Below are 113,505 nucleotides of genomic sequence, written 5' to 3' on the forward strand. Positions count from 1 at the left end.
AGTAGGACGCAGCCGAACATACTTTGTCAAAAGGGCCACCCCACACGGGTGGCCCTTTTGCATTCACGGGCCCCACCGCGCGACGTGGTGGCAGGTCCGTAGACTGCCGACCGACCGCACCAGCGAGGAGTGACCCCGTGTCCGAAGACCAGAACGGCCGTCGTGGCCAGAGCAGCCGCCCGTCGTCCGGTGGGGGTCCGCGCGGCGCCGGCGGCCAGGGTGGGAGCCGGGGGTCCTACGGCGGCCGGGGTGGTTCGTCCGGCGGGGGCCGGGGTGGTTCGTCCGGCGGGGGCCGGGGTGGTTCGTCCGGCGGGGGCCGGGGTGGTTCGTCCGGCGGGGGCCGGGGTGGTTCGTCCGGCGGTGGTTGGGGCGGTTCGAGCGACGGCCGGCGTGGTCCGCGTGACGACTCGCGTGGGGCGCCGGGTGCACGCCGAGGCCGGGACGACCGTGGCGGCCAGGGGCGCGAGCGTGGCGCTGGGACGTTCGACAACTCCGAGCGGCGAGGGGGACCGCGGCTGGCGCCGAAGAAGCCGAAGCTCCCCGAGCCCAGGATCGCCGAGGGCGTGACGGGCAAGGAGCTCGACCGTTCGGTGCACATGCAGCTGCGGACTCTGAGCAAGGAGAACGCCGAGGGTGTCGCCCAGCACCTCGTCATGGTGGCGGCGCTGCTCGAGGCCGAGGACGTCGAGGGTGCCGAGGCACACGCTGAGACGGCAGTGCGCCGGGCCGGACGCGTGCCGGCGGCTCGCGAGGCGCTCGGTATGGTCGCCTACCGCAAGGGGGAGTGGGCGCGGGCGCTCAGCGAGTTCCGGACGGTGCGCCGCTTGAGCGGCTCCTCGCACCTGCTGCCACTGATGGTCGACTGCGAGCGGGGGCTGGGCCGGCCCGAGCGCGCGCTCGAGCTGGCGACGTCCCCGGAGGCCAAGTCACTGGCGGTGGAGGAACGGGTCGAGCTGGCGATCGTGGTGTCCGGTATCCGTCGCGACCTCGGCCAGGCGGACGCCGCCCTGTTGGCCCTCGAGATCCCGCAGCTGCGGGGGTCCTCCCGAAAGCCGTACGCCGCGCGCCTGTCCTACGCCTACGCCGACGCGCTCCTCGCGCTGGGCCGGTCCGAGGAGGCGAGGGACTGGTTCGCCAAGGCCGTGGCCGCCGACGACGAGCTCGAGACCGACGCCGCCGACCGGCTGGCCGAGCTCGACGGCGTGGTCCTGACGGACCTGCTCGAGGGTGAGGACGACGACGAGGTGCAGTCCTAGGTGTCGGGTCTGATCGACCACTACTCCGGGGTCGTCTGCGACCTCGACGGCGTCGTCTACCGGGGCCCGGAGGCCGTCGACCACGCGGTCGAGGCATTGTCCGCACTCCCGGTGCCCGTGGTGTACGCGACGAACAACGCGTCCCGGCCCCCGGAGGAGGTCGCCGCGCACCTGACCGACTTGGGCCTGCACGTCACCGGTCGGGATGTCGCGACCAGCGCCCAAGCAGGCGCCGAGGAGCTGTTGCGTCACCTCCCGGGCGGCGCGGCTGTCCTCGCCGTCGGTGGGGATGGAGTGCGGGAAGCGCTGCGCGACAACGGGTTCCGGGTGGTCGACCCCAAGGCGGCGGGCGCTGACCCGGGCCTGCGCCTCGGCGGGGTGCTCCAGGGGTATGGCGCGTCCGTGACCGCGTCAGACCTCGCGGAGGCCACGTACGCCGTGGCCGCGGGCGCGGTCTGGGTCGCGACGAACACCGACGAGACGCTGCCCACCCACCGCGGTACCGCTCCGGGGAACGGCATGCTGGTCGCCGCCGTCCGTCGTGCCGTCGGACGCGACCCGATCGTGGTCGGCAAGCCCTACGCCCCGCTCTACGTCCTGTGTGCCAGCCGCCTGGGCCTGTCACCCCACTCGCTCCTCGCGGTCGGTGACCGGCTGGAGACCGACATCGCCGGTGCCGTCGCGGCCGGGTTGGACTCGGTCTTCGTGCTCACGGGGGTCGACTCGGTCCGCACCCTCGCCCGCGCGCCCCACGACCAGCGACCCACCTACCTGCTGCCGGACCTGCGCGAGCTCAGCGAGGTCTACGTGGGAGCCGAGACCGACTACACCTGGTGGGTGTGCGGCGGCGACCGGCGGCGGGTCGTCGACGGGGCGTGGGACGTCGCCACGAAGGGCTCCCCGGTCGAGGCGGCCCGGTCGGGCATCGCCTGTCTCCACGAAGCCCTCGACGACGACGAGATCGACCTCGCGACAGCCGACCGGCTCGCCGCAGAGCTGGACGAGTGGCAGTAGCGTGACACCGACGGACGACGAGCGTCCGTCCCGGGCGGGAGGACCACCATGGCATTCGAATCCGTACGCAGCTACGTCCAGCTGGCCAGCGGCCTCGGCGAGATGACCAAGGCGCGCGCGCTCGAGGCCGCGCAGGGGCTCCTGGCCCTGCCGGGCGCGGACGAGGTGACACGGCGCGCGGTCCAGGCGTCCACGCTGGCCGACCAGCTGCTCGAGGCGGCCAAGGCCAACCGCGACAACCTCGTCGCGCTGGTGCAGTCCGAGGTCGAGGCGGCGCTCAAGCGCGCGGACGTGGCACGGCTGGCTGACGTCGAGGCTGCCCGGACCTCGTTGGCCGCCCTCACCCGCGAGATCGCCGACCTGCGCTCCACGGTCCTGGCGGCCGGCGTGTCGGCAGTGAGCACTGCGTCACGGACCCCCTTGGGAGGCCTGGGCCGCCCGACCACCGGTGCGGTCAGCACGCGGACCGCCCGCATCGCGGAGGAGGCCGCGGACCGGCTCGGCGTCGCGGAGGTCGGAGAGGCCGTTGCCTCCGCCACCACCGCCGGCGGGGCCACGACCCGCGCGGGGGCCCCCCGGTCGGCGGCGTCGAAGTCGGCTGCGAAGAAGTCCGCCGCGAAGAAGTCCGCCGCGAAGAAGTCCGCGGCGAAGAAGACGACTGCAAAGAAGTCGGCTGCGAAGAAGGCAACTGCGACGAAGTCGGCTGCGACGAAGTCCGCGGCGAAGAAGTCTGCGTCCACCCGGTCCGCCGCGAAGGCGACCGCCCCCTCGGCCGCGAAGAAGTCCACGGCACAGAGGTCGACCACGAAGAGGTCGACCGCCAAGAAGGCGACCGCGACCAAGGCGACGACCGGCACCACCACGACCAGCACCTCGACCACCGGGTCGACGGCGACGAAGGCGACCACGTGAGCCAGACCCCGATCACCCCGGACACCGACGGAGCCCACGAGGACCCGCGCGAGGACCCCCGCGAGGAGGGAGCCCGCCAGGCGGTCCCCGTCCCGGGTGCAGGACTGGGCGCCCGGGCGACCGGCGACATCGTGATCGACTCGGCGCTGCAGGACCTGCGGGACGCGCCGGCCGACGACCTCGACGCCCAGATCGAGGCGGGCCGGCGGGTGCACCGCACCCTGCAGGGACGGCTGTCCGACCTCGGCGGCGAGTGACCGGCTCCGCCCGGCTCGACGTCGAGCTCGTCCGCCGTGGGTTGGCCCGCTCGCGCGGGCACGCCCGCAGCCTCGTCGAGGACGGCCTCGTCACGGTCGACGGCCAGCGGGCGACCAAGCCGTCGGCCCCGACCACCGAGGGCCAGCAGGTCGACGTGCGGGCCGAGGGCCCGCGCTGGGTCGGCCGCGCGGCATACAAGCTGGTCGGTGCGCTCGAGGAGTTCGGGCCACGCGGGCTGGAGGTGCAGGGGCGTCGCTGCCTCGACGTGGGGGCGTCGACCGGCGGGTTCACGCAGGTGCTGCTGCACCACGGCGCCGCCCACGTCGTCGCGCTCGACGTCGGCCACGACCAGCTGGTGCCCGAGGTGGCCGGCGACCCGCGGGTGACCGAACGCTCCGGCACCACCGTCCGGGGGTTGTCCCCCGACGACATCGGGGGACCGGTCGACGTCCTCGTGGCGGACCTGAGCTTCATCTCGCTGACCCTCGTCCTGCCCGAGCTCCGGTCGCTCCTTCGCGACGACGGGGACGCGGTGGTGCTGGTGAAGCCCCAGTTCGAGGTGGGGCGCAGCCGCCTGGGCAAGGGCGGGATCGTCCGCGCGCAGGGCGACCGTGCCTGGGCGGTGACCGACGTCGCGCGGGCCGCGATCGAGGCCGGCCTGCACCCCAAGGGCCTCGCCGCCAGCCCGGTCGTGGGCACGGAGGGTAACGCCGAGTACCTCCTGTGGCTGACCCCCCGCGCTACGGAGTCGATGGGATGGCAGGCTCTGGTGAGGGCCGCCGACGAGGTGAGCGCCCCGTGAGCGCGAAGGGAGCCCCGTGAGCACCGGAGACAACCGCAGGATCCTGCTGGTCGCCCACCCGCGGCGGCAGGAGGCCACGGCCGTCGCCCTCGGGGTGGTCGACCGCCTGCACGACGCGGGCATCGGCGTGGTCATGGCCCGCGAGGAGGCCGACGCGCTCGGGCTCTCCTCGCACCACGGCGTCACCGTCGCCGAGGGCGGCAACCCTGCGCGCGGCTGCGAGCTCGTCTGCGTCCTCGGCGGCGACGGGACCATCCTGCGCGGGGCCGAGGTCTCGCGCGGCAGCGGTGCGCCGCTCCTCGGCGTGAACCTCGGGCACGTCGGCTTCCTCGCCGAGGCCGAGCGCGAGGACATCTCCGCCACCGTGGAGCACATCGTGCGACGCGCCTACACCGTCGAGGAACGGATGACCCTCGACGTGACCGCCCACGTCGACGGCACCCCGGTCTACAGCAGCTGGGCACTCAACGAGGTCACCGTCGAGAAGGCGAACCGCGAGCGGATGCTCGAGATCGTCGCCGAGATCGACGGCCGCCCGCTCACGACCTGGGGCTGCGACGGCGTCGTCGTCGCGACGCCGACCGGCTCCACGGCATACGCGTTCTCCGCCGGGGGGCCGGTGGTGTGGCCGGACGTCGAGGCGCTCCTGCTGGTGCCGATCAGCGCGCACGCGCTCTTCGCCCGACCCCTCGTCGTCGGGCCGAACTCCCACCTGGCGCTCGAGGTGGTCCAGGACACCCTCGGCACCGGTGCCTTGTGGTGCGACGGGCGCCGCGCGGTGGACCTGCCGCCGGGCGCGCGCATCGAGGCCGTCCGCTCGGCCACCCCGGTGCGTCTGGCGCGCCTGAGCACCTCGCCGTTCACCGACCGGCTCGTGGCCAAGTTCGACCTGTCCATCCACGGCTGGCGCGGCGAGGCGCGACGCGAGGCCCGACGGAGCAAGGAGAAGGGGACCGGGGGGGCGGGAGGAAGCGTGCCGCCCGTGGGCTCCGCCTCGTCGGTGCCGACCGGAGCCGCGACGCCCCCTCGCGCGTGAAGCGCGACGCCAGCGCGCGTGTGAGCCCGGACGCCCCCTCGCGCGTGAAGCGCGACGCCAGCGCCCGCCTGGGCCGCGGCGTCACCGCTGCGTGAGAGGCTGTGCCCCGTGCTCCAGGAACTGCGGATCCAGCGACTCGGCGTCATCGACGACGCCGTGCTGGACCTGCACCCCGGCCTCAACGTCGTCACGGGTGAGACCGGTGCCGGCAAGACCATGGTCGTGACCGGCCTCGGGCTGCTGCTCGGGGCGCGCTCCGACGCCGGCCTCGTGCGGTCCGGCGAGGCCAACGCGGTCGTCGAGGGGCTCGTCGACGTGCCCGTGGACCACCCGGCGGCCGTGCGTGCCGCCGAGGCCGGGGCCGATGTGTCCGACGGGCTGGTGCTGGTCCGCTCGGTGAGCGCCGAGGGCCGGTCCCGCGCGCACGTGGGCGGCCGCAGCGCCCCTGTGGGTGTCCTGGCCGAGGTCGGGGAGCACCTCGTGGCCGTGCACGGCCAGGCCGACCAGTGGCGGCTGCGCCAGAGCGACCAGCACCGGGCGGTGCTCGACACCTTCGGCGGGGCCGCCGTGCGCGAGGCCGCGCAGGCGTACACCACCGTCTACGACGAGCACGAGGCCGCCGTGCGCGAGCTCGCCGAGCTGCGGCAGCAGGGGCGCGAGCGCGCGCAGGAGATCGAGGTCCTCGAGCACGGCCTCGCCCAGCTCGAGCAGCTCGACCCGCAGCCCGGGGAGGACGCCGACCTGCGCGTCGAGGACGAACGCCTCAGCCACGCGGAGGGCCTGCGCACCGCGTCCGCCCAGGCCCTGGTGCACCTCGCCGGGGACGAGGAGTATGCCGCCGAGCCCGTGCCGAACGCGATGGCCGTCGTCGCCGCGGCGCGCCAGGCGCTGGCGGGTGAGGTCGAGCACGACCCCGCCCTGCGCGAGCTCGACCGCCGCCTCGCCGAGGTGGGCTACCTCGTGGGCGACATCGCCGCCGACCTCAGCTCCTACGTGACCGACGTCGACGTCGACCCGGGCCGCCTGGCGTTCGTCCAGCAGCGCCGGGCCGACCTGACCGCCCTCACCCGCAAGTACGGCGACACCATTGACGACGTGCTCGGGTGGGGCCGCGCCGCCGCCAAGCGACTGGACACCCTGCTGGGCTCGGACTCCCGGATCGAGGAGCTCGAGCAGCTGGTCGACGAGCTCGCGGCCCGCCGCGACACGGCGGCGGCCGCCCTCACGGCAGCCCGCACCGAGGCGGCCGCGGCCCTCGCCGAGGCGGTGACCGCCGAGCTCGCCCACCTGGCCATGGGCTCGGCCACGATCGAGGTCCGGGTGAGTCCGCGCGCTGCCGGACCGGCCCGCCACGGCGCCGACGACGTCGAGGTGATGCTCGCTGCCAACCCCGGCGCGCCCGCCCGTACCGTCGCCAAGGCCGCCTCCGGTGGTGAGCTGTCCCGGGTCATGCTCGCGCTCGAGGTCGTCACCGGCGCGTCCGGCGGGGTCGACGTCCCGACCTTCGTCTTCGACGAGGTCGACGCCGGGGTCGGCGGCGCGGCGGCCCTCGACGTCGGGGCGCGGCTCGCCGCGCTCGCCCGCCACGCGCAGGTGGTGGTGGTGACGCACCTGCCGCAGGTCGCGGCATACGCCGACCGGCACCTCGTCGTGCGCAAGGCCAACGACGGGCACATCACCTCCAGCGGCGTGCACGCCGTCGAGGGCGAGGAGCGGCTGCGCGAGCTGGCCCGGATGATGGCCGGCGTCGACACCGGGACCTCCCTCGAGCACGCGCGCGAGCTCGTCGAGCAGACCACCCTGCGACGGGCCGCAGCGACGAGCTGACCCCGTCCGGACCAACGCGAGACACCCCACATCCCCCGCGTGGGGCGCACGGCCGGCTGCTCCCACCATGGGAGGATGAACGAACGATGCCACTGAAGATCCCACGCCAGCGCGCCCGCGTCCCCGACAGCCCGGGGGTCCGCGGGCCGGTCCGCGTCGACGCCCGCACCAAGAACCTCACCAAGCGGCTGCGGCCCGGGGAGATCGCGGTCATCGACCACCAGGACATCGACAAGGTCAGTGCCGAGGCGCTGCTCGCCTGCCGTCCCGCGGCGGTCGTCAACGCCTCGCCCTCGATCAGCGGCCGCTACCCCAACCTCGGCCCCGAGATCCTCGTCGAGGCGGGCATCCCCCTGGTCGACAACGTCGGTCGCGACGTCATGCACGACCTGCACGAGGGCCAGCTGGTCCGCGTCGAGGGCGGGGAGGTCTGGGTCGAGGACACCGTCGTCGCCCGCGGGCAGGCCTTCGACCAGGAGCTCGTGCAGGCTGCGATGACCGAGGCCCGCGCCGGTCTCGCCGTGCAGCTCGAGGCGTTCGCCGCGAACACGATGGAGTACCTGCGCCGGGAGCGCGAGCTGCTGCTCGACGGCGTCGGCGTGCCGGACATCACCACGGACCTCGAGGGCAAGCACGCGCTGATCGTCGTCCGCGGGTACCACTACAAGGAGGACCTCAAGACCCTCCGCAGCTACATCCGCGAGTACCGGCCGGTGCTCGTCGGCGTCGACGGGGGAGCCGACGCGCTCGTCGAGGAGGGCCTCAAGCCCGACATGATCGTCGGCGACATGGACTCGGTGTCCGACGCGGCGCTGCGCTGCGGGGCCGAGATCGTCGTCCACGCCTATCGCGACGGGAACGCCCCCGGGCTGGAGCGCGTGCGTCGCCTCGGCGTCGAGCCGGTGGTCTTCCCCGCGACCGGTACGAGCGAGGACGTCGCGATGCTGCTCGCCGACGACAAGGGCGCAGAGCTCATCGTGGCCGTCGGCACGCACGCCACGCTCGTGGAGTTCCTCGACAAGGGCCGCAGCGGCATGGCGAGCACGTTCCTCACCCGGCTGCGGGTGGGCGGCAAGCTGGTCGACGCCAAGGGCGTGAGCCGGCTCTACCGCTCCCGGATCTCCAACCTGACCCTCATCTTCATGCTCCTCGTCGGCCTCAGCGCGCTCTTCGCCGCGCTGTGGTCGACGACCGGCGGCCGCGCCCTGCTCCAGGTGCTCGCGGCTCGCTGGGATGACCTCTGGTCCTTCGTCGTAGGAACTGTCACGTGATCGACTTCCGCTACCACCTCGTCTCCATCGTCTCGATCTTCCTGGCCCTCGCCGTGGGGATCGTGCTCGGTGCCGGCCCCCTCAAGGAGGACCTGGGCAACACCCTGACGTCGGAGGTGAAGAACCTGCGCACCGACAAGGCCGCGCTGCGGACCGAGCTAGACGCCGCCGACAAGGCCGCCAAGGCGCGCGACGACTTCACCGAGGCGAGCAACCGCAGCCTGCTGGCCGGCCGGCTCACCGACACGACCGTGAGCGTCATCGCGCTGCCCGGCGCCGACCAGGGCGTCGTGAAGGCCACGAGTGCCACGCTCGCCGCCGCCGGCGCCAAGATCGGGTCCACCGTGACCGTCCAGGACGCGTGGGTCGACCCCGACAAGGCGACCTTCCGGGCGACGCTGGGTTCCAACCTCGCCAGCGGCGTGGGGGTGCCGGTCGACGAGGGCGGCAGCGACGTCGTCAACGCCGTGCTCGCGCGGTCGGTGCTGACCAAGGCCGGGTCGACCGCGCAGGGAGCCCGCGCCGCCCTGGAGTCGCTGCGCACCGGCGAGCTGGTCAAGTACTCCGGCACCGTCGTCCCGTCGACGGTCGCCGTGGTCGTGGCCGGCCCGGTCGCGGGCAACAGCGCCGACGACCGCACCACGCGCGCCACCGCCCTCGCCAAGCTCGCCGGGGCGATCGACGACGCGGGCGCCGGGGCCGTCCTCGTGACGCCGACCCTCGACCCGAAGGCGACGGGGGCCGCGTCCGTGGTCACGACCGCCCGCGCCGACGGCGACCTCACCAAGCAGCTGTCGACGGTCGACGACGTCGACCTCCCGATGGGTCAGGCGAGCGTCGTCTTCGGGCTGCTCGAGCAGGAGGCCGGCCGGGCCGGGCAGTACGGCCTGGCCGCCGACGCCGCCGCCGCGTTCCCGCAGCTGGCCACGAAGTAGGGCAGTCGTGCGCGCCCCCGTGCCCGGACTGGTCCCCGGCCTCGTCGCCGGCGTCACCGGGTCCCTCGCCCTGCGGGCGCTGCGGGCCGCGCCGCCCGGCGGCGCAGCCCGGTGGGAGCGGACCAACCACGCCGGCCGCCCGGTGACCCTGCTCGAGGGTCCGGCGTATGCCGTGGGGGCCGCGACCGGCGCCGCCCTCCTCGGCGGCGGGCCGGCGCCGGTGCTCGCCACGACGACTGCGGCCGCCCTCGGCGCGCTCGACGACCTCGCCGGCGACTCCAGCAGCAAGGGCCTGCGCGGCCACCTCGGCGCCCTCGCCCGCGGTGAGGTCACGACTGGGGCGGTCAAGGTGCTGGGGTTGGCCCTGACCGGGCTCGCCACGGCCGCGCTGGTGGACCGCGGCGAGCGGGGCCCCCGGGGTGGGGACGGGCCGAGCGCGCTCGACACGCTCGTGGGGGGAGCGGTCGTGGCCGGCACGGCGAACCTGTTCAACCTGCTCGACCTGCGACCCGGTCGCGCGCTCAAGGCAACCCTGGCGCTCGGCGCGGTGGCAGCGACGCGCCCCCGGTCGGTGGTGGCCGGTGCCTCGGCCGCCGGGGCTGCCGTCGGCCTGCTGCGCCCGGACCTCGCAGGGGAGTCGATGCTGGGCGACACCGGCGCCAACGCCGCCGGGGCGCTGCTGGGCACCGCCATCGTGCAGGGGGCCGGCCGCCGCGGGCGCTGGACCGCCCTGGCGGTGCTCGTCGGGCTCACGCTCGCCTCGGAGAAGGTGTCGTTCACGAAGGTCATCGAGTCGACGCCGGTGCTGCGCGAGCTGGACGCCCTGGGGCGCCCGTGACCGCGACGTCCGTGGGGACCTCGATCGCCCGAGCGGCCGGCATCATCGCCGTCGCCACGCTGCTCAGCCGCCTGGCCGGGTTCGCCCGGACGCTGGTGTTCTCCCAGAACGTCGGCACGACCAGCGTCGGTGACGTCTACCAGACCATCAACCTGGTCCCCAACGTCGTGTACGAGGTCGCCGCCGGGGGAGTGCTGGCCGCCGTCGCCGTGCCGCTCATCGCCGGCCAGCTCGGGCTCGGCAAGGAGCGGGAGGCCGACGAGACCGCCTCGGCACTGCTGTCGTGGGCCGTGGTGGTCCTGCTGCCCCTCAGCCTGCTGCTCGCCCTCGTCTCCCCGTGGCTGAGTCGAGCCCTGCTGGGGGCCGGCGCCTCCGACCCCGAGGCGACCCTGGGCCGGCACATGCTCGTGCTCTTCGCACCCCAGGTCCTGCTCTACGGCATCGGCATCGTGCTCAGCGGCGTCCTGCAGGCCCGGCGCCGGTTCCTCGCCGCGGCGCTCGCGCCGCTGCTGTCCAGCCTCGTCGTCATCGCGTCGTACCTCACGTACGGCCAGCTGGTCGACCGGTCGGCGACCACCGCGGCCACCGTGTCAGACGGCGCGGTGTGGGTGCTCGCGGGCGGCACCACCCTGGGCGTGGTGGTGCTGAGCCTGCCGCTGCTCGTGCCGACCCTGCGGGCCGGTGTCCGGCTGCGCCCCACCCTGCGCTTCCCCGACGGCGCGGCGCGGCGCGCGGGGTCGCTCGCCGGTGCCGGTGTGGTGGCGCTGCTCGCCCAGCAGGGGGCGGTGCTGGCCACCCTCTGGGTCACCCACCACCGCACCGACGCCGTCGGCGCCGTGAACGTCTACTCCTACGTCCAGGCCGTCTACCTGCTGCCGTATGCCGTGCTCGCCGTGCCGATCGCGACCTCGGCGTTCCCTGCGCTGGCCCACACCGCTGCCGCCGAGTCGGCCGACGCCGAGCTCCTGCCCGGCACCGCCGCGCGCGACACCCTCGCCCGCAGCCTGCGCGGGATCCTGCTGCTGGTGTCCGGCGCCGCCGCGGTGCTCATGGCGGTCGCCCAGCCGGTCGGGGAGTTCTTCCGCTCGATCGACCCCGGCGCGCACGGGGCCACGCCAGGCACGCGGGGCTCGGGCGCGGAGGCGCTGGCCGCCCTCCCCGGCGCGCTCTCGGCATACGCACCGGGGGTGGTGGGCTTCGCGGTGGCTGCCCTGCTCACCCGTGCCCTGTACGTGCGCGGCCGCCCGCTCTACGCCGCCCTTGCGGTCGCTGCAGGCTGGGCCGTGACGGCCCTGGGGCCGATCGCCCTGCTGCCGGAGGGCTCCAGCGCAGCGTCGACCCTCGGGGTGCTGGGTGTCTCCTCGACGGTCGGCATGACGCTGTCCGCCGCCGTCCTGGCGCTGCTCGTGCGGCAGGCGTGGGGCCCGGAGGCACTGGCCGGCAGCGGCAGGACGCTGGGCGCGGCGCTCGTGGGCGTTGCGGTCGGGTTCGGGGTCGGTGACACCGCGGCACGGTCGATGCAGCCGCAGGGCGTGGTGTCCGCGCTCGCCGCCGGTGTGGCCGTGGCTCTGCTCACCGGCCTGTCCTACCTGTTCGTGATGGCGGTGGGGGACCGGCGCTCGATGCAGGCCCTGCGCGAGCGGGGCCGCCGGCGCCGCCGCGGAGCGGCCGCGTGAGGGTCGTCCAGCTGCTCGGTCGCAGCACCGGCGGCATCGGCACCCACGTGGTCGAGCTCACCCGGGAGCTGCGAGCCCTGGGCGACGACGTCGTGGTCGTCACCGACGGCCTCACCGCGAGCACGTTCGGCCTGTCCGACGCGCTGGTGGCGTGGCCCGGGGGACACGGGGGCCTCGCGGGTGCGCTCCGCTCCCTGCGCACCCTCCGGCGCACCGCCGCCACCGCCGACGTCCTGCACGCCCACGGCCACCAGGCTGGCCTCGTCGCCGTCCTCGCGACGCTGGGCCTGCGCACGCCTGTGGTCGTCAGCCAGCACAACGCCGTCCTCGCCGCCGGCTGGCGGCGCAGGCTGCTCGACCTGGCCCAGCAGGTCGTCGCCCGCCGCGCCGACCTCGTCACGGGAGCGAGCAGCGACCTCGTCGAGGAGGCGCGCCGCCTCGGGGCGCGTGACGCCCGGCTGGCCCCTGTGCCCTCCCCGCGCGTACCGGCCCTGCTGTCGGCGACACCGCCCGACGACGCAGGGCGGCGCGCGGCGGCACGGGACCTGTTGCGCGACAACGGCATCGACCGGCCCGGCGAGCCGCGCCTCGTCCTCACCATCGCCCGCATCGCCCCGCAGAAGGACCTCGACACGCTCGTCGAGGCCACCCGTGCCCTCGTCCCGCACGCCGTCTGGGTGGTGGTCGGCGGCGGCGAGGAGTCCCTGCTCGCCCGCCTGTCGCAGCGCGCCGGCCGGGACGGGCTGCCCGTGCACTTCGTGGGTCCGCAGGCCGACCCGGACCGCTGGCTGCAGGCCGCGGACGTGTTCGTGCTCGCCTCGCGCTGGGAGGCGCGGGCGCTGGTCGTCCAGGAGGCGATGGCGGCGGGCGTGCCCGTCGTGGCGACGGACACCGGCGGTCTGCGCGACCTCGTCGAGGGTGCCGGCACCCTCGTGCCGGTGGGCGACGCGGCCGCAGTCGCGGCGGCGGTCACGGCATACCTCACGGACCCGGCGGCGCACCGCGTCGCGGCGGACGCCGGTCGCGAGCGGGCCGCATCGTGGGACGACGGCGAACGGACGGCGCGTCGCTGGCACGAGTGGTACCGAGCCACGCTCCGGATGACGTAGGCTTGAACCCCGTGGTGGAGCAGACGAAACACATCTTCGTGACCGGGGGCGTTGCCTCTTCGCTCGGCAAGGGGCTCACGGCCTCGAGCCTCGGACATCTGCTCAGGGCCCGCGGTCTGCGGGTCACCATGCAGAAGCTGGACCCCTACCTCAACGTCGACCCCGGGACGATGAACCCGTTCCAGCACGGTGAGGTGTTCGTCACCGACGACGGGGCCGAGACCGACCTCGACATCGGCCACTACGAGCGCTTCCTCGACGTGCCGCTCGTGGGCAAGGCGAACGTCACGACCGGTCAGGTCTACAGCGACGTCATCGCCAAGGAGCGCCGCGGCGAGTACCTCGGCGACACGGTGCAGGTGATCCCGCACATCACCAACGAGATCAAGGCCCGCATGCGCGCGCAGGCCGCCGGCAGCGAGGGCGTCAGCAGCGCCGACGCTCCCGACGTCATCATCACCGAGATCGGCGGCACCGTCGGCGACATCGAGTCGCTGCCGTTCCTCGAGGCAGCCCGCCAGGTCCGCCACGACGTGGGCCGCGACAACGTGTTCTTCCTGCACGTCTCGCTCGTGCCGTACCTCGCGCCCAGCGGGGAGCTCAAGACCAAGCCGACGCAGCACTCCGTCGCGGCCCTGCGCCAGGTCGGCATCCAGCCCGACGGGCTCGTGCTGCGCGCCGACCGCGAGATCCCCGAGGGCATCAAGCGCAAGATCTCGCTCATGTGCGACGTCGACACGGAGGCGTGCGCCGCCGCCGTCGACGCACCGAGCATCTACGACATCCCGAAGGTCCTGCACAAGGAGGGCCTGGACGCCTACGTGATCCGCCGCCTGGGCCTGCCCTTCCGCGACGTCGACTGGCACGACTGGGACGAGCTGCTGCGTCGGGTGCACAACCCCGAGCACGAGGTCGAGATCGCCCTCGTCGGCAAGTACATCGACCTGCCCGACGCGTACCTGTCCGTCACCGAGGCGCTGCGCGCCGGCGGGTTCCACCACGACGCCAAGGTGCGCATCCGCTGGGTCGCCAGCGACGAGTGCCAGACCGAACTCGGGGCGCAGAAGGCGCTCGGCGGCGTCGACGCGGTGCTCGTCCCCGGCGGGTTCGGCGTGCGCGGCATCGAGGGCAAGGTCGGCGCGCTGCGCTGGGCCCGCGAGCGCCAGGTGCCGACCCTGGGCATCTGCCTGGGCCTGCAGTGCATGGTGATCGAGTACGCGCGCAACGTCGCCGGCATCGAGGGCGCGAGCTCGACCGAGTTCGACCCGCAGACCCCGGCCCCGGTCATCGCGACCATGGAGGAGCAGAAGGCGTTCGTCGAGGGTGCCGGCGACCTCGGCGGCACGATGCGCCTCGGCGCGCAGGAGGCCAAGCTGCTCGACGGCTCGATCGTCGCCGAGGCGTACGGCTCGACCACCGCCACCGAGCGCCACCGCCACCGCTACGAGGTCAACAACGAGTACCTCGACCGGCTCGCCAAGGCCGGGCTGGTCATCAGCGGCACCCACCCCGAGTGGGGCCTCGTGGAGTTCGTCGAGCTCGACCGCGGCGAGCACCCGTACTACGTCGCGACCCAGGCGCACCCGGAGTTCAAGTCGCGGCCGCACCGCGCGCACCCGCTCTTCGCGGGGCTCGTGGGCGCGGCCCTTGACGCCCAGCGCGCCTCGCGGCTCGTCGAGGTCGAGCGGCCCAAGGTCGCCGCCGACGCGAACGCCTGACGCGGTGGGGGACCAGCCCGTCGAGCAGCCCGCCGAACGGCATGCCGGCACGCACGCCGGCCAGCTCGCCGACCGGTTCGAGGGCCGTCCCGTCGTCTCCACCGAGGTCGCGATGCACGGCCTCGTGTGGGACGTCGTGCGCGACCGGGTCGACCTCGGTGAGGCCGGGGAGGTCACGCGCGAGTACGTGCGCCACCCCGGCGCCGTCGCCGTCGCCGCGCTCGACGAGCAGGGCCGGATCTGCCTGATCCAGCAGTACCGGCACCCGGTGCGCGCCTTCGAGTGGGAGATCCCTGCGGGCCTGCTCGACGTCGACGGCGAGCCGCCGCACCGTGCCGCGGCCCGCGAGCTGCACGAGGAGGCCGACCTCACCGCCGGGACGTGGAACGTCCTCGCCGACTACGTCAGCTCCCCGGGTGGCCTGGACGAGGGGCTGCGCATCTTCCTCGCGCGGGACCTCGCCGAGGTGCCGCACGGCGAGCGGCACGACCGCGACGGCGAGGAGCTGGGTATGCCGGTGCGCTGGGTGCTGCTGGAGGAGGTCCGCGACGCGGTCCTCGCCGGGCGGGTGCACAACGCGACCCTGGCCATCGCAGCCCTGGCCGCACTCGCGGCCCGCGACCTCGACTGGTCGACCCTGCGCCCAGCCGACGCGCCCTGGCCCGGGCACCCGCACCTGCGCGGCTGAGCGAACGGGCGCACGGCAGCTCGACGTGCTCCCAAGCGCCCGACCCGTAGGCTCGGGCGCATGTTCCTCGAGAACGTCGTCGTCGACTCCGCAGATCCGGGCCGCCTGGGCCGGTTCTGGGAGCGAGCGCTCGGCGCCACGACCCTGACCGACGAGCCCGAGGGCTACGAGACCCGCCTGGCCGTCGAGGGCGGTCCCGTCCTCGACCTGTGCTTCCAGCGCGTCGAGCACCCGTCGACCGCGGCGCCCAGGCTGCACCTCGACCTGTACGGCGGTCCGGACCGGTACGCCGTCGTCGAGCGCCTCCTGGGCCTCGGCGCCTCGCACGCCGACATCGGGCAGGGCGACGTGCCGTGGGTGGTCCTGGCGGACCCCGAGGGGCACCCGTTCTGCGTCCTCGAGGCGCGTCCGGCCTACCGCGACACCGGCCCTGTCGCGGCGATCCCCGTGCTGGGCGGCGACCCGGAGCAGGTCGCCGCGTTCTGGTCCGAGCTGAGCGGCTGGCAGCGGTACGACGGCGTCGAGCCGGTCTCGCTGCGCCACCCCAGCGGCCGTGGCCTCGTGCTCGAGTTCTTCCCCGAGGACGAGCCCAAGCGGGACAAGAACCGGATGCACCTCGACCTGCGGCTCGAGGCGGGTGACGACCGCGCTGCCGTGTTCGCCCGCGTCGAGGAGCTCGGCGCCCGCCGGCTCGAGCACGACTGGGGCGACCTGCCCTGGACCAGCTTCACCGACCCGGCCGGCAACGAGTTCTGCATCCTGCCCGCGAGCACCGCGTGAGCGTCTTCGGGGCGGCGGTTCCCGCCCCGCGCGAGTGCCCCTGTGGCAGCGGACAGGCCTACGTCACCTGCTGCGCGCCGATGCACCACGGCGAGCGCGAGGCCACGACCGCCGTGCAGCTCATGCGCTCGCGGTATGCCGCGTACGTCGTCGGGGACGAGGCGTACCTCCTGCGGACGTGGCACCCCCGCACCCGGCCGGCCGACCTCGGGCTCGGCCACGCGGGGACGCCGCGCTGGCTCGGTCTCAGCATCCTGGCCACGGCGGACGGCAACGAGGGGGACTCGGCCGGGGAGGTCGAGTTCGAGGCCCGGCACGTGGGTGGGGTGATGCGCGAGCGCAGCGCCTTCAGCCGGCGGGCGGGCCACTGGGTCTACGTCGACGGGACGGTGGAGGAGGCCGACGGCCTCACCACCCCGGACGAGGCGACGGACGCGCGGGTCGAGCGGCGCTGAGGCTGCGGCGCCTGGCCCACGCGGGTGCGCCCCGGGGTGCGGCGGGGTGCGGCGAGCGGTGCGGCGGGGCGCAGCGAGTGGCGCGACAAACCGGTTCGTCGCCCTCCGCGCACGGTCCGTAGGATGGGCGGGCTGCCGGGCCGTCCCGGCACCCGAATCCCCAGCCCCGATCGAAGGACTCCTCGTGCTCCGCACCCATGAGGCCGGCACCCTGCGTGCCGACCACTCCGGCCAGACCGTCACGCTCACGGGCTGGGTGGCCCGGCGGCGCGATCACGGCGGAGTGGCCTTCCTCGACCTGCGCGACGCCAGCGGCGTCGCCCAGGTGGTCGCGCGTGACGAGGTCCTCGCCGAGGGCGGCGCGCACGACCTGCGCAACGAGTACTGCGTCCGGGTCGTCGGCGAGGTGCGCACCCGCCCGGCGGGCAACGCCAACCCCGACCTGCCCACGGGCGAGATCGAGGTCCTGGCCGGCACCATCGAGGTGCTCAACCCCAGCGCCCCGCTGCCGTTCCAGATCGACGAGCGCGTGACGGTCGGCGAGGAGGCGCGGCTCAAGCACCGCTACCTCGACCTGCGCCGCCCCGGTGCGTCGTCCGCGGGTTCGGCGATCCGACTGCGCTCCAAGGTCAACGCCGCGGCCCGCAAGGTCCTCGGCGAGCGCGACTTCGTTGAGATCGAGACCCCGACGCTGACGCGCTCGACGCCCGAGGGTGCCCGCGACTTCCTCGTGCCGGCCCGCCTCGCGCCCGGTTCGTGGTACGCCCTGCCGCAGAGCCCGCAGCTGTTCAAGCAGCTGCTCATGGTCGCCGGGATGGAGCGGTACTACCAGATCGCCCGCTGCTACCGCGACGAGGACTTCCGCGCCGACCGCCAGCCGGAGTTCACCCAGCTCGACATCGAGATGTCCTTCGTCGAGCAGGACGACGTGCTCGAGCTCGGCGAGGCAGTGGTCAAGGAGGTCTGGCAGCTCATCGGTGTCGACCTGTCCACGCCCTTCGAGCGCATGACGTATGCCGAGGCGATGGCCCGGTTCGGCTCGGACAAGCCCGACCTGCGGTTCGGCAACGAGCTCGTCGACTGCACCGAGTACTTCAAGGACACCCCGTTCCGGGTCTTCCAGGCCGAGTACGTCGGTGCGGTCGTCATGCCCGGCGGTGCGTCGCAGCCGCGCAAGCAGCTCGACGCCTGGCAGGACTGGGCCAAGAGCCGCGGTGCGAGGGGTCTCGCGTACGTCCTCGTCCAGGAGGACGGCACCCTCGGCGGCCCGGTGGCCAAGAACCTCACCGACGCCGAGCGCGACGGCCTCGCCGCGCACGTGGGTGCGCAGCCGGGCGACTGCGTCTTCTTCGGTGCGGGCTCGGCGCGCTCGAGCCGGGCACTGCTCGGCGCTGCCCGCCTCGAGATCGGCCGTCGCTGCGGCCTCATCGACGAGGACGCGTGGTCGTTCCTCTGGGTCGTCGACGCCCCGCTGTTCGAGCCGTCGTCGGAGGCCGTCGCCGCCGGTGACGTCGCCGTCGGTGCCGGCGCGTGGACCGCGGTGCACCACGCGTTCACCTCGCCGAAGAAGGAGTTCGAGGACACCTTCGACACCGACCCCGGGCCGGCCCTCGCATACGCGTACGACATGGTCTGCAACGGCAACGAGATCGGCGGTGGCTCGATCCGTATCCACCGCCGCGACGTGCAGGAGCGGGTCTTCAAGGTCATGGGCCTGTCGCAGGAGGACGCCCAGGAGAAGTTCGGCTTCCTGCTCGACGCCTTCCAGTACGGCGCCCCGCCGCACGGCGGCATCGCCTTCGGCTGGGACCGCATCGTCTCGTTGCTGGCGCACACCGAGTCGATCCGCGACGTCATCGCGTTCCCGAAGTCCGGTGGCGGCTACGACCCGCTGACCGCTGCGCCGGCGCCGATCACGGCCGAGCAGCGCAAGGAGGCCGGGGTCGACGCCAAGCCGGCCGACAAGGCCCCCGCGCCCCAGGGCGCCGACGAGGTCAACCCGAAGCAGAGCTGATGGACCGCGCGCCCGGCGACGTGCTCGTGCACCTGCGCCGGGCGCGCGACCACGCCGACCGCCACTACACCGAGCCGATCGGGCTCGAGGAGCTGGCGGCGGTCGCCGGGCTGAGCAAGTACCACTTCCTGCGGCTGTTCCGGGCGGCCTACGGCCGCACGCCAGCGGCATACCTCAGCGAACGGCGGGTCGAGCGCGCCCAGGACCTGCTGCGCGCCACCAACCTCACGGTGACCGAGGTGTGCCACGCCGTGGGGTTCAGCAGCCTCGGCTCGTTCAGCAGCCGGTTCCGGGAGGTGGTGGGGGAGAGCCCCAGCGAGTTCCAGCGCCGGTATGCCGCGGGCGCACCCCACATCCCCGGGTGCTACGTCTTCATGTGGGGCCTGGTCGAGCGGAACGCCGCCCCGGCGAGCTCCGCAATCGAGGAGAAGCAGGCCGGGCGGAGCCACTCCTAGGCTCGCCGCATGATCACGAACATCAGCATCGTCAGCGTCTTCGTCAAGGACGTCGACGAGTCCAAGACGTTCTACACCGACGTCTTGGGCTTCGCGGAGAAGGACGACATCACCCTCGGCGAGGGCTACCGGTGGTGCACGGTGGTCCACCCCAGCCAGCCCGAGCTGCAGGTGCACCTCGCGGTGCCGGGTCCGCCGCTCGCGCCCGAGCTGGTCGAGGCGATCCGCCGGTCCCAGGACCAGGGCGGGATGAGCGGCGTCGGGCTCAACGTGGACGACTGCCAGAAGACGTACGAGGAGCTGTCGGCGAAGGGGGTCGAGTTCCTGCAGCCACCGTCGCAGCGGCCGTACGGCACCGAGGCCCTGTGCCGGGACAACTCGGGGAACTGGCTCGTCCTCGTCCAGCCCACCGAGTACACGCCGGCCGACTTCACCTGACACGCCGGTGCCGCCCGCTCCGGGAGCGGGCGGCACCAGCGCGGGGGTTGCCTACTTCGCGAGGAACTCGAGCAGGACCCGGTTGAACTCGTCCTGGTGCGAGACGTTGACGCCGTGCGGCCCGTCCGCCACGACGTGCAGCTCGCTACCGGCGACCGCCTCGTGGGTGCGCTGGCCGGACACCTCCAGGGGCACGGTGCCGTCGGAGTCGCCGTGGATGACCAGGGTCGGCACGGTCACCTTCGCCAGGTCGTCGCGGAAGTCGCTCACCCACGCCGCGATGCACTGCGCCGCCGCCTCCGGGTCGGCCTGCGCGGCGAGGCCGAGGGCCTCCTGGCGCTGGGCCTCAGTGACCTTGAGGTCGTCCCCGGCGCTGAAGAACCCGGTCATGAACCCGTCGAAGAAGGCCGGTGGGTCCTTGCGCAGGTCCGCCTGCATCGACTCCACGGTCGCCAGGTCCAGGCCGCCGTCGGGGTGGTCGTCGGACTTCAGCAGGAAGGGCGGGATCGCGGCGGCGAAGACGGCGCTGTGGACGCGGTCCTGACCGTGCCGGCCGAGGTAGCGGGCCACCTCGCCACCGCCCATCGAGAACCCGACCAGGCTGGCGTCGCGCAGGTCGAGGGCCTCCAGCACGGCCTCGAGGTCGTCGGCGAAGGTGTCGTAGTCGTAGCCGTCGGCCGGCTTGCCGGACTGGCCGAACCCGCGGCGGTCGTAGGTCACCACGCGGTAGCCGGCCTCGGTCAGGGCCGGCACCTGGTTCGACCACGAGGCGCCGCTGAGCGGCCAGCCGTGGATCAGGACGACCGGGCGACCGTCACCGCCGGTGTCCTCGACATGGATCTCGACCGAACCGTTGGTCACGTTGGGCATCTCAGTCCTTCCGTCGGTGGAACCGTCCGGACGAATGTAGGCACGGCCGCGGCCACTCCGCACGCCCGCAGGGGGGTGCGGCGGTCGGGCGTCGGCCCCCAGCCGGCGTGGACGCCCGAGGGGGCCGAGGTTCCGAGCCGGCTCAGCCGACCGGTGCGCGCACCAGCCGCCGGCTCGACCACTCGTGGACGTCGCCGTACCCGAGGCCCCGGTAGACCCTGCGGGCCACGGTGTTGTGCGAGTACATGCCGAGGGTGCAGACGCCCGACTCGGCGACGGCCTCGCGGGTCAGGTGGGCCGTGACCGCCAGTCCCAGCCCGGTGCCGCGGGCCCTTGCCGCGACGGTGATGCCGGCGAGCACGGGGGTCCGCGACACCCCCGGCTCACGGACGCCGCAGGCGAGCAGGCCGTCGCCCTCGCGCACCCCGAGCCAGTGCTGCCCCGGGTGCTCGAACGGGCGCGCGTCGGTGGTGGGGTTCGCCGCCTCCAGCAGGGCCCGGATCGCCGGCTCGTCGGCCGCCGTCAGCTCCTCGAGCCGCGACTCGGCCGGCACCTCGGGCGGGGGTGCGGTGGCGCACATCCACTCCCAGTCGTTGCCCCCGCCGAGCGGCAGGCGTGCCGCGACGGCGTCGAGGGAGCCGCGCTCGACCGTCACCGACGCCATGGGGGCCGGCAGCAGGTCGTCCGCGAGCAGCACGTCGAGGAGGCGCGCCGTCTCGTCCGGAGGCCCCATGAGGAGCAGGCCGAGTCCGCGTGTGTGCGTGCGCCGCGGGACGGCGACGGCCGCGCCGAGCGCGTGTGCCGTCCCCTCGAGCGGATCGGGGATGTCGTGGCGGACGAACGCACTTCCGCCCGTCGCGGCGAGCAGCTCCTCGTGGCTGGTGAGCGCCGTGGGCCGGGTGGCACCCGCGCGCGACGTCACTCCGTGATCCCGAACCGGGCGTGGAGGCGCTTCAGCCGCGCGGGCGCCCACCAGTTCCAGTCGCCGAGCAGCGTCATCGTCGCCGGCACCAGCAGCATGCGCACCAGGGTCGCGTCGATGGCCACGGCCGTCGCCAGTCCGACGCCGGTCTCCTTGATGACCAGGAGCTTGCCCGCCGCGAACCCGGAGAACACGATGACGACGAGCAGGGCCGCCGAGGTGATGATCCGCCCCGACCGCTGCAGGCCGACGACCACGGCGTCGTCGTTGGAGTAGCCCCGCTCGTGCAGCTCGACGATCCGTGACAGCAGGAACACCTCGTAGTCCATCGACAGCCCGAACCCGAAGGCCAGGATGAGCAGCGGGATCGTGGACTCGATCGCCCCGGCGGACGAGAAGGACAGCAGCCCCTCGAGGTTCCCCCGCTGGAAGACCAGGACGAGCACGCCGAGCGACGCTCCCAGCGACACGACGTTGAGGAGCAACGCCTTCACGGGGATCACGACGGACCCGGTCATGAGGAAGAGCAGCACCAGCGTCGCGAGGGCGACGAGCGCGAAGGCGTACGGCGCCCGGGCGAGCATCGAGTCGGTGAAGTCGGTGAGTCCGCTGGCCTGCCCGACCACCCAGGTCGGGAAGCCGGGGGTGTCCTCGCGCAGCTGGGTGGTCAGCGCCCGGGCGGGATCGTCCAGCGCCGCGCCCGGGACGTCGAGGCTCACGGTCGCCAGCCCGTCGCCGATGTCCTTGACGTCGCGCACGCGGCCACCGGCAGGCAGGGGTATGCCGGCGGCATACCGCTGCACCTGCGCCAGCGGGGCCCGGGCGACGACCACAACGTCGGCCCCGCCGAGCTGCGGGTAGTCCTTCGCCAGCCCCTCGAAGAACTGGCGCTGGCTGCTGCTGGTCGGCAGGAGCTGCTCACCGGAGGAGGTCAGCCGCAGGTCGAACGCGGGCAGCGCGAGGGCGACGAGTGCCGCGAGGACCACGGCGATGATCGGGATGGGGCGACCGTGCACCCACTGGGCGAGCCGGGAGAACACTCCGTGCTCGGGGGCGGTCTCGGTGCCACGGCGCAGCAGCCGGCGCGCGCCGAGGACGCACAGCGACGGGATGAGGGTCAGCGCGACGAGCATGGCGATGACGACCACGGACATGCCGGCCACGCCGATGCCCTTCATGATCGGGGCCTCGAAGACCAGCAGGCCGCCGAGCGAGATCGCGACGGTCAGCCCCGAGAAGACGACCGTCCGGCCGGCGGAGTCGACCGTGCGGGCCGCGGCCGACCGGATCATCTCGCCGGGGATCTGCGCAGCGGGCATGCCCTGGGCCCGCGCCCGCAGCTCCTCGCGGAACCGGCTCACGACGAGCAACCCGTAGTCGATGCACAGCCCCAGCCCGAGCACCGTGACGACGTTGACCGCGGTGGTGTCGAGGTCGATGAGGTAGGAGAAGCCGAGCAGCGAGGCGAGCGCCCCCGCGATCGACGCGACCGCCCCGGCGATCGGCATCCCGGCGGCGACGAAGCCGCCGAAGACGATGATCATCACGACGAAGCTGACCGGCAGGGCGATGCCCTCGCCCGTGCGCAGGTCGACCTCGAGCTGGTCGGTGATGGCGGTGATGAGGTCCGACAGGCCGGCCGCCGTGACCCGTGCGGCGGGTGCGGCGGAACGCACGGGGGCGAACGCGTCGCGGACGTCCGCCTCGAGCTGCTTCTGCTGCGCCTTGCCCGGGTCTCCGGAGAAGGTCACGACCGTGACGAACCCGCGCCCCGACGGCGAGCCGCCGGCCAGCAGCGGCGCGGCGGCCGGCCCCGTGGGCCCGCCCGGGACGACGTACGGGGAGGCGACCGAGGCCACGCCGGGAAGCCCCTTGATGTCGGCAGCGGTGCGGGTGGCGGCCTGCGCCAGCCCGGGGTCGGTGACATCGACGTCGTCGACCCGGACCGTGTAGGTCGTCAGCTGCGACTGGCCCTGCTTGACCAGCAGGTCGCGTCCGTCGGAGTTCTGCCCCGACACCGAGGGCTCGCCGGTGCTGAGCCGGGCGAACAGCCGCTCGTTGCCGAAGGCGCCGAGCGCCGTGGCGAACCCGAGCACGACGAGCACGACCCAGGTGAGCACGACCGTCTTCGGGCGGTGGGCCAGGGCGGACCCGAGCCGGGACAGCAGGGAGCGGGACCGGTCGGGGTGCAGTGTGCTGGGGGAGGGCGCGTCGGGCACGGGGGATAGCCTGCCACCCGTGGGAGGAGCGGCTGGAGAGGACCTGTTCGCGGCGACGAGTGCTGTGCGTGCCGGCGAGGCCGGCGACCGTATGCCGTCGGGCGCGCAGCTGCCTCCGCTCGCCGTCCGCATGCGGCCGCGCTCGCTGGAGGAGGTCCGCGGCCAGTCCGACGTCCTGCGCGCCGGCAGCCCGCTGCGACGGCTGATCGAGGGCTCGGGCGGCTCGGCTGGGCCGCTGTCGGCGATCATCTGGGGTCCGCCCGGCACGGGCAAGACCACCCTGGCCCACCTTGTCGCCAACGCCGCGGACCGCCGGTTCGTCGAGCTCTCCGCGGTCACCGCCGGCGTGAAGGACGTCCGGGCGGTCATGGAGCAGGCCCTGCGCGACCGCGACATGTTCGACCGGCAGACCGTGCTGTTCCTCGACGAGATCCACCGGTTCACCAAGGCCCAGCAGGACGCGCTGCTCCCCGGGGTCGAGAACCGGCAGGTGATCCTCGTGGCCGCGACGACCGAGAACCCGTCGTTCTCCGTCATCGCCCCGCTGCTGTCGCGGTCGATGCTCGTGACCCTGGGCCCCCTGACCGACGAGGAGGTCGCCGACGTCCTCGCCTCCGCCCTGGTCGACGAACGCGGACTGGCGGGCGAGTACACCCTCGCCGACGACGCCCGGGACCACCTGGTCCGGATCGCCGGCGGCGACGCACGCCGCTCCCTCACCTCGCTCGAGGCGGCCGCCGGCGTCGCCCAGGACGGGGTCGCGCCCGGGGCAGACGTCGACGGCCCGGTCGAGATCACGCTGGCGCACACCGAGCAGGCGGTCGCGCACGCCGCCGTCCGCTACGACCGCACCGGCGACCAGCACTACGACGTCGCGTCCGCGCTCATCAAGTCCATGCGCGGCTCGGACGTCGACGCGGCGCTGCACTACCTCGCGCGCATGCTCGAGGCGGGGGAGGACCCGCGGTTCATCGCCCGGCGCATCGTCATCTCCGCGTCGGAGGACGTCGGCATGGGGGACCCGACCGCCCTGCAGACGGCTGTCGCCGCGATGCACGCCGTCGCCCAGATCGGGATGCCCGAGGCGCGGATCATCCTGGCCCAGGCGGTGGTCCACAACGCGCTCGCGCCCAAGAGCAACGCGGCATACACCGGCATCAACGAGGCCATCGCGGACGTCCGGGCGGGCAAGGGCGGCCTCGTGCCGCCCCACCTGCGCGGTAGCGGGTATGCCGGCGCCAGCCGGCTCGGGCACGGCGACGGGTACGTCTACGCGCACGACGAGCCGGACGGGGTCGCCCGGCAGGCGTACCTGCCGGACGACCTGCAGGGGCGGACGGACTACTACCGACCCACCGACCGGGGGTTCGAGGCCCGGCTGCAGCAGCGCTGGACGTGGCTCAAGGAGCGCATCCGCGGCAGCTGACCGCCGCCCCTCGGGTCAGCCGGTGGTCAGCCGGTGGTGAGGTCGAACGGGTGCCCGGCGGGGTCCGCCAGCGTCCGCCAGCCGTCACCGCCCCCGGGGAGCTCGGTCGCGCCGAGCTCCAGCGCCCGCGCCACGGCTGTGTCGAGGTCGTCGACGAGGACGTCGAGGTGCGCCTGCTGCGGGTGCTGGGGGTCCGGCCAGCGCGGTGCGGTGTACTCCTGCACCTGCTGCACCATCAGGGTGTGGCCATCGGTCGTGACCATCGCGCCCTCCGGGCCGTCATAGGCCACCTTCACCCCGAACAGCCCGGCGTAGAAGTGGGCGAGGGCGGAGGCGTCGGGCGCGTCGTAGGTCACGGCGTACAGGCCGACCCCCTCCTGCCCGTCCTTCTGGCACAGGTCGAACGGGTGCCCGGCAGGGTCGGCCAGGGTCACCCACGACGCGCCGTCGGCCAGCCGGGTGGCGCCGAGGGAGACCGCCCGCTGTGCGGCCGCCTCGGTGCCGTCGACCAGCAGGTCGAGGTGGGCCTGCTGCGGGTGCTCCTGCCCCGGCCACTGCGGTGCCCGGTGGTCGGCCACCTGCTGGAAGGCGACCTCCTGGCCGTCGGGTGCGCGCAGCGTGGCCCAGTCGCCCACGTCACGGACCACCTCCCAGCCCGTGAGGTCGGCCCAGAAGCGCGCGGCGGCCCCCGCGTCCGGGACGTCGAAGGCGACCAGCTCGTAGCGTCCTGTCTCATCCATGGCCGCATCGTGCACCCGGCCACCGACAGCGCCCGTGACCACGACGTCGACGGGCGCGGACGGGGACGCGAACGGGCTCGCGGACGAGCCTGCGAACCGGGTCGCGAACGGGGTCGCGGGGCGGCGGACAAGTCGGACGGGCGAGGCGCGGGCGTCGGGGTAGGGTGCTCGCCATGGATTCAGTGAGTCTGGGCGACATCGCAGGCATGGTCGCCGCGCTGGCCTTCGCGTTCCTCGTGTTCCGGCTGGGGAGCGTGATCGGCAAGGCCGGCAAGATCCTCGACGAGACGAGGGTCAGCGTGCGCACGACCACCGAGAACGTCCAGCCGACGCTGCTCAAGCTCACCGACACCGTCAGCCTGACCAACGAGCAGCTGGCCCGGGTCGACACGATCACCACCAACGTCTCGGCGATCACCACGAACGCCAGCGCGCTGACGTCGCTGTTCGCGGCCACGCTCGGCAGCCCGGTGGTCAAGGTCGCCGCGTTCACCTACGGCGTCCGCTCGGCGCTCGGTGGCGGCGGGCAGCGCAACGCGGGCGGCCGTCGCCGCCGCAGGGGCTGATCGCCGGTGTCCCGACTCTTCTGGACCGCCCTGGGCGCCGCCGCCGGTGTGTATGCCGTGCGCCGGCTGAGCAAGGCCGCGCAGGCGTACACCCCCTCCGGGGTCGCCCACGGCCTGTCCGACTTCGGCGAGGGGCTCAAGGAGCTCGCTGCCGCCGTGCGTGAGGGCATGGAGCAGCGCGAGGGCGAGCTGCGCCTCGCGCTGGGCATCGACACCGACACCGTCGACGACGTCGCGGGCCGTCCCCGGCTCGACGCCGACTCCGCGCGGGCGCTGCTCGACGACCCGACGGGCCCCGGGGCGCACCGAGCTCGGTAGGGGCGCCGGCGCCCCGCGCTGCCGCCCCGCACACGCCCACCGCACTGCCCGTACGATTCGTCATGTCCGCCTGCAGACGCGCGGCATGCGCTTAAGGACTGATTCACCCATGGAAACCGCCGAGATCAGGCGCCGCTGGCTCTCCTTCTTCGAGGGTCGGGGCCACACCGTCGTCCCCTCCGCACCGCTCATCTACGACGACCCGAACCTGCTGTTCGTCAACGCCGGGATGGTGCCCTTCAAGCCGTACTTCCTCGGCCAGCAGACCCCGCAGTGGGACCGGGCCACCTCGGTGCAGAAGTGCGTCCGCACCCAGGACATCGAGGAGGTCGGCAAGACCTCGCGCCACGGCACGTTCTTCCAGATGAACGGCAACTTCTCCTTCGGCGACTACTTCAAGGCCGGCGCCATCGAGTTCGCCTGGGAGCTGCTCACCACGCCCCAGGCCCAGGGCGGCTACGGCATCGAGCCCGACAAGCTGTGGGCGACCGTCTTCGAGGACGACGACGAGGCCGCAGACCTGTGGGTGCAGCTCACGGACATCCCGCGCGAGCGCATCGTGCGCCGCGGGCTGGCCGACAACTACTGGCACATGGGCGTCCCCGGCCCCGGCGGCCCGTGCTCGGAGATCTACGTCGACCGTGGCCCGGAGTACGGCCCCGACGGCGGCCCGGCGGTCGACGAGGACCGGTTCATGGAGGTGTGGAACCTCGTCTTCATGCAGTCCAAGCTGTCGCAGGTCCGCAGCAAGGTCGACTTCGACGTCTCCGGGCCGCTGCCCAAGCCGAACATCGACACCGGCATGGGCCTGGAGCGGATCGCCTCGATCCTGCAGGGCGTCGACAACATGTACGAGATCGACGAGGTCTACCCCGTCCTCGAGCGTGCGGCCGAGCTCACCGGCAAGAAGTACGGCCAGCAGTCCGGGCACGACGCGGCGCACAGCCACCCCGACGACGTCCGGCTGCGCGTCGTGGCCGACCACGTCCGCTCGAGCCTGATGCTCATCGGCGACGGCGTCACCCCGGGCAACGAGGGCCGCGGCTACGTCCTGCGCCGGATGCTGCGCCGCGCGGTGCGTTCGATGCGCCTGCTCGGCTTCGACGAGCCGAGCCTGCCGCTGCTGCTGCCGGTGTCGGTGGAGCGGATGAGCCAGTCCTACCCCGAGCTGCGTGACGGGTTCGAGCGCATCTCCCAGATCGCGTATGCCGAGGAGGACGCCTTCCGGCGCACCCTCGCCGCGGGCACGACCATCCTGGACACCGCGGTGACCCGCACCAGGGAGTCCGGCGGCAGCACCCTGGCGGGGGAGCAGGCGTTCCAGCTCCACGACACCTACGGGTTCCCGATCGACCTCACCCTCGAGATGGCCGCCGAGCAGGGCCTGGAGGTCGACCGCGAGGGCTTCACCCGGCTCATGCAGGAGCAGCGCGAGCGGGCCAAGGCCGACGCGAAGGCCAAGAAGGGCGGCCACGCCAACACCGAGGTCTGGAAGGACCTGCGGGCGCTCGGCGCGACCGACTGGCGCGCGTACTCCGAGCTGACCACCGAGGCGAAGGTCCTCGGCCTGGTCGTGGACGGGGAGCGCGTCGAGGAGCTCGAGCCCGGCCAGCGCGGCCAGGTCGTGCTGGACCGCACCCCGTTCTACGCCGAGTCCGGTGGCCAGATCGCCGACGAGGGCGTCATCGTCGCCGACGGCGCGCACCTCAAGGTCGTCGACGTCCAGCGCCCGGTCAAGGGCCTGGTCGTGCACACCGTCGAGGTCCTCACCGGCCCGGTCCGCCAGGGCCTGGAGGTCAGCGCCGAGGTCGACCCCGAGTGGCGCATCTCGGCGTGCCAGGCGCACTCAGGCACGCACGTCGTGCACGCGGCGCTGCGCCAGGTGCTCGGCCCGTCGGCCCTGCAGTCCGGCTCCTACAACAAGCCCGGCTACCTGCGCCTCGACTTCGCGTGGGGACAGGCGCTCAGCGCCGAGACCCGCAGCGAGATCGAGGAGGTGGCGAACCTCGCGGTCCGCCAGGACCTGCCAGTCTCCGCGCAGTACATGACCCTGCCCGAGGCCCGCGAGTTCGGTGCGCTGGCGCTGTTCGGGGAGACCTACGACGAGCAGGTCCGCGTCATCGAGATCGGTGGCCCCTGGTCCCGCGAGCTGTGCGGTGGCACGCACGTCGGCCACTCCAGCCAGATCGGCGCGCTGTCGGTCACCGGTGAGTCCTCGGTCGGCTCCGGCGTGCGCCGCCTGGAGGCGTTCGTCGGCATGGACGCGCTGCGCTACCTGGCCAAGGAGCGTGCGCTCGTCGCGGAGCTGACCGACATCGTCAAGGTCCAGCCCGGAGAGCTCAAGGAGCGGGTCGCCCAGCTCGTGGCGCGGGTCCGCGAGGCCGAGCGCGAGATCGAGCGGATGCACCGCGAGCAGGTCCAGGCCCAGACCGGCCGGCTCGTGGAGTACGCCCGCGACGTCGACGGGGTCCGCCTGCTCACCCACGACGCCGGTGAGGGCGCGTCCGCGGACGACCTGCGCACCATGGCCCTGGACCTGCGGGGCCGGCTCGGTGACGCGGCCCCCGCGGTCGTGGCGCTGACCGGGGTCGCGAAGGGCCGTCCGTCGGTCGTCGTCGCCACCAACGCCGGCGCCCGAGAGCGCGGGATCCGCGCCGGCGCGCTCGTCCGGGTCGCCGCGCAGGCGCTCGGCGGCGGGGGCGGCGGCAAGGACGACCTGGCCCAGGGCGGCGGCACCGACGCCAGCCGTACCGGTGAGGCCCTCGGACAGGTCGACGCGGCCGTCCGGAACGGCTCGGCCGGGTGACCGACCCGCACGACACGTCGATGCCCACCCGCCCCGGCCGGCGGGTGGGCATCGACGTCGGCAGCGTGCGCGTCGGCGTCGCCGCGAGCGACCCCTCCGCGCTGCTGGCCACCCCGGTCCGGACCGTGGCGAGGGACGCCGACGCCACGGCCGAGGCCCCCACCGACGTCGAGGAGATCGTCGAGCTGGTGCGCGAGCTCGAGGCGGTGGAGGTCGTCGTGGGGCTGCCGCGCTCACTTTCGGGCTCCGAAGGTCCCGCTGCCGGCATCGCACGCACGTATGCTGGGCGGCTGGCGGTCCGCGTCGCCCCGGTTCCCGTGCGTCTCCTCGACGAGCGGAACACCACGGTCGAGGCCCACCGCCAGCTCCGCGCCAGCGGTGTCGGCGGCCGGTCCCAGCGGGCCGTCGTCGACCAGGCGGCAGCAGTCCTCATCCTGCAGGCGGCACTGGACGCGGAGCGCAGCTCAGGGCGCCCGCCCGGCGAGCTGGTGAGGACCGGTGGGCGCAAGCCCAGGACGAAGGACAGGCACCGATGACCGAGCCCCGGCTGGATCACTCGATCTTCGGGGGGCACGACGAGCACCACGAGCACCCGGACGTGCACCACGGGGACGCGCCCGTCCGCACGCGGTCCGAGCGGCACCAGCGCCCGCGCCGCCGTCGTCGGCGTGGCCGCCGGTTCGGCATCCTCGTCGTGGCCCTGGCCATCGTGGCGGCCGCAGCGCTCGCGGCATACACGGTCCTGCGCCCGGTCGTCGACGGGTTCCTGGAGAGCAACGACTACCCCGGCCCGGGCACCGGGCAGGTGCAGGTGACCATCAAGGACGGCGACCTGCCACCGGCCATGGGCCGCGCGCTCGTCGCCGCGGGCGTGGTGAAGTCGACCAAGGCGTTCGCCGACGCGGCTGCCGCGAACCCGCGCATCACGGGCGTCCAGCCGGGCACGTACACGTTCCGCAAGCAGATGAAGGCCGCGGACGCGGTGGCGATCCTGATCGACTCGAAGAACCGCGCCGACGTCCCCCGCGTGACGATCCGCGAGGGGTTGTGGAAGAACGAGATCTTCGCCGCCCTGTCCAAGGGGACGGGTGTGCCCGTGGCCGACTACCAGGCAGCGGCCAAGGACCCGGCCGCGCTCGGCCTGCCGGCTGCGGCCAAGGGCAACGTCGAGGGCTGGCTGTTCCCGTCGACGTACGAGTTCGCGAAGGACGCCACCGCCACCGACCAGCTCAAGCAGATGGTCGCGATGACGGTGAGCGAGCTCTCCAAGGCCGGGGTCGACGAGGGCGACGCCGAGCGCGTCCTGACCGTGGCGTCGATCGTCGAGGGAGAGGTCAGCGGCGACGCCGACCGTGGCAAGGTCGCGCGCGTCATCGTCAACCGGCTCGCGACCAGGGGCGCGCCCAACTTCGGGCTGCTGCAGATGGACTCCACCGTCCACTACGCCGTCCAGAAGCGCGGCCGCGCCGGCACCAGCAATGCCGACCGGCAGAGCCCGAGCCCGTACAACACCTACAAGGTCCAGGGCCTGCCGCCCGGGCCGATCAACAGCCCCGGCGCGGCCTCGATCGAGGCGGCCGCCAACCCGACCCCGGGGCCGTGGCTGTTCTTCGTGACCGTCGACCCCGACACGGGCGAGACCAAGTTCGCCGCCACGCAGGCCGAGCACGACCGGAACGTCAAGGAGTTCCAGTCGTGGTGCCGGCAGCACAGCGACCGGTGCTGAACGCTGCCGTCCTGGGGCAGCCGGTGGCCCACTCGCTGTCGCCGACGCTGCACGCTGCCGGCTACCGCGCGCTCGGGCTGACCGAGTGGCGCTACACCGCGCACGAGGTGGGCGCCGACGACCTGGCTGGCTGGGTGGGGGAGCGCGACGAGTCCTGGCGCGGCCTCAGCCTCACCATGCCGCTCAAGGAGGTGGCGTTCGAGGTCGCCGCGACGGTGACGGAGACCGCGCGGGTCACCGGGGCGGTCAACACCCTGGTCCGGCGTGAGGACCTCGGGTGGGACGCCCACAACACCGACGTCCACGGCATCGAGGCAGCCCTGGCCGGCGCCCCGCACGACGGTGCCGCGACCGTCCTCGGGGGCGGTGCGACGGCGCGCAGCGCGCTGCTCGCCCTGGCAGGTCTGGGGGTGCGTTCGGTGCAGCTGGCGGTCAGGGGCGACGCGCGGCCCGAGACGCTGCGGCTGGCCGTGCACGCCGGCGTGGCGGTCGAGGTCGTCGCGCTGGCGGACTGGGCGAGGGACCCGGGTCGCCTCGTGGTCAGCACGCTTCCGCCTGCCGGTGCGGTGGCCGCCGCGGCCGCACTGGGGGGCCCGGCCGGCGGTCGGAAGGGGCGCGAGCTGTCGGGCGCGACGGTCATGGACGTCGTCTACGCCGACTGGCCCACGCCCCTGGCGCGAGCGGCCACGGCGGCGGGCGCCACCGTGGTGTCGGGGCTCGACATGCTCGTCCACCAGGCTGCGGAGCAGTTCCGGCTGTTCACCGGCGAGGCCCCGCCCGTGGACGCGATGTATGCCGCCGGGCGACAGGCCCTGGCCCGGTGACCGTCTGGGCGCCGCACGCCGGGACGGCGTGGTGGCTCGTCATGGTCTTCACCCTGGCCGGGGCGCTGGTCGGTGTGCTGACGGGGCGCCAGCTCGCCACCGGCGGCTACCGCATCGAGTCGGACGAGGCCGGCGAACTGCCGCGCCACGCGTGGTGGCCGGGGGTGGCGCTCGCGCTGCTGTGGGGCTGGCTCTCCTGGCAGGTGGGTGGTTCGGCCGGCTGGGCCGCGCTGCCGGCATACCTCGCGTTCGCATGGCTCGCGGTCGCCCTGGTGTGGATCGACGCCGACGTGCACCGCCTCCCGGACGGGCTCGTGCTGCCGGCGTACCCCGTGCTGCTGGTGCTCGTGGCGGTGGCCGCGCTGGGGGCGGGGGAGTGGCAGCCCCTGGTGCGGGCGCTGGTCTGCGCGGCGGCCCTCTACGCGCTGTACTTCGTGCTCGCGCTGGTCTCCCCGGGGTCGCTCGGGTTCGGCGACGTGAAGCTCTCCGGCCTCATCGGCCTCGTCCTCGGCTGGCTCGGGGTCGGCGCCGTCGTCATGGGGACGGTTGCGGGCTTCGTCGTCGGTGGAGTGGTCGCCCTGGTCATGCTGGCCGGGCGGCGGGTCGGGCTCCGGTCGCACATCGCCTTCGGGCCCGCGATGCTCGTGGGCGCCTTCGTCGGTGTCGCCGCCCGCTACACGCTCTGAGCGGGTGCGTCCCGGTTCTCGCGTCCGGGAGAAGGTCACCGCGACACCCGCGGTTCCTGCCACGTCGTTGCGTCACGGCAGGGATGTGGACGCGACAGGTCGGTGCGAGGCTGGTCCCGTCGATGTGGCCGATCTGAGCAGGGGGTGCCGTGACGAACACCGGGCGCGTGACGTCCTCGGAGCAGTTCGAGGCGCGGTTGGTCGACGTCCGCGCGCAGGCAGGCTCTGCTGCGGGGTACGAGGCCGCGGTGACCGCACTGGCCCACGACCTGCCGCCGGTGCGGTGGGGGACGGTGCTCAAGGTCGCCCGTGCCGGGCTGCCGGACGAGGCCGCCGTGTCCTCGACGGCCAGAGGACGTGAGGCGGCCCTGGCGGAGGAGCTCTGGGACTGGCTGGCCGACGTCCGACACGGCAGGGTCGCTCCCGGTGACTTGGCGGTGGCAGTGCCTGCGTATGTCGCCCTGCCGGCCCGCGAGGACTTCGATGACGTGGCCGGACGCGGGTCGAGCATCGACGCGCACACGCTCTGCATGCTCGTGGTCGAACGAGTGCTGACGTGGGTCGGCGCGGGCGAGGTGCACGAGCAGACCGAGACGGATCTCTTCCGGTGGCTCCACCTGCGCGCACACCCCGAACCGACCTCCGAGCAGCTGGCGCAGGTGATGGCACGGCGCCGTCGACGGCTCGAGGCCGTCACCCGTCCCGCCGGTGAGGTGGCCGGGTCGCTGTGCTCGTCCGCACCACCGGCCGGGTGGCTCGACGACGCCCTCGAGGCCATCGTCGCCGGCCCCTACTCGGCCGACCAGCTCGACGAGATGCTGGAGCAGCTCGCGGCCGGACAGGGGGGCGGCTCGCCCCGGTGGGAGAGCTGCCGCCAGGGGTTCGCCGTGGGGGTCCAGACCGAGCTCACCGCGCTCGCGCCTGCGGATGCCGCGTCCGTGCACGGTTCGCTGCTGCGCTGGCTGGTCGATCAGGCCGTGCCGGTCACGGTGGCCCGCCTGAGGTGGGCAGAGAGCTACACCCGGTTGGTGCTGGCGTTCCTCGCACCGCACCCGTCGCGCGACGGGCGCAACACAGCACTGCAGGCACACCACCTCGCCCTTGCCGCCATGCGTCGCGAAGGGGGTCCGGGCCCGGATCTGCTGGAGGAGCTGATCCTGGTCGCCTGGTTGTGCCACCAGCAGCGGTTGGGGCTCGACGTCGCGGCCTTCCTCGAGAGCCGTACGAAGCTCGCGCGGCTGCTCGGTTGAGCTCGAGGACGTGGGGGCGCCGGAGTCGGTAGTCTCCGACCCGTGACCGGGGTGGGGACCTTCGCGCTGAGACCGCCCAGCCTGGCGGGAGAGGTCGAGCGCCGGCTGCTGGTCAACTTCCGGGTCGACCCCACCGTGATCGGCCGCCTGCTGCCGCCGGGGTTCCGACCCCAGATCGTCGACGGGTATGCCGTCGCCGGGATCTGCCTGATCCGGCTCGGTTCGATGCGCCCGCGCGGGCTGCCCGCGTGGGTCGGCCTGCGCAGCGAGAACGCTGCCCACCGCGTTGCGGTGGAGTGGGACTCCCCGCGTGGGATCCGGACCGGCGTCTACATCCCCCGACGAGACAGCAGCTCACCGGTCAACGTCCTCGTCGGTGGGCGCCTGTTCCCCGGTGAGCACCACCGTGCCGACTTCGACGTCAGTGAGTCGACCGAGCGGATGCGCGTGGCCTTCGCAGCCCGCGACGGGAGTGCCGAGGTCAGCGTGGCTGTCGGCATCACGGACCAGCTGCGCGGCAGCAGGCTGTTCGCCGACGTGGCTGCCGCCTCGGCCTTCTTCGAGCGCGGGTCGGTCGGGTACTCAGGCACACGCGATCCCGGGCGGTTCGACGGGCTCGCCCTGCGCACCAACGCCTGGCGAGTTGACCCGGCCGAGGTGTTGGAGGCGCACTCCTCGTTCTTCTCCGACCGGTCGGCATTCCCTGACGGGTCTGCGCAGCTCGACTGCGCGCTCGTCATGCGGCGTGTCCCCGTCACGTGGGAACCGCTGACGCCGCTCGAGCCGACGGCATCGACGGTCGGATCCTCGTAGGACGAACGCCGGCTGATGCCGACCAGGGGGCGCGCAGTGTTCGACGTCGCCACGCGCGCCTCGCGGCAGACCACGACCGAGGTTCAGCGGTCCGGGTCGGCCACCAGCTCCACCTCGACCTCATCGCCCGCGCCGCGTCCCGTCTGCTTGCGGGTCTCCGCGTTGAACGAGACGAGGTAGCGGCCTCCCATCACCCCGATGGTCGTCCTGTAGGTGTAGTCGCCGTCGATCGTCACCACGACGGGGACCCGCTTCCCGCGGTCGAAGGCGAGCACCGTCTCCTCGGGAACGACGATGCCCACGTTGTTGCCGCCTGTCGCCTGGAGCACCGTGCGGAAGGTCGTCATGCGTTCACGATAGATCCCGCGGTGCACCCATCCGCCGCGATCCGCCCGGTCCGGGCCTGCGAGGTCGGGAGGGTCGACGTCCGTCCCCGGCGCGACGTCCCCGCTCGGGAAGGGCGCGACGTCACTGCTCACTGCGCGGCGACGAGGTTGCCCCGGTCACCCGCCGAACGGCAGCAGCTGCCCCAGGAGAAACGGGACGCACAGCCCGACCGCCGACCCCCACAGCAGCGGCTTCCACCACGGGCCTGCAAGGACCCGGGCTGCGAGCACGAGACCACCCGCCAGGGCCAGCGTCAGCGGCGCCACCCAGAACATGAGGGAACCGACCACGCAGCCGGCGAGCAGGCCCAGGACGCACAGGGCTGCTTGCGCTGCGCTGCGCAGCACCCCCGACCGGCGCCGATGCACCGCACCGGGCGTGCTGGGCGTGTCTGGGGCGGCCATGGTGCCGCATCCTCGCACGCGTCGCCGCCGCCTGCGGGAGTCCGCGGTCTGCCGCCCGCGGGAGACCGGGGTCCGCCGCCCGCGGGAGACCGGGGTCCACGGTGAGAGCACCCTCGTCGGGTGCGGTGGTGCCCGTGGGAGGATCGGGACATGCTCCGCTGGTTGACCGCAGGTGAGTCCCACGGCCCCGCCCTGCTCGCGACGATGGAGGGGCTGCCGGCCGGCGTGCAGGTGACCACCAAGGACGTCGCCGCCGCCCTGGCCCGCCGTCGCCTCGGCTTCGGCCGCGGGGCCCGGATGAAGTTCGAGCAGGACGAGGTGGAGTTCCTCGGCGGGGTGCGCCACGGGGTGACGATGGGCTCGCCCGTCGCCATCCGGGTCGGCAACACCGAGTGGCCCAAGTGGCAGACCGTCATGGCCGCGGACCCGGTCTCGGACGAGGCGTACGCCGCCGCCGACGACGTCAACGCCGAGAAGGAGGTCGCGCGCAACAGGCCGCTCACCCGCCCGCGTCCCGGCCACGCCGACCTCGTCGGCATGCAGAAGTACGGCTTCGACGACGCCCGCCCGGTGCTGGAGCGCGCCTCCGCCCGGGAGACTGCCGCCCGGGTCGCGCTCGGCGAGGTCGCGTCGCGGTTCCTCGAGCAGGCGTACGGCATCCGGCTCGTCTCGCACACGGTCGCGATCGGCACCGCGGGCGTCGCCGACGAGGCGCCGCTGCCCACCCCGGACCAGGTCGAGGAGGTCGACGCCGACCCGGTGCGCACCCTCGACGCCGCCGGCAGCGCCGCCATGGTCGCCGAGGTCGAGGCCGCCAAGAAGGACGGCGACACGCTCGGCGGGGTCGTCGAGGTCCTCGCCTACGGCCTGCCGCCGGGCTTGGGCTCGCACGTGCACTGGGACCGTCGCCTCGACGCGCGTCTCGCCGGCGCCCTCATGGGGATCCAGGCGATCAAGGGCGTCGAGGTGGGCGACGGGTTCCGCACGGCCGCGCGGCGGGGTTCGGCCGCGCACGACGAGATGGAGCGCGACGCCGAAGGGACGATCAGGCGTCGCACCGGCCGTGCGGGCGGCACCGAGGGCGGCATGTCCACCGGTGACGTGCTGCGGGTGCGTGCTGCGATGAAGCCGATCTCGACCGTGCCGCGCGCCCTCGACACCGTCGACACCACCGGCGCCGAGGCTGCCAAGGCGATCCACCAGCGGTCCGACGTGTGCGCCGTCCCGGCAGCCGGCGTGGTGGCCGAGGCGATGGTCGCCCTGGTCCTGGCGGAGGCGTGCCTGGAGAAGTTCGGCGGGGACTCAGTGGCCGAGACCGCACGCAACCACGCGGCATACCTCGCCTCGATCCCGGAGGCCATGCGCACGTGGTGAACGCACCCCTGCGTCCGCGGGTGGTGGTCATCGGACCGCCCGGGGCGGGCAAGAGCACCATCGGCCGGCGCCTCGCGCGCGCTCTCGACGTGCCGTGGCACGACACCGACACCGCCATCGAGGAGCGCGCCGGGCAGTCGATCCCGGACATCTTCGTCGACCACGGCGAGGCCCACTTCCGCGACCTCGAGCGGGCAGAGGTGACGCGGTCCCTCGCCGAGTGTGACGGCGTCGTCTCGCTCGGTGGCGGGGCGCCGATGGACCCGGCGACGCAGGAGCTGCTGGCGGGGCACGTCGTGGTCTTCCTCGACGTCGCGATCGCTGACGCCGCGCGCCGGATCGGGTTCGACGGCGGGAACCGGCCGCTGCTCATGGTCAACCCGCGGGCCACGTGGACGAAGATGATGAACGAGCGGCGCCCGGTCTACCAGCGCCTCGCGACCCACCGCGTCGACACCGCGGGCCGCAAGCCGGCAGCCATCGTCGAGGAGATCCTCGCGCTGCTGGGTGAGCGCGCGGCGGACGACACCACGCACACGCACGCCCAGGACGGAGAACGGTGAGCACGCAGGAGACGACCCGCATCAGCGTGGGAGGCGAGTACGAGGTGCTCGTCGGCACCGGGCTGCTCGACGAGCTGCCGGCCCTGCTGGGCGAGTCCGTCCAGCGCGTCCTCGTCGTCCACCCGCGGGCCCTCGCGGCGACCGGCGAGGGGGTGCGCGACGCCCTGTCCGGGCACGGCTACGAGGCGTATGCCGCGGAGGTGCCCGACGCGGAGGAGGCCAAGACCGCGCAGGTCGCCGCCTTCCTGTGGGGTGTCCTCGGGCAGGCGGGCTTCACGCGCTCGGACGCCGTCGTGGCTGTCGGCGGGGGAGCGACGACCGACCTCGCCGGCTTCGTGGCAGCGACCTGGCTGCGCGGTGTGAAGGTCGTGCACGTGCCCACCACCCTGCTCGGGATGGTCGACGCAGCCGTCGGCGGCAAGACCGGCATCAACACGCCTGAGGGCAAGAACCTCGTGGGAGCCTTCCACCCGCCCGCCGGGGTCCTCTGCGACCTCGCGACCCTCGAGACACTGCCGCGGCACGACTTCGTCGCGGGGCTGGCCGAGGTCGTCAAGTGCGGTTTCATCGCCGACCCGGTCATCCTCGACCTCGTCGAGGCGGACCCCGAGGGCGTGTCGACGCCGACCGGGCCGCACGTGCGCGAGCTCATCGAGCGGGCCGTGCAGGTCAAGGCCGACGTCGTCGGGCAGGACCTCACCGAGCAGGGGCTGCGCGAGATCCTCAACTACGGCCACACCTTCGGGCACGCCGTCGAGCAGGTCGAGCGGTACGCCTTCCGGCACGGTGCGGCCGTCGCCATCGGCATGGTCTACGTCGCCGAGCTCGCGCGGCTGGCCGGACGCCTCGACGAGGCGGTCGTCGACCGGCACCGCGCCATTCTCTCCTCGCTCGGGCTGCCCACGACCTACCGCGGCGACCGGTGGCCCCAGCTGCTCGACGCGATGAAGCGGGACAAGAAGTCGCGCGGGTCGCTGCTGCGGTTCGTCGTGCTCACCGACATCGCCAAGCCGACCCGGCTCGAGGGGCCGGACCCGGCCCTGCTGCAGGCCGCGTACGCCGAGGTCTCCCGCGACTGAAGTCGGTGGGGCGAGCCGTGTGCCGGCGCCGGGACCGTGGCACGCGACGCCGAGTCGCGCCAGCGCCGAGCCGGGCGGGCGCAGAGGTCCGACGGCTCAGCGCCGTCCGAACTCGAGGATGACGATGCCGAAGAGGATGGTCAGGAGGCCGGCGCCGAGCCCCCAGGGCAGATAGCGGCGGATCCACTCGGCGGCGGTGACGTCGCGCCGCCGGATGCGTCCATACCTGCCGATCGCGAAGCTGCGGGCAGGATCGCGCCGCGCGACGCGGGACATCCAGCCGCCCACCCCGGCATACAGCAACACGGTGGCCACCCCCAGCACCACGAACGGCATGAGCGGACGGTAGCTCCGGTTTGCGTTCCAGCGCAGCGGTTTCGGTCAGGAGAACATGTCCTGCGCAGCTTCGAGGCCGGAGACTTGGACCGGGACGCGGCTGGTGAGGGAGTCCCAGCGGGGACGGGTGAGCCGCAGGCGGTCCGAGACCAGCACCTCGTCGCCGCGGCGGTCGCGCGAGATGCCGTCCGGCTCGTAGCCGAGCTTGCGCGACACCCCCTGCGAGGCGTGGTTGTCCTGGAACACCTCCGTCGTCGCGTCGGTGGCGCCGAGGTGGTCGAAGGCGAGGGCCAGCAGCGCGGTGCGCGCCTCCGTGCCGTACCCCTGACCCTGGAAGCGCACACCCAGCCACGAGGAGGTGGTGACCTCGCGGGTGACGCGGAAGTCCCGCGCCCTCAACGTCGCGATCCCCATGGGTGTCCCGGCCTCGTCGATGACGGCCATGCCGAGGCCCCAGCTGTCCTGCTCCCACGTGCCGAGCCGGTACCAGTGGCCCTCCAGTACGCCGCGCGCCCTGTCCGCGGGGCTGCCCTCGGTCCAGGGCGTGAGGAACGGGCGCTCGTCCGGGCCGTGAACCCCCTCGGCCGCCACCTCGGCCAGGGCGACGAGCTGGTCCGTCGAGGGGAGGCGCAGCGTGAGCCGCGGGGTGGTCAGGACGAGGCCGAACGTCGGCCAGAGGTCAGCGAGCACCCCCGGATCCTGCCCCATCGCGACGACCGGCCGCGCGCGCGTTTCGAGCGCGCCTGCCCGTTTCCGCTCCCGCATCCGATCTCGAGGGCTACCGTGGACGTGAACGGTTCGTCTCGAGGGGGTGGCCATGGGCGTGTTCCTGTATGCCGTGTTCGGGCTGGGGGTGGCTGCGTTCGCGGCCCTCATCGGGTACGGGATCGTCCGGCGCCTGCGTGGGCGACGCAACGAGGCGTGGCAGGACGACGAGGTGCACGTCCACCCCGGTGCCGGCTGGGGCAACGGCGGCTCCTGGACGTAGACGGCGCCAGCCGGCCCCCGGTGTCACGGGGTCATGCCGCGACCTCGGGGTGCGGTCTGTGCCAGCGCCGGGCCGAGGGGAGTGCCCTCGGGCTCAGAGCTCGTTCAGCTCGGCGAGGTCGGCGGCGGTCGGCTCCCAGGCGATGGCCTGGGCGTTGCGGAGCACCTGCTCGGGCCGGGTGGCACCGGCGATGACCGACGCCACGGCCGGCTGCGCCGCCAGCCCGCCCATGGCGACGTCCAGCAGCTCGAGGTCCCGCTCGGCCGCGAAGCGCTCCAGCCCGTCGATCCGGTCCCAGTCCGCGTCCGCCAGCCAGCCGGCGCGGTCGGACTCCAGGGCCGCCCGCGACCCCGCCGGCGCGGTCTCGCCCCTGCGGTACTTGCCGGTCAGCAGCCCATGGGCGAGGGGGAAGAAGGGCAGGATGCCGAGGCCGAAGCGCTCGCACGCCGGCACGACCTCGGTCTCGATCTCGCGGTCGAGCAGGTTGTACTCGTTCTGCACCGACACGAAGGACGCCAGCCCGGCGGTCTGCGACATCCACGCGGCGTCCGCCACCTGCCAGCCGTCGAAGTTGGAGCACCCGACGTAGAGCACCTTGCCCTCGCGGACCAGGTCGGTCAGCGCCTCGAGGGTCTCCTCCAGCGGCGTCACCGGGTCGGGCCGGTGCAGCTGGTAGAGGTCGATGTGGTCGGTCCGCAGCCGTCGCAGGCTGGCCTCGACCGCCCGGCGCACGTACCGGCGCGACCCGCGCACCCCGAAGTCCTCGCCGTTGGCCCCCTGCATGTCCATCCCGAACTTCGTGGCGAGCACGAACTCGTCGCGCTGCCCCTGCAGGGCCTCGCCGAGCATCGACTCGCTCTGCCCGGGACGTCCGCCGTAGATGTCCGCGGTGTCGAGCAGCGTCAGCCCCACATCCCGTGAGGCGCGCAGCAGGGCCGCCACCCCGTCCTGGTCGACCCGGCGGCCGAACGCGTTGCACCCCAGTCCGAGGCTGCTCACCACGAGCCCGCTGTCGCCCAGGGGCTGGTAGGTCATCGCGGTCTCGGTGCTGCGGGCGTCGTGGCCGGTGCTCGTCACGGACCCACCCTAGGCAGGACGGCGATTCGGGGCAGGCCGGGCCCGGCGGCTAGACTGTCCGCCGATCCCCGCACCGAACTTCCGGGACTGCCGCGCGCGCCGAGCCACGCGGCATACCGAGACCGGCGGCGGCGCCCACCGGCCCGCGCCCACCGACGAGAAAGCGACTTCCCCGTGGCATCGACCAACGACCTCAAGAACGGCATGGTGCTCAACATCGAGGGCCAGCTCTGGTCCGTCGTGGAGTTCCAGCACGTCAAGCCCGGCAAGGGCCCGGCCTTCGTGCGCACCAAGCTGAAGAACGTCCTGTCCGGCAAGGTCGTCGACAAGACCTTCAACGCGGGCGTCAAGGTCGAGACCGCGAACGTCGACCGTCGCGACATGCAGTACCTGTACAAGGACGGCAGCGACTTCGTCTTCATGGACGGCGACACCTACGACCAGATCCACATCCCCGAGGCCACCGTCGGCAGCGTCGCGGACTACCTGCTCGAGAACCAGACCGCCCAGGTCGCGACCCACGACGGCACCGTGCTCTACGTCGAGCTGCCGGCCTCGGTCGTCCTCGAGATCACCTACACCGAGCCGGGCCTGCAGGGCGACCGCTCGACCGGTGGCACCAAGCCGGCCACCCTCGAGACCGGTGCGACGATCAACGTCCCGCTGTTCCTCGAGCAGGGCACCAAGGTCAAGGTCGACACCCGCGACGGCTCGTACCTCGGCCGCGTGAGCTGAGGTGGCTGCTCGCTCCAAGGCGCGCAAGCGCGCCGTCGACATCCTCTTCGAGGCCGAGCAGCGCGGGCTCAACGCCCGCGACCTGCTCGCCGAGCGGCTCGCGAAGCCGGTCACAGAGGCGCCGCTCAACCAGTACACCGCCGACCTCGTCGAGGGTGTCGTCGCGCACTGGACCGACATCAACGAGCTGCTGACGACGTACTCGCAGGGCTGGTCGCTCGAGCGCATGCCCAGCGTCGACCGGGCGATCCTGCGGCTCGGTGCGTTCGAGGTGCTGTACGGCGACGACGTGCCCGAGGGCGTGGCGATCTCCGAGGCCGTCGAGCTGGCGACCACCCTGTCGACCGACGACAGCCCCAAGTTCGTCAACGGCCTGCTCGGCCGGCTGGCCGAGGTCAAGCCGACCCTGGCCTGAAGCCCGTGCCGTGACGGGCGCGCCGTGACTGGAGATGCCGCGGCCGGGCGCAGCGCGATCCGGTATGCCGTGCGGCCGGCGACCTCCGCCGACCTGCTGCAGCTGGCTGCGGTGGAGTCCGCCGCGGACCGGGTGTTCGACCCGGTCGTGGACACCAGCCTGTGGGGCGAGCCGCCCAGGGGGGAGGCCCGCGCCGCCGAGCCGGGGTTCCTGCTCGTCGCGGGTGATCCGGTGGTCGCGGGTGACCCGGTCCTCGGGTTCGCGCACGTGCTGCTGCTCGACGGGGACGGCGACGGCCCGGGTGGGGCACGCGCGCACCTCGAGCAGCTGGCGGTCCACCCGGACCACGGCCGCCGGGGGATCGGCAGCGCCCTCGTGGAGGAGGTGTGCGCGCAGGTCAGGGACAGGGGTTTCGACCGCGTCACGCTGCGCACCTTCGCCGACATCCCGTGGAACGGACCCTTCTACGCCCGGCTCGGGTTCGTCGAGCTGGTGCCTGACCCCGCGTGGATGGCGCCGATGCTGCAGGCCGAGGCCCGGATCGGTCTCCCGCAGGCCGGCCGGCGCGTCGCCATGGTGCGCCACCTGGGCTGAGCCTCCTGTCGTGGCCCGGGCCCCGCGAAAGGTTGGCCCAAGATTCCTCTTGCGAGTGAACCTTCACTGGCAGGGCGGATCTTGGGCCAACCTTCGCGTGCGGCGGGGCTCAGGGCTCGACGAGGACGTCCCCGACCATGCCCATGCCGTCGTGGATGGCGCAGATGTAGTGGAAGGTGCCCGTCGCCGTGAAGGTCACGGAGAACGGGACGCCCGGTGCGAGCAGGCCGCTGTTCAGGTCGCCGCCGGCGTAGTGTGCCGGGTCGCCCGAGGGGCCGAAGAGTGCCGGGATGGGCGGCTCCTGCCCGAACGTGACGGTGTGGGGTGCCTCGCCCATGGTGGTGAACGAGACGGTGTCACCGACGTGGACGACGACGTGGTCGCGCACGAACCGCATCACCGAGAAGCCGTCACCGTCGATGCCGACCTCGACCGAGTGGCCGGTGGTCGCGTGGGCCTGCTTCGACGCCCGCCACGCGTCCCGGCCCGCGGCGAGGTCCGCCTGGGCCTGCGCGGTGCCGACCCGGTCGTAGTCCTGTTGGGTGTACGGGTAGGGCGTGCCCGCTGCCCGCACGTGGACCGTGCCGGACATCATCTCGCCGTGCACGAGGCAGTAGTACGTGAAGCTGCCGGTCGTCGGGAAGGTCAGGTCGTAGCTGGTGGCCGGGTCGGTGAACGTGAAGATCGGCTGCGTGGCCATGATCCCGGAGTTCGTGTATGCCGTGCCGTCCTCCGTCGTGCCGCCCTGCCTGGTGACCTGCGTGGGGTCGAACGGGTTCAACGGCGGCAGCGAGGTACCGGGAGCCAGGAAGGTCACCGTGTGCGGCTCGGCGCTCCCGGACGTCCAGTGGACCGTGTCGCCGGCGTCGACCCAGACCTCCTTGGGCAGGAAGGCCATCGCGCTGACGGCCATGTCCGGCGACTCGGCCCCCACCCGGACGTGCCAGGTGACCGGGGTGGCCGCCGACGCCGACGGTGCGAGGGCGACGGGGATGGCGAGTGCGGTGGTTCCGGCGACGGCGAGGGCAAGGCGTCGCAATAGTCCGATCCTGTGCATGGCGGTGCTCCTGGGGTGAACGGGGCCACGGGGTGCGACCCCCTGACGGATCGCTCGTGACCCTTCACCGCGGGCAGTCCACGTCACACGGTCCTCGCGGGCCGGTGGCGCGTCATCATGCCGAAGGACTACGCGCCACGGCCCGGGCAGTCATCCCCGTCGCACCCGGAACACCTCGGCGACCGCCGCCATGTCGTCCCCACCGTGCCCCTGCTCCGTGGCGCGGGCGTATGCCGCCGCCAGCGCCTCCAGGACGCGCGTGTCCACCCCCGCCGAGGTCGCCGCCTCGACCATCAGCCCGACGTCCTTGGAGACGTTGTCGACGGCGAACGCGGGGGAGTACGCACGCTCGAGCACCAGACCCCCCTTGAGCTGGGCGTAAGGGGTGTCGGTGGGGCCGCCGCCGATCGCCTCGAGGAACAGCCGCGGGTCGACGCCGAGGCCCTCGGCCAGGGCGAGCGCCTGCCCGACACCGGCGTTGATCGTCGCCACCCACGAGTTGACCGCGAGCTTGAGCCGGCTCGCCGCGCCGGGTACGTCCCCGACCCACATGGTGCGTGATCCGACGGCGTCGAGGACGGGCTGAGCGCGGTCGGCGAGCGAGCGGTCGCCGGAGACCAGGACGACCAGGGCGCCCTTCTCGGCCGGGTCCTTCGTCCCCAGCACCGGGGCGTCGAGGAAGGCGATGCCCCGCTCGACGGCGAGGGACGCGAGGGCCTCGGTGCCCGCAACGCCGACGGTCGACGCCTGCAGCCAGACCGTGTCGGCCCCGAAGGCGTCCGCGCACTGCTCGACCGTCGACCGGACCGCCTCGTGGTCGTAGAGCATGGTGACCACGACGTCGGCGCCGTCGACGGCCCCGACGGCGGTGTCGCACACGGTGGCACCGGCCTCCGCGAGCGGCTCGGCCTTCTCCCGGCTGCGGTTCCACACGCGGACGGGCAGGTCGGCCCGGCGCAGGCTGCGGGCCATCCCTGCGCCCATGATGCCGGTGCCCAGCACGGCGACGGTCGGGGTGCTCGTCATCGTCTCTCCTGTCGGTGTCGACTCGAGGTCCCGGTCGGGACCCCTCGGTCCTACCCGCTGCGGGACGCCACCGCACCCCGGCGCGGGAGGTCGTCGCCCCGCACGCACGGTCTGGTCGCCATCCACGCCCAGCCTGGGTCCAGCGGGTGGGCCGCGTCGCGTCCCCGCCGGGCGACCCGTTACAGTTGCTCGCGAACGACATCCTTTAACGACCTGTCCCGTGAGGCAGGGAAGGAGGTCCAGACGCCGTCATGCGTCCAGACTCAGCTGTACCCGCCGCGGTCGAGCCCTCCGCTCCCGCAGGCTCCGCCACTCCTGCGACACCCGGTTCACCCGGGCCGGCCGCCGACGAGCGCTCGGTCATGAGCGCCGCCGACGTCTCCCGGGTCCTGCGCCGGGTCGCCCACGAGATCCTCGAGCGGAACAAGGGCGCTGCCGACCTCGTCGTCCTCGGCATCCCCACCCGGGGCGTCGTGCTGGCGCGCCGGCTCGCCGCCCTCATCGAGGAGGTGGAGGGCGTCCCGGTCGCCGTCGGCGCCCTCGACGTCACGATGCACCGCGACGACCTGCGCCGGCAGCCGACCCGCAGCCCGATGCACACCGACATCCCGGCCACGGGCATCGACGACAAGGTCGTCGTGCTGGTCGACGACGTCCTCTACTCGGGCCGCACCGTGCGGGCCGCCCTCGACGCCCTCTCGGACCTGGGCCGCCCGCGCGTCGTCCGGCTCGCGGTCCTCGTCGACCGCGGCCACCGTGAGCTGCCGATCCGCGCCGACCACGTCGGCAAGAACCTGCCCACCTCGAGCAGCGAGAAGGTCCGGGTGCGCCTCGCCGAGCCCGACGGCGTCGAGGACCAGGTCACCATCGCCGGAGGGGAGCCCCGATGACCACCACCGCCCCGACTGCGGGCCTGGCCACGACGAACGGCGCCACGGGCGCACGTCCACGACGGCACCTGCTGTCCTCTGCCGACCTGACCCGCGAGCAGGTGCGCGAGCTGCTCGACACCGCCGCCGAGATGCACGCCGTGCAGAAGCGCGAGGTCAAGAAGCTGCCCACCCTGCGCGGCCGGACCGTGGTGAACCTCTTCTTCGAGGACTCCACCCGCACGCGCAGCAGCTTCGAGATCGCCGGCAAGTGGCTCTCCGCCGACGTCATCAACATCAGCGGCAAGGGTTCCTCGACGTCCAAGGGCGAGTCGCTGCGCGACACGGTGATGACCGTGGCGGCGATGGGCGTCGACGCCCTGGTCATCCGGCACTCCGCCAGCGGCGCCGCCCACCAGGTCAGCCAGTGGGTCGACGCCCACGTCGTCAACGCCGGGGACGGCACGCACGAGCACCCGACGCAGGCCCTGCTCGACGCGTACACGATGGAGCACCGGCTGGGCAGCCTCGAGGGGCGGCACGTCGCGATCGTCGGCGACCTCACCCACTCGCGGGTGGTCCGCTCGAACCTCATCACCCTGCGGACCCTGGGGGCGAGGGTCACCCTCGTCGCACCGCCGACCCTCATGCCGAGCGGCATCCGGGCCTGGTCGGAGCGCGACGGCTTCGCGCTCAGCCACGACCTCGACGCCGTGCTGCCGACCGCCGACGCGGTGATGATGCTGCGGGTGCAGCGCGAGCGGATGAGCGGCGGGTTCTTCCCGACGGCCCGTGAGTACACCGTCGGCTACGGCCTGACCCGCGCCAGGCTCGACGCGCTCACCGCGGCGAACCCCGACGCCGTCATCTGCCACCCGGGCCCGATGAACCGCGGCCTCGAGATCGCGGCCGACGCCGCGGACGCCGCCCAGAGCCTCGTGCTCGACCAGGTCAGCGCGGGGGTGGCGGTGCGGATGTCCGTGCTCTACCACCTGCTCGCCGGAAGCGAAGGAGAGGACGCCTGATGCCCGCGCTGCTCGTGACCGGGGCCGACCTGCTCGGACAGGGGGCCCAGGACCTGCTCGTCGAGGACGGCGTCGTGACGCAGGTCGGCTCGATCCGCTCCGCCAAGGGCGCGGACGTGCTCGACGCCGACGGGCTGGTCGCGCTGCCCGGCCTGGTCGACCTGCACACCCACCTGCGCGAGCCCGGCCGCGAGGACGCCGAGACGATCGCGTCCGGGTCGGCCGCCGCGGCGGTGGGTGGCTACACCGCCGTCCTCGCCATGGCCAACACCACGCCCGTGACCGACACCGCCGAGGCGGCGGAGCGCATCCTCGACCTGGGGCGAGCGGCCGGCCTGGTCGACGTCGTGCCGGTGGGTGCCGTCACCAAGGGCCTGGCCGGCGAGGAGCTCGCCGAGCTCGGCCTCATGCACCGCTCCCGGGCGGCGGTGCGCGTCTTCTCCGACGACGGCCACTGCGTCGCCGACTCGCGCGTGATGCGCCGGGCCCTGGAGTACGTCCGTGCGTTCGGCGGCGTCGTCTCCCAGCACGCGCAGGACCCGCACCTCGCGGGGAGCTCGGCGTGCGCCCACGAGGGCGAGCTGTCCGGCCGGCTCGGCCTGCCGGGGTGGCCCGGCATCGCCGAGGAGAGCATCGTCGCCCGCGACGTCATGCTGGCGCGGCACACCAGCTCGCGCGTCCACGTCGCCCACGTGTCCACCGCCGGGACGGTCGAGGTGGTCCGCTGGGCGAAGGCCCAGGGCATCGACGTGACCGCCGAGGTGACCCCGCACCACCTGCTGCTGACGACCGACCTGCTCGCCGGCTACGACCCGGTCTACAAGGTCAACCCGCCGCTGCGCCCGAAGGAGGACGTCGACGCCCTGCGGGCCGCGCTCGCGGACGGCACCATCGACGCCGTGGCCACCGACCACGCCCCGCACGCCCGCCACGACAAGGAGCACGCCTTCGTCGACGCGGCGTTCGGCATGCTCGGCCTCGAGACGGCCCTGTCGGTGGTCGCGGACGTGATGGTCGGGTCAGGGCTGCTCGACTGGGCCGGCGTGGCCCGCGTCATGTCGACGGCCCCCGCCCGCATTGCCGGCCTCGAGGAGCACGGCCGACCGCTCGAGCCGGGATCGCCCGCGAACCTCACCCTGGTCGACCCGACCGCCGAGGTCACGGTGGACCGCAGCGCCTCGCTCTCGCTGTCGCGCAACAACCCCTGGCACGGGCGCACCTTCCGGGGCGCCGTCCACGCCACCGTCCTGCGCGGCCGGGTCACCGCCCAGAAGGGAGCCCTCGCGTGACGCGACTGCAGGCCGTCGGGATCATGCTCGTGGCCCTCGGCCTGGTCTACGCCCTGCTGTATGCCGCGTGGCTGCGCAAGCGCCGCCGCAACGCCTCCGCGGTCATCGCCGTCGAGCGCCACCGCACCGAGGACGCGGCGCCGGCCGCCCCCGCCCTGGACGACCAGCGCGGGCACAGCCTGGTCGTGGAGGGCACCTACATCAGCACGACGACGGCGGAGAGCCGGCTCGAGCGGGTCGCCGTGGAGGGCCTGGGCAACCGGTCCCGGGCGACGCTCACCGTCAACCGGGGCAACCCCGACCAGCTGGTCCGGATCGACCGCCAGGGCGAGTCGACGGTCGTCGTGCCCGGCAGCCGGCTGGTGAGCGTGCGCCGCGACCGCGGCATGGCGGGCAAGTTCATCGGGGCCAACCGCCTCCTCGTCCTGCAGTGGCGCGCCGAGGACGGCGCCGTCTACGAGACCGGCTTCCTCCCGCGCTACCGCGCCGACGTCGACCGGGTCGAGTCCGCGCTGTGGTGGCACAGCAGCGACGCCGCCGAGACGCAGCCTGCCGACCCCGCGGTCGACACAGCGACAGACACCGACACAGACACCCACACAGACACCGACCAGGGGCAGGAGCCCACGGCACCCGAAGGAGGGACCACCCGATGAGTGTGGCCGCACAGCTGGACCTCGACCGCGACGACGCCGTGCTGGTGCTCGAGGACGGCCGGGTCTTCCGTGGCGAGGCCTACGGCGCCACCGGCAGCACGGTCGGCGAGGCCGTCTTCTCGACCGGCATGACCGGGTACCAGGAGACCCTCACCGACCCCAGCTACCACCGCCAGGTCGTCGTGATGACGGCCCCGCACGTCGGCAACACCGGCGTGAACGACGAGGACCCCGAGTCGCGGCGCATCTGGGTGGCCGGGTACGTCGTCCGCGACCCCGCCCTGCGACCGTCGAACTGGCGCTCGCAGCAGTCGCTCGAGGACGACCTCGAGGCCCAGGGCGTGGTCGGCATCAGCGGCATCGACACCCGCGCGCTGACCCGGCACCTGCGCGAGCGCGGTGCCATGCGGGTCGGGATCTTCTCCGGGGCGCGCGCTTCCGAGCCGGTCGAGGCGCTCGTCGCCGAGGTCGTCTCCGCACCGCTGATGGAGGGCGCCGCCCTCGCCGCCGAGGTCACCACCCGCGAGCCGTACGTCGTGCCGGCGGTGGGGGAGAAGCGCTTCACCGTCGCCGCGGTCGACCTCGGCATCAAGTCGATGACGCCGGCCCTCATGGCGCAGCACGGCATCGAGGTGCACGTGCTCCCGGCGACCACGACCTTCGAGCAGGTGCGCCGGGTCGGCGGCGAGCACGGCCCCGACGGCGTGTTCTTCTCCAACGGCCCCGGCGACCCGGCCACGGCCGATGCCGAGGTCGCGGTGCTGCGCGAGGTGCTCGGCGCCCGCATCCCGTTCTTCGGGATCTGCTTCGGCAACCAGCTGCTCGGGCGTGCGCTCGGCTTCGGCACCTACAAGCTCAAGTACGGCCACCGCGGCATCAACCAGCCGGTCATGGACCGGACGACCCGCAAGGTCGAGGTGACGGCGCACAACCACGGGTTCGCGGTCGACGCGCCGCTCGACCCCGAGGGGGTCCCGGCGCCCAGCGACGCCGCGGACGGCACCGCATACGGCCGGGTGCGGGTCTCGCACGTGTGCCTCAACGACGACGTGGTCGAGGGCCTGGAGTGCCTCGACCTCCCGGCGTACTCGGTGCAGTACCACCCCGAGGCGGCGGCGGGCCCGCACGACGCGGCCTACCTGTTCGACCGGTTCATCTCCCTCATGCAGGGCAACAAGGAGAAGGGACACCGCGCGTGAGCAAGCGCGACGACATCAAGAGCGTCCTGGTGATCGGCTCCGGGCCGATCGTCATCGGGCAGGCGTGCGAGTTCGACTACTCCGGCACCCAGGCGTGCCGGGTGCTGCGCGAGGAGGGCATCCGGGTCGTCCTGGTCAACTCCAACCCGGCGACGATCATGACCGACCCGGAGTTCGCCGACGCGACCTACGTCGAGCCGATCACCCCCGAGGTCGTCGAGTCGATCATCGCCCGCGAGCGGCCCGACGCGGTGCTCGCGACCCTGGGCGGCCAGACCGCCCTCAACTGCGCCATCGCGCTGCACGAGGCCGGCGTCCTCGAGAAGTACAACTGCCCGCTCATCGGCGCCAACGTCGAGGCGATCCAGCTCGGCGAGGACCGCGAGAAGTTCAAGGGCGTCGTCGAGCGCTGCGGCGGCGAGTCCGCGCGGTCGACGATCTGCCACAGCATGGACGAGCTGCTCGCCGCGGCCGAGGACCTCGGCTACCCCGTCGTGGTGCGCCCGTCGTTCACCATGGGCGGCCTCGGCTCCGGCTTCGCCTACGACGAGGCCGACCTGCGCCGCATCGGCGGCGCCGGACTGCAGTACAGCCCGGTCACCGAGGTGCTCCTCGAGGAGTCGATCCTCGGCTGGAAGGAGTACGAGCTCGAGGTCATGCGCGACCACGCCGACAACGTCGTGGTCGTCTGCTCGATCGAGAACCTCGACCCGATGGGCGTCCACACCGGCGACTCGATCACCGTCGCGCCGGCGCTCACCCTCACCGACCGCGAGTACCAGCGGCTGCGCGACCTCGGCATCGCGATCATCCGCGAGGTCGGCGTCGACACGGGCGGCTGCAACATCCAGTTCGCCGTCAACCCCGACGACGGGCGGATCATCGTCATCGAGATGAACCCGCGCGTGTCGCGCAGCTCGGCGCTGGCGTCGAAGGCGACCGGCTTCCCGATCGCCAAGATCGCCGCGAAGATGGCGATCGGCTACACCCTCGACGAGGTGCCGAACGACATCACGCGGGAGACGCCCGCGAGCTTCGAGCCGACGCTCGACTACGTCGTGGTCAAGGTGCCGCGGTTCGCGTTCGAGAAGTTCCCCGCCGCCGACCCGACCCTCACCACGACGATGAAGTCGGTCGGCGAGGCGATGGCGATCGGCCGCAACTTCACCGAGGCCCTGCAGAAGGCGCTGCGGTCGATCGAGCGCAAGGACAGCGCGTTCCACTGGGACGGCCCCACGCCGAGCGAGGAGCAGGCCCGCACCCTGCTGCACACCGCGAAGACGCCCACCGACGGCCGCCTCGTCACCGTGCAGCAGGCGATGCGCGGCGGCCTCTCGGTCGAGGAGGTGCACGACGAGACGGGCATCGACCCGTGGTTCCTCGACCAGATCGCGCTCGTCAACGCCCTCGCCGACCGCATCGCCGCGGCTCCCGAGCTGACGCCGAGGCTGCTGCGGCTGGCGAAGCGGCACGGCTTCAGCGACGGGCAGCTCGCCTCGCTGCGCGGTATGCCGGAGGCGGTCGTGCGCGGCGTGCGCCAGGCCCTTGGGGTGCGCCCGGTCTACAAGACCGTCGACACCTGCGCGGCGGAGTTCGCGGCGCAGACGCCGTACCACTACTCGTCCTACGACGAGGAGACCGAGGTGGAGCCGCGCGAGAAGCCGGCCGTCATCATCCTCGGCAGCGGCCCGAACCGGATCGGCCAGGGGGTCGAGTTCGACTACTCCTGCGTGCACGCCAGCTTCGCCCTGCGCGAGGCCGGCTACGACACCGTGATGGTCAACTGCAACCCCGAGACGGTCTCGACCGACTACGACACGAGCAGCCGGCTGTACTTCGAGCCGCTCACGCTCGAGGACGTGCTCGAGGTCGTCCACGCCGAGCAGCAGGCCGGCCCGGTCGCGGGCGTCATCGTCCAGCTCGGCGGTCAGACCCCTCTCGGCCTCGCCAAGGCACTCAAGGAGGCCGGGGTCCCGATCGTCGGCACCAGCCCGGAGGCCATCGACCTCGCCGAGGACCGCGGTGCCTTCGGCCGCGTGCTCGCCGAGGCGAACCTGCCCGCGCCGCGCCACGGCACGGCATACAGCGCGACCGAGGCGGTCGCGGTCGCCCAGGAGATCGGGTACCCCGTCCTGGTGCGCCCGTCCTACGTCCTCGGTGGTCGCGGCATGGAGATCGTCTACGACGACGACACCCTGTCCGCGTACGTCACCCGCGCCACGGTGGCCGGCCCGGAGCACCCGGTGCTCGTCGACCGGTTCCTCGACGACGCGATCGAGATCGACGTCGACGCGCTCTACGACGGCACCGAGATGTACCTCGGCGGGATCATGGAGCACATCGAGGAGGCCGGCATCCACTCCGGCGACTCGGCGTGCACCCTGCCGCCGGTGACGCTCGGCGTGGCCGAGCTCGAGCGGGTGCGTGAGGCGACGCTGCGGCTCGCCGAGGGCATCGGGGTGCGCGGGCTCATGAACGTGCAGTTCGCCCTCGCCCAGGACGTCCTCTACGTCCTCGAGGCCAACCCGCGCGCCTCGCGGACGGTGCCCTTCGTCGCCAAGGCGACCGGCGTGCCGGTGGCCAAGGCCGCGGCCCGGGTCATGCTCGGCGCGACGATCAAGGAGCTGCGCGAGGAGGGGCTGCTGCCGGCCCACGGCGACGGCGGCTCGATGCCGAGCCACGCCCCGGTCGCGGTCAAGGAGGCGGTGCTGCCGTTCAAGCGGTTCCGCACCCGCGACGGCCAGGTCGTCGACAGCCTGCTCGGGCCGGAGATGCGCTCGACCGGCGAGGTCATGGGCATCGACGAGGACTTCGGCACGGCGTTCGCCAAGGGCATGCTGGCCGCCGGGTCGGGCCTGCCGCGGTCGGGCAAGGTCTTCGTCTCCGTCGCCAACCGCGACAAGCGCGCGATGATCTTCCCGGTGAAGCGCCTCGCTGACCTCGGCTTCACGATCGTGGCGACGACGGGCACCGCAGACGTGTTGCGCCGCAACGGGATCGCGTCCGAGGTCGTGCACAAGGTGAGCGAGCGCGACGAGGTCGACCAGTCGATCGTCGACCTCATCCTCGCCGGTGAGATCGCGATGGTGGTCAACACACCCAGCGGCCCGAACGCGCGTGCCGACGGCTACGCGATCCGCGCGGCCACGACGTCGATGGACAAGCCCATCGTCACCACCGTGCAGGAGCTCGCCGCCGCGGTGCAGGGCATCGAGGCCCAGCTCCAGGGCGAGTACCGCGTCAAGCCGCTGCAGGAGCACGCGCGCGACCTCGACCTGTATGCCGTGGAGGCTCGCCGGTGAGCGACGTCGCCCAGGGCACGGCCGTCGGGGACGCAGCCGTCGTCCAGGGGACCGGGCGGCTCGTGTCGAACGAGCGGGTCGGTGCCTACCACCACCTGACCTTGGAGGTGCCCGGGCTCGCTGAGCACGCGCGGCCCGGCCACTTCGTCGCCCTGGCGGTGGGTGGCCCGACGAGCGCGAACCTGCTCCGCCGCTGCTTCTCCATCCACCGCGCCGACCCGGCGGCCGACACGGTCGACGTCGTCATCTCGCCCGTCGGCGCGGGCACGGAGTGGCTCGCGGGACTGCGCGCCGGCGACCAGGTCGACGTGATCGGGCCGCTCGGTCGCGAGTTCCCGGTGCCCGAGGAGCCGGTGGGGTGTGTCCTCGTCGGCGGCGGCTACGGCAGCGCACCGCTCGCCTGGCTGGCCCGGTCGCTGCGCGCCCGGGGGTGCCACGTCGAGGTGGTGCTCGGGGCCGCGACCGCGTCGAAGCTGTTCGGGGTGCAGGAGGCCCGCGAGGTCGCGGACGGCGTCACCGTGACGACCGACGACGGGTCCGAGGGGACCCGCGGCTGGGTCTCGGACGTGCTGCCCGAGGCGATCCGCCGTGCCGGCGGGGGCGGGAACGTCTACGGCTGCGGCCCCATGGGCATGCTGCGCTCGATCACCGACGTGGCGGCCGCCGAGGGCGCCACCGCCCACGTCGCGGTCGAGGAGTCCATGGCCTGCGGTGTCGGGGTCTGCATGACCTGCGTCATGCCGGTCGTCGGTGACGACGGTCGGACGCGGATGGTGCGCTCGTGCGTCGAGGGGCCGGTGTTTCGTGGCGACCGGGTGCGCTGGGACGCGTTCTCGGACGGACTGTGCCGGGTGCCCGACGACGCCGTCGGGGCGCCGGGGACGGGAGGCCACTGATGACCACCACCGCCGCCCCCGCCGCCACCACCGCTGTCGACATGTCGGTGGACCTCGCCGGCATGCGGCTGCCCAGCCCGATGATGACGGCCTCGGGCTGCGCGGCCAACGGCAAGGAGCTCGCCCGCTTCTTCGACCTGCGCGAGCTCGGCGCCTTCGTCACCAAGTCCGTCATGGCCGACCCCCGGTCCGGCCGGGGCACGCCGCGGATGGCCGAGACGCCCTCGGGCATGCTGAACTCGATCGGCCTGCAGGGCCCGGGCATCACCGCTTTCGTCGAGCAGGACCTGGCGTGGCTGCACGAGAACGGCGCCCGGGTGCTGGTCTCGATCGCCGGCGGCACGAGCGCCGAGTTCGCGGACGTCGCGGCGCGGCTGGCGGCCAGCGAGGCGTTCGCCGCCGTCGTGGGCGTCGAGGTGAACATCTCCTGCCCCAACGTCGCCAACCGCGGCCTGGTCTTCGCCTGCGACCCGGCCGCCTCGGCCGACGTGCTCTCGCAGGTCCGACCCCAGCTGCCACCTGAGGTGCCGATCTTCGCCAAGCTCACGCCCGACGTGACCGACATCGTGACCGTGGCGCAGGCGGCGGTCGAGGCCGGCGCCGACGGGCTGACCATGATCAACACCCTGCTCGGCATGGTCATCGACACCGACCTGCTGCGCCCCCAGGTCGCCGGCGTGACGGGCGGCCTGTCGGGCCCGGCCGTCCGCCCGGTGGCCGTCCGAGCCATCTGGCAGACCCGGGCCGCCATGCGCGACGGGCGGCTGCCCGAGGTGCCGGTCATCGGCGTCGGGGGGGTGCGCACCGGTCGCGACGCCCTCGAGCTCGTCGCCGCGGGCGCCTCGGCGGTCCAAGTCGGGACCGCGGCGTTCAACGACCCCAACGCCCCGGTCCGCGTCGGACGCGAGCTCAGGGACCTGCTGCACGAGAAGGGGTTCTCCCGGCTGTCGGACGTCGTCGGGATCGCCCACGAGAGGATGGCGTGACATGAGCGGTACCAGCGAGACCACCTTCGGCCAGCGGCTCCGCGCCGCCACCCGGGCCCACGGGCCGTTGTGCGCGGGCATCGACCCGCACCGCACCCTCGTCGAGTCGTGGGGCCTGACCTACGACCTCGAGGGCCTGACCCGGTTCACCGAGACCTGCGTCGAGGCGTTCGCCGGGCACGTGGCCGTGGTCAAGCCGCAGTCCGCCTTCTTCGAGGTCTTCGGCTCCGCCGGGGTCGCCGTCCTCGAGCGCGCCACCCGTGCGCTGCACGAGGCCGGCACCCTCGTGCTCGTGGACGCCAAGCGTGGCGACATCGGGAGCACGATGGCGGCCTACGCCGAGGCGTTCCTCGGCAAGGACGCCGTGGCGCCCGGGGACGCCGTGACCCTGAGCCCGTTCCTCGGGTTCGAGTCGCTGCGCCCGGCCCTCGACCTGGCCGCCCAGACCGGTCGCGGGGTCTTCGTCCTGGCGCTCACGTCCAACCCCGAGGGCCGGACCGTGCAGCACGCGCGACTGCGCGACACCAGCGTGGCGGAGGGCATCGTGCGCAGCGCCGCCGCCGAGAACGCCGCCGCGGGGGAGCGGGGCGAGCTCGGCAGCGTCGGACTGGTCGTGGGCGCCACCGTCGGCACCGCCGTCCAGGAGCTCCAGCTCGACCTCGCCGCCGTCAACGGGCCGCTCCTGGCCCCCGGCGTGGGTGCCCAGGGCGGCACGAGCGACGACCTGCGGCGGGTCTTCGGCGACGCCCTTCCCAACGTCCTCCCGGCCAGCAGCCGTGAGGTCCTGTCGGCGGGCCCGGACGTGTCCGCGCTGCGCGACCGGGTCCGGTCGACCAGCCAGGCCATGGCCGCGCTGCTGCACTGACCGGCGCGGCCGGCTGACCGGCGCGGCCGACAGGCGCGGCAGGCGCCGGGGAGAAGACTTCCCCGTCGGTTGCTAGAGTCAGTGCCACCCCACCCCCCGAACCGACTCGCGTGCACCAAGCACGTCCGCACAAGGAGACGCAGCCGTGGCCCTTCCCCCGTTGACGCCGGAGCAGCGAGCTGCCGCCCTGGAGAAGGCCGCCGTCGCCCGACGGGAGCGTGCAGCGGTGAAGAACCGCCTCAAGTACGCCCAGGGGTCGCTGAAGGAGGTCATCGCTGACGGCAAGGAGAACGAGGTCGTGGGCAAGATGAAGGTCTCCGCCCTCCTCGAGTCCATGCCCGGGGTGGGCCGGGTGCGCGCCCGCCAGATCATGGAGGAGGTCGGCATCTCCGAGAGCCGGCGCGTCCGTGGCCTCGGCGCGAACCAGATCTCCGCGCTGCTCACCCGCTTCGACGAGGCGTGAGCGGGTCCGCTCCAGGGGACACCGACCGGGCCCACCGCCTCGTCGTCCTCGCCGGCCCCACCGCGGTCGGCAAGGGCACCGTCTCGGCATACGTCCGCGACCACTTCCCCGACGTCTGGCTGAGCGTCTCCGCCACCACCCGCCGCCCCCGCCCGGGGGAGGAGGACGGCATCCACTACCACTTCGTCGACGCCGGCGAGTTCGCCCGGATGGACCGTGACGGCGAGCTGCTGGAGTCCGCCGTCGTGCACGGCCGGAACTCCTACGGCACGCCGCGTCGCCCGGTCGAGGACGCGCTGGCCGCGCACCGCATGGCCCTGCTCGAGATCGACCTGCAGGGCGCGCGCCAGGTGCGCCAGACGATGCCCGAGGCGCTGTTCGTCTTCCTGGCGCCCCCGAGCTGGGACGAGCTGGTGCGCCGGCTCGTCGGCCGGGGCACCGAGGACGAGGAGGAGCGCACCCGCCGGCTCGAGACGGCCAAGGTGGAGATGGCCGCCGAGAAGGAGTTCGACGTCACCATCGTCAACGACGACGTTCGTCGGGCTGCCGAAGAACTCGTATCATTGATGCGGACCCACTGACCGAGCTGTCCCGAGACAGCGACTGCACCCGACAACAGAGATGTGAGCACCCACGTGTCCGGAACCGTCGCCAACCCCATCGGCATCACCAACCCGCCGATCGACGACCTCCTCACCAAGGCCGACTCCAAGTACGCCCTGGTCATCTACTCGGCCAAGCGCGCCCGCCAGATCAACGCGTACTACAGCCAGCTCCAGGAGGGCCTGCTCGAGTACGTCGGCCCACTCGTCGACAGCCAGGTGCACGAGAAGCCCATGTCCATCGCGCTGCGCGAGATCAACGAGGGCCTGGTCACCTCCGAGCCGATCGAGGCCTGAGCCAGACCCCACCCCCCGACGCAGGGAGTCCTCGATGGCGCGGATCGTCCTCGGTGTCAGCGGTGGCATCGCGGCCTACAAGGCCTGCTCGCTGCTGCGCCTGCTGACCGAGTCCGGCCACGACGTCACCGTGGTGCCGACCGCGTCGGCCCTGCAGTTCGTCGGCGCCCCCACGTGGGAGGCGCTTTCGGGCAAGCCGGTCCACACCGACGTGTGGTCCGGCGTCCACGAGGTCCCGCACGTGCGCCTGGGCAAGCAGGCCGACCTCGTCGTCGTCGCCCCCGCGACCGCCGACCTGCTCGCCAAGGCCGCGCACGGGCTGGCCGGTGACCTGCTCACCAACGTGCTGCTCACCGCGCGCTGCCCCGTCGTCATGGCCCCGGCGATGCACACCGAGATGTGGGAGCACCCGGCCACACAGGCCAACGTCGAGACGCTCACCGAGCGCGGCGTGCACGTCGTCCCGCCGGCCAGCGGCCGGCTCACCGGCGCCGACACCGGCCCGGGGCGGCTCCCCGAGCCTGAGGACCTGTATGCCGTGTGCGCGCGGATTCTCCAGCACGGCCACCCCGGCGTCGCCTCGCCCACCGGGCCCGACGCGGCCCACACCAGCCGCTCGGCGGCCACGCCGGCCGACGAGCACGGGCTCGAGGGCCGCCGGGTCGTCGTGAGCGCCGGTGGCACCCGGGAGCCGCTGGACCCCGTGCGGTTCCTCGGCAACCACAGCTCGGGCAAGCAGGGCTACGCCCTGGCCCGGGTCGCGGCGCGGCGCGGGGCCGAGGTCGTCCTCGTCGCCGCGAACAGCTCCCTGCCGGCCCCGGAGGGCGTCACCGTCGTGCCGGTGCAGACCGCCCTGGAGCTGCAGGACGCTGTCCTCGAGGCGTCCCGCGAGGCCGACGTCGTCGTCATGGCTGCGGCGGTGGCCGACTTCCGGCCGGCCCGGTACGCCGACGCCAAGATCAAGAAGACGCACGACCCGGCCGACCCCGACGCAGCTCCCACAATCGAGCTGGTTCGCAACCCCGACATCCTCGCCGGGCTCGTACAGGAGCGCGGCGACGACGCGAGCCCTGTGGTGGTCGGCTTCGCGGCAGAGACTGGTGACGCCCAGGGGAGCGTCCTCGACCACGGCCGGGAGAAGCTGCTCCGCAAGGGCTGCGACCTGCTCGTCGTGAACGAGGTCGGCGCCGACAAGACGTTCGGGCACGACGACAACACCGTGCACATCCTGCGCCAGGGCAGCAGCCACGTCGTCGACGCCGGGCCCGCCTCCAAGGACGAGGTGGCTGCCGCAGTCTGGGACGCCGTGCAGGAGATCCTGTAGCCGCGGCTACACTCGCGAGGTCGTCGGTCCCACCGGGCCGGGACCCCGAAACGTCGTTGCGCAAAGGAGACCTGAGTGTCCGCACGCCTGTTCACGTCCGAGTCCGTCACCGAAGGGCACCCGGACAAGATCTGTGACCAGATCTCCGACTCGATCCTCGACGCGATGCTGGACCAGGACCCGCGCAGCCGCGTCGCGGTCGAGACGATGGTCACCACCGGGCTGGTGCACGTGGCCGGCGAGGTGACGACCGAGGCGTACGTCGAGATCCCGTCCATCGTCCGCGAGACGGTCCTCGGCATCGGCTACGACTCCTCCACCAAGGGCTTCGACGGCGCCTCGTGCGGCGTCGAGGTGTCGATCGGGCAGCAGAGCCCGGACATCGCCCAGGGCGTCGACACGGCATACGAGAGCCGCACCGGTGGCGTGGACCCGCTCGACAAGCAGGGCGCGGGCGACCAGGGCCTGATGTTCGGGTACGCGTGCGACGACACCGCCGAGCTCATGCCGCTGCCGATCTTCCTCGCGCACCGGCTCTCCGAGCGCCTGACCGCGGTCCGCAAGAGCGGCGACGTCGCCTACCTGCGCCCCGACGGCAAGACCCAGGTCACCATCGCCTACGACGGCGACCGCGCGGTCAAGCTCGACACCGTGGTGCTGTCCACCCAGCACGCGGCCGACGTCTCGCTCGACGAGCTGCTCACCCCCGACATCGAGCAGCACGTCATCAAGCCGGTCCTGGCCCAGCTGGCCGAGGAGGGCACCGAGCTCGACACCTCGTCCTACCGCTCGCTCATCAACCCGACCGGCCGCTTCGAGATCGGCGGCCCGATGGGCGACGCCGGCCTCACCGGCCGCAAGATCATCGTCGACACCTACGGCGGCATGGCCCGCCACGGCGGCGGCGCCTTCTCGGGCAAGGACCCGTCGAAGGTCGACCGCTCGGCGGCGTACGCGATGCGCTGGGTGGCCAAGAACGTCGTCGCCGCAGGGCTGGCCCGCCGCTGCGAGGTCCAGGTCGCGTACGCGATCGGCAAGGCCCAGCCCGTGGGCCTCTACGTCGAGACGTTCGGCACCGAGACCGAGCCGGTGGACAAGATCCAGGCCGGCATCACCTCGGTGTTCGACCTGCGCCCTGGTGCACTCGTCGACCAGCTCGACCTGCTCCGCCCGATCTACAAGGCGACCGCCGCCTACGGCCACTTCGGCCGCACCGCCGCGGCGGGCGTCGAGAACGCCTTCACCTGGGAGCGCACCGACCGCGTCGAGGCGCTGCAGCGGGCCGTCAAGGGCTGAGCCCCCGCGGCACCTCTCACCGCCGACCCGGCCGACACCCTGCCCCGCAGGGCTGTCGGCCGGGTCGACTAGTTTTCCGGTGTGTCCGAACCGGGAGCAGGGGAGCAGCTGGCGCTGATCCGCTCCGCCCTGCCCAAGGCGCCGCGCGTGCGACCCGAGCAGGAGCCCGCGGCCACCGACCCCGTCGCCGCCGTGGTCGTCGACACCGGCCTGGCACACCTCGACCGGCCGTTCGAGTACCTCGTGCCGGAGTCGATGGCGCAGACCGCCGTGCCGGGCGCGCGGGTCAAGGTCCGGTTCGCGGGCCAGGACCTCGACGGCTTCGTCGTCGAGCGCCGGGCCGAGCCCGAGCACACCGGGCGGCTGGCGCCGCTGCGGCGCGTGGTGTCGCCCGAGCCGGTGCTGACGCCGCCGCTGCTCGCCCTGTGCCGGGCCGTCGCCGGGCGCTACGCCGGGACGCTCGGGGACGTGCTGCGCCTGGCCGTCCCGCCCCGCCACGCGGCGGCGGAGAAGGCCCTCGCCGAGCAGGCGCCCGAGCCCGACCCGTTGCCCTCGCCGCCCGACCGGGTGCCCTCGTGGAGCAGGTATGCCGGGGGGCCGGCCTTCCTCGCCCGGCTCGCCGCGGGGGAGTCGCCGGCCGCGTCCCTGCTCGCCCTTCCCGCCCGCACGCCTGACGAGGACTGGCCCACCGCCCTCGCCTTCGCGGCGGCGGCAGCCCTCGCGAGCGGTCGCGGCAGCGTCATCGTCGTGCCCGACCACCGCGACGTCCGCCGGGTCGACACCGCGCTCACCGCCGTCCTCGGCAAGGGGCGGCACGTCCGCCTGACCGCCGACCAGGGGCCGCAGGCCCGCTACACGGCGTGGCTGAAGCTGCTGCGTGGGCACGTGTCGGTCGTCGTCGGCACCCGGGCGGCCGCGTTCGCCCCGGTGCGCTCGCCGGGCCTGGTCGCGTGGTGGGACGACGGCGACGACCTGCTGGACGAGCCGCGTGCGCCGTACCCGCACGTGCGCGAGGTCCTGCTGGCCCGCGCCCGGATCGAGGGGGCGGCCGTCCTCAGCGCGGGCTTCACGCGCAGCGTGCCGGTGCAGCGCCTCGTCGAGGCCGACGAGCTGCGCACCGTGGCGGCGGCCTCGGTGCGTGGGGTCGTGCCCCGGGTCCGGGTCGCAGGCGAGGGGCTCGACGCCGAGCGGGACCCGGCTGCGTCCAGCGCCCACCTGCCGTCGGTCGCCTGGCGCACGGCCAAGGCGGCCCTGGAGTCCGGGCCGGTGCTGGTCCAGGTGCCGCGCCGGGGCTACCTGCCCTCGCTGGCCTGCCAGACCTGCCGCGCGCCCGTCCGGTGCCGCCACTGCGGCGGACCGGTGGCGCAGTCGGCACGCGGGGCCGAGCCCGCCTGCCGCTGGTGCGGCAAGGGCGTGGGCCGGTTCGAGTGCCGGGAGTGCGGGGGCCGTGAGCTGCGCTCCTCGGTCGTCGGCGCGCGGCGCACCGCCGAGGAGCTGGGCCGCGCCTTCCCCGGCGTGCCGGTCCACACGTCGGGCGCGGGCGCGGTGCTCGACACCGTGGCCGCGACGCCCGCGCTCGTCATCGCCACGCCGGGGGCCGAGCCCGTGGCCGACGGCGGGTATGCCGCCTCCCTGCTCCTCGACGCGTGGGCGTCCCTCGACCGGGCGACCCTGGACGCCGCCGAGGAGGCCCTGCGCCGGTGGCTGGGCGCGGCCGGCCTGACCCGCGGCGCCGCCGACGGCGGGCAGGTGGTGCTCTGCGGGGCACCGACGCACACGACCCTGCCGGTGGTGGAGGCGCTGGTCCGCTGGGACCCCGGCTGGTTCGCCGGTCGAGAGCTCGCCGACCGGGCCGCCCTCCACCTGCCGCCGACGGTCGCCCTGGCCGCGATCACCGGGGAGCGCCGCGCGGTGCGTGCCACCGTCGAGCAGGCCGACCTGGCCCGGTTCGGGCTGCAGGACGTCGTGGAGCAGCTCGGTCCGCTCTCGGTCGGGCAGGACGAGGCGCGCGTGCTGCTGCGGGCACCGCTCGAGGTGGCGCCGGCCCTGGCCGAGGTGCTCGCCGACGTGCGCGCCTCGCGCAGCGCCCGCAAGGAGGCGGCCGGGGTGCAGCTCCGGATGGACCCGCCGGACCTCGCCGGGTGAGGTGCCCCGCCACACACTCCCGACGGCCGCGCATGTCTGCGGGTCACATGGTGGAGGGCGGGCCGGCTGCCTAGCGTGCGGTCATGAGCGTGCGCACCGCCGCGAACGGCATCGACCAGAACGTCCTCGTGTGGGGTCCGCAGGACGGCATCCCGCTGCTGCTGGTCCACGGCAACTGCTCCTCGGCAGCCTTCTGGGAGCCGTTCGTGCGCGGACAGCTCGGCGGTGACGACGGTCCGTGGCGGGTGGTGGCCCCGGACCTGCGCGGGTACGGCGACAGCCAGACGGTGCCGGTGGACGCGACCCGGGGCCTGCGCGACTTCGCCGACGACGTCGCGGCACTCCTCGACGTCGAGGGGCTGTTCGCGCCCGGCAGCACACCGCTGGTGGCGGCCCACTCGATGGGCTGCGGCGTCGTGATGCAGCTCGCGGTCGACCACCCCGGCCGCGTCGCGGGTCTGCTGCTGGAGTCGCCGCTGTCGCCGTACGGGTTCGGGGGCACCCGGGACCTGGACGGCACACCCACGACCGAGGACTTCGCCGGCACGGGGGCGGGGGCGGTCAACCCGGACTTCGTCGCCCGGCTCGCCGCCAAGGACCGGTCCGGTGACGAGGCGACGACCCCGCGGGCCGTCATGCTCTCGGCCTACGTTGCCGACCCCTCGGCCTTCGGGGCCGACGAGGAGGCGATGCTCGACACCGTCCTGTCGACCGCGGTGGGGGAGGACAACTACCCGGGCGACGGCGCCACCAGCCCGAACTGGCCGACCACGGGTCCCGGCACCCGCGGGGTGACCAACGCGATGTCGCCGCGATGGTTCCGTGTCGCCGACGAGCTGGTGCGCCTGGAGCCCAAGCCGCCGGTGGAGTGGGTGCGCGGCACGGCGGACGTGATCGTGTCCGACACCTCGCTGTTCGACCTGGCGTACCTGGGGCAGCTGGGCGCCGTCCCGGGCTGGCCCGGGGAGCAGGACTGCCCGCCCCAGCCCATGGTCGGCCAGACCCGCGCGGTGCTCGAGCGCTACGCCGCGGCCGGTGGCGCGTTCGCCGAGACCGCCCTCGACGGCTGCGGCCACTCACCCCACATCGAGCGGCCGGCCGACGTCCTGGCGGCCCTCGAGCGGCTGGCGGGCGCAGCCCGCCTGCGCTGACACCGCCGCGTCGGGACGGCGGCCCGGGGCCCGCATCCCGCGCGCGGGGAGGCGGGACGCGGCGCGCCCCGGGTGCGGGTCGCGGCCTCTGGTTACGGTGGGCCGGTGACGTCCACGCCCACCGTCGTCTTCGACCTCGGCAACGTCCTCATCGCGTGGGACCCGCACCCGGCCATCGCCGCCGCCGTCGGTCCCGACCGCGCCCGCGCGTTCCTCACCGGCGACTTCGGCTTCTCCGCGTGGAACCACGCGCAGGACGCCGGCCGATCCTGGGACGAGGGTGAGGCGGCGGCGCTGGCCACCCACCCGCACCTCGCCGACGAGATCCGCGCCTACCGCACCCACTTCGACCTCTCGATGGTCGGTCCCGTCGAGGGTTCGGTGACCATCCTGCGCACGCTGGCCGCCCATGGCACCCGGCTGCTCGCCCTCACCAACTGGTCGGCCGAGCTGTTCCCGCGGGCGCTGGAGCGGTTCGACTTCCTCTCGTTGTTCGAGCACATCACGGTCTCCGGCCGGATCTCGGTCGCCACGCCGGACCCGGCGGTCTTCCATCGGCTGGCCGCGGACGCGCCGGTCGACCTCCTGGGCGCGATCTTCGTCGACGACAGTCCCACCAACGTCGAGGCGGCGGCCTCGGTGGGCATGGACGCGATCACGTTCACGACGCCGGCGCAGCTGGCCCGCGAGCTGGCGCTTCGGGGGCTGCCGGCGCCGACCCCGGCCGAGCTGGGGGAGCCGCGCACCTAGACTGCTCAGGTGCCGATCCAGAACATCCGCCTCTTCGGGGACCCGGTGCTGCGCACGCCGGCCGCGCCCGTCGTCGACTTCGACCGCGAGCTGCGCCAGCTGGTCAAGGACCTCACCGACACGATGCTGGACGCCCCCGGCGCCGGTCTCGCGGCGCCGCAGATCGGCGTGGGGCTGCGGGTGTTCACGTACTGGGTCGACGGCGAGCTCGGGCACCTGGTCAACCCCGACCTCGACCTGTCGGAGGAGCTGCAGGAGGGCGACGAGGGCTGCCTGTCCTTCCCCGGCCTGCGGTTCGAGACGCCCCGGGCGCTGCGCACGGTGGCCAAGGGCTTCAACCAGTTCGGCGAGCCCGTGGTCGTCGAGGGCACCGAGCTCATGGCCCGGTGCCTGCAGCACGAGACCGACCACCTCGACGGCATCCTGTTCATCGACCGGATGGACCGCGAGCAGCGCAAGGCCGCCATGAAGGCCATCCGCGAGGCGCAGTGGGGCGACGGTCCCGCGCCGGTCGTCAAGGCCAGCCCGCACGCCACCTTCGGCCGGGCGCTCTGATGCGGCTGGTCTTCGCCGGCACGCCCGAGGTGGCGCTGCCGTCCCTCGACGCGCTCCTCGCGTCCTCCCACGAAGTCGTGGCGGTCGTCACCCGACCCGACGCACGCTCGGGCCGCGGACGCACCCTCCACCCGTCGCCGGTGCGCCGGCGTGCCGAGGAGCACGGCATCGAGGTGCTCACCCCCGCGCGTCCACGGGACGAGGACTTCCTGGCGCGGCTGCGGGAGATCGCCCCGGATGCCTGCCCCGTCGTGGCGTACGGCGCGCTCGTGCCGCAGGTGGCGCTCGACATCCCGGTCCACGGCTGGGTCAACCTCCACTTCTCACTCCTTCCCGCCTGGCGCGGGGCCGCGCCCGTCCAGCACGCCGTCATGGCAGGGGACGAGGTGACCGGTGCGTCGACGTTCCGGCTCGAGGCCGGCCTCGACACCGGACCGGTCTACGGCATCATGACCGAGCGGGTCCGACCGACCGACACGGCCGGCGACCTGCTCGCCCGCCTCGCCGAGGGCGGCGCCGGCCTGCTCGTCGCCACCATGGACGGCATCGCCGACGGCTCGCTGACGTCCGTGCCCCAGCCGGCCGACGGCGTCTCGCTCGCGCCCAAGATCGAGGTGGCCGACGCCGAGGTCCGGTGGGAGCGCCCTGCGGTCGCCGTCGACCGGCTCGTGCGCGGCTGCACGCCCGCGCCCGGCGCGTGGACGACCTTCAGGGGCGAGCGGCTCAAGCTGTCGCCCCTCACCGTCGACGGTGCGTATGCCGGGGAGCCGCTGGCGCCCGGCCGGCTCGCCGCCGGGAAGCGCGAGGTCCACGTGGGCACGGGGTCCGGGGTGGTGCGCCTCGGCGCGGTCCGCCCGCACGGCAAGAAGGAGATGGCCGCGGCCGACTGGGCGCGCGGTGTCCGGATCGAGGCAGGGGAGCGGCTCGGTGGCTGACCAGAGGTCGAGCGGCTCCTCGGGTGGGGGCCGGCGCCCGCACCGGGCCCCCCAGCGGTCGCGCCAGCGGCCGAGCGAGCGCGGGCGCACGAGCGACCCGCAGCGGCTCGCGGCATACACCGTCCTGCGGGCGGTCGCGGACGGCGCGTACGCCAACCTCGAGCTGCCCGCCGTCCTGCGCGACCGGCGCATCACCGGCCGGGACGCGGCCTTCACCACCGAGCTGGTCTACGGGGCGGTGCGCATGCACGGGTTCTACGACCCGGTGGTCGCCGTCGCGGCGGGACGACCGGTGACCAAGGTCGACCCGGGGGTGCTCGACACGTTGCGCCTCGGGGTGCACCAGATCCTGGGGATGCGCGTGCCGGCGCACGCCGCGGTGGCCGAGACGGTCGCGCTGGCGCGCAAGGTCAACGGCGCGGGGGCCGCGGGCTTCGTCAACGCCGTGCTGCGCCGCGTGAGCGAGCGCGACCGCGACGCCTGGCTGGCCGAGGTGGTGCCGCAGGGCGACCTCACGGCCCGGCTGGCGGTCGAGCAGTCGCACCCGGAGTGGGTCGTCAAGGCGATGAGGGCAGCCCTGCTCGGCCACGGCGCGGCGACCCCGGAGACGGTCGACGAGCAGCTGACCGCCCTCGTGACCGCGGACAACGACCCCCCGAAGGTGTCGCTCGTCGCGCGCCCGGGCCTGTGCAGCGTGGCCGAGCTCGTCGAGGCGGGTGCCGAGGCGTCGCCGCTCTCACCGGTGGGTGCGGTGCTCCCGTCGGGCGACCCGGGGGCCATCCGGGCCGTGCGCGACGGGCGGGCGGCCGTGCAGGACGAGGGATCGCAGCTGCTCGCGCTGGCCCTGGCCGCGGTGCCCGTGGAGGCCGCCGGCACCGAGCGCTGGCTGGACCTGTGCGCCGGGCCCGGCGGCAAGGCCGGGCTCCTGGCCGCGCTCGCGGTCCAGGCCGGGGCCGACCTCGTCGCGAACGAGGTGAGCCCGCACCGGGCCGACCTCGTGCGACAGACCCTGCGTCCCGCGCTGGAGCGCGCGTCGGCCGCCGGTCGGGTGCTGGAGGTCCGCACCGGCGACGGCCGCACCGTGGGGGAGGACGAGCCGGGCAGCTACGCCCGCGTCCTTGTCGACGCGCCCTGCACAGGTCTCGGTGCCCTGCGACGGCGGCCCGAGGCGCGTTGGCGCCGGACGCCCGCCGACCTCGCCGGGCTCGGGTCGCTGCAGCGCGAGCTGCTGGCCTCCGCCATCGACGCCACGGCGCCTGGTGGCGTGGTCGCCTACGCCACGTGCAGCCCACACCTCGCCGAGACGCAGTTCGTCGTCGGCGACGTGCTCAAGCGGCGCGACGACATCGAGCAGCTGGACGTGCGCGAGTACCTCCGCGACGCGGCCGGCCAGCCCGTCGCCGTGCCCGGCGACGGCCCGAGCGCCCAGCTGTGGCCGCACGTGCACGGCACCGACGGCATGTTCCTCGCGCTGCTGCGCAAGCGGGCCTGACCAGCCGGCCTCACGCCGGCGGTGCAGGCGGGGCGTCGAGCAGCCGCCTCACGACGGCCGCGGCGGGCACCTCGCCCAGTGCCTCGTGCTGCGCCAGCGCTGCCCTCAGCAGGTCGGGGGCGTCCGGCCGGTGGAGCCTCCACGCGACCGTGCCTGCTGCGCGCGCCGCCCGGGCCCGGGCAGCCGGGGAGTCCATCTGCTCGGCGAGCTGTCGAGCCGTCGCCACCTGCTCGTCGGCGGCCGCCGACTCACCGGCGGCGGCGGAGGCCTCGGCCGCGACGCAGGCCAGCTCACAGAACCCCGGGGCGTTGTCCGGGCGCGTGAGCAGCAGCTGCCTCGCCCGGTCGACCTGAGCCAGGGCGGTCTCGACGTCGCCCCTGGCCAGCGCGCACCAGGCGAGCTGCGCGTGGCAGTACCCCATGTCCACCTCGTACGGGGGCAGGGAGCACGCGGCATACGCCCTGAGCGCGTCCGCCACGAGCGCCTCGGCCTCGCCGACGCGCCCCCGTCGTTCGTGCAGGTCACCGAGGATGCGCAGGCGCCCTGCCTCGTCGACCGGGTCGGTGTCCGGCCCGGCCAGGAGGCGGTCGGCCAGCCGGTACTGGCCGGTCTCGATCGCCGCCTGTGCGCGCATCCTGCGCCGGTGCGGGACGACGGGGTCGTCACCGAGCAGCTGCGCCACCGCCTCGTACCGGCCGAGCCCGAGGAGGGCCGTCGCCCTCACCGTGACGTCCGCCTCGGTCACCGCGGCCGGGTCGGCCGTCGGCCCGGCCGGCCGCTCGAGCAGCTGCAGCGAGAGGTGGTACCGACCCGTCACCACCGCCGAGGTCGCCCGCACCCGGGCGGCGAGCCCGGCGTACGGCCGGGGCGGCCCGGGGTGCACGATCACCTCGTCGTGACGCCCCGCGAGCATGAGCGCGTTCATCCGGCGCAGGACGAGCCGCGCCCGCAGGTGCTCCACGGCGACCATGGCCGCGGCCAGCACCACCAGGGCCACGACGAGGACGATCCACAGCACGCGGCGAGTGTGGTCGCTGTCGGGGGCCCGTGGTGGTCCTTCAGCCCGAGGCGGTCCGTTCGGCCGAGTCGCCGTCGCTAGGGTGTGCCCGTGCAGATCTCGCCCAGCATCCTGTCCGCCGACTTCGCCAACCTGCAGCACGAGCTCGAGCGGATCAGCAACGCCGACTGGGCGCACGTCGACGTGATGGACGGCCACTTCGTGCCCAACCTGACCCTCGGCCTCCCCGTGGTCGAGGCCCTGGCCAGGGTCAGCCCGATCCCGCTGGACTGCCACCTCATGATCGAGGACCCCGACCGCTGGGCGCCGATGTATGCCGAGGCCGGCGGCTCGTCCGTGACCTTCCACGTCGAGGCGGCGCGCGACCCGCGGGCCCTCGCGAAGGACCTGCGTGCGGCCGGGGCCCGGGCCGGGATGGCCGTCAAGCCGGGCACCGCGTTCGCGCCGTACGAGGACCTGCTGCCGGACCTCGACATGGTGCTGGTCATGACGGTCGAGCCCGGCTTCGGCGGGCAGTCGTTCATGGCCGACCAGATGCCCAAGGTGGCCCAGGTCCGGGAGGCGGTGCGCCGCCTCGGCGGTGAGGTCTGGGTGCAGGTCGACGGCGGGGTGTCAGCGTCGACCATTGAGCAGTGCGCCGAGGCGGGGGCCGACGTCTTCGTGGCGGGGTCCGCGGTCTACGGCGCGCAGGACGCGGCCGCTGCCGTCGACGAGCTGCGCGCGCTCGCGACCGCCCACGCCCACCCCGCCTGAGTCGCGGCGGACGGCGGCCGTGAGGACCGTCACCCGGACCGTGTCTGCCGCTCCCGGCACGCGCTGGCATACTGGACGGCGACACACGTGCTCCGGGGTCGGTGCAAGTCCGAACCGGCGGTGACAGTCCGCGACCCGACCGCAGCCAGCGGCCGGTTGACCAGGTGGAACTCCTGGACCGACGGTGAAAGTCCGGATGGTAGGCAGCACGTGGACGCGGGACCCCCAGGTCGCGCGGTCGGGTCCCTCGTGACCCGCCGCCTGCCCTGAGGTCCCCCGACCGCACGTCCCCCGGAGCTCGACCGAACGGTCTGGAGCAGGAGGCGGGACGATGGGCGAGCAGCCCGGCACGCTGGCGCTGATGCGTCGTGCCCTCGCCCTGGCCGCCCGGGGACCCGAGGCCGACCCCAACCCTCGCGTCGGCTGCGTCCTGGTCGCCGACGACGGCGAGGTCGTCGCCGAGGGGTGGCACGAGGGCGCCGGGACGCCGCATGCCGAGGCCGCCGCCCTGGCGGCCGCCGGGGAGCGCGCCGCCGGCACCACGGCATACGTGACCCTCGAGCCGTGCAACCACACCGGCCGCACGCCGCCGTGCGCGCAGGCGCTGTATGCCGCGGGCGTGCGCCGCGTCGTCCACGCGCAGTCCGACCCCAACCCGGTCGCGGCCGGGGGCGCGGACTGGTTGCGCGAGCGGGGGGTCGACGTCGTCGCAGGGGTGCTGGCCGACGAGGCCGAGGCGCTGAACCGGACGTGGACGCACCTCGTCGTCACCGGCCGTCCGTGGGTCACCTGGAAGCTGGCCACCACCCTCGACGGGCGCAGCGCCGCAGCCGACGGCACGAGCCAGTGGATCACCGGTCCCGCGGCACGGGCCGACGTGCACGACCAGCGCGCCCGCTGTGGCGCCGTCCTGGTCGGCACCGGCACGGCACTCGCCGACGACCCGCACCTCACCGCCCGGCACCCCGACGGCACCCTCATGGACGCCCAGCCGCTGCGGGTCGTGATGGGGGAGCGCGACCTCCCACCGCAGGCCCGGGTGCTCGACGACGCCGCGCCGACCTGGCACCTGCGCACGCGCAGTCCCAAGGAGGTCCTCGAGGCGCTGGCCCGGGCGGGGGTCCACCACGTCTGGCTCGAGGGCGGCCCGACCGTCGCGGCCGCGTTCATGTACGACCGGCTCGTCGACGAGGTCGTCGCGTACGTGGCGCCGGTGCTGCTCGGTCGCGGCCGGCCGTCGGTCAGCGACCTCGGCATCACCACGATCGACGAGGCACTGCGCCTCGACCCCACCGACATCACCCTGATCGGCACCGACGTGCGGATCACCGCCTGCCTGAAGGAGACCCGCTGATGTTCACCGGCATCGTCGAGGAGCTCGGCCACGTCGTGGCGCTCGAGCGCGGCGCCGACTCCGCCCGCCTGACCGTCGCCGGCCCGCTGGTCGTGTCGGACGCCGTCCACGGGGCCTCGATCTCCGTCAACGGCGTCTGCCTGACCGTGGTCGAGCACGACGAGGAGCGGTTCACCGTCGACGTCATGGCCGAGAGCCTGGCCCGCACCAGCCTCGGGGCGCTCGCGCCCGGCGACCGGGTCAACCTCGAGCGGGCGATGGCGGCCGGCGGTCGCTTCGGCGGCCACGTCGTCCAGGGCCACGTCGACGGCACCGCCCGGATCCTCGCGCGGACCCCGGGGGACCGCTGGGAGGTCGTGCGGTTCAGCCTCGGCGCCGACCTCGCCCGCTACGTCGTGGAGAAGGGCTCGATCACGGTCGACGGCGTGAGCCTCACGGTGTCGGCCGTCGGCGCCGACGGGGCCGACGACTGGTTCGAGGTCTCGCTGATCCCCACCACGCTGGCCCTGACGACGTTGGGGCACAAGGGCGTCGGGGACCCCGTCAACCTCGAGGTCGACGTCCTCGCCAAGTACGTCGAGCGCCTGCTCGCGACCGGCCAGGCCTCCGCGCCCGGCACCCCGGCTCCGACGCCCGCACCCACCACCCCCACCCCCGCATCCGGCACCACCGACTCCCAGGAGATCCCCGCATGAACTGGCTCGAGAAGCTCTTCGAGGCGCAGCTGACCATCGGCTCGCAGCACATCCTGTGGCGCGAGGTGGTCGGAAACGTCTTCGGCTTCGCCTCCGCGATCGGTGGCATGCGCCGGCGGATCTGGGCGTGGCCCATCGGCATCCTCGGCAACGTCCTGCTGTTCACGGTCTTCTTCGGGGTCGCGTTCTCCAACCCCCAGCACGAGACCCTGCTCGGGCAGGCCGGCCGCCAGGTCTTCTTCATCATCACGAGCATCTACGGCTGGTACCGCTGGAACGCCGTGCGCCGCCTCAACGCCTCGGACGAGGACGCGCCTGTCATCACGCCGCGCTGGGCCACCGCCCGCGAGCGCCTGGGCTACCTCGGCTTCTGGGTCGGCGGTGTCGTCGTCCTGCAGTGGGTGTTCTCGCTCATCGGTGCCGGCTGGCCCGCCCCCCGCTGGTACTTCTGGTGCGACGCGTGGATCTTCGTCGGCTCGATCGTGGCGACGTACGCGATGGCCCGCGGCTGGAACGACTTCTGGCTCGCCTGGATCGGTGTCGACCTCGTCGGGGTGCCGCTGTTGGTGCACTCGAAGTTCTACCCGTCGGCGGTCCTGTATGCCGTGTACGCGGGCCTCGTGCTCTACGGCTTCTTCGTGTGGCTCAAGGCGTCCCGGGTCGAGGAGCCCGACCGTGAGCCGGAGGCGGTGGCTGCGGCATGAGGACCCTGTCGACCATCCAGCAGGCCCTGGACGCGCTGCGCGCCGGGCGGCCGGTGCTGGTCACGGACGACGAGGACCGCGAGAACGAGGGCGACGTCGTCCTGGCCGCGGAGACGCTGACCGACGAGTGGATGGCGTGGGCGATCCGGCACACCAGCGGATACGTCTGCGCACCGGTCACGCCCGAGGTGGCCGACCGGCTGGGACTGCCGCTGATGGTCGCCGACAACCGCGACCCCCGCCGCACGGCATACACGGTCACGGTGGACGCGGCCGAAGGCGTCACGACGGGGATCTCGGCCGCGGACCGCGCTCGCACCGTCCGGCTGCTGGCCGACCCGGAGTCCACGGCCGACACGTTCGTCCGTCCCGGCCACGTGGTGCCGCTGCGCGCCCGCGAGGGCGGGGTGCTGGTTCGCCCGGGGCACACCGAGGCGGCGGTCGACCTGTGCCGGCTCGCGGGCCTCGCGCCGGCGGCCGCGATCGGCGAGCTCGTCCACGACGACGGCACGATGATGCGGCTGCCCGACGTCCAGGCCATGGGTGCCGTGCACGACCTGCCGGTCATCACCATCGCCCAGCTCGTCGCGCACCGACAGCGGTACGACCGCGTCGCCCGGGTGGCGGAGACGGTCGTGCCGACCCGGCACGGCGACTTCCGGGCCGTCGGTTTCCGCGACGCCGTCACCGGTGACGAGCACGTGGCGCTGGTGAGCCCACGCGGGGTCCCGGAGCGCCGCGCGCTGGTCCGCCTGCACTCGGAGTGCCTGACCGGCGACGCGTTCGGCTCGCTGCGCTGCGACTGCGGCCCCCAGCTCGAGCGCTCGCTCGAGCGGGTCGCGGCCGAGGGCGGCGTCGTCGTCTACCTGCGCGGCCACGAGGGCCGCGGTGTCGGGCTGCTCGCGAAGCTGCAGGCGTACGCGCTCCAGGACGACGGTCTCGACACGGTCGACGCGCAGACCGCACTGGACCTGCCGGTGGACGCGCGCGAGTACGCCGCAGGGGCCGCGGTGCTCACGGCCCTGGGCGTCGACCACGTGCGGCTGCTCACGAACAACCCGCTGAAGGTCGAGGCGCTGCGCGGGCTGGGGATCGCGGTGGACTCGGTCGAGCGGCTCCAGGTCGCGCCGACGACGGCCAACCGCGGGTACCTGCGGACCAAGCGGGACCGGATGGGCCACGACCTGGTCGTGGACACGGCTGACACGGGAGAGACGGCATGAGGGAGATCGCATGAGGGAGATCGCATGAGCGGCCAGGGAGCCCCCACCGTCACGGCCGACGGCAGCGGGCTGAGGGTGGCGATCGTCGCCGCGTCGTGGCACACCGAGGTGATGGACGGATTGGTTGCGGGAGCGCAGCGCGGGCTCGCCGAGTGCGGGGTGCAGGACGTCCCGCTCGTGCGGGTGCCCGGCACCGTCGAGCTGAGCGTGGCGTGCGCACGGCTCGCTCCGTCGTTCGACGCGCTGGTGGCGCTGGGCGTCGTGATCCGCGGGGGCACACCGCACTTCGACTACGTGTGCAGCGGGGTCACGCACGGCCTGACGGACGTCAGCACCCGCACCGGCATCCCGATCGGCTTCGGCGTGCTCACGTGCGACGACGACCAGCAGGCCCTCGACCGCGCGGGGTTGCCGGGGTCGAACGAGGACAAGGGGCACGAGGCCGCGGTCGCCGCGGTGGCGACCGCGGTGACCCTGGCCGAGCTCGCCCCCCGTACGCTGGGCTCGTGAAGACCTTCGACGACCTGTACGCCGAGCTGTCCGAGAAGGCGGTGAGCCGCCCCGAGGGCTCGGGGACGGTGCGCGCGCTCGACGCCGGCGTGCATGCCATCGGCAAGAAGATCGTGGAGGAGGCCGCCGAGGTCTGGATGGCCGCCGAGCACGAGGGCAAGGACCGCGCCGCGGAGGAGATCAGCCAGCTGCTCTACCACGTGCAGGTGCTCATGGTCGCCTCCGACATCAGCCTCGACGACGTCTACGCCCACCTCTAGGCCACCACTCACACCTCTCGGCCACCACTCTCACGAAAGCCCGCACCATGCTGCGCATCGCCGTCCCCAACAAGGGGTCCCTGTCCGAGCCCGCGGTCGACATGCTCCGCGAGGCCGGCTACCGCGTCCGGCGCGACTCCAAGGAGCTCGTCGTCACCGACCACGACAACGAGGTCGAGTTCTTCTACCTGCGCCCGCGCGACATCGCGGTCTACGTCGGCTCCGGCACCGTGGACTGCGGCATCACCGGCCGTGACCTGCTGCTCGACTCGGGCAGTGCCGCGATCGAGGTCATGACGCTGGGCTTCGGCGGCTCCACGTTCCGGTATGCCGCCCGCCCCGGCACCTGCGCGGACGTCGCCGGCATCGGCGGTCGCCGCGTGGCGACCAGTTACGCGGGCCTGGTCGAGAAGCACCTCGCCGAGGCCGGGGTCTCCGCGCAGGTCGTACGGCTGGACGGGGCCGTGGAGACCGCCATCACCCTCGGGGTCGCGGACGTCATCGCCGACGTCGTCGAGACCGGGACCACCCTGCGCCAGCAGGGCCTCGAGGTGTTCGGGGACGCGATCCTGCGCAGCGAGGCCGTCCTGATCCGCCGCGAGGGGACGGGGGAGTCGGCGGGCGTCGAGGTGCTGCGCCGCCGCCTCACGGGCGTCATCACCGCCCGCCACTACGTGATGCTCGACTACGACGTGCCGGCGCACCTGGTCGAGGCAGCCTGTGCGGTCACGCCGGGCCTGGAGTCGCCGACCGTGTCCGCCCTGCAGAACAAGGAGTGGGCAGCGGTCCGCGCCATGGTCCCGCGCGCACGGACGAACGCGATCATGGACGAGCTCTACGACCTCGGGGCGCGGGCGATCCTGGTCACCGACATCGCTGCCTGCCGGTTGTGACGATGGCAGGGGCTCGGGGGCGGGGACCCGGCGCGGACGAGCAGGCAGCCTTCGCGCCGTTCCGGCCGAGGCGCGGTCGCGCGGTGGCCACGGTGTCGGCCGTGGCGACGGTCCTGCTCTTCGCCGTCGTCGCCGTGGTGCTGCCCGGCCCGGCCCAGGGCGGGGCCTGGCGTGCGGGCGACCGGGTGTTCTTCGCCGGGGTGGGCGTGGCGATGGCGCTGCTGCTGTGGCGCTTCGCGAGCATCCGCGCGGTGCCGACGCGTGAGTCGCTGACCATCCGGAACCTGTTCCTCACCCGCACGGTCTCGTGGCGGGAGGTGGTGGACGTGCGGTTCGGCGAGGGCGACCCCTGGGTCACGATCGAGCTCAGCGACACCGACACGCTGGCCGTCATGGCGATCCAGAAGGCCGACGCCGGCTTCGGCCGGGCCGAGGCCGGGCGGCTGGCTGCGCTGGTGCAGGCGCTGGGCCCGTCGGTACCCAGCCCCGACGTCACCCCCGGCTGAGTCCCCACCGCGACTGGGCTTTCATCGCGAACGGGTCTCCAGCGCGACTGGGTCTGCATCGCGACTGGGTCTCCAGCGCGACTGGGCCTTCATCGGGACCGAGCCTCCACCCGACCGCGTGTCGCGGACGCTATGCGTTGCCCCGAGGCGCGGGGCAACGCATAGCGGCAGCGCGACCGTGGCAGAAGCAGAAACGGAGGCAGCGCCAGTAGCAGCGGCAGTGGCAGTGGCGATGGCAGGGCCCGGTCCTCACGCCCATCCCCGGCCTACCGTGGCGGGCGCTCTGCGTTGCCCCGACGAGCGAGGCAATGCAGAGCGCGAGCGCGGCAGCGCCGGTGGCGGGTGGCGTTGGCCGTGGCAGGGGCAGGGGCAGGGGGCAGGCGCAGGGGGAGGGGCTGGCACTCCCCGAGGCCGGCCCGCCCCTCGCCTCAATCCCGGGTCCTCAACCCCGGGTCCCACCGTCCGCCCGCGCCGTGGCCCGGGCCCGGGCCGCAAAGCGTCCCCTCGCAGGCCGCACACCGGGTCACGGCTGGTGCATGTATTCCCGGTCGTGGGGCATCCCAAACAGGCCCGGTCCGCCCGGGCGCACTCCGGTGGGCGGCAGGTCAGGTTAAGCCGGGCCGCGCGTGGGCGTCCCCGACCACCGCCTCCCGAGCGGGGCCAGCGCCTACTTCGGGGGGAGCGACGCGGCATGCCCCACGCCGGTGTCGACCCACCGCTGGAGCGCCGCATCGGTCTCCACCCGGTCGGAGGGCACCCGCAGCCAGCCGTCCATCTCGCGGCCCCGCATCACCATCGGCTCGGCCTCACCGCCCGCGACCAGCTCGCCCGTGCGGTCCGGGTCGCACCGGACCATGAGGCCTCCCTGGCCGCTCGCGGCGACCGCCATGTGGCCCCCGACGAGGAACGCCAGGCCGCCGAACATCGCCTTCTCCTGCACGCCGTCGACGTCCTCTAGCGCGGTGCGCAGGCGGTCGGCGAGCTCGTGGTCGTACGCCATGGGGGCAGCATCCCACCGGGGGCTGACAGCCCGCCGGGCCAGGGGATGCGGTCAGGGATGCGGGTCAGCGCCGCCGGGTCAGGGGATGCGGGTCAGCCCCGGCCGGAGCACGGCCGCGAACGCCACCTGCCCCAACATGAGGACCGTCAGCACCATCCAGACCGCGCCGAACCCGCCCGTGGCGTCCCGCAGCGCCCCGAGCGTCGCCGGCCCGAGCGAGGCGATCGTGTAGCTGAAGAAGAACGCCATGCCCGCGAGCCGCGCGCTCGCGGCCGGCGTCGACGCGTAGTCGACCATGAGCACCAGGCCGAGGGCGAAGGACGCGCCCTGCCCGAAGCCGAGGACGGCCGCCCACACCCACGGCGCAGCACCCGGCGCCAGCCAGAGCCCGGCCTGCCCGAGCAGGCCGAGCACCGAGGCGCCGATCAGCAGGGCCCGGTGGTCGTGGACGCGGTCGGCGAGGGCCGGTCCGAGCAGCCCGGAGACGAGCTGGAGCGCGGTGAAGACGCTGAGGAGGTACCCGGCGTGGGTCGGGTCCCAGCCGCGCGCGGCATACGTGGGGGCGAGCCAGGCCAGCGAGGAGTAGAACTCGACGGACTGGATGGTGAGGTAGCCCGCGACCAGCCACGCCGTCGCGTGCTTCCACGGCAGCCGCGTCGGGACCACGACGACAGGGTCGGCGGCGCGCAGCCGCGTGTGCCCGCGCCAGATCGGCAGCCACGCCAGCACGCCGACGAGGGCCAGCACCGACCACGAGCCGAGCGAGCCCTGCCACGACCCGAGGCGGTCGCGCAGCGGCACCGACAGCGCGGACGAGGCTCCGGCGCCGCCCATCATCGCCAGCATGTACAGGCCCGTGACGAGCCCCGAGCGCTCCGGCGGGAACAGCTCCTTGACCAGCCCCGGCAGCAGCGTCCCACCGAGGGCGATCCCGACCCCGGCGACGAACGTCCCGGCATACAGCAGCCACACCTGGCCGCCACCGAACCGGGACAGCAGGCCCAGCAGGACGCACACCGCGGCCGCCTGCACCCCGGCGGCCGCGCCGACCCGGGCCGCGACGCGCTGCGCGACCGGTGCGAAGAGCCCCATGCACAGCACCGGCAGCGTGGTGAGCGTGCCGAGGGCGGCGTTGCCGAGGTGCAGGTCGAGGCCAATGTCCTGCACGAGCGGGGGCACGCTGGCCATGACCGTGCGCAGGTTGACGGCGACGGCGACGAGGCCGACGGTGACCAGCCAGGTGGGCGGGGCGGCGGTGGGGGCGGGACGGACGGTGGCCTGCGACATCGGGGCCAGTCTTGCAGGCGGCTCAGCCGTCGTCGGGACCGGTGGTCATCGACTCGGGGACGTGGTCGCGCGCCTCGTCCGCGGAGAGGCCGGTGAGCATCAGCAGGTCGACGACCATGGAGCGGATCTGGGCGCGCATCACCTCCGCCGAAAGCCCTGAGCCCGGGTCGAGCACGGCGCTGAGCTCGGCCACCTGGTAGAGGCCGGCGCGGGCGTTCGTGGGCAGCCGCCGCTCGCCGAGCTCGCGGGCGATGTCGCCGGTCACGTCGGCCAGGGCCCCGACGAGCCGCAGGTATGCCGGGGGGACGGGTTCGTCACGCCACGTCGCCACGGCGGCGCGACGCACGAGCACCCGCAGGTTGCGGATGGCGCGGTCCAACGGCTCGAGCAGGTCGGCGATGGCCTGCACGCCCGGCAGGTGGCGCCTGCGAAAGGGCGAGAGCCGCACGACGGCGATGCCCTCGGCGGACAGGGACCGCAGCTCGTCGAGCATCGACTCGGAGGCCCGGGCGCGCGACAGGGTCGCCGTGGCGAGGTCGGAGTCGCGCTCACGGACGGCGCGCACGGTGTCGGCGAGGATCTCGCTGATCTCCTGGACCACGACCGACGCCTGCTGCCGGGGTCGGCGGATGGGGGCGGTGGGCGCGAGGGCCGTGAACAGCAACGCGACCACCCCGCCCACGACGGCGTCGAGCCAGCGGGTGAAGGCGTACCCGGGTGCGGCGGTCAGCGTGGTCACGATGACCGACTGCACCCCCGCCTGGGTGGTGAGCAGCAGCCCTGCGCCGAGCAGGGCGGCGATGCTCATGGCGAGGACCACGACGACGACGATCTGCCAGGTGCCCGTGCCGAAGAAGTGCACGAAGGCGTCGCCCACGAAGACGCCTACGGCGACACCGATCATGACCTCGGTGACGCGGCGCAGCCGTTGGCCGTAGGACAGGCCGAGGGACACGATCGCCGTGACCGGCGCGAAGAACGGCTGCCGGTGCCCCAGCAGGTGGGTGGCCACCCACCACGCCGTCGCGGCGCCGAGCCCGCACTGCACCACGAAGGCCAGGCGGGCCAGCATGCGGCGGGTCCGGGTCCTGGCCTCGCGGCGGGAGCGCGCGGCGGCGCGGACCAGGTCGGCCGAGGTGGGGACCCGCGGCAGCGCGCGCTCGCCCCGGCCTCCGGTGGCTGCCATCAGCCGTTCTGCAGGTAGGCCGCCTCGAGGAGCGGCTCGAGCGCGCGGATGTCGTCCTCGTCGCAGTCGGCCGGCAGGTCCAGGCAGTGGGTGGCCGCGCCGAAGCCGCCGGCGGGGGAGAGGCGCTCGTCCGGCGGGACCTCGTCGGCGAAGGCCAGGCCGACCCGGACCGTCCCGTCGGGGCCGGGCCCGACGGTCGCGAACTCCGTCGTGCGTGCGACCCGCACCCAGGGCTCGACCAGACCGTCGACCGGTGCCGAGGCGACCCGGTGCGTGTCCTCGCCCAGGCCTTCCGCGAGCATCACGACCGCGTCGTGCACGGCTCGCAGGCCCGTGTCCTCGGCCGGGTAGAGGTCGTCCGTCCCGGCGTCGACGTCGCCGGTGGGGGCCACCTGCGCGGCCTCGGTGTCGTCGACGGGCTCCATGGGCCGATTCTGGCAGTACGCGCCGTCGTCGCGCCCGACCACGCGCGGGTCAGGCCCGGCCGAAGGTCGTGTCGACCACCACGTCCGCTCGCTCCCAGGTGCGGTCGGCCTCGTAGAGGCGCCGCTCCTGGGCGGCCCACTGGTCCCAGTACGGGGCGAACCCCGGGTCGCGGGCCATGCCCCGGGCGTACCGGATGTCCTCGGCCGCCTCCACCCACACCAGCACCGAGGCGAAGGCACCACCGGGCAGGGCGCCGGAGCCGCAGCCCTCGAGCACGACGACGTCGGTCGCGGGGAGCTGGACCCACTCGGCATACCGCTCGGCGTGCCAGTCCCAGCGCTGGTACCGGGCCGCGCGGCCCTCGCGCAGCGGGCGGACGATCCACTCGTCCGCCCGGTGGGTCCCTGCCCGCAGGCCGTCCCAGCCCGGGTAGAGGTCGTCCATGTGCACGGTGGGCGCGGAGAGCACGTCCGCGACCTGCCGGGCGAGGGTCGTCTTCCCCGAGCCGCTGGGGCCGTCGATCGCGACGAGGTGGGTGCCGCCGCAGCGCGCGGGGGTGGAGTCCACGAGGGCCACGATCTGGCTCACGTGGTCCGTGGTGCGGTCGACGGGCATGGCGTTCACCCTAGGTGGATACCCTTCCCGGGTGAGCCTCGCCACCCGGGTCATCCCCTGCCTCGACGTCGACGCCGGCCGCGTGGTCAAGGGCGTGCAGTTCGAGAACCTGCGCGACGCCGGCGACCCCGTCGAGCTGGCGAAGGCGTACGGCGAGCAGGGCGCCGACGAGCTGACGTTCCTGGACGTGACGGCCAGCAGCGGCGACCGCGAGACCACGTACGACGTCGTGCGCCGCACCGCCGAGCAGGTCTTCATCCCGCTGACCGTGGGCGGGGGAGTCCGGAGCGTCGACGACGTGGACCGGCTACTGCGGGCCGGTGCCGACAAGGTCGGGGTCAACACGGCCGCCATCGCCAGGCCCGAGCTCGTGTCCGAGGTGGCCGAGCGGTTCGGCTCGCAGGTGCTCGTGCTGTCCGCCGACGTGCGGCGCCGGCGGGGCGAGGACGGGTCGCTGCTCGGCGGGTTCGAGGTGACGACCCACGGCGGGCGGCAGCGCACCGGCATCGACGCCGTCGAGTGGTGCGTGCGGGCGCAGGAGCTGGGCGCCGGCGAGGTGCTGCTCAACTCGATGGACGCCGACGGCACCAAGGACGGGTTCGACCTCGAGCTGATCCGGCTCGTGCGCGCGGAGCTGCGCATCCCGCTCATCGCCAGCGGGGGCGCCGGCCGGGTCGAGCACTTCGCCCCGGCCGTGCACGCCGGTGCCGACGCCGTGCTGGCGGCGAGCGTCTTCCACTTCGGGGAGCTCACCGTCGGCGACGTGAAGGCGGCACTGGCGCATGACGGCATACCCGTCCGCTGACCGCGGCCCCACGCACCGGGCACCCCCGCGAAACGGCAGTTGCTGACGGAAAACGGGGGTCGAGAACTGCCGTTTTCCGCACGCAACCGCCGTGTTGCGCGCGGGGGTGGCGCGAGCAGACGCCTCGTATTCCAGTGGACGCTTGATCAAGCGAATGCTTGAATAGCGCCATGGCCACCATCGACGCGACGCGCCTCGACGCGGTGTTCACCGCGCTCGGCGACCCCACGAGGCGGGACATCGTGACGCGGCTCAGTCGCGGCGACGCGACGGTGACCGAGCTGGCCGAGCCGTATGCCATGAGCCTGCAGGCCGTGTCCCAGCACATCCGGGTGCTGGAGCGCTGCGGGCTCGTGAGCCGTGGCCGCGACCGGCAGGCCAGGCCGTGCCGCCTGGAGCCGGAGGTGCTGCGCGCGGCCGAGTCGTGGATCGAGGAGAGCCGGCGCACGTGGGCCGCGCGCATGGACCGGTTGGAGTCGCACCTCGCCAGGGTGCAGCAGAAGGGGGACGCATGAACGACGAGCAGGACCACGGGGAGGAGCTCGTGCACGAGCGGGTGTTCGCGGCCCCCCGCGACCTGGTGTGGCACTGCCTGACCGACCCGTCCGAGCTGGCGCAGTTCTGGGGGCCTGAGGGCCTGATGACGCCGGTGGACGGCATCGTCGTCGAGCTGCGCCCGGGCGGCCGGTTCGAGACGCTCATGGTCGGGGCGCACGGCAGCCACCGGATGGTCGCCACGTTCACCGAGGTCGTCGCGCCGGAACGGCTCGCCTGGGTGGAGGTGGCGTCGGGGATGCACACCACCAGCACGCTCCGCGACCTCGGCGACGGGCGCACCGCCGTCACCATCACCCAGCGCAACGTCCCCGAGGCGGCGCGCAGGCCTCGGGCCCGCGCCGGCTTCGCCACCTCGCTCGACAAGCTCGAGCGACGCCTCAGCACCCTCGTCCAGGAGGAACTGTCATGACCGACCTGCAGGACCTGGTGGCCCCCACGCTCACCGGGCTCGCCGACCTCCTCGACACCGGCGGCCAGGGTGCCCACGTCGGCGACACCAGTGGGAGCTCCGCGCTCGCCGACGCGTGGACACGCCCGTCGCTGTGCGAGGGCTGGACCGTGGCGCACCTGGTCGCCCACGTCACCATGCCGGCGCGCCTGACGCCGGAGCAGTGGGGCGCGGAGATGGCCGCGGCCGGCGGGGACTTCGGCTTCCTGTCGAACGCGGTGGCGGCACGCGACTCGGCCCTGCCCCGGGGGGAGCTGCTCGACCAGCTGCGCTCGCCCGAGCTGCACGCGTGGCAGCCGCCGGGCGGCGGAGCGGCCGGTGCCCTGAGCCACGCTGTGATCCACTCGCTGGACGTCACGGTCGCCCTCGACGTGCCGACCGTGGCGCCTCAGGAGGCGGTCGTGGCGGTGCTGGAAGCCGTCACTGCGACGGGCGGGTCGTGGTTCGGTGTCGACCTGTCCGGCGTGCTCCTGGCGGCCACCGACGCCGACTGGTCCTGGGGGAGCGGCGAGGCGCTCCGCGCCCCGCTCGGCGACCTGGTGTCGCTCGTGTCCGGGCGCACCCTGCCCGACGGCCGCTCGCTGCCCAGGGGCTGAGGGCGGCAGGCCCGGCCGGTCAGTCGCGGCCGAGACCTGCGTCCCGGGCCTTGATGATGGCGTCGGCCCGGTCGGCGGCGTGCAGCTTGGCGTAGACCGAGGAGACCGCGTTGCGGACCGACTTGTCCGAGAGGTGGGTCAGCCGGGCGATGTCGGCGTTGGACCGCCCGGCGGCCAGGTGGTCCAGGACCTCGCGCTCGCGGTCGGTCAGCTCGGGGAACGGCACGTCGGGCGTATTGGGCCTCCCCGAGAGGAAGTCGGTGATCCGCGCGGCGAGCGACGCCCCGAAGACCATGCCGCCCGCCGCCGCCGCGCGGATCGCCTGCTGCACCTCCGCGGCCGAGGAGCCCTTGAGCAGGTAGCCGCGGGCACCCGCGCGCAGGGCGCCCATGATCGTGTCGTCGTCCTCGTTCATGGTGAGGATGACGACGGCGGTGGCCGGCCGGGCCGCCACCACCTGGCGGGTGGCCTCGATGCCGTCCAGGAGCGGCATCTGGATGTCCATCACGACGACGTCCGGCTCGGTCTCGCGCGCGGTGAGGACGGCGTCACGCCCGTCCGCGGCCGTGCCGACGACCTCCATGCCGGGGAGAGCGTCGAGCAGCGCGACGAGCCCGTCGCGCAGGACCTGGTGGTCGTCCGCGAGGACGACGCGGATCACGGGATCGGTCACGGTGCGCTCCTCAGGGGCAGCCGGGCGCGCACGACGGTGCCACCCTCGGGCGGGCAGACCACCTCGGCGTGGCCGCCGAGCTCGGCGACGCGCTCGCGCAGGGACACCAGCCCGACGCCCGCCACGGCACCGGGGTCGACGCCGGTGCCGTCGTCGCTGACGCGCAGGTGCAGCTCGCCGGCCGTGGCCTCGAGGCAGACGTCGCACCGGGTGGCGCGGGCGTGCCTCGCCGCGTTCGTGACGGCTTCCCCGACGACCCGGTATGCCGCGACCTCGACGGCCGCGGGCAGCGCGTCCACGCCGTCGGCCTCGACGCGCACGGTGAAGCCCTGCGCGGACAGGGACGTCGCCTGCTGGCGCAGGGCACCCACGAGGCCCAGGTCGTCCAGGGCCGGGGGCCGGAGGTCGTGCACGAGCCTGCGCACGTCGGCCACGACGTCCTGCACCTGGGAGACGGCCACATCCAGGCTCTGGGACGCCGCCAGGGGATCGTGGGACAGCACGAGTCGGGCGGTCTCGATGCGGAACACGACCCCGCTGAGCGCCGGTCCGAGGCCGTCGTGCAGGTCGCGGCGGACCCGTCGGCGCTCCTCCTCGCGGGCGAGCACCAGTCGCTCGCGGCTGTCCTGCAGCTCCTCGGTGAGCCGGGCGCTGCGGGCCGCGAGGGCCGCCTGGCGCACCAGGTCGCCGAGCAGGGCCTCGTCGCGCGCCGACAGCCGCGCCCGCACGCCGTCGCGCGGCACGACCAGGCGCCCGATCGTCGCCTCACGGAACGTGATCGGCAGGGTGCGCGTGGCCGCCGGCTCCGACCCGTGCGTGGCGCTGAGCCGGCCGCCCGGCCGGTCCACCTCGACCCGCACGTAGCGGACCCCGAAGGCCCCGGCCACGGCGTCGGCCACCGCGGCGAGCTGGCCCCGCGCGTCCGCCGCCGACTCCAGCCGCGAGGCGAGGCCTGCGACGGCGTCGTAGGGGTTGTCGCGGGTGCCGAAGACGAGCCTGCGGACCCGGCCGACGAGCAGGTGCCGCAGGGCCAGGTAGACCACGGCCCCGAGCCCCAGGACCAGCACCACCTCGGTGCGCTGGTCGAGCCGCACGCCGAGCCCGTCGGTCAGGAGGGCGAGGACGGCCAGGTCGACGGCCACCACGGCCATCGCCGCGACACCGTTGAGCAGGGTGCCCGACAGCAGCTCGTCAACGCCCACCAGGTCGGGCTGCACCAGCCCGATGGTCACCGCCACCGCGGGCAGCAGGACGCCCACGGCGAAGAGCACGTCCTGGGCCCGCGTCGAGAGCGGAACCAGGGATGCCGCGACGAACAGGACGACCACTGCGCTCGCGGCCCAGAGCAGCCAGCGGATGCGCCGTCGCTCGAGGCCGGTCGAGCGACGGTGGCGGCGCCACACCACGACGACGCTGGCGAGCCCACCACAGAGCGCGAGCACGCCCAGCACCCCGGTGACCGCGTCCCCCACGCCGGGGTCCACGGGGAGGGTGCCCGCGTCGTACGACAGGCCTGCTGCACCGGTCGGGTCTCCGTTGAGGCTGCCGGGCAGGAGGACGACCGCCGTGGCCCAGAGGACGACGACGGCGACGGCGAGCCTGCTGACGACGCCCCAGGCGCCGGCGAGGAAGCGTCCGGTGGGGTAGAGCAGCAGGAGCAGTGGCACGCCGACGAGCAGGAAGCTCCCGAAGCGGCCCGAGAACCACAGGGCCAGCTGTGCACCCACGGCCGGCGGTGGCGCGTCGCGCAGCGCCCAGCCGTCGTAGGCGTCGCAGAAGCCGACGAGCAGCCAGAAGAGCCCGAACAGCACCATGACCCGACCCACCGCGTGGCCCGGCAGGCGCCGGACGACGACGAGCCCGAGGGCCAGCAGCACCAGCCCGTTGAGGCCGGAGTCCCAGCCCGGCGAGAGGGACATGCCGTAGGACTCGCGCTGAGCCCGGCTCACCTGGGCCGCCAGCAGCACGGTCGCGACGAACACGACGACGCCGGCCGTCGCCAGCAGCCCGAGCCTGAGCTGCCGGCGACGGTCGGCGGGGGCCGTCGCGGAGGCGATCGTGCGTGCGGTCACGGTCACAGGGGGATTGTCGCCCGAGGTCAGGCCTCGGCGGACCCGTTTGGCGAGTCCGAGCCCCGGCGGTGGGCCCGGTCGCCGACGGCGAACCCGAGTCCGGTGACGAGGACCATGAACTCGCCGGGCAGGCTGGCGATGTACTCCAGTGGCGAGACCCCGGCCACCGCGGTCAGGCCGCCGAGGACCAGGGCCACGAGGCCGATCCACCGCGGGACCGCGCGGTGGCGCCAGGCGGCCCACGCGATGGCCAGGCCCGTGAGGCCCACAGCGGTCCACAGGTACGGGATGGTGCCGATCCAGTGGCCGTAGAGGGCCGCGGTCTCGTCGACGAACGTCTCCGGGCGGGTGACGCCCTCGATGACCTCGGTGTCCAGGCCGGTCCCGAGGAGCAGGACCGCCGAGGTGACGGTGGTGCCGGCGACGGCCACGGTGGGCAGCATGCTGCCGTCGGGCACGGTGGCGCGCAGCCTGCGCGCCACACCGGCCCCCCAGACGAGCAGCAGCAGCGCCGCGGCCGAGGTCACGACGTGGAAGGCGGTCAGCGCGCCCCCGTGCTGGGCCAGGGTGGCGAGGATCCGGCCGGCGTCGCCGGAGGTCGCCGGGTCGTAGACCGGGTTGCCCAGGTCGGCGACGACCGACCCGGCGGACGCCGCGACAGCGGCAAGCGGCCCGGTGAGGGCCCACAGCCGGCCACGGCCGGCCCGGGGTGAGGCCGGAGTGGTGGTCGGAGTGCTGTCGGCGACGTCGTCACGGACGAGGGTGCGGGAGGTGAACTCGGTGGTGCTCACGGTGGAACTCCTTGGTCGGGCCCGAAAGGGCTCTGTCTGGTGTTCCACCACCGTGGTGGGCCGGGTGTCCCGCACCACAGGGACAACGCGGCACAGCTGCGTGGGACAGGTCGCCCTTCAGCCCAGGCCGACCGGCGCGGCCCAGAGGGCGGCGACGGCCTCGTCGCCGCCGGTCACCTCGAGCTCGGCGACGCGGTGTCGTCCGAACGCGGCGAGCAGCAGCTCCTCCGGCCGGCCCTCGAGGACGACGGTGCCGAGCTCGGTGGTCGCCCTGGCGTGGATGCGGCGGCCGTCGGGGGTGGACAGCACGACGCCGACGGGGCTGCGGCGGAAGCACAGCCGGACCACGCGCGACAGCTGGGACCACAGGGCGTCGGAAAGCCCCGGGGAGACCTGCCGCCGCGGACCGGGGACCTCGTCACCGCGCAGGACGTCCTCGTGGTGGACGAAGTACTCGGCCAGGTTGGCCAGGTCGTCCAGCTGCGGGACGCGGACCGGCGACCACACCGGCGGCCCGGAGCGCACCAGCTCCACCAGCTCGGGCCACGGCTTGGCGGCGTACTCCTTCATCCCCGCCTCAAGCCGCCCGGCCAGCGGCGGCAGCATGATCCCCACGCCGAGGTCCGGCCGGCGGTCCCGGATGACGAGGTGCGCGGCGAGGTCGGCGGTGGTCCACGGCGAGCACAGGGTCGGGGCGTCCGGCCCCGTCTCGGCAAGGGTGTCGCAGAGGGAAAACCGCTCGCGGCGGGCCAGGGAGGTCATGCGATCATCATGCCTGTCGCGGCATACGCTTGCCGTCTCGCCCACCACCACCCTGCGGAGGTTCGCTGTGCCCGTCGACGCCGCCCCGTCGCTGCGTCGTGCCCTCCGGATCGTGGGGGTCGGGGTCCGTCGGGAGCCCCGTTGGTTCGCCTTCGCCGTGGCGGGCAGCACGCTCTACGGCGTGATGACCGTGCTCACGGCGTGGGCCATCGGCAAGGTCACCCGCGAACAGGTCCAGCCGGCCGTCGAGGCCGGGCACGCGACCGCCCACCAGCTGTGGGCGACCTTCGGCTGGGTCGCCGGCGTCGTCTGCCTGAACGTCGTCGGCGTCGTCATCCGACGGATCGCGGCCGGCTACACGATGTACAACGTCGCCGCGCAGTTCCGCCGCGAGGTCACCCGGCAATACCTGCGACTGCCACTGTCGTGGCACCACCGGCACCCCTCGGGCCAGCTGCTGTCCAACGCGAATGCCGACGTCGAGGCCACGTGGAACGTGTTCGCGCCGCTGCCGATGGCCCTCGGCGTCATCGTCATGCTCATCGCGGGCATCGTCCAGATGGTCCTGGTCGACCCGGTCATGGCCATCATCGGCCTCACGGTCTTTCCCGCCCTCTTCCTCGCCAACATGGTCTTCCAGCGGGCGATGTCGCCGCGGATCGCCCGCGCCCAGCAGCTGCGGGCCGAGGTGAGCGAGGTCGCGCACGAGTCGTTCGAGGCGGCCCTGGTGGTCAAGGCGATGGGCCGCGAGCAGCAGGAGGCGGACCGGTTCGAGGAGGTCACCCGCCGCCTCCAGGTCGCCAACGTCGACGTCGGCCGCACCCGTGGCACCTTCGACCCGGTCATCGAGGCGATCCCCACGCTCGGCACCCTCGCCGTGCTCGCAGTCGGCACCCACCAGGTGGCGTCGGGGGCGCTGCAGCCTGCCGACGTCGTCCAGGTCGCCTACCTCATCTCGGTCCTGGCCTTCCCGGTGCGCGCCCTCGGCTGGGTGCTCGGTGAGCTGCCCCGCACCGTCGTCGGCTGGGACCGCGTCGACGCCGTCCTGCGGGCCCGCGGCGAGCTGACCCACGGCGAGGCGACCCTGCCACAGGGGACGTCCGCGCACTCGACCCTCACCGGCGTCGACTACTCCTACGAGGTCGTCGACGACGAGGGGAACGCCTCGCAGTTCCGTGCGATCCACGACGTCACCATCGACGTCCCCGCCGGCTCGACGGTGGCGCTGGTCGGCCCGACCGGGTCGGGGAAGTCGACGCTCACCAACCTCACCCTGCGGCTCGTCGACCCCGAGCGCGGCACGGTCAGCATCGACGGCGTGGACCTGCGCGAGGTCGCCCGGGGCGGGGTGCCGGCGGCCGGGGCGCTCGTCCCGCAGCAGACCTTCATGTTCGACGACAGCGTCCGCGGCAACGTCACCCTCGGCGTGGAGCGCACCGACGACGAGGTGTGGCACGCCCTCGAGGTGGCGCAGGCAGCCGAGTTCGTGCGGGCCCTCCCCGCCGGGCTGGACACCCACGTGGGGGAGCGGGGCGCGTCCCTGTCGGGCGGCCAGCGTCAGCGGATCGCGTTGGCCCGGGCGGTGATCCGGTCGCCGCGGCTGCTCGTCCTCGACGACGCGACGAGCGCGGTCGACCCCTCGGTCGAGCAGGCGATCCTCGGCGCGCTGCGCCGGACGAGCGAGGGGACCACCGTCCTCGTGGTCGCGTACCGGATGTCGACGATCACCCTCGCCGACGAGATCGTCTACGTCGAGAACGGCCGCGTCCTCGACCACGGCACCCACGGCGAGCTGCTCGGTCGGTGCGCGGGGTACGAGCGCCTCGTCACGGCATACGCCCGGGAGGCGGCCGAGCGCGCGGCCGTCGCGTCCGACGAGGAGGTCAACGCGTGAGCACGTCCATCGACGCCACGTCCTCGCTCGGCACCGTCGACACGCTGCGGCGCGGACTGAACCTTTCGCCCGAGCTGCGCAAGGGCATCGGCGTGACGCTGGGCCTGGCTGCCGTCACGACGGTGGGGCGCATCGTCGTGCCGTTCGTCGTGCAGCAGACCACCGACCACGGCCTGCTCGGCAAGGGCGGCCCCGACCCGGCCCTCGTCACCCGGTACGTCCTGTTCGCGCTCGTCGCCGTCGTGGCCACCGCCCTGAGCGCGTATGCCGTGAACGTGCGGCTCTACCGCGCGTCCGAGGCGGGGCTGGCGACGTTGCGGCTCAAGGCGTTCCGGCACATCCACGACCTGTCGATGCTCACCCAGAACACCGAGCGCCGCGGGTCGATGGTCAGCCGCGTGACCTCCGACGTCGACACCATCAGCCAGTTCGTGCAGTTCGGCGGGATCATCCTCATCCTCAGCCTCGGGCAGATCGTCGTGGCGACCGGGCTGATGGTCTACTACAGCCCGCTGCTGGCCGCCGTGGTGTGGCTGTGCTTCGTGCCGCTGCTGCTGGTGATCCGGCGCTTCCAGCGGGTCGTGGGTCGCGCGTACACGCAGGTGCGCGAGCGGGTCGGCGACCTCCTCGCGGCGGTCTCCGAGTCGGTCGTGGGCGCCTCGACCATCCGGGCGTACGGCGTGGAGGAGCGCACAGCGGAGCGCATCGACGCGGCGATCGATGCCCACCGCGCCGCGTCCATCCGCGCCCAGGTCCGGTCGGTCGTCGCGTTCTCCTCGGGCCAGCTCGTCGCGGGGCTGACGCTGGCCGTCGTCCTCGTCGTGGGAACCGTGCAGGCGACGCGCGGCCACCTGACCCTCGGCGAGCTGCTGGCGTTCCTGTTCCTCGTCAACCTGTTCACCCAGCCGGTGCAGCAGGCCACCGAGATCCTCAACGAGCTGCAGAACGCCGTCGCAGGGTGGCGCCGGGTCATCGGCGTCGTCGACACCCCGGCCGACGTCGCCGACCCGGGCGACGACGGGGTGGTCCTGCCTCGCGGGCCGATCAGCGTCGACTTCGACCACGTCTCGTTCGCCTACCCCGGTGGCGAGACCGTCCTGCACGACGTCGAGCTGGCGATCGCACCCCGTTCGCGGGTGGCGATCGTGGGGGAGACCGGTTCGGGCAAGTCGACCTTGGCCAAGCTGCTCACGCGCCTCATGGACCCGACCGAGGGCACCGTGCGCATCGATGGCGCCGACCTGCGCGACGTGCGGTTCTCCTCTCTGCGCGACCGGGTCGTCCTCGTCCCGCAGGAGGGCTTCCTCTTCGACGCGACCCTGCTCGAGAACGTCCGGTTCGGCCGGCCCGGTGCGAGCGACGACGACGTGCGCCTCGCGATCACCGAGCTGGGCCTCGACCACTGGCTCTCCGGCCTGCCGCAGGGGCTGGCCACGGAGGTCGGGCAGCGCGGCGAGTCGCTGTCGGCGGGGGAGCGGCAGCTCGTGGCACTGGCGCGGGCCTACCTCGCCGACCCCGACCTGCTCGTGCTCGACGAGGCCACCTCGGCGGTCGACCCGTCCACCGAGGTGCGCATCCAGCGTGCCCTCGAGGGCCTGACCCGTGGCCGGACCTCCATCGCGATCGCCCACCGGCTGTCCACCGCGGAGGCCGCCGACGAGGTCGTCGTGGTCGACAAGGGCCGCATCGTCGAGCGGGGCCCGCACCGCGAGCTCGTCGGCCGTGGCGGCGTGTACTCGGCGCTGCACGCGTCCTGGGCGGCCCAGCAGCGCGGCTGAGGCCTGCGGGCCGAGCGGGCCGCGAAGGAATGGTCGGGGCGGCCCGGGGGTATGGGCCATGCTGACGCCCGTCAGCGACAGGAAGGCCCGTCATGCCCAGCTATCAGGTCGGCTACTTCGTCGGCAGCCTCTCGTCCACGTCGATCAACCGCCGGCTCGCCGCGGCCCTCATCGGCCTTGCTCCGGCGGAGCTCGAGTTCACCGAGATCCCGATCGGCAACTTGCCCCTCTACAGCCCCGACTTCGACGACGAGTACCCGCCGGAGGCCACCGCCCTGAAGGACGCGATCGCCGCGTCCGACGCGGTGCTGTTCGTGACGCCCGAGTACAACCGCTCGATCCCGGGGGCCCTGAAGAACGCCATCGACTGGGCCTCCCGGCCGTGGGGCCAGAACTCGTTCACCCACATGCCGGCGGCGGTCTGCGGCGCCTCGGTGGGCCAGATCGGCACCGCACTCGCACAACAGAGCCTTCGTGCCGTCCTGAGCTTCTGCAACGCCCGCCAGATGACCGCCCCGGAGGCCTACATCCAGTTCTCGCCGGATGTGTTCCCCGACGACGGCCAGGTGACCGACCCCTCGACCCGGGAGTTCCTGGCGGACTTCATGAAGGAGTTCCACGTGCACACGCAGCGAGTCCTCACGGTGCTGCCGCGGGAGTAAGCCGGGGGTAGGCCCGTCGGACCGGGAGCGCCTACTCGCTGCCCGGCGTGCCTCCGGTGAGCCACTCCAGGGCCGCGACGACCATCGCGCTCGTCCCGGTGTCGAGGGTGGGTTGCACGACCGGCGCGAAGTACGGGGAGTGGTTGACGGGGACGTCCGAGGCAACGCGACCGGCGGCCTGTGCCGCGGCATACGCCTGCGGGTCCACGCCGCCGATGCCCCAGTACGTGTACGGCGCCCCCAGCGCCACTGGGAGGTCGCTGAAGTCCTCGCTGGCGCTCTGGAGCGGCAGCTCACCCGCGGCGGCGCCGAAGAACGCCGAGAAGGCCGAGTGCACTCGACCGGTCACTGCCTCGTCGTTGACCGTCGGCGGGAACCGGTCGAAGAGCTCGAACTCCGGCTCGCGCGGCGACCCCGACGCCTGGCACTCGGCCACCACGATCCGCCGAATGGCGTCGAGCACCGTCGTGCGGGTCGCCTCGTCGTAGGTGCGCACGTTGAGCTCCAGGACGGCCACGTCGTCGATGACGTTGCTCTTGCTGCCCGAGCGGATGCTGCCGACGGTGAGGACCGCGGGGCTCGTCGGCGCCACCTCCCGTGACACGACGGTCTGCAGCCGGACGACGATCATCGCGGCCAGGACGACAGGATCGACCGACGCCTGCGGCATGGAGCCGTGCGAGCCGCGGCCGTGGACCGTGACGCGCATGCTGTCCGCGGCCGACAGCACGGCGCCGGCACGGGTACCCACGGTGCCGGCCGGCATGGGGAGCACGTGCTGGGCGAAGGCCACGTCGACGGACCCCACCACGGAGGCGAGGGAGTCCTCGACCATGCGTCGTGCGCCGTCGCCCAGCTCCTCGGCGGGCTGCAGGACCACGACGAGCCGCCCCGACCACCGGTCGGTGTGCGCGGCGAGGAGGTCCGCCGCCCCGAGCAGGCAGGTGACGTGGACGTCGTGCCCGCAGGCGTGCATGACCGGGACCTCGGCGCCGGCAGGGTCTGTGGCGGTCTGCGTGCTCGCGTAGTCCAGGCCCGTCGCCTCGCGCACGGGCAGGGCGTCCATGTCCGCCCGGAGCAGCACGGTCGGGCCGGCACCGTGCTCGAGGACGCCCACGACGCCCGTCCCACCGACGCCCTCGGTGACGGCGTACCCGGCCTCGCGCAGGCGCGAGGCGGCTGCCGCAGCAGTGCGGTGCTCCTGGTGGGACAGCTCGGGGTGCTGGTGCACGTCCCGGTAGAAGTCCTCCTGCCAGCCGCGGGTTCGCGGCAGGTCGGCGAGGACGGTCGCAGCGGTCGGCGGTTCGGTCATGGCTCCTCCGAGGTGCGTGATGGGTTGGCGGGCTCGGGCTGCCGGCCCCGGTTGCGCCCGCGGCCCACGCCCCTGCGCCGGAGCCGGCCGCGGTAGCGCTGGGGGACCACCCGGGCCGGCGACCACGCGTCGGCGCTGGGCAGGATCCACCCGCGCCACCGGGCGATGAGGCACACGCCCGCGCCGACAGCGAGCCCGCCGAGCGAGCCGATGGTCGGGAGGCCGGCCTGTCGCAGGAGGACGAGGGTGCCCGCACCGGCGAGGGCGGCCGTGGCATACAGCGTGTTGCCACCCAGCACGCCCGGGACCCGGCGCAGCACGATGTCCCGCACGGCGCCGCCGCCCACGGCGGTGACGACCCCGAGGAGCACGGCAGGCAGCCAACCCAGGCCGACCGCCAGCGTCTTGGTCGCGCCCGCGCTGGCCCAGCAGCCGAGGGCGACGGCGTCGACCACCGGCCAGACGCGGTCCCAGAGGCGGCCCTCGACGGTCACCAGGTACGTCGCCGCGGCCCCGGCGAACGCCGTCGCCAGGTAGGCGTAGTCCGTGAGCGCGACGGGCGGCCCGTGCTGGAGCAGCACGTCCCGGATGATGCCGCCGCCGAGGCCCGACAGGACCGCCAGCGTGGCGAACCCGATGGGGTCCAGGCGCTCGCGGCGGGCGATGACACCGCCGAGCACCGCGTTGGCGAAGACGCCCACCAGGTCCAGGGCCCGGAAGACGTCGTCGACGCCCTGCAGCTGCACGGCTACCTGCCCGTGCCGCTCACCGGGGCGCCGTCCCGCTCCGCATGCTCCTCATCCTCCACCTGCATGCTCTCCGGTGCGCGGCGGCCGGGGCCCCGAGGCGTCACACCGCGGGCTCGGTGTCTCAGTACGGCTCGCGGACGACCCGGTCGACCCGGCGGTGAAAGCGCATGCCGGCGATGCCGCCGAGGATGGGGCCCCGACGAGGGCGATCAGGAGGGCCACCACGAGGGCGACGGCGCCTGCGGTCGTCAGGGTGCTGACGTGCATGGGCAGCCGCGGGAAGCTGTTGAGCCGCCCCAGCACGTCGTACTTGCTCCCCGCCACGGCACCGACGATGCCCACGACGATGGCGACCACCACGGACCAGACCCACACGGCCACGCCCTGACGAGCCCCGTTGAACCGGGCCATCCGCCCGGCGACGTAGCCGCCGCAGTAGTAGCTCACGAAGAGGATCACCGCGATCGCGATCGCACCGACGAGGCCGACGGTCCCGGCGTTGCCCGCCGCCTGGTTGGCCGCCGTCGTGGCGTTCGTGCCCGTCTCGAGGCCGACGGCGGTGCCGGCCGCCGCGATGACCGCGGTGAGCAGGACGGCCAGCCCCATGGCGGTCAGCCAGCCGAAGAACGCGGACCCGACCTTGACCCCGCCGTAGCGGTTGGCGCCCTCGGCGAGGCGGTCGTCGACGGCATACGCCCCGTCGTCGCGGACCACACCGTCCCGGCGGCCGTAGCGCTCGTCGTCGACCACGTCGTCGCGGCGTGCGAGCCGCTCGTCCCGCACGTCGTTCCTCTCGTCCCGGATGTCGCTCATGCCGTGCACCTCCCGTGGGGGCGCGGGCGGTCGCAGGCGGTGTGCCGCGGCGCCGCGTCACCCGGGTTTCTGCCCGCTGAGGCGTCCGGCGAAACATGCCGGTCGCCAACTCCCGTGGCTCGGCACCCGTACCCCGGAGGGGCACTGCCTCGTTGAGGGGTCGGGTGAGACCACGGAGCAGTGCGTCCCCGGCGTCGAACCCACGCGCGAGCCCACCCCCCGGGGGCTCGTCCCGCTCGGACCGAGGAGCCATGCGCATGGTGTCACCCGTCTTCGCCCGTCTCCGCCCACGCCCGAGGCTCGCGGCCCTGGCCGTCGCCTGCGTCGTGGGTGGCCTCGTCGCCGCCGCGCCCGCCCTGGCGGCCACCCCCGACTCGGGGACCGTCTCGGACACGAGCACGAGCACCCAGTGGACCGCCGGCCCGTTCGCACTGGCGAACGTCACCGGCACCACGGGTGACGTGACCTGTGGCCCGCAGCTCTGCGACGACTTCGCCCTGCACGTCTCGACCCCCAGCGGGTACGGCGACAGCCACCAGCTCACGGTCAAGGTCGGCTGGGCGAACGCCGCCGCCGACTTCGACATCTACCTGCTCGACTCCAAGGGCGCGGTCGTCGCGTCGTCGGCGTCGAGCGCCGACCCCGAGGTCATGGTGGTGCCGCCGACGAGCGGCGACTACACCGTGCGCGTCGTGCCGTACGCCCCGCTGGGGGAGTCGGTCACCGGGACCGCCACGCTCACCGACATCGCGCCGAACCCGGCGCCCAGCACGGCGACGCCGCCGACATACAGCCAGTACGGCGCCCCGGAGTCCTTCGCCCAGGCGCACAACGCGGGTGAGCCGTCCATCGGCAGCAGCCACAAGACGGGTTCGACCTTCTACCAGGCGCTCTACGACACCTACAAGGCGACGTGGGACGACAGCACCATCCCGTCGAAGGTCACGTGGACCGACGTGTCGGCCACGCCCACGAACGGTTGCCTGACCGGCGGCTCGACGTCCCTCGACCCGATCGGGTTCACCGACCCGACGACCGGACGGGTCTTCGAGAGCCAGCTGGCCGGCAAGACCTCGCTCATGTGCTGGTCCGACGACGAGGGGAAGACCTGGTCGCCGAGCCAGGGCGGTGGCATCAACTCCGGCGTCGACCACCAGACCGTCGGTGGCGGCCCATACTCGCCCAACGGGATCGGCGCCCTGCCGACCTCGACGTACCCCAATGCGGTCTACTACTGCAGCCAGGACATCGCCGACGCGAGCTGTGCCTCGAGCCACGACGGTGGCACCACCTTCGGCCCGGCCGTCCCGATGTACTCCCTGCTCGACTGCGGTGGCCTGCACGGGCACGTCAAGGTCGCTCCCGACGGCACGGTCTACGTCCCGAACAAGTCGTGCGGCGGCAACCAGGCCGTGGCCGTCTCTGAGGACGGCGGCACCACGTGGTCGGTCCGCAAGGACCCGGCCAGCACCGCCGGTGACTCCGACCCCAGCGTGGGGATCGGCTCCAAGGGGACGGTGTACATGGGCTACCAGGCCGCCGACGGCACCCCCCGCATCGCCGTGAGCCGCGACAAGGGCAAGACGTGGACCGACGACCAGAACGTCGGCGCGAGCCTCGGCATCCACAACACCGTCTTCCCGGCGGTCGTGGCCGGTGACGACGACCGCGCCTCGTTCGCCTTCATCGGCACGACGACGGGCGGCAACTACCAGGACGCCACCAACTTCAAGGGCGTGTGGCACCTCTACGTCGCCACCACCTACGACGGCGGCAAGAGCTGGGTCACGGTCGACACGACGCCGAACGACCCGGTGCAGCGCGGCTCCATCTGCACCGGCGGCACGACCTGCGGCAACGACCGCAACCTGCTGGACTTCATGGACGCCACGGTGGACCGCACCGGCCGGGTCGAGGTCGGCTACGCCGACGGCTGCACCGGCACCTGCGCCCAGCCGGGTGGCACGCAGAACTTCGACGCGTACGCCACCATCGCGCGCCAGCAGTCGGGCAACACCCTGTACGCCGCGTACGACGCCCTGCCGAACCTGACCCCGACCACGCTGTCGGTGGCCAAGACCTCGGGGCTGTATGCCGCGACGACGACCGTCGCGAACACCGGCAAGGCCGCCGCGTCGGGCGTCACGACCCGGCTGCTGGTCGACGGGGTCAACGTGGCGACGTCGTCCCCCGTCGACCTGGCGGCCGGGCGGTCGACCACGGTGGCCTTCCCGGGCGTGCGGCTCGGCAAGGGGACGCACACGGTGCAGGTGGTCGTCGACCCCGCGAACTCGGTCAAGGAGTCCGACGAGACCGACAACAGCCGGCAGATGCAGGTCCTGCGATGACGCAGCCGGTGCGGTGGCTGCGGACGGGCTCCCGTCCCGCAGCCGCCGCGCTGGCCGCGGTGGCGGTGCTCGTGCTCGCGGCCTGCGGGACGGACGAGATGGAGGTCGCGATGAAGGAGCCGGCCGCCAGCGGCAGCTCGAAGGCCCCTGCTCCCGTCTGTGCCAAGGACGCGACGGCAGTGGACCTGCCCGCCTCGTTCCCGGCCGCGGCGACCGTGCCGGACGGTTACGTGGTGACCGGGACCGAGGCCCGCAGCGCGGGACGGACGGTCGTGACCGCGGTGTCGCCCAAACCCTTCAAGCAGACCCTGGCCGAGATGCAACAGGCCTACTCCAGCCGCGGCTGGAAGCCGTCGGAGGGCGAGGTCGAGGAGCGCGACGCCGAGTCGAACTTCGCGGGCAACGGGCTGCGCGGCCGCTGGGCCATCCGGGAGATGCCCGAGTGCCCGACCAACACCTCCGTGAGCGTGCTTCTCGGCAAGTAGCCGGCTGACGGCTCACTGCGACCGACCGGTTCCCGAGGCGATGAACCGGTCGGTCGCCGGCCTCGTGTACCGGGTGGCGCCCCGCGTCCTGTGGGGCGCCGCCGATCCGGGAGGTAGCCCATGCCACGCATCGTCCGTCGCCATACACCCCTGCTCGCCCTCGGCGCCGCCGTCGGTGCCGCTGTCGGGCTGCTCGCCGCCGGCGCCCCTGCTGACGCCGGGGCCCCCACGGCATACCGCCAGGTGAACCTCGTCTCGGACGTCCCCGGCCTGGCCCAGGTCACCGACCCGCACCTGGTCAACGCCTGGGGCGCCTCGTACCTCGGTGCGAGCCCGCTCTGGGTCTCCGACAACGGCGCCGACGTGACGACGCTCTACAGGGGTGGGGTCGGCGGAAGCACGCAGGCGGTGGTGCCGCTCGTCGTGAGCATCCCCGGTGGCGCCCCCACCGGGCAGGTGTCGAACCCGACCACGGCCTTCGTCGTCCACGACGCAGCCGGGAACTCGGCTCCCGCACGGTTCCTCTTCGTCGGCGAGACCGGTCACCTGAGCGGCTGGAACCCGGCCGTCGGAGGCACCGGTGCGCCCCCGTCGACCCACGCCGTCGACGCCGTCGTCACACCCGGCGCGGTCGACAAGGGGATGGCCATGGGCCAGACGGCGCAGGGGCCGCGGCTCTACGTGGCGGACTTCTCTGCCGGCACCGTCGACGTCTACGACGGGACGTTCCAGCGGGTCACCACCCCTGGTGGCTTCACCGACCCGCAGCTCCCGAGCGGCTACGCGCCGTTCAACGTCATGGTCAGCGGGGGCACCGTCTACGTCTCGTATGCCAAGCAGGACAGCGCCCGCCACGACGAGGTCGCCGGCCAGGGCCGCGGTCGGGTCGACGCCTTCACCCTCGACGGCGTGCTCCTGCGCAGGCTGCCCGGGCACGGGGTGCTCGACGCGCCGTGGGGCATGACGATCGCACCCGAGGGCTTCGGGTCGCTGTCCGGCGACCTGCTCGTGGGGAACTTCGGCGACGGCAGGATCCACGCGTTCGACCCTGCGACGCTCACGTTCGCCGGCACCGTCAGGGATGGCGCCGGCAGGGCGGTCGCCATCGACGGCCTGTGGGCGCTGCTGCCGGGCAACGGCACGGAGGGCTCACCGCACGACGTGCTGTTCACGGCCGGCCCGCAGGACGAGGCACACGGCCTGCTCGGCCTGCTGCACGCCACGCCCTGACCCGGGTGAGGTGCCGCGGGTCGGGCCGGTGTGCCCACCCGCGGCGCCGGCCGTTGCCCGGGGCCCACCCGGTGGTTACGCTCCGCGGGCGGGCGGCCCACGAGGGCCGGCTGCGGAACCGCGCGAAGGGAAGGCACGGCATGCCGGCACACGACTCCTGGCCCACCCTGGACGAGCTGGTGCAGGAGGAGGAGCGGCTTGTCCTGCCCTCGCTCACCGAGGACGACGCCTGGGCCCTCGGGTGCCGCGCCGCGGAGGCGGCCCGCGCGCAGTCGCTGCCCGTCTCGATCGGGATCTGGCGCGGCGGGCACCAGCTCTTCCACTGCGGCCTGCCGGGGTCGACGAGCGACAACGACGCGTGGCTGCGCCGCAAGGGGCGCGTGGTCACGCACTTCGAGCGCTCCTCGCTCCACCTGTCGCGCATGGTCCGCGAGCAGGGGACGACCCTCGCCGAGAAGTTCGCCCTCCCCGCGTCCCGGTATGCCGCGGCCGGCGGCGCCGTGCCGCTGCGCGTCCGGGGCGCCGGGGTCGTGGGCTGGATGGGCGTGTCCGGACTGCCGCAGGTGGAGGACCACCGGTTCGTGGTGCGGATCCTGCGCGAGCACCTGGCCGACGGGCCGTCCGCGTGATCGGTGCCCGGTGGGGCGTCACGCAGGACGAGACCCGGCTGCACTTCGACTGCGACGACCTCGTCGGAGCCCGTCCCGCGCTCGAGGCGTGGCGCGGCGTGACGGTCGAGGCGCCGCCGTCGGTGGTGTGGCCCTGGGTCGGGCAGGTCCGTGTCGCACCGTACTCCTACGACTGGCTGGACAACCTCGGCCGCCGTTCGCCGCGCGACCTGGTGGGGCTGGCGGAACCACGGGTCGGGGAACCGTTCACCCGCTCCGGCGGCCGGCCTCTCGGGCGGCTGGCGGCGGTGGAACCGGGTCGCCAGCTGACTGGCGAGATCCTCGGCGCGTACCTGTCCTACCTCTTGGTTTCGTTGGGGGAGAACGGCACCCGGCTCCTGCTCAAGGTCGTCATGGACACCAGGCCCGTGCTCGCGCCGTTCCTCTCCGTCGGTGACCTCGTCATGGCGCGACGGCAGCTCCTCAACCTCAAGGCCCGGGCCGAGGCCATCGCGCACTGAACGTCTCCGGCCTGCGGGCCGGGTGCACGACGACTCCTCCTCACAGCCACGCCCGCTGCGCTGAGAGGGACTTGTTACGGACGCTTCACAGCGCCCGGCAGGACGTGAAACACCGGCTGCCCATGCTGTCGGGACAGCCGGCCGGAGACCTCCGGCCCTCCCGACAAGGAGGCACCGATGTCCTCTCCCACCCGCGAGCACCCGACCGCGTCGCAGGCCCCGACCCACGCCCCGTCGCTGCCGGGCACCACAGGACCCGAGTCGGGCCCGGCCGCCCAGCCGGTCCGCCGGGCCGGGCGGTGGATCGACCACTGGGACCCCGAGGACGCCACGTTCTGGCGCGGCGGCGGTCGCCGCATCGCCCGCCGCAACCTGGTCTTCTCGGTGCTCGCGGAGCTCCTGGGCTTCTGCGTCTGGGCCCTGTGGAGCGTGGTCGTGCCGCTGCTGCCCGCTGCCGGGTTCGACCTGAGCCTGGACCAGCAGTTCTGGCTGATCGCCGTGCCCAGCCTGGTCGGCGCGACGCTGCGCATCCCGTACACGTTCGCCGTGCCGGCCTTCGGTGGGCGCAACTGGACGGTCGTCAGCGCGCTCCTGCTGCTGGTCCCGGCCAGCGCGCTGGCGTGGGTGGTCACCCGGCCGGACACTCCGTTCGGGATGCTGCTCGCGTGCGCCGCGCTCGCCGGCTTCGGCGGCGGCAACTTCGCCTCGTCGATGACCAACATCTCCTTCTTCTTCCCCGAAGCGGAGAAGGGAAAGGCGTTGGGGCTCAACGCCGCCGGCGGCAACCTCGGCACCGGGGTGGTGCAGCTGGTCGTCCCCGCCGTCGTCGCCGTCGGGGCCGGCGTGCACCTCGAGCGCGCCGGGCTGCTGTTCGTGCCGCTCGCCGTGCTCGCCGCGGCCGGGGCCTGGCGGTTCATGGACAACCTCAGCGGGGTGCGTGCCGACTACCGCAGCTTCGCCGTCGCCGTCCGCAACCGGCACACCTGGCTCATCTCCTTCCTGTACATCGGGACGTTCGGCTCCTTCATCGGGTATGCCGGCGCCTTCCCGACGCTGCTCAAGACGCAGTTCCCGGGCGCGCCGATGCAGCTGGCGTTCCTCGGCGCGCTGGTGGGCGCCCTGGCCCGCCCGCTCGGGGGAGTGGTCGCCGACCGGCTCGGCGGGGCGCGCATCACCATCGCGTCGTTCGCCGTGCTGGCCGCCGGTGCCGTGGCCGCGGTCGTGGCCCTGCACACGCACGACTTCGCCCTCTTCTTCGCCGCCTTCATGGTCCTGTTCACCGGTGCCGGGGTCGGCAACGGCGCGACCTACCGGATGATCCCGGCGGTGTTCCGGGCCGGCGCCGACGGCGCGGACCAGCTCGGTGTCGCCCGCAAGGCCGCGGCCGGCTGCATCGGCATCGCCGGCGCCGTGGGTGCCTACGGCGGGTTCCTCATCCCGCGCGGCTTCGCCATGGCCAAGGCGGCGTACGGCTCGCTCGTGCCGGCCCTGTGGGTGTTCGTCGCCGCGTATGCCGTGATGGCGGCGGCCACGTGGGCGGTCTACCAGCGCCGCGGGTCGGCCCTGGCCCGCGAGTCGATCTGAGGGGACGCCGTGCCTGCCGAGACACCCGTCGCCACCCACTGCCCCTACTGCGCCCTGCAGTGCGCCCAGTCCCTCACGACGACCGGACCCACCGTCGAGGTCGCCGGACGCGAGTTCCCCACCAACCGGGGCGGGCTGTGCCAGAAGGGCTGGACGAGCGCGAGCCTGCTGACCGCGCCCGACCGGCTGGTCACGCCGCTGGTGCGCGGCGCGGACGGCGAGCTCGTCCCCACCGACTGGGCCGAGGCGCTCGACCTCGTCGCCGCGCGGCTCGCCCGGCTCCGCGCCGAGGACGGCCCCGACGTCGTGGCCGTCTTCGGTGGCGGGGGCCTCACGAACGAGAAGGCCTACCAGCTGGGCAAGTTCGCGCGCGTGGCTCTCGGGACGGCGAACATCGACTACAACGGCAGGTTCTGCATGAGCAGCGCCGCTGCGGCCGCCAACCGTTCCCTGGGGCTGGACCGAGGCCTCCCGTTCCCCCTGGCGGACCTCGGCGGTGCGGACGCGGTGCTCCTGCTCGGCAGCAACCTCGCCGAGACGATGCCGCCGGCGGTCGGCCACCTCGCCGGGGTCCGGTCCCGCGGCGGGCTCGTCGTCGTCGACCCCCGGCGCAGCGCCACCGCCGACCTCGCGGCCGACGGGCAGGGCCTGCACCTGCAGCCGCTCCCCGGCACCGACCTGGTCGTGCTGCTCGCGCTCCTGCACGTCGTGCTCGGCGAGGGGCTCGCCGACACGGCATACCTCGCGTCGCGGGTCTCCGGCCTCGAGGAGGTGCGTCGCGGCGCCGCCCTGTGGTGGCCGGAGCGGGCCGAGCAGGTCTGCGGTGTGCCTGCGGCCACCCTGCGGGGGACCGCGCGCCTGCTCGCAGCGGCGAGCCCGGCGCGGGGCGGCGCCGGCGTGTACGTCCTCACCGGCCGTGGTGTGGAGCAGTCCCGCCAGGGCACCGCCACGGTCACGGCAGCGCTCAACCTCGCGCTCGCGCTCGGGCTGCCCGGGCGGGTCGGCAGCGGGTACGGCGCGCTCACCGGCCAGGGCAACGGCCAGGGCGGGCGCGAGCACGGCCAGAAGGCGGACCAGCTGCCCGGGTACCGGAGCATCGAGGACCCGGCGGCCCGCGCGCACGTGGCCGCGGTGTGGGGCGTGGACCCCGCGTCGCTGCCCGGCAAGGGTCTCCCGGCGGTGGAGCTGCTCGACTCCCTCGGCCGTCCCGGCGGGCCGCGGGCGCTGCTCGTCCACGGCGCCAACCTCGTCGTCAGTGCCCCGGACGCGACCCGCGTGCGGGAGCGTCTGGCGGACCTCGACCTGCTGGTCGTCTGCGACGTCGTGCCCTCCGAGACCGCGCGGCTCGCCGACGTCGTGCTCCCGGTGACGCAGTGGGCCGAGGAGGAGGGCACCATGACGTCCCTGGAGGGCAGGGTGCTGCGGCGGCGCAAGGCGGTCGACCCACCCGACGGCGTGCGGTCCGAGCTCTGGGTCTGCGCCGAGCTGGCCCGCCGGCTCGGGTCGCCCGGACGCTGGAGCACGGACGCGTCGGAGGTGTTCGACGAGCTGGCGCGGGCGTCCGCCGGGGGCCGGGCGGACTACGGCGGCCTGAGCCACGAGCGGCTCGACGGCGACGAGGCCCTGCACTGGCCGGTGCCGGCGGGGTCCGGCGGGGACGCCCCGCATCCGGGCACCCCCCGGCTGTTCCTCGACACCTTCCCGACGCCGGACGGCCGGGCCCGCATGGTGGCCGTGGACCACGTCGGGCCCGCCGACGACCTGCGGCCGGACGCGCCCGTGTACCTCGTCACCGGCCGGGTCCTGCAGCACTACCAGTCGGGTGCCCAGACCAGGCGGGTGGCCGAGCTGCGCTCCGCAGTGCCGCAGCCGTTCGTGGAGGTGCACCCGCTGCTCGCCGCGCGGCTGGGCGTCGAGCCCGGCGCGTTCCTGCGGGTGAAGAGCGCCCGCGGTGTCGCGACCGCGCAGGCACGGGTCACCGACCGGGTGCGGCCGGACACCGTGTTCATGCCGTTCCACTGGAGCGGACCGGGCAGCGTCAACCGCGTCACCTCCGCCGCCACCGACCCCGTGTCCGGGATGCCCGAGCTCAAGGTCTGCGCCGTCGACGTGGCACAGGCCCACCCGTCGCCTCCCGGGGCGGCGCGACAGGAGGCGATGCGATGAGGATCGTCGTCGTCGGCAACGGCATGGTCGGCTCACGGTTCGTCGAGGACCTGCTCGCCGCGGACCGCGCCGGCAAGTACGACGTCACGGTGCTGGGCGCGGAGGCGTGCGAGCCGTACAACCGCGTGCTGCTCAGCGAGGTCGTCGCAGGCGCGTACGACCTCGCCGCCCTCACTCTCCCGACACCTGCCCACCCCCGCCTCACGGTCCGGCGCGGCAGCACCGCCGTGGCCCTCGACCGCGAGGACCGGGTGGTGGTCGACTCCGACGGTCTCCGGCACCGCTACGACCAGCTGGTCCTGGCGACCGGCGCCGTGGCCCGCATCCCCCCGCTCGCCGACCTCGGCGCGGACCCGGGCTCGCTGGTCCCTGGGGTGCACGCACTGCGGACCATCGACGACGCCCGCGAGATCGTGGCTGCGACCTACAACGCGACGAATGCCGTGGTGCTCGGTGCGGGTGTCCTCGGCCTGGAGGTGGCCTGCGGCCTGGCGCGGCGCGGCTGCGGCGTCACGGTCGTGCACCCGGCCGCGGCGATGATGGAGCGCCAGCTCGACGGAGCGGCCAGCCAGGCCCTCGAGGGCGCGATGGCGCGGCTCGGCATCGAGCACCGGGTCGGGGTCGGCGCCGACGGCATCCGCCTCGAGCGCGGCCGGCTCAGTGGCGTGCGCCTCGCCGGTGGCGAGGTGCTGCCCGCCGACCTCCTCGTGGTCGCGACCGGCACCGTCGTCGACACCTCGCTGGCAGCCGCCGCCGGCCTCCCGACCGGGCGCGGCGTGCTGGTGGGGAAGGACCTGGCCAGCCCGGCCGACCGGAGGGTGTTCGCGATCGGGGACTGCGCCCAGCCGCCGGAGGGCGGGACCGGGCTCGTCGCCCAGGGGTGGGAGCAGGCACGCCGCCTGGCCGCCGCCCTGACCGCCGGGACGGCCGAGCCCGTCGCCGGCCCGTCGGCCTCCGACACGTCGGCGTCCGGCCCGTCGGCGTCCGGCCCCTCGGCGTCGGGCACGGACGTCGTCCGGCTCAAGGCGCACGGTCTCGACGTCGTGGCCATGGGCGTCTGCGGCAGCGCCCGCCCCGACGACCCGGAGCGGCGCAGCCTGCGCCTCAGCGACCCCGGGGCCGGCCGGCACGTGGAGGTGGTCGTCTCGGGGGACCGCCTCGTCGGCGCCACCTGCGTCGGGGCCGGACAGGTCGCAGCCGACCTCGTCGCGGCGTACACGCGCCGTACGCCGCTACCGGCCGACCCGGCATACCTCCTCCTGCCGGCCCTCGCTGCCGCACGCACTGACACTGCCGCGGACCCCACGTCGCTGCCCGACGACGCCACGGTCTGCCGCTGCAACGGCGTCAGCAAGGGCGCCATCGCCGCGGCCCTGGGCGACGGGGCGCAGTCCCTCGACGAGGTCGCCCGTGCGACCCGCGCGACCACAGGGTGCGGCGGGTGCACCGACGACGTGTGCGCCCTGGTCGAGGCCCTCGCACCTCACCGCGACCGCTCCGAGCCGGTGAAAACCGTTTAACGAAGGGGAAACACATGTTCCACAGCACCGAAACCGCGGCTGCCTAGGTTGACGGCCATGGAGAGCACACCGCAGGACCCCCGGCACCTCGTGGTCGTCGGCGGCGGGATGGTGGCGCGGCGCGTCGTCGACGCCCTCCGCTCCCGCGACGCGGCCGGCGACTGGGCGGTCACCGTCCTCGCCGAGGAGCCGCGCGCGCCCTACGACCGGGTCGCCCTCACGTCCTACTTCACCGGCCGCGACCCCGAGGACCTGGCGCTCGGCGGCCAGGAGATCTGGGACGACCCGCTCGTCACCCTCCGCCGCGGCGTGCGCGCCGAGGCGGTCGACCGCGTCGCCCGCACGGTCACCACGTCCGACGGGCGCACGCTCGCCTACGACGACCTCGTCCTGGCCACCGGCTCGTATGCCGCGGTGCCGCCCGTGCCGGGCAGGGACCTGCGTGGCGCGTTCGTCTACCGCACCATCGACGACGTCGCCGCCCTGCGCACCCACGTCGAGCGGCTCCGGGACGAGCTCGACCGCCCGGTGCGCGGTGCCGTCGTCGGCGGCGGCCTGCTCGGTCTCGAGGCGGCGGGCGCGCTGCGGGCCCTGCAGTGCGAGGCGACGGTCGTGGAGTTCGCGCCGCGCTTGATGCCGTTGCAGGTCGACGAGGGTGGCGGCGAGGCGCTCAAGCGCCTCATCACCGGGCTCGGCGTCGACGCCCGCACCTCGACGGCCACCTCTCGCATCGTCGGCCACCTGGGCCAGGTCTCGCGGATGGAGTTCACCGAGGGACCGCCGCTGCCGGTCGACGTCGTCGTCTTCGCCGTCGGCGTGCGCCCGCGCGACGAGCTGGCCCGCGACGCCGGCCTCGAGGTGGGCGAGCGTGGGGGCGTGGTCGTGGACGAGGCGTGCCGCACCGCCGACCCGCACGTGTGGGCCGTCGGCGAGGTGGCCTGCATCGACGGGCGCTGCCTCGGCCTCGTCGGGCCCGGGTACACCATGGCCGAGGTCGTGGTCGACCGGCTGCTCGGCGGCCAGGGCGCGTTCCCCGGTGCCGACCTGTCCACCAAGCTCAAGCTGCTCGGCGTCGACGTCGCCAGCTTCGGCGACGCGTTCGCCACCGAGGCCGGCTCGCTCGAGGTCGTGATCTCCGACCCCGTGGCCGGGGTCTACAAGAAGCTCGTCATGTCCGACGACGCCCGGACCCTGCGCGGCGGCATCCTCGTGGGTGACGCCGGTGCGTATGCCGCGCTGCGCCCGATGGTGGGCCGCGAGCTCGGCGGCGACCCCGCGGCATACCTGCTCCCGGAGGGCGGCGCGCCCGCGCCCTCCGGCGACCTGCCGGACGACACCTCGGTGTGCTCGTGCAACAACGTGACGGCAGGCGCCATCCGCTGCGCCGTGACCGAGGCCGGGTGCACCGACCTGGGCGGCGTCAAGGCGTGCACCCGGGCCGGCACCAGCTGCGGGTCGTGCCTGCCGCTGGTGAAGAAGCTCGTGACGACCGAGCTGGAGAAGGCAGGCGTCACCGTCGGGAACGCCCTGTGCGAGCACTTCGAGCTGTCCCGGGCCCAGCTGTTCGACGTGGTGCGGGTGCAGGGCCTGACGACGTTCAGCGAGATCGTCGCCCGGCACGGCCGCGGCCGCGGGTGCGACATCTGCAAGCCGGTCATCGGCTCGATCCTCGCCTCGCTGGGCACCGGGCACATCCTCGAGGGCGAGCGGGCGACGTTGCAGGACACCAACGACCACGTCATGGCGAACCTGCAGAAGGACGGCTCGTACTCGGTGGTGCCGAGGATCCCCGGTGGCGAGGTGACGCCGGAGGGGCTGCTCGCGATCGGCCAGGTGGCCAAGGACTTCGGGCTGTACACCAAGATCACCGGCGGCCAGCGGATCGACCTGTTCGGGGCGCGGATCGACCAGCTCCCGGCGATCTGGCAGCGCTTGGTGGACGCGGGCTTCGAGTCCGGCCACGCGTACGGCAAGTCGCTGCGGACGGTGAAGTCCTGCGTCGGCTCGACCTGGTGCCGCTACGGCGTGCAGGACTCCGTCGGGCTCGCCATCGCCCTCGAGCTGCGCTACCGCGGCCTGCGCAGCCCGCACAAGATCAAGCTCGGCGTCTCCGGGTGCGCGCGCGAGTGCGCGGAGGCGCGCGGCAAGGACGTCGGCGTCATCGCCACCGACAACGGCTGGAACCTCTACGTCGGCGGCAACGGCGGCTTCACCCCCCGGCACGCCCGGCTGCTGGCCGAGGACCTCGACACCGAGACGCTGGTGCGCACGATCGACCGGTTCCTCCTCTACTACGTCCGGACGGCCGACCGGCTCCAGCGGACCGCGTCCTGGGTGGAGGACCACGAGGGCGGCCTCGAGGCGATCCGCGCGGTCGTCCTCGACGACAGCCTGGGCATCTGCGCCGACCTCGACGCAGCCATGGCCGGCCACGTCGAGTCCTACGAGGACGAGTGGGCTGCCGTGCTCGCCGACCCCGAGAAGCTGCGGCGCTTCTCCGCGTTCGTCAACGCCCCCGATGCGGTCGACGACTCGCTCGCCTACGTCGCCGAGCGCGGCCAGCCGCGCCCCGCGACCCCGGACGAGCGGCGCGAGGGCGTCCTCGTCGCCGGGACGACGCTGGAGGTCCGGCGGTGACCGCCCGCGTGGACGTCGCGGACGTGGACGCGGCCCGGGGCGGTGGGGGCACGCTCACGTGGGTGCCCGTGTGCCGCTTGGCGGACCTCCCGCGCGAGCGTGGGACGGCCGCCCTCGTCGGCGGCGTCCAGGTCGCGCTCTTCCGCACCTTCGACGACGCCGTGTATGCCGTGCAGCAGCGCGACCCGTACAGCGGCGCCGCGGTCCTGTCCCGGGGGATCGTCGGGTCCCGCGGCGACGCGCCGACGGTGGCCTCGCCCATGTACAAGCAGGTCTTCGACCTCCGGACCGGTGCCTGCCTCGACGCGGTCGGCAGGGAGCCACAGGCGCTGCGGACCTGGCCGGTCGAGGTGCGCGACGGCACCGTGCACGTCGCCGCGGTGGAGCAGGTCGGCCCGCCCCCGCGGGACGGCGGGCTTGCGCAGGACGGCGCGGCGGACCGTGGCGGCCCGTCGTGACGGCGCTCCTGGGTCTGGACCTGCACGGTCGCCCCGTGCTGGTCGCGGGCGGGGGACCGGTCGCTGCCCGCCGGGCGGCAGGCCTTGCCGCGGACGGCGCTCTCGTCACCGTCGTCGCCCCGCAGGTGTGCGAGGACCTCCACGACCTGGTGGTGGCCGGGACGGTCCGCTGGCAGGAGCGTGAGGTCGCGGAGCACGACGTCGACGGGATGTGGCTCGTGCAGGCCGCGACGGACGACCTCCGCGCCAACGAGCGGCTCTGCCGGTGGGCGGACCGGCGGCGGGTCTGGAGCGTCAACGCGGGAGACTCCGGAGCCGGGTCGGCCCGGACCCCCGCCACGACCACCCAGGCGGGTCTCGTCGTCGGGGTGGTGTCCCAGGACGGCACCCCGGACCCCCGCCGGGTGGCGGCTGTCCGCGACGCGCTCGCGACCCGGCTGGCGTGCGAGCCGCTCGACCTGCGGCCACGTCGACGGGCCGGCAGCCCCGGCCCGGGCCGGGTGGTGCTGGTCGGCGGCGGCCCGGGCGCGGAGGACCTGCTGACGGTCAGGGGCCGCCGTGCCCTCTCGGAGGCCGACGTGGTCGTGACCGACCGGCTCGGCCCCACGGGGCTGCTGGCGGACCTGCCTGCGGACGTCGAGGTGGTCGACGTGGGCAAGACGCCCGGCCTGCACGCGGTGTCGCAGGAGGAGATCAACCGCATCCTCGTCGAGCAGGCGCAGCGGGGGCGCACGGTCGTCCGCCTCAAGGGCGGCGACCCGTTCGTCTACGGGCGCGGGGGCGAGGAGGTGCTGGCCTGCCGGGCACACGGCATCCCCGTCGAGGTGGTGCCCGGCGTGAGCTCGGCCCTGAGCGGGCCGGGGCTGGCCGGCATACCCCTCACCCACCGCGGCACCGTCGGCTCGGTGCACGTGGCGCACGGACACGGCGTCCTAGAGCCCGCCGCCGTCGCCTCCGTCGTCGGGCGCAGCGCGACCCTCGTGATCCTCATGGGTGTCTCCCTCCTCGCCGAGCACGTCGACCAGCTCCTCGCAGCGGGGGCCGACCCGCGCACCCCCGCTGCGGTGGTGGAGCGGGCGAGCCTGCCGGACCAGAGGCTCACCACTGCACCCCTCGAGGGCCTCGTGGAGCGGTGCCGCGAGGTGGGCGTCGCCGCGCCGGCCGTCGTGGTGGTCGGCGACGTGGCGGCGCCCGGTCTGTTGGAGGAGCCCGGCCTGCTCGAGGCGCCGGCGTGAGTGCACCGTCCCTGGGGCAGGTCATGGCGGGCTGCGTGGTGCTCGTCACCGCCGACCGGCGCTCGTCCGAGCTCGGCTCCGCGCTGACCCGGCGCGGTGCACAGGTGCGGCACGCCCCGGCGCTGTCGATCGTGCCGCACGAGCACGACGACGAGCTGCTCGCCGCCACCAGGGCGCTCCTCGACGACCCGCCCGACACGGTCGTCGTCACGACGGGCATCGGCTTCCGAGGGTGGGTGGAGGCCGCCGACGCGGCCGGGCTCGCCGACGACCTCGTGGAGGTGCTCGCGCGGGCGCGCATCGTCGCCCGCGGCCCGAAGGCGCGCGGCGCCATCCAGGCCGCCGGGCTGCAGGCCGACTGGGTGGCCGAGTCCGAGACGTCCGCCGAGATCCTCGACCTGCTGCTCGCCGAGGGCGTGGCCGGCCTGCGGGTCGCCGTGCAGCACCACGGCGCGGGGGCCGACGGGCTCGACGTCGAGCTGGCCGCAGCCGGCGCCGACGTCGCCAGCCTGGTCGTCTACCGGTGGGGCCCGCCGCCGGACCCCGACGCCCTCGCCGCGTCCGTCCGGGCCGCGGCAGCCGGTGAGGTCGACGCAGTGGTCTTCACCTCCGCACCCGGCGCGAGCGCATGGCTCGACGCCGCGGACCGCGAGGGGGTGCTGGCCTCGGTCGTGCACCGCTGCGCGTCCGGCTGCATGGTCACGGCGGCCGTCGGCCCGGTGACCGCCGCGCCCCTGCGCGAGCGCGGCATCGAGCCGATCGTGCCCGAGCGGGGCCGGCTGGGCGCCCTCGTGCGCGCCCTCGTCGGGCACTACGAGCGGGCGCAGACGTCCGCGGTGGCCACGGTGCTCGGACCGCTGCAGGTCCGGCGCACCGTCGCCCTGCTCGACGGCCACGTGCTGCCCGTGTCGCCGAGCGGGCTGGAGGTCCTGCGGGTCCTGGCCGACGCCGGCGGCGGCATCGTGACGCGGGGCCAGGTGCTCGCCGCGCTGCCGGGCGAGTCCACCGACCCCCACGCGGCGGAGGTGGCCATCGCCCGGCTGCGGGAGGTCTGCGGCCGGTCGGTGGTGCAGACGGTCGTCAAGCGGGGCTACCGGCTTGCCGTGCCCTGACGGCCGACACGAACGGGACGCGCGCCACGAGCGGGACGGGCGGCTCGTGCGGTGGTGGGCTACTGCAGCGGGATGTCGTGCCCGGGGGTGCGCTCGTCCTCCGGGCGGGGACCGAAGATGCGCCGCTCGCCCTCGGAGATCGCGAGGTCGTTGATGGAGGCCTCGCGCCGCCGCATCAGCCCCGCGTCGTCGAACTCCCACAGCTCGTTGCCGTAGCTGCGGAACCACTGGCCGCTGCGGTCGTGGCACTCGTACTGGAACCGGACGGCGATGCGGTTGCCGGTGAAGCCCCACAGGCTCTTGCGCAGCGCGTAGTCGAGCTCGCGCTCCCACTTCGCCGTGAGGAACTCCACGATCTGGTCGCGCCCGGCCAGGAAGGTGTCGCGGTTGCGCCACACCGAGTCGGGTGTGTACGCCAGGCTCACGCGGTGCGGGTCCCGGGTGTTCCAGGCGTCCTCCGCGGCCTGCACCTTCTGCCGGGCGGTCTCCTCGTCGAACGGCGGGAACGGCGGTCGTCCCTCGGTCATGGCTCCCATCCTCTCCTGTGCCCGGCGTCCCCTGCTCGGCCTCGCGGTCCTTCCTACTCCTCGGACGCGGGTCGCGCTCGGGACCCGGGGTGCACCTAGCCTTGCGGGCATGGATCTCGGGCTGGACTTCGGCACCACGCACACGGTCGTCGCGCACGCGGACCGGGGCAACTACCCGGTCGTGTCGTTCCTCGACGCCGACGGGGACGCCCACGACCACTTCCCGTCGGTCGCAGCCCTCGACAGGGACGGGCTCGTGTTCGGCTTCGAGGCGCTGGAGGCGGGGCGGCGGGGCACCCCGGTGGTGCGCTCGTTCAAGCGCGCCCTGGCAGAGCCCGGCACGGCGCCCGGGGCCACCCTCGATGTCGGTGGCCGGGACGTCCCGTTGCTCGAGGTCCTGACCGGCTTCTTCGCCTCCCTGCGCCGGGCCCTGCAGGAGGCATCCAGCGTGGATCGGGTGCCGGGCGCCGGCGAGGACGTCCGGGTCGTGCTGGGCGTGCCCGCGCAGGCCCACAGCGCCCAGCGCTTCCTCACCCTCGAGGCCTGCCGCCGGGCCGGATTCACCGTGGCCGGCATGGTCAACGAGCCGTCGGCGGCCAGCCTCGAGTTCGCCCACCGGCAGGCCCGGTCGATCACCTCGCGGCGCAACATCGTCGTGGTCTACGACCTCGGCGGTGGCACCTTCGACACCTCCCTCGTCCAGCTCGACGGGACGACCCACGAGGTCCTCGACTCGCGCGGCGTGAACCGCCTGGGCGGTGACGACTTCGACGAGGCGCTCGCCGACCTGGCGCTGAGGGCCGCCGGGGCCCGCCGCGACGACCTGGCCGCGGGCGACTGGGCGGCCCTCGTCGACCAGTGCCGCGAGGCCAAGGAGCGGCTGACGCCCCAGTCGCGGCGGGTGCCCCTGGAGGTGCCGGGGACGGAACCGCAGCTGGTCAGCGTCGACGTCGCCGACTACTACGCCGCCGTCACGCCCCTGGTCGAGCAGTCGGTGGCGGCCATGGAGCCGCTCGTGGCCACCCTCCCACCCGGCGACGACCCGATGGGGCTCGAGGGCGTCGCCGGCATCTACCTCGTCGGCGGCGCGAGCGGTCTTCCCCTGGTGCCGAGGCTGCTGCGCGAGCGGTTCGGGCGCCGGGTGCACCGGGCGCCGCTGCCCAGCGCGTCGTCCGCGGTCGGCCTCGCCATCGCGGCCGACCGGTCGGCCGGCTTCTCGCTGCAGGACCGCCTCTCGCGCGGGTTCGGCGTCTTCCGGGAGCGCGAGGCCGGGGCGGGGGTCTCCTTCGACCCGGTGCTGGACCGCTCGCTCGCGACCGCGCCGTCGGTGGGCGCCGACGCCTCGTCCGAGCCGGTGGTCGTGACCCGGAGGTACCAGGCGGCGCACAACATCGGGTGGTTCCGCTTCGTGGAGTACTCCTCGGTGGACGACCAGGGCGAGCCGAGGGGTGACCTGGCGCCCGTGGGCGAGGTCGTGTTCCCGTTCGACCCGGCGCTGCAGCGCGACGGCGAGCGGCTGCCGGACGGCATCGCGATCGAGCGCCTCGGGAGCGGCCCCACCGTGGAGGAGCGCTACACCGTCGACGCGGCCGGCATCGTGGCCGTGACCATCACCGACCTGACGACCGGGTACCGGCAGGAGCAGGTCCTGCGGGCCTGACCGCTGCGTGCCTGCGCCCGGTCAGCGGCGCGGCAGCTCGTGCAGGGCGACCGCTCCCAGGACCCCGTCCTGCACCACCGCGGTCATGTACGTGCACGAGGGCTGCCGCCGCCGGTCGGTGGGGGAGCCGGGGTTGAGCAGCCGCAGGCCCCGCTGTGTGGTCGTGTCCCAGGGGATGTGGCTGTGCCCGAAGACGAGGACGTCGAGGTCGGGGTGGTCCGCCTCGCACCGTGCCTCGCGCCCCGTCGCGGGTCCCGTCTCGTGCACGACGCCGAACCGCAGCCCCTCGACGTCCACGGTCGCCAGCTCGGGGAGCCGATCCCGCAGCACCCCGTGGTCGTTGTTGCCCGCCACCCCGACCAGGCGCCGGGCCCGGGACTCCAGCGCGTCGAGGAGGGCCACGTCGACCCAGTCGCCGGCGTGCAGGACGAGGTCGGCCCCGTCGACGGCTCGCCAGACTTCCTCGGGCAGGTCCCTGGCGCGCTTCGGCAGGTGTGTGTCGGCGACCAGCAGCAGGCGTGTCGTCATGGGTGCGTGGGAGTGGCGGGGGTGCCGGGGGAGTGTCGGGGGGTATGCCGGGTGCCCGCCGGTCAGGCCTCGGTGACCTCAGGGACCTCGAGGACGTCGGCGGCAGCGGGGACCTCGGTCGCCGGAGCCGCGGCCTGCCGCTTCTCCAGCGCCTTGGTCAGCAGGGTGACCAGGGCCTCGAGCTGGACGTCCGCGGACGAGCCGACCTCCTCGTCCGACCCATCGAGGGCGCGCGCGGCGAGCCCCGCCTTGTCGTCGATGAGCTGGGCGATGCGCGGGTCGATCGTCTGGGCCGCGATGATCCGCCACGCGGTGACCGGCTCGGTCTGGCCGATCCGGTGCACGCGGTCGATCGCCTGGGTCTGCTCGGCCGAGGTCCACGAGAGCTCGGCGAGGACGACGTTCGAGGCGACCTGGAGGTTGAGGCCGACGCCCGCCGCGGTGAGCGAGCAGACCACGACCGAGACCTCGGGGTCGGTCAGGAACGCGTCGATGGCCACCTTGCGGGCCTTCGGCGTCTGGTCGCCGCGGATCGAGGAGTACCCGATCCCGCGCCGCGCGAAGGTCTGCTCCGCCTCGTCCATGACGTCGATGTGCTTGGCGAAGAACACGACCTTGCCGACGTTGCGCGCCAGCTGGGCCGCGTAGTCGGCCGCGAGCCCGGCCTTGGCCTGGCCGATGCGGCGCATGACGGTGAAGACGTTGTCGCCGGTCTTGTCCGACCCGCCGTCCTCGCGCTCCCACTCGGCGACCCGGCGGACCAGGTCGTGGTCGATGCCGTCGACGACGACCGACACCTTGCGCGTCGCGAGCGCGGACTCGTACCGCGCCACCAGCCGCCGCGCCAGCTCCTGCTCGGCGGCGCGGATGGAGCGCCCTGCCTCGTCGTCGAGCTCGACCGGGAGGTCGGCGATCCGGCGGGACGGGATGTCCGCAGCCACGTCGACCTTGCGACGGCGGACGATGCCGAGGTCGATGACGCTGGTGCGGGCGGCCTTGTAGAAGCCGTGGTCGGCCGGGGTGAGGCCGTTCTCCTCGAGGGCGGCCATCAGCGTCATCCGCGGCTTGGTGTCGTCGATCCACCCGAGGAACTGCCAGATGGCGCGGAAGTCCTCGATGTCGTTGATGAGCGGCGTCCCGGTGAGCGCCATGAGCAGCGGGTTGAGGCGGCGCGACCGGATGCGTTCGGACAGCTCGAGGACGTGCCGCGAGCGCTGCGAGGTCTTGTTCTTGATGAAGTGGGCCTCGTCGACGACCATGCCCTGGAAGCCGTGCTCGCCGAGCCAGCCGACGTGCCGGTCGAGGATCTCGTAGTTGACGATGACGATGTCGGCGAAGCCGTCGACCGTCTCGCCGTTGCCGTGCACGACCGTCGAGGTGCGGCGCGGGGTCCACAGCTCGGCCTCGCGCGCCCAGTTGGCCTTGACGACGTTCGGCACGGCGACCAGCAGCGGGAAGGCGTCGGCGGCCTCTGCGGCCAGCAGCGCCTGCGCGGTCTTGCCCAGGCCGGGCTCGTCGGCCAGCAGGAAGGTCCGGTGGCCCTCAGCGGCGGCCGCCACGAGCTGGGCCTGGTGGCGCATGAGGTGCAGCCCGCGCATGCCCATCGGCAGGTCCGGGTCCTCCGGCAACGGCATACAGGTCGCGTCCCCGCCGCTCTCGAACGCACGGAACAGCGGCGTCAGCAGCTCCCAGCCACCCAGGCGGTTGGTCGTGGGGCGCGGGGGGACGGCGGAGTAGTCCGGCGCCAGGAACGGGTTGGCGAG

At 73.9% G+C, this 113,505-nt stretch carries 112 protein-coding genes and 1 riboswitch (1 of these 113 only partly in view); of the genes, 85 read left to right on the forward strand and 27 right to left on the reverse strand.

All coding sequences use genetic code 11. The annotated features are described in order from the left end of the window. Nucleotides 1–563: 563 nt before the first annotated feature. The 19 genes from RKE38_RS18330 (at nt 564) to RKE38_RS18420 (ending at nt 19,482) form a co-directional block, all read left to right on the forward strand. A complete protein-coding gene (locus RKE38_RS18330; RefSeq protein WP_316008919.1) occupies nt 564–1,256 on the forward strand; it encodes a tetratricopeptide repeat protein in 693 nt (230 codons plus the stop codon). Continuing rightward, on the forward strand, nt 1,257–2,270 hold the full coding sequence (locus RKE38_RS18335) for an HAD-IIA family hydrolase (protein WP_316008920.1): 1,014 nt from the start codon (nt 1,257–1,259) through the stop codon (nt 2,268–2,270). It abuts the gene before it with no gap. Nucleotides 2,271–2,318: 48 nt separating this feature from the next. Then, nucleotides 2,319–3,182: a hypothetical protein gene (locus RKE38_RS18340; RefSeq protein WP_316008921.1), complete on the forward strand. Its 864-nt coding sequence runs from the start codon at nt 2,319–2,321 to the stop codon at nt 3,180–3,182. Then, nucleotides 3,179–3,439, forward strand: coding sequence for a hypothetical protein (locus RKE38_RS18345; RefSeq protein ID WP_316008922.1), 261 nt, complete (start codon nt 3,179–3,181; stop codon nt 3,437–3,439). Before RKE38_RS18340 ends, RKE38_RS18345 begins: the two co-directional genes overlap by 4 nt. Further along, entirely contained in the window at nt 3,436–4,242 is an 807-nt protein-coding gene (locus tag RKE38_RS18350; RefSeq protein WP_316008923.1) for a TlyA family RNA methyltransferase, read from the forward strand. The genes RKE38_RS18345 and RKE38_RS18350 overlap by 4 nt, the downstream gene beginning before the upstream one ends. A gap of 16 nt (nt 4,243–4,258) precedes the next feature. Beyond that, complete coding sequence (locus tag RKE38_RS18355; RefSeq protein ID WP_316008924.1) at nt 4,259–5,278, forward strand: NAD kinase; 1,020 nt, start codon at nt 4,259–4,261, stop codon at nt 5,276–5,278. A gap of 108 nt (nt 5,279–5,386) precedes the next feature. Then, nucleotides 5,387–7,105, forward strand: coding sequence for a DNA repair protein RecN (gene recN, locus RKE38_RS18360; protein WP_316008925.1), 1,719 nt, complete (start codon nt 5,387–5,389; stop codon nt 7,103–7,105). Nucleotides 7,106–7,191: 86 nt separating this feature from the next. After that, nucleotides 7,192–8,376: a putative cytokinetic ring protein SteA gene (steA, locus tag RKE38_RS18365; RefSeq protein ID WP_316008926.1), complete on the forward strand. Its 1,185-nt coding sequence runs from the start codon at nt 7,192–7,194 to the stop codon at nt 8,374–8,376. Then, nucleotides 8,373–9,311 carry a copper transporter gene (locus RKE38_RS18370; protein WP_316008927.1) on the forward strand — a complete coding sequence of 313 codons (939 nt, stop codon included), beginning with the start codon at nt 8,373–8,375 and terminating at the stop codon, nt 9,309–9,311. Before steA ends, RKE38_RS18370 begins: the two co-directional genes overlap by 4 nt. Before the next feature lie 7 nt (nt 9,312–9,318). Then, nucleotides 9,319–10,149 (forward strand): hypothetical protein, encoded by an 831-nt coding sequence (locus tag RKE38_RS18375; RefSeq protein ID WP_316008928.1) that lies wholly within the window; start codon nt 9,319–9,321, stop codon nt 10,147–10,149. Beyond that, nucleotides 10,146–11,825 carry a murein biosynthesis integral membrane protein MurJ gene (gene murJ / locus RKE38_RS18380; RefSeq protein ID WP_316008929.1) on the forward strand — a complete coding sequence of 560 codons (1,680 nt, stop codon included), beginning with the start codon at nt 10,146–10,148 and terminating at the stop codon, nt 11,823–11,825. The genes RKE38_RS18375 and murJ overlap by 4 nt, the downstream gene beginning before the upstream one ends. Continuing rightward, nucleotides 11,822–12,934, forward strand: coding sequence for a glycosyltransferase family 4 protein (locus RKE38_RS18385; protein WP_316008930.1), 1,113 nt, complete (start codon nt 11,822–11,824; stop codon nt 12,932–12,934). The genes murJ and RKE38_RS18385 overlap by 4 nt, the downstream gene beginning before the upstream one ends. 11 nt (nt 12,935–12,945) lie before the next feature. Next, nucleotides 12,946–14,652, forward strand: a complete 1,707-nt coding sequence (locus RKE38_RS18390) for a CTP synthase (protein WP_316008931.1) — start codon at nt 12,946–12,948, stop codon at nt 14,650–14,652. Between the two features lie 4 nt (nt 14,653–14,656). Beyond that, on the forward strand, nt 14,657–15,340 hold the full coding sequence (locus RKE38_RS18395) for an NUDIX domain-containing protein (RefSeq protein WP_410055483.1): 684 nt from the start codon (nt 14,657–14,659) through the stop codon (nt 15,338–15,340). Nucleotides 15,341–15,400: 60 nt separating this feature from the next. After that, nucleotides 15,401–16,120, forward strand: coding sequence for a VOC family protein (locus tag RKE38_RS18400; RefSeq protein WP_316008932.1), 720 nt, complete (start codon nt 15,401–15,403; stop codon nt 16,118–16,120). Beyond that, nucleotides 16,117–16,575 (forward strand): YchJ family protein, encoded by a 459-nt coding sequence (locus RKE38_RS18405; RefSeq protein ID WP_316008933.1) that lies wholly within the window; start codon nt 16,117–16,119, stop codon nt 16,573–16,575. Before RKE38_RS18400 ends, RKE38_RS18405 begins: the two co-directional genes overlap by 4 nt. Nucleotides 16,576–16,759: 184 nt before the next feature. Further along, the gene (gene aspS, locus RKE38_RS18410) at nt 16,760–18,589 is read left to right on the forward strand and encodes an aspartate--tRNA ligase (RefSeq protein WP_316008934.1); all 1,830 of its coding nucleotides are present in this window, start codon (nt 16,760–16,762) and stop codon (nt 18,587–18,589) included. Next, on the forward strand, nt 18,589–19,044 hold the full coding sequence (locus RKE38_RS18415) for an AraC family transcriptional regulator (RefSeq protein WP_316008935.1): 456 nt from the start codon (nt 18,589–18,591) through the stop codon (nt 19,042–19,044). Before aspS ends, RKE38_RS18415 begins: the two co-directional genes overlap by 1 nt. Nucleotides 19,045–19,053: 9 nt before the next feature. Beyond that, complete coding sequence (locus RKE38_RS18420) at nt 19,054–19,482, forward strand: VOC family protein (protein WP_316008936.1); 429 nt, start codon at nt 19,054–19,056, stop codon at nt 19,480–19,482. A 51-nt stretch (nt 19,483–19,533) separates the two neighbouring features. On the opposite strand, the gene RKE38_RS18425 is transcribed toward RKE38_RS18420, so the two are convergent. From RKE38_RS18425 to RKE38_RS18435, 3 genes are all read right to left on the reverse strand, one after another. Continuing rightward, the gene (locus RKE38_RS18425; RefSeq protein WP_316008937.1) at nt 19,534–20,352 is read right to left on the reverse strand and encodes an alpha/beta hydrolase; all 819 of its coding nucleotides are present in this window, start codon (nt 20,350–20,352) and stop codon (nt 19,534–19,536) included. Between the two features lie 142 nt (nt 20,353–20,494). Next, the gene (locus tag RKE38_RS18430) at nt 20,495–21,274 is read right to left on the reverse strand and encodes a GNAT family N-acetyltransferase (RefSeq protein WP_316008938.1); all 780 of its coding nucleotides are present in this window, start codon (nt 21,272–21,274) and stop codon (nt 20,495–20,497) included. After that, nucleotides 21,271–23,493 (reverse strand): MMPL family transporter, encoded by a 2,223-nt coding sequence (locus RKE38_RS18435; RefSeq protein ID WP_316008939.1) that lies wholly within the window; start codon nt 23,491–23,493, stop codon nt 21,271–21,273. Before RKE38_RS18435 ends, RKE38_RS18430 begins: the two co-directional genes overlap by 4 nt. A 91-nt stretch (nt 23,494–23,584) precedes the next feature. On the opposite strand from RKE38_RS18435, the gene RKE38_RS18440 reads away from it, so the two are divergent. Beyond that, nucleotides 23,585–24,919 carry a replication-associated recombination protein A gene (locus RKE38_RS18440; RefSeq protein ID WP_316009134.1) on the forward strand — a complete coding sequence of 445 codons (1,335 nt, stop codon included), beginning with the start codon at nt 23,585–23,587 and terminating at the stop codon, nt 24,917–24,919. A 26-nt stretch (nt 24,920–24,945) separates the two neighbouring features. On the opposite strand, the gene RKE38_RS18445 is transcribed toward RKE38_RS18440, so the two are convergent. After that, nucleotides 24,946–25,659, reverse strand: coding sequence for a VOC family protein (locus RKE38_RS18445; protein ID WP_316008940.1), 714 nt, complete (start codon nt 25,657–25,659; stop codon nt 24,946–24,948). 173 nt (nt 25,660–25,832) lie between these two features. On the opposite strand from RKE38_RS18445, the gene RKE38_RS18450 reads away from it, so the two are divergent. The 9 genes from RKE38_RS18450 (at nt 25,833) to RKE38_RS18490 (ending at nt 34,648) form a co-directional block, all read left to right on the forward strand. Further along, nucleotides 25,833–26,225, forward strand: a complete 393-nt coding sequence (locus RKE38_RS18450; RefSeq protein ID WP_410055484.1) for a DUF948 domain-containing protein — start codon at nt 25,833–25,835, stop codon at nt 26,223–26,225. A gap of 6 nt (nt 26,226–26,231) precedes the next feature. Beyond that, complete coding sequence (locus tag RKE38_RS18455; RefSeq protein WP_316008941.1) at nt 26,232–26,543, forward strand: DUF6167 family protein; 312 nt, start codon at nt 26,232–26,234, stop codon at nt 26,541–26,543. 109 nt (nt 26,544–26,652) lie between these two features. Continuing rightward, complete coding sequence (gene alaS, locus RKE38_RS18460) at nt 26,653–29,349, forward strand: alanine--tRNA ligase (protein ID WP_316008942.1); 2,697 nt, start codon at nt 26,653–26,655, stop codon at nt 29,347–29,349. A gap of 20 nt (nt 29,350–29,369) precedes the next feature. Further along, entirely contained in the window at nt 29,370–29,885 is a 516-nt protein-coding gene (ruvX, locus tag RKE38_RS18465; RefSeq protein WP_316008943.1) for a Holliday junction resolvase RuvX, read from the forward strand. After that, nucleotides 29,882–31,075 (forward strand): endolytic transglycosylase MltG, encoded by a 1,194-nt coding sequence (gene mltG / locus RKE38_RS18470; protein WP_316008944.1) that lies wholly within the window; start codon nt 29,882–29,884, stop codon nt 31,073–31,075. The genes ruvX and mltG overlap by 4 nt, the downstream gene beginning before the upstream one ends. Further along, nucleotides 31,045–31,899, forward strand: a complete 855-nt coding sequence (locus tag RKE38_RS18475) for a shikimate dehydrogenase (protein ID WP_316008945.1) — start codon at nt 31,045–31,047, stop codon at nt 31,897–31,899. The genes mltG and RKE38_RS18475 overlap by 31 nt, the downstream gene beginning before the upstream one ends. Beyond that, entirely contained in the window at nt 31,896–32,585 is a 690-nt protein-coding gene (locus tag RKE38_RS18480) for an A24 family peptidase (RefSeq protein ID WP_316008946.1), read from the forward strand. The genes RKE38_RS18475 and RKE38_RS18480 overlap by 4 nt, the downstream gene beginning before the upstream one ends. Before the next feature lie 149 nt (nt 32,586–32,734). Further along, the gene (locus RKE38_RS18485) at nt 32,735–33,835 is read left to right on the forward strand and encodes a hypothetical protein (protein ID WP_316008947.1); all 1,101 of its coding nucleotides are present in this window, start codon (nt 32,735–32,737) and stop codon (nt 33,833–33,835) included. A 42-nt stretch (nt 33,836–33,877) separates the two neighbouring features. Continuing rightward, nucleotides 33,878–34,648 carry a DUF2071 domain-containing protein gene (locus tag RKE38_RS18490; RefSeq protein WP_316008948.1) on the forward strand — a complete coding sequence of 257 codons (771 nt, stop codon included), beginning with the start codon at nt 33,878–33,880 and terminating at the stop codon, nt 34,646–34,648. An 83-nt stretch (nt 34,649–34,731) separates the two neighbouring features. Here the strand turns inward: RKE38_RS18490 and RKE38_RS18495 are convergent, their stop codons facing one another. After that, nucleotides 34,732–34,995 carry a DUF1905 domain-containing protein gene (locus RKE38_RS18495; protein ID WP_316008949.1) on the reverse strand — a complete coding sequence of 88 codons (264 nt, stop codon included), beginning with the start codon at nt 34,993–34,995 and terminating at the stop codon, nt 34,732–34,734. A 156-nt stretch (nt 34,996–35,151) separates the two neighbouring features. Next, the gene (locus RKE38_RS18500) at nt 35,152–35,439 is read right to left on the reverse strand and encodes a hypothetical protein (protein ID WP_316008950.1); all 288 of its coding nucleotides are present in this window, start codon (nt 35,437–35,439) and stop codon (nt 35,152–35,154) included. 150 nt (nt 35,440–35,589) lie between these two features. Between RKE38_RS18500 and aroC the strand changes: the two genes are divergently transcribed. The 3 genes from aroC to aroB are packed head-to-tail and all read left to right on the forward strand — an operon-like array spanning nt 35,590 to nt 38,455. Continuing rightward, complete coding sequence (aroC, locus tag RKE38_RS18505; protein ID WP_316008951.1) at nt 35,590–36,813, forward strand: chorismate synthase; 1,224 nt, start codon at nt 35,590–35,592, stop codon at nt 36,811–36,813. Continuing rightward, on the forward strand, nt 36,810–37,376 hold the full coding sequence (locus RKE38_RS18510; protein WP_410055485.1) for a shikimate kinase: 567 nt from the start codon (nt 36,810–36,812) through the stop codon (nt 37,374–37,376). Before aroC ends, RKE38_RS18510 begins: the two co-directional genes overlap by 4 nt. Next, nucleotides 37,373–38,455 (forward strand): 3-dehydroquinate synthase, encoded by a 1,083-nt coding sequence (aroB, locus tag RKE38_RS18515; RefSeq protein ID WP_316008953.1) that lies wholly within the window; start codon nt 37,373–37,375, stop codon nt 38,453–38,455. The genes RKE38_RS18510 and aroB overlap by 4 nt, the downstream gene beginning before the upstream one ends. Before the next feature lie 96 nt (nt 38,456–38,551). On the opposite strand, the gene RKE38_RS18520 is transcribed toward aroB, so the two are convergent. Both RKE38_RS18520 and RKE38_RS18525 read right to left on the reverse strand, forming a co-directional pair. Next, a complete protein-coding gene (locus RKE38_RS18520; RefSeq protein ID WP_316008954.1) occupies nt 38,552–38,791 on the reverse strand; it encodes a hypothetical protein in 240 nt (79 codons plus the stop codon). A gap of 45 nt (nt 38,792–38,836) precedes the next feature. Next, entirely contained in the window at nt 38,837–39,481 is a 645-nt protein-coding gene (locus RKE38_RS18525; protein ID WP_316008955.1) for a GNAT family protein, read from the reverse strand. A 127-nt stretch (nt 39,482–39,608) separates the two neighbouring features. On the opposite strand from RKE38_RS18525, the gene RKE38_RS18530 reads away from it, so the two are divergent. Beyond that, nucleotides 39,609–39,779: a hypothetical protein gene (locus RKE38_RS18530; RefSeq protein ID WP_310157469.1), complete on the forward strand. Its 171-nt coding sequence runs from the start codon at nt 39,609–39,611 to the stop codon at nt 39,777–39,779. A 93-nt stretch (nt 39,780–39,872) separates the two neighbouring features. Here the strand turns inward: RKE38_RS18530 and RKE38_RS18535 are convergent, their stop codons facing one another. Next, nucleotides 39,873–40,814 (reverse strand): aldo/keto reductase, encoded by a 942-nt coding sequence (locus tag RKE38_RS18535; RefSeq protein ID WP_316009136.1) that lies wholly within the window; start codon nt 40,812–40,814, stop codon nt 39,873–39,875. A 216-nt stretch (nt 40,815–41,030) separates the two neighbouring features. Between RKE38_RS18535 and efp the strand changes: the two genes are divergently transcribed. Genes efp through RKE38_RS18550 form a run of 3 tightly spaced genes read left to right on the forward strand, consistent with a single transcriptional unit; the run spans nt 41,031 to nt 42,600 of the window. Beyond that, entirely contained in the window at nt 41,031–41,591 is a 561-nt protein-coding gene (efp, locus tag RKE38_RS18540; RefSeq protein WP_316008956.1) for an elongation factor P, read from the forward strand. 1 nt (nt 41,592) lies between these two features. Then, nucleotides 41,593–42,006, forward strand: a complete 414-nt coding sequence (gene nusB / locus RKE38_RS18545) for a transcription antitermination factor NusB (protein WP_316008957.1) — start codon at nt 41,593–41,595, stop codon at nt 42,004–42,006. A gap of 24 nt (nt 42,007–42,030) precedes the next feature. Beyond that, nucleotides 42,031–42,600, forward strand: coding sequence for a GNAT family N-acetyltransferase (locus RKE38_RS18550; protein ID WP_316008958.1), 570 nt, complete (start codon nt 42,031–42,033; stop codon nt 42,598–42,600). A gap of 109 nt (nt 42,601–42,709) precedes the next feature. Here the strand turns inward: RKE38_RS18550 and RKE38_RS18555 are convergent, their stop codons facing one another. Together RKE38_RS18555 and RKE38_RS18560 are read right to left on the reverse strand one after the other, a co-directional pair. After that, nucleotides 42,710–43,657, reverse strand: a complete 948-nt coding sequence (locus RKE38_RS18555; protein ID WP_316008959.1) for a plastocyanin/azurin family copper-binding protein — start codon at nt 43,655–43,657, stop codon at nt 42,710–42,712. A gap of 150 nt (nt 43,658–43,807) precedes the next feature. Next, entirely contained in the window at nt 43,808–44,683 is an 876-nt protein-coding gene (locus RKE38_RS18560; protein ID WP_316008960.1) for an NAD(P)-dependent oxidoreductase, read from the reverse strand. Between the two features lie 362 nt (nt 44,684–45,045). On the opposite strand from RKE38_RS18560, the gene pyrR reads away from it, so the two are divergent. The 20 genes from pyrR to RKE38_RS18660 all read left to right on the forward strand — a co-directional run bounded on the left by pyrR (nt 45,046) and on the right by RKE38_RS18660 (nt 66,780). Then, entirely contained in the window at nt 45,046–45,573 is a 528-nt protein-coding gene (gene pyrR / locus RKE38_RS18565; protein ID WP_316008961.1) for a bifunctional pyr operon transcriptional regulator/uracil phosphoribosyltransferase PyrR, read from the forward strand. Continuing rightward, nucleotides 45,570–46,577: an aspartate carbamoyltransferase catalytic subunit gene (locus RKE38_RS18570; protein WP_316008962.1), complete on the forward strand. Its 1,008-nt coding sequence runs from the start codon at nt 45,570–45,572 to the stop codon at nt 46,575–46,577. The genes pyrR and RKE38_RS18570 overlap by 4 nt, the downstream gene beginning before the upstream one ends. Continuing rightward, nucleotides 46,577–47,866, forward strand: coding sequence for a dihydroorotase (locus tag RKE38_RS18575; protein ID WP_316008963.1), 1,290 nt, complete (start codon nt 46,577–46,579; stop codon nt 47,864–47,866). The genes RKE38_RS18570 and RKE38_RS18575 overlap by 1 nt, the downstream gene beginning before the upstream one ends. After that, the gene (locus tag RKE38_RS18580) at nt 47,863–48,522 is read left to right on the forward strand and encodes a hypothetical protein (RefSeq protein ID WP_316008964.1); all 660 of its coding nucleotides are present in this window, start codon (nt 47,863–47,865) and stop codon (nt 48,520–48,522) included. The genes RKE38_RS18575 and RKE38_RS18580 overlap by 4 nt, the downstream gene beginning before the upstream one ends. Further along, nucleotides 48,519–49,721 (forward strand): glutamine-hydrolyzing carbamoyl-phosphate synthase small subunit, encoded by a 1,203-nt coding sequence (gene carA / locus RKE38_RS18585; protein ID WP_316008965.1) that lies wholly within the window; start codon nt 48,519–48,521, stop codon nt 49,719–49,721. Before RKE38_RS18580 ends, carA begins: the two co-directional genes overlap by 4 nt. Further along, entirely contained in the window at nt 49,718–53,023 is a 3,306-nt protein-coding gene (gene carB, locus RKE38_RS18590; protein WP_316008966.1) for a carbamoyl-phosphate synthase large subunit, read from the forward strand. The genes carA and carB overlap by 4 nt, the downstream gene beginning before the upstream one ends. Then, entirely contained in the window at nt 53,020–53,919 is a 900-nt protein-coding gene (locus tag RKE38_RS18595; RefSeq protein ID WP_316008967.1) for a dihydroorotate dehydrogenase electron transfer subunit, read from the forward strand. The genes carB and RKE38_RS18595 overlap by 4 nt, the downstream gene beginning before the upstream one ends. Beyond that, nucleotides 53,919–54,905 (forward strand): dihydroorotate dehydrogenase, encoded by a 987-nt coding sequence (locus RKE38_RS18600; protein ID WP_316008968.1) that lies wholly within the window; start codon nt 53,919–53,921, stop codon nt 54,903–54,905. The genes RKE38_RS18595 and RKE38_RS18600 overlap by 1 nt, the downstream gene beginning before the upstream one ends. Nucleotide 54,906: 1 nt before the next feature. Next, nucleotides 54,907–55,770, forward strand: a complete 864-nt coding sequence (pyrF, locus tag RKE38_RS18605) for an orotidine-5'-phosphate decarboxylase (RefSeq protein WP_316008969.1) — start codon at nt 54,907–54,909, stop codon at nt 55,768–55,770. Nucleotides 55,771–55,915: 145 nt separating this feature from the next. Continuing rightward, nucleotides 55,916–56,233, forward strand: a complete 318-nt coding sequence (mihF, locus tag RKE38_RS18610; protein ID WP_310157435.1) for an integration host factor, actinobacterial type — start codon at nt 55,916–55,918, stop codon at nt 56,231–56,233. After that, the gene (gmk, locus tag RKE38_RS18615; RefSeq protein ID WP_316008970.1) at nt 56,230–56,814 is read left to right on the forward strand and encodes a guanylate kinase; all 585 of its coding nucleotides are present in this window, start codon (nt 56,230–56,232) and stop codon (nt 56,812–56,814) included. Before mihF ends, gmk begins: the two co-directional genes overlap by 4 nt. A 54-nt stretch (nt 56,815–56,868) precedes the next feature. After that, nucleotides 56,869–57,132: a DNA-directed RNA polymerase subunit omega gene (rpoZ, locus tag RKE38_RS18620; protein ID WP_171241867.1), complete on the forward strand. Its 264-nt coding sequence runs from the start codon at nt 56,869–56,871 to the stop codon at nt 57,130–57,132. Between the two features lie 34 nt (nt 57,133–57,166). Then, nucleotides 57,167–58,456, forward strand: a complete 1,290-nt coding sequence (locus RKE38_RS18625; RefSeq protein WP_316008971.1) for a bifunctional phosphopantothenoylcysteine decarboxylase/phosphopantothenate synthase — start codon at nt 57,167–57,169, stop codon at nt 58,454–58,456. A gap of 75 nt (nt 58,457–58,531) precedes the next feature. Then, nucleotides 58,532–59,752 carry a methionine adenosyltransferase gene (gene metK / locus RKE38_RS18630; RefSeq protein ID WP_316008972.1) on the forward strand — a complete coding sequence of 407 codons (1,221 nt, stop codon included), beginning with the start codon at nt 58,532–58,534 and terminating at the stop codon, nt 59,750–59,752. A gap of 81 nt (nt 59,753–59,833) precedes the next feature. Further along, nucleotides 59,834–61,897, forward strand: coding sequence for a primosomal protein N' (locus RKE38_RS18635; protein ID WP_316008973.1), 2,064 nt, complete (start codon nt 59,834–59,836; stop codon nt 61,895–61,897). A gap of 83 nt (nt 61,898–61,980) precedes the next feature. Continuing rightward, nucleotides 61,981–63,048 carry an alpha/beta hydrolase gene (locus RKE38_RS18640; RefSeq protein ID WP_316008974.1) on the forward strand — a complete coding sequence of 356 codons (1,068 nt, stop codon included), beginning with the start codon at nt 61,981–61,983 and terminating at the stop codon, nt 63,046–63,048. Between the two features lie 105 nt (nt 63,049–63,153). Beyond that, nucleotides 63,154–63,798, forward strand: a complete 645-nt coding sequence (locus tag RKE38_RS18645) for an HAD family phosphatase (RefSeq protein WP_316008975.1) — start codon at nt 63,154–63,156, stop codon at nt 63,796–63,798. A 9-nt stretch (nt 63,799–63,807) separates the two neighbouring features. Further along, entirely contained in the window at nt 63,808–64,353 is a 546-nt protein-coding gene (gene def / locus RKE38_RS18650; RefSeq protein ID WP_316008976.1) for a peptide deformylase, read from the forward strand. After that, nucleotides 64,353–65,288, forward strand: a complete 936-nt coding sequence (gene fmt / locus RKE38_RS18655) for a methionyl-tRNA formyltransferase (protein WP_316008977.1) — start codon at nt 64,353–64,355, stop codon at nt 65,286–65,288. Before def ends, fmt begins: the two co-directional genes overlap by 1 nt. Next, on the forward strand, nt 65,281–66,780 hold the full coding sequence (locus RKE38_RS18660; RefSeq protein ID WP_316008978.1) for an RsmB/NOP family class I SAM-dependent RNA methyltransferase: 1,500 nt from the start codon (nt 65,281–65,283) through the stop codon (nt 66,778–66,780). The genes fmt and RKE38_RS18660 overlap by 8 nt, the downstream gene beginning before the upstream one ends. A gap of 10 nt (nt 66,781–66,790) precedes the next feature. Here the strand turns inward: RKE38_RS18660 and RKE38_RS18665 are convergent, their stop codons facing one another. Next, a complete protein-coding gene (locus tag RKE38_RS18665) occupies nt 66,791–67,798 on the reverse strand; it encodes a hypothetical protein (RefSeq protein WP_316008979.1) in 1,008 nt (335 codons plus the stop codon). 90 nt (nt 67,799–67,888) lie between these two features. On the opposite strand from RKE38_RS18665, the gene rpe reads away from it, so the two are divergent. The 9 genes from rpe to RKE38_RS18710 all read left to right on the forward strand — a co-directional run bounded on the left by rpe (nt 67,889) and on the right by RKE38_RS18710 (nt 74,696). Further along, nucleotides 67,889–68,551 carry a ribulose-phosphate 3-epimerase gene (gene rpe, locus RKE38_RS18670; RefSeq protein ID WP_316008980.1) on the forward strand — a complete coding sequence of 221 codons (663 nt, stop codon included), beginning with the start codon at nt 67,889–67,891 and terminating at the stop codon, nt 68,549–68,551. 83 nt (nt 68,552–68,634) lie between these two features. Next, a riboswitch (FMN riboswitch) is annotated at nt 68,635–68,765 on the forward strand. Between the two features lie 117 nt (nt 68,766–68,882). Continuing rightward, complete coding sequence (gene ribD, locus RKE38_RS18675) at nt 68,883–69,905, forward strand: bifunctional diaminohydroxyphosphoribosylaminopyrimidine deaminase/5-amino-6-(5-phosphoribosylamino)uracil reductase RibD (RefSeq protein ID WP_316008981.1); 1,023 nt, start codon at nt 68,883–68,885, stop codon at nt 69,903–69,905. Beyond that, on the forward strand, nt 69,905–70,600 hold the full coding sequence (locus RKE38_RS18680) for a riboflavin synthase (protein WP_316008982.1): 696 nt from the start codon (nt 69,905–69,907) through the stop codon (nt 70,598–70,600). Before ribD ends, RKE38_RS18680 begins: the two co-directional genes overlap by 1 nt. Continuing rightward, nucleotides 70,597–71,304, forward strand: a complete 708-nt coding sequence (locus tag RKE38_RS18685; RefSeq protein ID WP_316008983.1) for a nicotinamide mononucleotide transporter family protein — start codon at nt 70,597–70,599, stop codon at nt 71,302–71,304. The genes RKE38_RS18680 and RKE38_RS18685 overlap by 4 nt, the downstream gene beginning before the upstream one ends. Beyond that, the gene (gene ribB / locus RKE38_RS18690; RefSeq protein ID WP_316008984.1) at nt 71,301–72,527 is read left to right on the forward strand and encodes a 3,4-dihydroxy-2-butanone-4-phosphate synthase; all 1,227 of its coding nucleotides are present in this window, start codon (nt 71,301–71,303) and stop codon (nt 72,525–72,527) included. The genes RKE38_RS18685 and ribB overlap by 4 nt, the downstream gene beginning before the upstream one ends. A 24-nt stretch (nt 72,528–72,551) precedes the next feature. Then, a complete protein-coding gene (gene ribH / locus RKE38_RS18695) occupies nt 72,552–73,037 on the forward strand; it encodes a 6,7-dimethyl-8-ribityllumazine synthase (RefSeq protein WP_316008985.1) in 486 nt (161 codons plus the stop codon). After that, complete coding sequence (locus RKE38_RS18700) at nt 73,034–73,297, forward strand: phosphoribosyl-ATP diphosphatase (RefSeq protein WP_316008986.1); 264 nt, start codon at nt 73,034–73,036, stop codon at nt 73,295–73,297. The genes ribH and RKE38_RS18700 overlap by 4 nt, the downstream gene beginning before the upstream one ends. A gap of 47 nt (nt 73,298–73,344) precedes the next feature. After that, a complete protein-coding gene (hisG, locus tag RKE38_RS18705) occupies nt 73,345–74,190 on the forward strand; it encodes an ATP phosphoribosyltransferase (protein ID WP_310157399.1) in 846 nt (281 codons plus the stop codon). Between the two features lie 101 nt (nt 74,191–74,291). Further along, the gene (locus RKE38_RS18710; RefSeq protein ID WP_316008987.1) at nt 74,292–74,696 is read left to right on the forward strand and encodes a PH domain-containing protein; all 405 of its coding nucleotides are present in this window, start codon (nt 74,292–74,294) and stop codon (nt 74,694–74,696) included. Between the two features lie 667 nt (nt 74,697–75,363). On the opposite strand, the gene RKE38_RS18715 is transcribed toward RKE38_RS18710, so the two are convergent. The 5 genes from RKE38_RS18715 to RKE38_RS18735 form a co-directional block, all read right to left on the reverse strand. Then, nucleotides 75,364–75,696 (reverse strand): TfoX/Sxy family protein, encoded by a 333-nt coding sequence (locus RKE38_RS18715; protein WP_316008988.1) that lies wholly within the window; start codon nt 75,694–75,696, stop codon nt 75,364–75,366. A 78-nt stretch (nt 75,697–75,774) separates the two neighbouring features. Further along, on the reverse strand, nt 75,775–76,983 hold the full coding sequence (locus RKE38_RS18720; protein WP_316008989.1) for a CynX/NimT family MFS transporter: 1,209 nt from the start codon (nt 76,981–76,983) through the stop codon (nt 75,775–75,777). Nucleotides 76,984–77,005: 22 nt separating this feature from the next. After that, nucleotides 77,006–78,169, reverse strand: a complete 1,164-nt coding sequence (locus RKE38_RS18725; RefSeq protein WP_316008990.1) for an FUSC family protein — start codon at nt 78,167–78,169, stop codon at nt 77,006–77,008. Continuing rightward, nucleotides 78,169–78,594, reverse strand: a complete 426-nt coding sequence (locus tag RKE38_RS18730; RefSeq protein ID WP_316008991.1) for a hypothetical protein — start codon at nt 78,592–78,594, stop codon at nt 78,169–78,171. Before RKE38_RS18730 ends, RKE38_RS18725 begins: the two co-directional genes overlap by 1 nt. A gap of 49 nt (nt 78,595–78,643) precedes the next feature. Continuing rightward, nucleotides 78,644–79,210 carry a uridine kinase gene (locus tag RKE38_RS18735; RefSeq protein WP_316008992.1) on the reverse strand — a complete coding sequence of 189 codons (567 nt, stop codon included), beginning with the start codon at nt 79,208–79,210 and terminating at the stop codon, nt 78,644–78,646. A gap of 31 nt (nt 79,211–79,241) precedes the next feature. On the opposite strand from RKE38_RS18735, the gene hisF reads away from it, so the two are divergent. From hisF to RKE38_RS18755, 4 genes are all read left to right on the forward strand, one after another. Further along, nucleotides 79,242–80,015, forward strand: a complete 774-nt coding sequence (gene hisF / locus RKE38_RS18740; protein WP_316008993.1) for an imidazole glycerol phosphate synthase subunit HisF — start codon at nt 79,242–79,244, stop codon at nt 80,013–80,015. Nucleotides 80,016–80,185: 170 nt separating this feature from the next. Continuing rightward, nucleotides 80,186–80,530 (forward strand): metalloregulator ArsR/SmtB family transcription factor, encoded by a 345-nt coding sequence (locus tag RKE38_RS18745; protein WP_316008994.1) that lies wholly within the window; start codon nt 80,186–80,188, stop codon nt 80,528–80,530. Beyond that, nucleotides 80,527–80,982 carry an SRPBCC domain-containing protein gene (locus RKE38_RS18750; protein ID WP_316008995.1) on the forward strand — a complete coding sequence of 152 codons (456 nt, stop codon included), beginning with the start codon at nt 80,527–80,529 and terminating at the stop codon, nt 80,980–80,982. Before RKE38_RS18745 ends, RKE38_RS18750 begins: the two co-directional genes overlap by 4 nt. Then, nucleotides 80,979–81,617, forward strand: coding sequence for a maleylpyruvate isomerase family mycothiol-dependent enzyme (locus RKE38_RS18755; protein ID WP_316008996.1), 639 nt, complete (start codon nt 80,979–80,981; stop codon nt 81,615–81,617). The genes RKE38_RS18750 and RKE38_RS18755 overlap by 4 nt, the downstream gene beginning before the upstream one ends. 19 nt (nt 81,618–81,636) lie before the next feature. Here the strand turns inward: RKE38_RS18755 and RKE38_RS18760 are convergent, their stop codons facing one another. From RKE38_RS18760 to RKE38_RS18775, 4 genes are all read right to left on the reverse strand, one after another. Next, nucleotides 81,637–82,290: a response regulator transcription factor gene (locus RKE38_RS18760; RefSeq protein WP_316008997.1), complete on the reverse strand. Its 654-nt coding sequence runs from the start codon at nt 82,288–82,290 to the stop codon at nt 81,637–81,639. After that, a complete protein-coding gene (locus RKE38_RS18765) occupies nt 82,287–84,368 on the reverse strand; it encodes a sensor histidine kinase (protein WP_316008998.1) in 2,082 nt (693 codons plus the stop codon). Before RKE38_RS18765 ends, RKE38_RS18760 begins: the two co-directional genes overlap by 4 nt. 20 nt (nt 84,369–84,388) lie before the next feature. Further along, nucleotides 84,389–85,153 carry a hypothetical protein gene (locus RKE38_RS18770; protein WP_316008999.1) on the reverse strand — a complete coding sequence of 255 codons (765 nt, stop codon included), beginning with the start codon at nt 85,151–85,153 and terminating at the stop codon, nt 84,389–84,391. Nucleotides 85,154–85,270: 117 nt separating this feature from the next. Next, nucleotides 85,271–85,915 carry a TIGR03085 family metal-binding protein gene (locus RKE38_RS18775; RefSeq protein ID WP_316009000.1) on the reverse strand — a complete coding sequence of 215 codons (645 nt, stop codon included), beginning with the start codon at nt 85,913–85,915 and terminating at the stop codon, nt 85,271–85,273. A 67-nt stretch (nt 85,916–85,982) separates the two neighbouring features. On the opposite strand from RKE38_RS18775, the gene RKE38_RS18780 reads away from it, so the two are divergent. The 3 genes from RKE38_RS18780 (at nt 85,983) to RKE38_RS18790 (ending at nt 90,249) form a co-directional block, all read left to right on the forward strand. Continuing rightward, nucleotides 85,983–87,809, forward strand: coding sequence for an ABC transporter ATP-binding protein (locus tag RKE38_RS18780; protein WP_316009001.1), 1,827 nt, complete (start codon nt 85,983–85,985; stop codon nt 87,807–87,809). Then, nucleotides 87,806–89,587 (forward strand): ABC transporter ATP-binding protein, encoded by a 1,782-nt coding sequence (locus tag RKE38_RS18785; protein WP_316009002.1) that lies wholly within the window; start codon nt 87,806–87,808, stop codon nt 89,585–89,587. The genes RKE38_RS18780 and RKE38_RS18785 overlap by 4 nt, the downstream gene beginning before the upstream one ends. 92 nt (nt 89,588–89,679) lie before the next feature. Next, complete coding sequence (locus RKE38_RS18790; protein ID WP_316009003.1) at nt 89,680–90,249, forward strand: NADPH-dependent FMN reductase; 570 nt, start codon at nt 89,680–89,682, stop codon at nt 90,247–90,249. Nucleotides 90,250–90,280: 31 nt separating this feature from the next. Here RKE38_RS18790 and RKE38_RS18795 read toward each other — a convergent pair whose 3' ends face one another. From RKE38_RS18795 to RKE38_RS18805, 3 genes are read right to left on the reverse strand one after another with little or no spacing between them, the layout of a single operon-like run. Beyond that, on the reverse strand, nt 90,281–91,561 hold the full coding sequence (locus RKE38_RS18795) for an amidohydrolase (RefSeq protein WP_316009004.1): 1,281 nt from the start codon (nt 91,559–91,561) through the stop codon (nt 90,281–90,283). Next, complete coding sequence (locus tag RKE38_RS18800) at nt 91,558–92,307, reverse strand: trimeric intracellular cation channel family protein (RefSeq protein WP_316009005.1); 750 nt, start codon at nt 92,305–92,307, stop codon at nt 91,558–91,560. The genes RKE38_RS18795 and RKE38_RS18800 overlap by 4 nt, the downstream gene beginning before the upstream one ends. A gap of 51 nt (nt 92,308–92,358) precedes the next feature. After that, nucleotides 92,359–93,123, reverse strand: a complete 765-nt coding sequence (locus tag RKE38_RS18805) for a hypothetical protein (RefSeq protein WP_316009006.1) — start codon at nt 93,121–93,123, stop codon at nt 92,359–92,361. Nucleotides 93,124–93,380: 257 nt separating this feature from the next. On the opposite strand from RKE38_RS18805, the gene RKE38_RS18810 reads away from it, so the two are divergent. From RKE38_RS18810 to RKE38_RS18865, 12 genes are all read left to right on the forward strand, one after another. Next, nucleotides 93,381–95,471, forward strand: a complete 2,091-nt coding sequence (locus tag RKE38_RS18810) for a CARDB domain-containing protein (RefSeq protein WP_316009007.1) — start codon at nt 93,381–93,383, stop codon at nt 95,469–95,471. Next, nucleotides 95,468–95,956 (forward strand): hypothetical protein, encoded by a 489-nt coding sequence (locus RKE38_RS18815; RefSeq protein ID WP_316009008.1) that lies wholly within the window; start codon nt 95,468–95,470, stop codon nt 95,954–95,956. The genes RKE38_RS18810 and RKE38_RS18815 overlap by 4 nt, the downstream gene beginning before the upstream one ends. A gap of 120 nt (nt 95,957–96,076) precedes the next feature. Continuing rightward, nucleotides 96,077–97,186 carry a TIGR03118 family protein gene (locus RKE38_RS18820; protein WP_316009009.1) on the forward strand — a complete coding sequence of 370 codons (1,110 nt, stop codon included), beginning with the start codon at nt 96,077–96,079 and terminating at the stop codon, nt 97,184–97,186. Nucleotides 97,187–97,326: 140 nt separating this feature from the next. After that, nucleotides 97,327–97,815, forward strand: a complete 489-nt coding sequence (locus RKE38_RS18825) for a heme-degrading domain-containing protein (protein WP_316009010.1) — start codon at nt 97,327–97,329, stop codon at nt 97,813–97,815. Then, nucleotides 97,812–98,315, forward strand: a complete 504-nt coding sequence (locus tag RKE38_RS18830) for a hypothetical protein (RefSeq protein WP_316009011.1) — start codon at nt 97,812–97,814, stop codon at nt 98,313–98,315. The genes RKE38_RS18825 and RKE38_RS18830 overlap by 4 nt, the downstream gene beginning before the upstream one ends. 177 nt (nt 98,316–98,492) lie before the next feature. Then, nucleotides 98,493–99,899, forward strand: a complete 1,407-nt coding sequence (locus RKE38_RS18835; RefSeq protein WP_316009012.1) for a nitrate/nitrite transporter — start codon at nt 98,493–98,495, stop codon at nt 99,897–99,899. Nucleotides 99,900–99,908: 9 nt separating this feature from the next. Then, on the forward strand, nt 99,909–102,065 hold the full coding sequence (locus RKE38_RS18840) for a molybdopterin oxidoreductase family protein (RefSeq protein WP_316009013.1): 2,157 nt from the start codon (nt 99,909–99,911) through the stop codon (nt 102,063–102,065). After that, nucleotides 102,062–103,585 carry an FAD-dependent oxidoreductase gene (locus RKE38_RS18845; protein ID WP_316009014.1) on the forward strand — a complete coding sequence of 508 codons (1,524 nt, stop codon included), beginning with the start codon at nt 102,062–102,064 and terminating at the stop codon, nt 103,583–103,585. Before RKE38_RS18840 ends, RKE38_RS18845 begins: the two co-directional genes overlap by 4 nt. Before the next feature lie 57 nt (nt 103,586–103,642). After that, complete coding sequence (gene nirB / locus RKE38_RS18850) at nt 103,643–106,222, forward strand: nitrite reductase large subunit NirB (RefSeq protein WP_316009015.1); 2,580 nt, start codon at nt 103,643–103,645, stop codon at nt 106,220–106,222. 23 nt (nt 106,223–106,245) lie between these two features. Continuing rightward, on the forward strand, nt 106,246–106,680 hold the full coding sequence (nirD, locus tag RKE38_RS18855; protein WP_316009137.1) for a nitrite reductase small subunit NirD: 435 nt from the start codon (nt 106,246–106,248) through the stop codon (nt 106,678–106,680). Beyond that, entirely contained in the window at nt 106,677–107,915 is a 1,239-nt protein-coding gene (cobA, locus tag RKE38_RS18860; protein ID WP_316009016.1) for a uroporphyrinogen-III C-methyltransferase, read from the forward strand. Before nirD ends, cobA begins: the two co-directional genes overlap by 4 nt. Nucleotides 107,916–107,938: 23 nt before the next feature. Then, a complete protein-coding gene (locus RKE38_RS18865; protein ID WP_316009138.1) occupies nt 107,939–109,027 on the forward strand; it encodes a uroporphyrinogen-III synthase in 1,089 nt (362 codons plus the stop codon). Between the two features lie 59 nt (nt 109,028–109,086). On the opposite strand, the gene RKE38_RS18870 is transcribed toward RKE38_RS18865, so the two are convergent. Further along, nucleotides 109,087–109,554 (reverse strand): nuclear transport factor 2 family protein, encoded by a 468-nt coding sequence (locus RKE38_RS18870; protein WP_316009017.1) that lies wholly within the window; start codon nt 109,552–109,554, stop codon nt 109,087–109,089. A gap of 109 nt (nt 109,555–109,663) precedes the next feature. On the opposite strand from RKE38_RS18870, the gene RKE38_RS18875 reads away from it, so the two are divergent. Next, nucleotides 109,664–111,214, forward strand: coding sequence for an Hsp70 family protein (locus tag RKE38_RS18875; RefSeq protein ID WP_316009018.1), 1,551 nt, complete (start codon nt 109,664–109,666; stop codon nt 111,212–111,214). Between the two features lie 21 nt (nt 111,215–111,235). On the opposite strand, the gene RKE38_RS18880 is transcribed toward RKE38_RS18875, so the two are convergent. Further along, complete coding sequence (locus RKE38_RS18880) at nt 111,236–111,742, reverse strand: metallophosphoesterase (RefSeq protein WP_316009019.1); 507 nt, start codon at nt 111,740–111,742, stop codon at nt 111,236–111,238. A gap of 62 nt (nt 111,743–111,804) precedes the next feature. Next, a protein-coding gene (locus RKE38_RS18885) for a DEAD/DEAH box helicase (protein WP_410055486.1) crosses the window boundary here: on the reverse strand, nt 111,805–113,505 show its 3' portion. It continues 498 nt past the right edge of the window; 1,701 of the gene's 2,199 nt are visible here — the last part of the coding sequence; its start codon lies beyond the right edge, outside the window; its stop codon occupies nt 111,805–111,807.

It is taken from the genome of Phycicoccus sp. M110.8 (assembly GCF_032464895.1).
Taxonomy (GTDB): Bacteria; Actinomycetota; Actinomycetes; order Actinomycetales; family Dermatophilaceae; genus Pedococcus.

What these genes read in the sequence shown, in the direction of transcription:
- RKE38_RS18815 (WP_316009008.1), top strand. Translation starts at nt 95,468, where the DNA reads ATGACGCAGCCGGTGCGGTGGCTGCGGACGGGCTCCCGTCCCGCAGCC.
- pyrF (WP_316008969.1), top strand. Translation starts at nt 54,907, where the DNA reads ATGAGCGGTACCAGCGAGACCACCTTCGGCCAGCGGCTCCGCGCCGCC.
- nirB (WP_316009015.1), top strand. Translation starts at nt 103,643, where the DNA reads ATGGAGAGCACACCGCAGGACCCCCGGCACCTCGTGGTCGTCGGCGGC.
- fmt (WP_316008977.1), top strand. Translation starts at nt 64,353, where the DNA reads ATGCGGCTGGTCTTCGCCGGCACGCCCGAGGTGGCGCTGCCGTCCCTC.
- RKE38_RS18500 (WP_316008950.1), bottom strand. Translation starts at nt 35,439, where the DNA reads ATGGCCGCCCCAGACACGCCCAGCACGCCCGGTGCGGTGCATCGGCGC.
- RKE38_RS18795 (WP_316009004.1), bottom strand. Translation starts at nt 91,561, where the DNA reads ATGACCGAACCGCCGACCGCTGCGACCGTCCTCGCCGACCTGCCGCGA.
- RKE38_RS18845 (WP_316009014.1), top strand. Translation starts at nt 102,062, where the DNA reads ATGAGGATCGTCGTCGTCGGCAACGGCATGGTCGGCTCACGGTTCGTC.
- RKE38_RS18420 (WP_316008936.1), top strand. Translation starts at nt 19,054, where the DNA reads ATGATCACGAACATCAGCATCGTCAGCGTCTTCGTCAAGGACGTCGAC.
- RKE38_RS18810 (WP_316009007.1), top strand. Translation starts at nt 93,381, where the DNA reads ATGGTGTCACCCGTCTTCGCCCGTCTCCGCCCACGCCCGAGGCTCGCG.
- mltG (WP_316008944.1), top strand. Translation starts at nt 29,882, where the DNA reads ATGACCGAGCCCCGGCTGGATCACTCGATCTTCGGGGGGCACGACGAG.
- RKE38_RS18875 (WP_316009018.1), top strand. Translation starts at nt 109,664, where the DNA reads ATGGATCTCGGGCTGGACTTCGGCACCACGCACACGGTCGTCGCGCAC.
- RKE38_RS18820 (WP_316009009.1), top strand. Translation starts at nt 96,077, where the DNA reads ATGCCACGCATCGTCCGTCGCCATACACCCCTGCTCGCCCTCGGCGCC.
- RKE38_RS18640 (WP_316008974.1), top strand. Translation starts at nt 61,981, where the DNA reads ATGAGCGTGCGCACCGCCGCGAACGGCATCGACCAGAACGTCCTCGTG.
- RKE38_RS18865 (WP_316009138.1), top strand. Translation starts at nt 107,939, where the DNA reads ATGGCGGGCTGCGTGGTGCTCGTCACCGCCGACCGGCGCTCGTCCGAG.
- RKE38_RS18870 (WP_316009017.1), bottom strand. Translation starts at nt 109,554, where the DNA reads ATGACCGAGGGACGACCGCCGTTCCCGCCGTTCGACGAGGAGACCGCC.
- ribD (WP_316008981.1), top strand. Translation starts at nt 68,883, where the DNA reads ATGGGCGAGCAGCCCGGCACGCTGGCGCTGATGCGTCGTGCCCTCGCC.
- alaS (WP_316008942.1), top strand. Translation starts at nt 26,653, where the DNA reads ATGGAAACCGCCGAGATCAGGCGCCGCTGGCTCTCCTTCTTCGAGGGT.
- RKE38_RS18440 (WP_316009134.1), top strand. Translation starts at nt 23,585, where the DNA reads ATGCCGTCGGGCGCGCAGCTGCCTCCGCTCGCCGTCCGCATGCGGCCG.
- RKE38_RS18825 (WP_316009010.1), top strand. Translation starts at nt 97,327, where the DNA reads ATGCCGGCACACGACTCCTGGCCCACCCTGGACGAGCTGGTGCAGGAG.
- RKE38_RS18730 (WP_316008991.1), bottom strand. Translation starts at nt 78,594, where the DNA reads ATGGAGCCCGTCGACGACACCGAGGCCGCGCAGGTGGCCCCCACCGGC.
- RKE38_RS18805 (WP_316009006.1), bottom strand. Translation starts at nt 93,123, where the DNA reads ATGAGCGACATCCGGGACGAGAGGAACGACGTGCGGGACGAGCGGCTC.
- carA (WP_316008965.1), top strand. Translation starts at nt 48,519, where the DNA reads ATGAGTGTGGCCGCACAGCTGGACCTCGACCGCGACGACGCCGTGCTG.
- ribH (WP_316008985.1), top strand. Translation starts at nt 72,552, where the DNA reads ATGAGCGGCCAGGGAGCCCCCACCGTCACGGCCGACGGCAGCGGGCTG.
- hisG (WP_310157399.1), top strand. Translation starts at nt 73,345, where the DNA reads ATGCTGCGCATCGCCGTCCCCAACAAGGGGTCCCTGTCCGAGCCCGCG.
- RKE38_RS18745 (WP_316008994.1), top strand. Translation starts at nt 80,186, where the DNA reads ATGGCCACCATCGACGCGACGCGCCTCGACGCGGTGTTCACCGCGCTC.
- steA (WP_316008926.1), top strand. Translation starts at nt 7,192, where the DNA reads ATGCCACTGAAGATCCCACGCCAGCGCGCCCGCGTCCCCGACAGCCCG.
- RKE38_RS18680 (WP_316008982.1), top strand. Translation starts at nt 69,905, where the DNA reads ATGTTCACCGGCATCGTCGAGGAGCTCGGCCACGTCGTGGCGCTCGAG.
- RKE38_RS18720 (WP_316008989.1), bottom strand. Translation starts at nt 76,983, where the DNA reads ATGTCGCAGGCCACCGTCCGTCCCGCCCCCACCGCCGCCCCGCCCACC.
- ribB (WP_316008984.1), top strand. Translation starts at nt 71,301, where the DNA reads ATGAGGACCCTGTCGACCATCCAGCAGGCCCTGGACGCGCTGCGCGCC.
- RKE38_RS18560 (WP_316008960.1), bottom strand. Translation starts at nt 44,683, where the DNA reads ATGACGAGCACCCCGACCGTCGCCGTGCTGGGCACCGGCATCATGGGC.
- RKE38_RS18445 (WP_316008940.1), bottom strand. Translation starts at nt 25,659, where the DNA reads ATGGATGAGACAGGACGCTACGAGCTGGTCGCCTTCGACGTCCCGGAC.
- RKE38_RS18450 (WP_410055484.1), top strand. Translation starts at nt 25,833, where the DNA reads ATGGATTCAGTGAGTCTGGGCGACATCGCAGGCATGGTCGCCGCGCTG.
- RKE38_RS18725 (WP_316008990.1), bottom strand. Translation starts at nt 78,169, where the DNA reads ATGGCAGCCACCGGAGGCCGGGGCGAGCGCGCGCTGCCGCGGGTCCCC.
- RKE38_RS18750 (WP_316008995.1), top strand. Translation starts at nt 80,527, where the DNA reads ATGAACGACGAGCAGGACCACGGGGAGGAGCTCGTGCACGAGCGGGTG.
- ruvX (WP_316008943.1), top strand. Translation starts at nt 29,370, where the DNA reads ATGCCCACCCGCCCCGGCCGGCGGGTGGGCATCGACGTCGGCAGCGTG.
- RKE38_RS18520 (WP_316008954.1), bottom strand. Translation starts at nt 38,791, where the DNA reads ATGCCGTTCGTGGTGCTGGGGGTGGCCACCGTGTTGCTGTATGCCGGG.
- pyrR (WP_316008961.1), top strand. Translation starts at nt 45,046, where the DNA reads ATGAGCGCCGCCGACGTCTCCCGGGTCCTGCGCCGGGTCGCCCACGAG.
- RKE38_RS18535 (WP_316009136.1), bottom strand. Translation starts at nt 40,814, where the DNA reads ATGACCTACCAGCCCCTGGGCGACAGCGGGCTCGTGGTGAGCAGCCTC.
- RKE38_RS18735 (WP_316008992.1), bottom strand. Translation starts at nt 79,210, where the DNA reads ATGCCCGTCGACCGCACCACGGACCACGTGAGCCAGATCGTGGCCCTC.
- RKE38_RS18530 (WP_310157469.1), top strand. Translation starts at nt 39,609, where the DNA reads ATGGGCGTGTTCCTGTATGCCGTGTTCGGGCTGGGGGTGGCTGCGTTC.
- RKE38_RS18425 (WP_316008937.1), bottom strand. Translation starts at nt 20,352, where the DNA reads ATGCCCAACGTGACCAACGGTTCGGTCGAGATCCATGTCGAGGACACC.
- RKE38_RS18415 (WP_316008935.1), top strand. Translation starts at nt 18,589, where the DNA reads ATGGACCGCGCGCCCGGCGACGTGCTCGTGCACCTGCGCCGGGCGCGC.
- RKE38_RS18340 (WP_316008921.1), top strand. Translation starts at nt 2,319, where the DNA reads ATGGCATTCGAATCCGTACGCAGCTACGTCCAGCTGGCCAGCGGCCTC.
- RKE38_RS18555 (WP_316008959.1), bottom strand. Translation starts at nt 43,657, where the DNA reads ATGCACAGGATCGGACTATTGCGACGCCTTGCCCTCGCCGTCGCCGGA.
- RKE38_RS18880 (WP_316009019.1), bottom strand. Translation starts at nt 111,742, where the DNA reads ATGACGACACGCCTGCTGCTGGTCGCCGACACACACCTGCCGAAGCGC.
- RKE38_RS18790 (WP_316009003.1), top strand. Translation starts at nt 89,680, where the DNA reads ATGCCCAGCTATCAGGTCGGCTACTTCGTCGGCAGCCTCTCGTCCACG.
- RKE38_RS18600 (WP_316008968.1), top strand. Translation starts at nt 53,919, where the DNA reads ATGACCACCACCGCCGCCCCCGCCGCCACCACCGCTGTCGACATGTCG.
- RKE38_RS18685 (WP_316008983.1), top strand. Translation starts at nt 70,597, where the DNA reads ATGAACTGGCTCGAGAAGCTCTTCGAGGCGCAGCTGACCATCGGCTCG.
- RKE38_RS18715 (WP_316008988.1), bottom strand. Translation starts at nt 75,696, where the DNA reads ATGGCGTACGACCACGAGCTCGCCGACCGCCTGCGCACCGCGCTAGAG.
- RKE38_RS18570 (WP_316008962.1), top strand. Translation starts at nt 45,570, where the DNA reads ATGACCACCACCGCCCCGACTGCGGGCCTGGCCACGACGAACGGCGCC.
- RKE38_RS18835 (WP_316009012.1), top strand. Translation starts at nt 98,493, where the DNA reads ATGTCCTCTCCCACCCGCGAGCACCCGACCGCGTCGCAGGCCCCGACC.
- RKE38_RS18575 (WP_316008963.1), top strand. Translation starts at nt 46,577, where the DNA reads ATGCCCGCGCTGCTCGTGACCGGGGCCGACCTGCTCGGACAGGGGGCC.
- aroC (WP_316008951.1), top strand. Translation starts at nt 35,590, where the DNA reads ATGCTCCGCTGGTTGACCGCAGGTGAGTCCCACGGCCCCGCCCTGCTC.
- RKE38_RS18775 (WP_316009000.1), bottom strand. Translation starts at nt 85,915, where the DNA reads ATGACCTCCCTGGCCCGCCGCGAGCGGTTTTCCCTCTGCGACACCCTT.
- RKE38_RS18755 (WP_316008996.1), top strand. Translation starts at nt 80,979, where the DNA reads ATGACCGACCTGCAGGACCTGGTGGCCCCCACGCTCACCGGGCTCGCC.
- RKE38_RS18625 (WP_316008971.1), top strand. Translation starts at nt 57,167, where the DNA reads ATGGCGCGGATCGTCCTCGGTGTCAGCGGTGGCATCGCGGCCTACAAG.
- RKE38_RS18400 (WP_316008932.1), top strand. Translation starts at nt 15,401, where the DNA reads ATGTTCCTCGAGAACGTCGTCGTCGACTCCGCAGATCCGGGCCGCCTG.
- RKE38_RS18495 (WP_316008949.1), bottom strand. Translation starts at nt 34,995, where the DNA reads ATGACGACCTTCCGCACGGTGCTCCAGGCGACAGGCGGCAACAACGTG.